Raw genomic sequence first — 110605 nt, 5'->3', positions numbered from 1 at the left:
AGTAGGCAGCGCCGACCAGGTCAGGCACATAGGCGCCTTCGAGGGACGGGGCCTGGGCGATCAGGTTGGCTGCATTGGCCTTGGTCAGCTGGTTGATGAAGCCCAGCGTCTCGACGCCGTCGCGGCGCAGGCTGCGCTTCTCGGAGAAGGCCTGGACCAGCACGCCGAAGGTCTTGTCGTCGCTGCGGAAGTTCAGCAGGGCGCTCAGTTGCGGGTCGGTCTTCTTGGGCAGGTCGGCATAGACGGCGCCAACGCTGGCCTCAATGGTCAGCGGCTTGGAGAAGTCCAGCGGTTTGCGGGTGATGATGTTGACCGAGCCGGCGGTACCGCCTTCGACCAGCGATGCCTCGGCGTTCTTGCGCACTTCAACACGGCTCACCAGCTCGGAGGGCAGCAGCGAGTAGCTGACGCTGCGGCCGACGCCGGAACCGGACTGGTCCAGCACGAACCAGTCGCCGTTGGCGATCGCGTGGTTGTCGACCAGGGTCTGGGTCAGGCTGGGGTTGGTGCCGCGCAGGCCCACGCGGTCGCGCTCGTCGAAACCACCGGAACCGCCGGCCGGGCTGTTCAGCACCGTGACGCCGGGGATGCGGGCCAGCGAGTCGGCCACGTTCTTGTCAGGCATCTTGCCGATGTCTTCGGCAGAGACCACGTCGATGTGGGCGTCGGCATTGCGCTTGACGCTCAGCGACTTCTCCTGGGAGGCACGAATGCCAGTCACCACCACTTGTTCAAGCTGCTGGTTGTCGGGCTTCTTCTCGGCCGGCTTTTGCGCGGCTTGCTGTGCCTGTGCCAACAGCGCGCTGCTCATCAGGGTGAGCGCTACGGCGGCGGCGATGGGGGTCTGTCGGACCTTCATGAACTGCTCCTCGAAATGGCCAATTGGATCGATCTCGGCCTGTTGAAACGTGGAACCAGCGCATACCAGTTGGGCAAGTGGCATGGGGCTGGTGCCTCCAGGGAACCTCTAAATGCAACCAATGCCATGCCACTATACTGGCCGGTAGTGCCACTTTGCTACCACTTTCGCGTTCGCGTTTTCCCTTGCGCGTTGCTTTCTTGATGCGTTCTGGCGACGGCATCCCCTTGGAAATGCGGGTGCGCGACTTGCGACTCAAGGAGTGATGTGCTTGGTAGTAGATTGGTATGCCTCATGTCATGAGGTGTGCGCTGAGGTCGGCGTGTGGCCGGGTGACGGGCTCCGAGGGGCGTGAATAGGTTGGCCGGGCTGTTATTGCCGCAGCCAAGGGCTCGGAGGCGGGTCGGGCGCGCAGTCGAAAGACTTGAAGGATGCTGCCTCGCTCTCTTCGGGATCCGTTGACTTGTCTTGCGTCGGGATCGGCTCACAGACGCATGTGCGGTTGCTGAGTCGAAGTCGGCGAGTGGGCGCCCAGCAAGCCACAGGCAAAAATGTTTTGCCGCGCAAAAATGCTGTGCTATAGTCGTGGGCTCGCTTCGGAGGGGTGGCCGAGTGGTTAAAGGCAGCAGACTGTAAATCTGCCCGCTAACGCGTACGCTGGTTCGAATCCAGCCTCCTCCACCAAAGCGATCGTCTTGAATCGGCTCGAAAGAGCCGGGTTCTTGGCGGCAGATGAAGGCTCCCGGGCGGGAGTAGTTCAATGGTAGAACCTTAGCCTTCCAAGCTAATGACACGGGTTCGATTCCCGTTTCCCGCTCCAGCGGTGGGGCAGGTTCTGCGGTAGTGATGTGATGTTGTTGTCGGCACGGGTTTGCCGGTGGGTCGTCAAGAAGATGGCCGTCAAACCTGTGTCGATGCCCATGTGGCTCAGTGGTAGAGCACTCCCTTGGTAAGGGAGAGGTCACGCGTTCGATCCGCGTCATGGGCACCACCTCTTTTCTTCCCCCTTGTTGTTTTTGATCTGATCGCCAGGAGCGCAAGATGGCAAAAGGTAAATTCGAACGGACCAAGCCGCACGTCAATGTGGGCACGATCGGTCACGTTGACCACGGCAAGACCACGCTGACGGCTGCTATTGCAACCGTGCTGTCGAAGAAGTTCGGTGGCGAGGCCAAGGCCTACGACCAGATCGACGCGGCTCCTGAAGAAAAGGCCCGTGGCATCACGATCAACACCGCTCACGTCGAGTACGAAACGGCCAATCGCCACTACGCTCACGTGGACTGCCCGGGCCACGCCGACTATGTGAAGAACATGATCACTGGCGCCGCCCAGATGGACGGCGCGATCCTGGTGTGCTCGGCCGCTGACGGCCCGATGCCGCAAACCCGCGAGCACATCCTGCTGGCGCGTCAGGTCGGTGTGAAGTACATCATCGTCTTCCTGAACAAGTGCGACATGGTCGACGACGCCGAGCTGCTCGAGCTGGTCGAAATGGAAGTGCGCGAGCTGCTCTCGAAGTACGACTTCCCGGGCGACGACACCCCGATCATCAAGGGTTCGGCCAAGCTGGCGCTGGAAGGCGACACGGGCGACCTGGGCGAGCAAGCCATCATGCGTCTGGCCGATGCGCTGGACACGTACATCCCCCAGCCGGACCGTGCCGTTGACGGCGCCTTCCTGCTGCCGGTGGAAGACGTGTTCTCGATCTCGGGCCGTGGCACCGTGGTGACCGGTCGCGTCGAGCGCGGCATCATCAAGGTCGGCGAGGAAATCGAAGTCGTGGGCATCCGCGACGTGCAGAAGACCACCGTGACCGGCGTGGAAATGTTCCGCAAGCTGCTGGACCAAGGTCAGGCTGGCGACAACGTCGGTATCCTGCTGCGCGGCACCAAGCGTGAAGACGTCGAGCGTGGCCAAGTGCTGGCCAAGCCGGGTTCGATCAAGCCGCACACGCACTTCACGGCTGAGATCTACGTCCTGTCCAAGGAAGAAGGCGGCCGTCACACGCCGTTCTTCAACAACTATCGTCCCCAGTTCTACTTCCGCACGACGGACGTGACGGGTGCCGTGGAGCTGCCCAAGGACAAGGAAATGGTCATGCCTGGCGACAACGTCAGCATCACCGTGAAGCTGATCGCCCCCATCGCCATGGAGCAAGGCCTGCGCTTCGCTATCCGTGAAGGTGGCCGTACCGTCGGTTCGGGTGTGGTTGCCACCATCCTCGAGTAATTTTTTAAGGCCACAGGGGCATAGCTCAATTGGCAGAGCGTCGGTCTCCAAAACCGAAGGTTGGGGGTTCGAGACCCTCTGCCCCTGCCAGCGATCGTCCTCTGCGATAATCGCCGGTTCCAGTGGTCCAGCAAGCAGCCCGCGGGAGTAATTCCCGGCGGGCTTTGCTGCTGATGGGTCTGTCCCGAGTGTATTTGTCAGGCTGCGAGGCCCGGCCTGAAAGCTGAAGAGTTCAATGTCCAATACTCAAGTCGAAACAGTGACGACCGGCGCCGACAAGGCGAAGCTGGCAGGCGCCGTGCTGCTGCTGATCGGTGCGCTGGTGGCGTATTACGCGCTGGCCAAGCAAGGCCCGATCGCGCAGTGGGCTGCGCTGCTGGTGCTGCTGGCTGCGGCGGCAGGCGCCTTCTTCACGGCCGAAACCGGCAAGTCGCTGATCGCCTATGGCCAGGATTCGCTGCGCGAAGTGCGCAAGGTGGTCTGGCCGACCCGCAAGGAAGCCATGCAGATGACAGGCTACGTGTTTGCCTTCGTCGTCGTGATGGCACTGTTCCTGTGGTTGACCGACAAGACGCTGGAATGGGTGTTGTACGACCTGATCCTGGGCTGGAAGCGCTGAGAGGAACGACGAGATGAGCGAAGAACTGAACGTCGTCACCGGCACCGAAGCTGCTGCTGCCCCCGCTGGTCTGCCCCTGCGCTGGTATGTCGTCCACGCCTATTCGGGCATGGAGAAGGCTGTCGAGCGCAATCTGCGTGAGCGCATCGACCGCGCGGGCATGCAGGGCAAGTTCGGCCGCATTCTGGTTCCCACCGAAGAAGTGGTTGAGCTGAAGAACGGCAAGAAGTCTGTGACCGAGCGTCGCTTCTTCCCCGGCTATGTGCTGGTCGAAATGGCGATGGAAGACGACACCTGGCACTTGGTGAAGCACACGTCCAAGGTGACGGGCTTCGTCGGCGGTGCCAAGAATCGCCCGGCTCCGATCTCGGAAGCCGAGGTCATGAAGATCGTCAACCAGATGCAAGAAGGCATCGAGAAGCCCCGGCCCAAGGTCGAGTGGACGGTGGGCGAGATCGTGCGCGTCAAGGAAGGTCCGTTCACGGACTTCAACGGCGCGGTCGAGGAAGTCAACTACGACAAGTCCAAGGTCCGCGTCTCGGTCACGATCTTCGGTCGTGCCACACCGGTCGAACTGGACTTCGGTCAGGTTGAAAAGGTCTAAAGACTTCAGTCTTTAGACCTTTCGCCGGAGATCCGCAGGATCGAAGGCAGAAGGTTTGAATTCAGGGCCTGGCAGTTGCCCCAAAGCTGCCCGTAGTCAGTCCGCAACGAGATGCGGACAAGAGGAGCAAAGGTAACCAGTCCTTTGCGCTAGCACTCAGGTGTCAATGCTTTGCCGCAATGACACTGTTTGGAGAGAAACATGGCAAAGAAGATTGTCGGCTTTATCAAGCTGCAAGTCGCTGCCGGCAAGGCGAACCCTTCGCCCCCGGTCGGTCCCGCACTGGGCCAACGTGGCCTGAACATCATGGAGTTCTGCAAGGCGTTCAACGCCCAGACGCAGGGCCATGAGCCGGGCATGAAGCTGCCGGTGGTCATTACCGCCTTCGCAGACAAGAGCTTCACCTTCGTGATCAAGTCGCCCCCGGCGACCGCCCTGATCAAGAAGCTGGCCAAGGTTGAGAAGGGTTCGCCCCGCGCTCACCTGGACAAGGTCGGCAAGCTGACCCGCGCCCAGCTGGAAGAGATCGCCACGATCAAGCAGAAGGACCTGACGGCTGCCGGTATGGACGCCGCTGTTCGCACCATCGCTGGCTCGGCCCGCTCGATGGGCATCATCGTGGAAGGCGTCTGATCATGGCAAAGCTCACCAAGAAGCAAAAGGCCCTGCAAGGCAAGGTCGAAAGCACCAAGCTGTACGTCCTGAACGACGCACTGACCCTGGTCAAGAGCCTGGCTACCGCCAAGTTCGACGAGTCGATCGACGTTGCTGTGCAACTCGGCATCGACGCCAAGAAGTCTGACCAAGTCGTCCGTGGCGCCGTCGTGCTGCCGCACGGCACCGGCAAGACCAAGCGCGTCGCCGTGTTCGCCCAAGGCGCCAAGGCTGAAGAAGCCAAGGCAGCTGGCGCGGACGTCGTCGGCATGGAAGACCTGGCTGAGCGCGTCAAGGCTGGCGACATGCCCTTCGACGTGGTCATCGCCTCGCCGGACACGATGCGTATCGTCGGTACCCTGGGTCAGATCCTGGGCCCGCGCGGCCTGATGCCCAACCCCAAGGTTGGCACCGTGACCCCGGACGTCGCTACCGCCGTCAAGAACGCCAAGGCTGGTCAAGTCCAGTTCCGCGTTGACAAGGCCGGCATCATCCACGGCACGATCGGCCGTCGCTCGTTCGACACCGACAAGCTGGAAGGCAACCTGCGCGCGCTGATCGAAGCTCTGAACAAGAGCAAGCCGGCGTCGAGCAAGGGTGTGTACCTGCGCAAGGTCGCCGTCTCGTCGACGATGGGCGTTGGCGCCCGCGTGGACATCGGCTCGATCAACGCCGCTGCTGCCGCCTAAGGCTTGATTCAATTGAGGTGCGACGCGAGTCTGGCGTCGCGCCGATGAATTGGTGGGGCGCCGTGAATTGAAAGATTCGCGGCGCGTCATCCAAGACCGCTGGTGTGAAGTCTCCGCAGTTCGGGGAGGCATCACTTAATCGGAGGCTTCGGCCTCAAGCCAGCGCAGATGGCGGTCCCGCTGCAAAGGATTTTTGCTCCGTGTCGAGTCTCGGCTGGAGCGGTTTCCCGAAACAGAAGGTCGCTGAATCCCGGTGCTCCGAAGGCGCAAGCTGTAGGAGCGTAATGTGAGGAGTAGACCTTGAGTCTCAATCGCAACGAGAAGGCAGCTGTTGTCTCCGACGTGGCCGCGCAAGCAGCCAAGTCGCAGACCTTGGCGTTGGCCGAGTACCGTGGCCTCACCGTTGAAGCCTTGAACAAGCTGCGCGTCACTGCGCGTGCCCAAGGTGTGTATCTTCACGTGCTGAAGAACACCCTGGCACGTCGTGCTGTCGCCGGCACTTCGTTCGAAGCTGCATCGGATGCCATGGTCGGCCCGCTGATCTACGGCTTTTCGGAAGATGCTGTCGCAGCTGCCAAAGTCATCGCTGACTTTGCCAAGACCAACGACAAGCTCGTCATCAAGGGTGGTGCCTACGGTGGCAAGGCTCTGGATGTGAATGGTGTGAAGGCCCTGGCCTCCGTTCCGTCCAAGGAAGTCCTGCTGTCGCAAATCGCCGGCCTGCTCAAGTCGCCGGTGCAACGCACCGCGGCCGTGCTGGCAGCCCTGGCTGCACAACGTGGCGAAGGCGCTGCTTCTACGGAAGCTGCTGCTGAAGCCCCCGCTGCCGCCTAAGACGACGCAATCGTCAAACGCAACCAAACTGTATTTAGGAAACACATCATGGCATTCGATAAAGACGCATTCCTGACCGCCCTGGACAGCATGACCGTTCTGGAACTGAACGATCTGGTCAAGGCAATTGAAGAGAAGTTCGGCGTGTCCGCCGCTTCGATGGCTGCTCCGGCTGCTGGCGGCGCTGCTGCTGGTGGCGCTGCTGCCGCTGAAGAAAAGACCGAGTTCAACGTTGTTCTGCTGGAAGCCGGCGCGAACAAGGTTGGCGTGATCAAGGCCGTGCGCGAAATCACCGGTCTGGGTCTGAAGGAAGCCAAGGACCTGGTCGACGGCGCTCCCAAGGCTGTCAAGGAAGGCATCGCCAAGGCCGACGCCGAAGCCGCCAAGAAGAAGCTGGAAGAAGCCGGCGCCAAGGTCGAACTCAAGTAAGACTTTGGGGAGGGGTGCTCCCCTCCACTGCGCTAAAGGGGCGGTCCTTGGACCTCCCCTTTAGTCGTCTAAGGGTTAGTCCTGTTGAGAACAGTTGAAAGGCCCGCGCTCGGGTATGATGCGCGGTTCTTTCAAGTGTTCTCTGATCCGACTGCAGAGAACCGGTTTGGTCGGGCTCGGGTGCAATGCCTGGGTTGTCCGCCAGCGGTTGGTAGTGGCCAACCACCAAGCATCGAACCATCCGTTCTGGATTGGGTTCGAGTAGCCAGTCGCCGACGAAGCCCGTCCCACGGCCAGGGGTGGGCTCTCGACACGGAGTGTTTATGGCGCAAACAACCCCCTACAGCTATACCGAGCGCAAGCGGATCCGCAAGAGCTTCGGCAAGCGCGCGAGCGTTCTCAACGTTCCCTATTTGCTCACCATGCAGAAGGAGTCGTACGTCGCCTTCCTGCAAAAAGATACCCCCCCAGCGAAGCGCAAGCCTGAAGGCCTGCAAGCTGCTTTCCTTTCCGCGTTCCCGATTGTTTCGCACAACGGTTTCGTGGAAATGAAGTTCCTCGAATTCAATATTGCCAAGCCGCCGTTCGACACCCGTGAGTGCCAACAGCGTGGCTTGACCTATGCAGCCGCCGTGCGCGCGCGCCTGCAGATGATCATCTATGACCGTGAGTCGCCCCAGGCGAAGACCGTCAAGGAGATCAAGGAGCAAGAGGTCTACATGGGCGAAGTGCCCCTGATGACCGACTACGGCTCCTTCATCGTCAATGGCACCGAGCGTGTCATCGTCTCCCAGCTGCACCGTTCGCCCGGCGTGTTCTTCGAACACGACAAGGGCAAGACGCATTCGTCCGGCAAGCTGCTGTTCTCGGCTCGCATCATTCCTTACCGCGGTTCGTGGCTCGACTTCGAGTTCGACCCCAAGGACGTGTTGTTCTTCCGTGTCGACCGCCGCCGCAAGATGCCGGTCACCATCCTGCTCAAGGCCATCGGCCTGAACCCCGAGCAGATCCTGGCGCACTTCTTCGTCTTCGACAATTTCCGTCTGATGGACGCCGGCGCGCAAATGGAGTTCGTCGCCGACCGCCTGAAGGGCGAGGTCGCCCGCTTTGACATCACCGACAAGAGCGGTGCCGTCATCGTCGAGAAGGACAAGCGCATCACCGCTCGCCACGTGCGCCAGATGGAGCAATCCGGCACGCAACACGTGACGGTACCGGAAGACTTCCTGGTCGGCCGCATGCTGGCCAAGAACATGGTCGACGGCGACACCGGCGAGATCATCGCCAAGGCCAACGACGAGCTGACCGACGCGCTGCTGAAGAAGCTGCGCCAGGCCGGCATCAAGGAAGTCCAGTGCCTGTACACGAACGAGCTGAACGAAGGCGCGTACATCAGCCAGACCCTGGCTGCTGACGAAACCGCCGATCAGCTGGCTGCTCGCGTTGCCATCTACCGCATGATGCGTCCTGGCGAGCCGCCGACGGAAGACGCGGTGGAAGCGCTGTTCAACCGCCTGTTCTACAGCGTGGACACGTACGACCTGTCGCGCGTGGGCCGCATGAAGTTCAACGCCCGCGTGGGCCGCGACACGCCTGAAGGCGCCATGGTGCTGTCCAACGAGGACATCCTCGACGTGGTCAAGATCCTCGTCGAGCTGCGCAATGGCCGCGGCGAAGTCGATGACATCGACCACCTGGGCAATCGCCGCGTTCGTTGCGTCGGTGAACTGGCCGAGAACCAGTACCGCTCGGGCCTCGCGCGTATCGAGAAGGCCGTCAAGGAACGTCTGGGCCAGGCCGAGACAGAAGCCCTGATGCCGCATGACCTGATCAACAGCAAGCCGATCTCGGCGGCACTGAAGGAATTCTTCGGTGCCTCGCAGCTGTCGCAGTTCATGGACCAGACCAACCCGCTGTCGGAAATCACGCACAAGCGTCGTGTTTCCGCCTTGGGCCCGGGCGGTCTGACCCGCGAGCGCGCCGGCTTCGAAGTCCGCGACGTGCACCCGACCCACTACGGCCGCGTCTGCCCGATCGAAACGCCGGAAGGCCCGAACATCGGTCTGATCAACTCGCTGGCACTGTTCGCCCAACTGAACGAATACGGCTTCCTCGAGACGCCGTACCGTCGCGTGGTGGACGGCAAGGTCACCGACCAGATCGACTACCTGTCGGCCATCGAAGAGGGCAAGTACGTCATCGCCCAGGCCAATGCCTCGCTGAACGAGCAAGGCCAGTTGGTCGACGAGCTGGTGTCTGCCCGTGAAAACGGCGAATCGGTGCTCACCCAGCCCGAGCGCATCCAGTACATGGACGTGGCCCCGACGCAGATCGTGTCGGTCGCCGCCTCGCTCGTGCCGTTCCTTGAGCACGACGATGCGAACCGCGCGTTGATGGGCGCCAACATGCAGCGTCAGGCTGTGCCGACCCTGCGCCCCGAAAAGGCGCTGGTGGGTACGGGCGTCGAGCGTGTGGCTGCCAAGGACTCGGGCACCGTGGTTGCAGCGCGTCGCGGCGGTGTGGTCGACTATGTCGACACCAACCGCATCGTGATCCGCGTGAACGACAACGAGACCGTGGCCGGTGAAGTCGGTGTCGACATCTACAACCTGATCAAGTATCAGCGTTCGAACCAGAACACGAACATCCACCAGCGTCCGATCGTCAAGCGCGGCGACAAGGTGTCCGCCGAGGACATCATTGCCGACGGCGCGTCGACCGACATCGGCGAACTGGCCCTGGGCCAGAACATGCTGGTCGCGTTCATGCCCTGGAACGGCTACAACTTCGAAGACTCGATCCTGATCTCCGAGCGCGTGATCGCCGAAGACCGCTACACCTCGATCCACATCGAGGAACTGGTGGTCAACGCGCGTGACACCAAGCTGGGCAGCGAAGAAATCACCCGCGACATCCCCAACCTCTCCGAGCAGCAACTGGCTCGCCTGGACGAGTCGGGCATCGTCTACGTCGGTGCCGAAGTCGGCCCTGGCGACGTGCTGGTGGGCAAGGTCACGCCGAAGGGCGAGACCACGCTGACGCCAGAAGAAAAGCTGCTGCGCGCCATCTTTGGCGAGAAGGCTTCGGACGTGAAGGACACGTCCCTGCGCGTCGACCAAGGCACGCAAGGCACGGTGATCGACGTGCAGGTCTTCACCCGTGAAGGCATCCAGCGTGACAAGCGCGCTCAGCAGATCATCGACGACGAGCTGAAGCGCTTCCGCCTGGACCTGAACGACCAGCTGCGTATTGTGGAAAGCGATGCTTTCGACCGTATCGAGAAGCTGCTGGTGGGCCGCGTGGCCAACGGCGGCCCGCAGAAGATCGCCAAGGGCACCGTCATCAGCAAGGACTACCTGGCTGGCGTCGAGAAGTTCCACTGGTTCGACGTGCGTCCTGCAGAAGACGACATCGCCAACCAGCTCGAGTCCATCAAGAACTCGCTGGAGCAGACCCGTCACTCGTTCGATCTGGCCTTCGAAGAGAAGCGCAAGAAGCTGACGCAAGGCGACGAGCTGCCGGCTGGTGTGTTGAAGATGGTCAAGGTCTACCTGGCTGTCAAGCGCCGCCTGCAGCCTGGCGACAAGATGGCCGGCCGTCACGGCAACAAGGGTGTGGTCTCCAAGGTCGTGCCGGTTGAAGACATGCCTTACATGGCCGACGGCACCACCGCCGACATCGTTCTGAACCCGCTGGGCGTGCCCTCGCGGATGAACGTCGGTCAGGTGCTGGAAGTCCACCTGGGCTGGGCCGGCAAGGGCATTGGCCAGCGCATCGGCGACATGCTGCAACAGCATTCCGCCGTCAGCGAGCTGCGCAAGTTCCTGGACGAGCTGTACAACAAGAACGGCGGCAAGGCCGAGAACATCGACGAGCTGAGCGACGCCGAAGTCATCGAGATGGCGGGCAACCTGTCCAAGGGTGTGCCGTTCGCGACGCCGGTGTTCGACGGCGCCAAGGAAGAAGAAATCCGCGGCATGCTGAAGCTGGCCTACCCGGACGACATTGCGGCGAAGAAGGGCCTGACCCCGACCCGCACGCAGGCGTTCCTGTATGACGGCCGCACCGGCGAGCAGTTCGAACGTCCCACGACGGTCGGCTACATGCATGTGCTGAAGCTGCATCACCTGGTCGACGACAAGATGCACGCCCGTTCGACTGGCCCGTACTCGCTGGTCACCCAGCAACCGCTGGGCGGCAAGGCCCAGTTCGGTGGCCAGCGTTTCGGTGAAATGGAAGTGTGGGCGCTGGAAGCTTATGGTGCCTCCTACATCCTGCAGGAAATGCTGACCGTGAAGTCCGATGACGTGAATGGCCGGACCAAGGTCTACGAGTCCATCGTCAAGGGCGAGCACGCCATCGAAGCCGGCATGCCGGAATCGTTCAATGTGTTGGTCAAGGAAATTCGTTCCCTTGGCATCGACATTGAACTCGAGCGCAACTAATTAGGAACAGGAGAGACACATGAAAGGTTTGCTGGACCTGTTCAAGCAGTTCACCCCGGATGAACACTTTGACGCGATCAAGATCGGGCTCGCATCGCCCGAGAAGATCCGTTCGTGGTCCTTCGGCGAGGTGAAGAAGCCCGAGACCATCAACTACCGGACTTTCAAGCCCGAGCGTGATGGCCTGTTCTGCGCCAAGATCTTCGGCCCGATCAAGGACTACGAGTGCCTGTGCGGCAAGTACAAGCGCCTGAAGCACCGTGGCGTGATTTGCGAGAAGTGCGGCGTCGAAGTCACCCAGACCAAGGTTCGCCGCGAGCGCATGGGTCACATCGACTTGGCGGCTCCCTGCGCCCACATCTGGTTCCTGAAGTCGCTGCCTTCGCGTCTGGGCCTGGTGCTCGACATGACGCTGCGCGACATCGAACGCGTGCTGTACTTTGAAGCATACGTCGTCGTTGATCCGGGCATGACGCCGCTGAAGAAGTTCTCGATCATGACCGAGGACGACTACGACGCGAAGCGCGTCGAGTACGGTGACGAGTTCATCGCGCTGATGGGTGCCGAGGGCGTCAAGAAGCTGCTGGAAGACATGGATCTCGACATCGAGATCGATCGTCTGCGCAACGACATGACCGGCTCGGAACTCAAGGTCAAGAAGAACTCCAAGCGCCTCAAGGTGATGGAAGCCTTCAAGCGCTCGGGCATCAAGCCGAACTGGATGGTGCTGGACGTGCTGCCCGTGCTGCCGCCGGACCTGCGTCCGCTGGTGCCGCTGGACGGCGGCCGCTTCGCGACCTCCGACCTGAACGACCTGTACCGCCGCGTCATCAACCGCAACAACCGTCTGGCTCGTCTGCTGGAGCTGAAGGCCCCTGAAATCATCGTGCGCAACGAAAAGCGCATGCTGCAGGAAGCCGTGGACTCGCTGCTGGACAACGGCCGTCGTGGCAAGGCCATGACCGGTGCGAACAAGCGTGCCCTCAAGTCGCTGGCCGACATGATCAAGGGCAAGAGCGGTCGTTTCCGTCAGAACCTGCTGGGCAAGCGCGTCGACTACTCGGGTCGTTCGGTCATTACCGTGGGCCCGACGCTAAAGCTGCACCAGTGCGGTCTGCCCAAGCTGATGGCGCTCGAGCTGTTCAAGCCCTTCATCTTCTCGCGCCTCGAAGCCATGGGCATTGCGACGACGATCAAGGCCGCCAAGAAGGAAGTCGAATCCGGCACGCCGGTGGTCTGGGACATCCTGGAAGAGGTCATCAAGGAGCATCCGGTTCTTCTGAACCGTGCGCCTACGCTGCACCGTCTGGGCATCCAGGCTTTCGAGCCGGTGCTGATTGAAGGCAAGGCCATCCAGCTGCATCCGCTGGTTTGCGCCGCCTTCAACGCCGACTTCGACGGCGACCAGATGGCCGTCCACGTGCCGCTGTCGATCGAAGCGCAGATGGAAGCCCGCACGCTGATGCTGGCCTCCAACAACGTGCTGTTCCCGGCTTCGGGCGAACCGTCCATCGTTCCGTCGCAAGACGTGGTGCTGGGCCTGTACTACGCCACCCGCGATCGCATCAACGGCAAGGGCGAAGGCCTGGTCTTCTCCGACGTCAGCGAAATGCTGCGCGCGTTGGAGAACGGCGCCGTCGAAATCACTGCCAAGATCTCGGTCCGTCTGACCGAGTACAGCAAGGGTGCCGACGGCGAATGGGTGCCGGAAACCAAGCTGGTGGACACGACCGTTGGCCGTGCGTTGCTGAGCGAGATCCTGCCGAAGGGCCTGCCGTTCTCGAACATCAACAAGGCGCTGAAGAAGAAGGAAATCTCGCGCCTGATCAACACGTCCTTCCGCAAGTGCGGCCTGAAGGAAACCGTGGTGCTGGCTGACAAGCTGCTGCAAAGCGGCTTCAAGCTCGCAACGCGTGCCGGCATCTCGATCGCCATCGACGACATGCTGGTTCCGAAGCAGAAGTACGAGCTGATCGAGCGTGCTGAGAAGGAAGTCAAGGAAATCGAGCAGCAGTACGTCTCGGGCCTGGTGACGGCCGGTGAGCGCTACAACAAGGTCGTGGACATCTGGGGCAAGACCGGCGACGAAGTCGGCAAGGTCATGATGTCGCAGCTGTCCAAGCAGAAGACCATCGACCGCAACGGCAAGGAAGTGGATCAGGAGTCCTTCAACTCCATCTACATGATGGCTGACTCTGGTGCCCGCGGTAGCGCGGCCCAGATTCGCCAGCTGGCCGGTATGCGGGGTCTGATGGCCAAGCCTGACGGCTCGATCATCGAGACGCCGATCACGGCGAACTTCCGCGAAGGCCTGAACGTTCTGCAGTACTTCATCTCCACCCACGGCGCTCGTAAGGGCCTGGCCGACACGGCACTGAAGACCGCGAACTCGGGTTACCTGACCCGCCGTCTGGTCGACGTGACCCAAGACCTGGTCGTCACCGAAGTGGACTGCGGCACGGACAACGGCATCGCCATGCGCGCGCTGGTTGAAGGTGGTGAAGTCATCGAATCGCTGCGCGACCGCGTGCTGGGTCGTGTCGCTGCCATCGACGTGCTGCACCCCGAGACGCAAGTCGTCGTGCTGGAAGCCGGCAAGATGCTGGACGAAGACACGCTGGACATGCTGGAGCAAGCCGGCGTGGACGAGATCAAGGCCCGTACGCCGCTGACCTGCGCCACGCGCTTCGGCCTCTGCGCCAAGTGCTACGGCCGCGATCTGGGCCGTGGCGGCCTCGTGAACACCGGTGAGGCCGTGGGCGTGATCGCCGCACAGTCGATCGGTGAGCCGGGCACGCAGCTGACGATGCGTACGTTCCACATCGGTGGTGCCGCGTCGCGCGCAGCCGTGGCCTCGAGCGTCGAAGCCAAGTCGGACGGCATCATCGGCTTCAACGCCACGATGCGCTACGTGACCAATGGCAAGGGCGAGTTGGTGGTGATTTCGCGTTCCGGCGAAATCATCATTGCCGACCAGCATGGCCGGGAGCGCGAGCGTCACAAGGTGCCTTACGGCGCGATCCTGTCGATCAAGATCGACCAGACGATCAAGGCTGGCACGATCCTCGCCAACTGGGACCCGCTGACCCGCCCGATCATTACCGAGTTCGCCGGTCAGGCGAGGTTCGAGAATGTCGAAGAAGGCGTGACCGTGGCCAAGCAGGTCGACGAAGTGACCGGTCTGTCCACCCTGGTGGTGATCGATCCGAAGCGTCGCGGCGCAGCCAAGGTCATCCGTCCGCAGGTCAAGCTGCTCGATTCGAACGGCAACGAGGTCAAGATTCCCGGTACCGATCACTCGGTGAACATCGCCTTCCAGGTCGGCTCGCTGATCCAGGTGCGCGATGGCCAGGAACTGGCGCCAGGCGAAGTGCTGGCACGTATCCCGGTGGAAGGTCAGAAGACGCGAGACATTACCGGCGGTCTGCCGCGTGTGGCCGAGCTGTTCGAAGCCCGTTCGCCCAAGGATGTGGGCGTGCTGGCCGAGCGCACTGGCACGGTCTCGTTCGGTAAGGAGACGAAGGGCAAGATTCGCCTGGAAATCACCGATCCGGATGGCAGCAAGCACGAAGAGCTCGTGCCCAAGGAAAAGAACATCCTGGTGCACGAAGGCCAGGTGGTCAACCGCGGCGAATTGATTGTGGACGGCTCGGCCGATCCGCAAGACATCCTGCGTCTCCTGGGTATCGAAGAGCTGGCCCGCTACATCGTCGACGAAGTGCAGGACGTGTACCGCTTGCAGGGCGTGAAGATCAACGACAAGCACATCGAGGTGATCGTTCGCCAGATGCTGCGTCGCGTGCAGATCACGAACTCGGGCGACTCGCGCTACATCGTCGGTGAGCAGGTCGAGCGTTCTGAGCTGCTGGACACCAACGACCGCCTGCGGGCCGAAGGCAAGCTGATCGCCACGCACGCTGACGTGCTGCTGGGTATCACCAAGGCTTCGCTGTCGACCGACTCCTTCATCTCGGCCGCTTCCTTCCAGGAAACGACCCGCGTGCTGACCGAGGCTGCCATCATGGGCAAGCGCGACGAGCTGCGTGGCCTGAAGGAAAACGTCATCGTCGGCCGCCTGATTCCCGCTGGCACCGGCATGGCCTTCCACCAGGCACGCCGTGCAAAGGAAGAGATGGACGACGCCGAGCGCCGCTCCATCGCCATGCAGGAAGCCGAGGAACTGGCCGCTGCACAGATGGCCAGCGTCGACGCTCCGGGCGAGGGTTCGGCCGAGTAATCGCGCCAGGCTCCTCAGCCGCAAGGGCTGCCGCACCCTCGGGTCGGCAGCCCTTTTTACTTAGCGCTGGGAATCGGTCCAGACCTTGATCCAGACCTCGGGCTTCTGGATCACCAGGCCGCAGAGCTTGTTTGCCCGCTTGGCCAGCGCCAAGACGGCGCGGTCGCGCGAGATCAGCCAACGTGTGCCGGCGGATACGGCCAGGTCGATGAATATCTGGTCGTCCGGGTCTCGGCAGACCAGGCGGAGGTCTTTGGGCGGCGCCGGGTCGATGATTCGGCACCAACGGGTGAAGGCATCGTCAATCGCTCCGAGATCAGGCTTTCGGTCGGCCGCAACGCCTCTGCCCAGCACGTGGAACAGCTCAGCCTTCATGTTCGGCGTGCCTATCCAGGCGACTTGCCCGGCCTGGATAGCCTCGATCAGCGGGGCAATCGAGGGCTCGCGGAATACCAGCCAGTCCATGACGACCTGGGTGTCGATGACGATTTGCGGTGGATTCATGGGCCGCGCAGCATAGCGCCCAGCCCCGGCTGCCAAGGCAATTCATGCGCCCCTTGTGCGGAAAACCCTAGCTGGTCTACAATCGCGGGCTCTCCAGCAGGCTTTGCTGCGCCTACGCGCGTCGGTTTTCTGGAAACTTCGACGCACTGCGCTCCGGCGTGGTGCGTTTGCTCGTTTCCAAAACACGGCGACATTCGGTGGCTCAGCCCGGTTTGCGGCCGTTGTGGCCGTCGCTGCTGGGGGATGTGACTTCAAACGGGAACAAGTTACTTATGCCAACTATCAATCAGCTCGTGCGCCAAGGCCGTCAGGCCGAGGTCACGAAATCCAAGTCGCCGGCGATGCAGGACTGCCCGCAGCGCCGCGGCGTTTGCACCCGCGTGTACACCACGACTCCGAAGAAGCCGAATTCGGCTCTGCGTAAGGTCGCCAAGGTGCGCCTGACCAACGGTTTCGAGGTCATCTCGTACATCGGCGGTGAAGGCCACAACCTGCAAGAGCACAGCGTCGTGCTGGTGCGCGGCGGCCGGGTCAAGGACTTGCCCGGTGTGCGTTACCACATCGTGCGCGGTTCGCTCGACCTGCAGGGCGTCAAGGATCGCAAGCAGTCGCGTTCCAAGTACGGCGCGAAGCGCCCGAAGAAGTAAGCAGTAAAAAGTTTGTCATGGCCAGCCTTTGTGCTGCGCCGGATGTTTAGCGGTTTGTGCGACCCGATAGGGCGCAGCAACCGAGTAAGTGAATGACCCCAGTACCGGTGGTTGTTCAACGGTGAAGGGCCAAGCCCCGAGCCAACTGAAGCAAGAGGAAGATTCCCATGCCACGTCGTCGCGAAGTACCCAAGCGCGAGATCCTGCCTGACCCGAAGTTCGGTAGCGTCGATCTGTCCAAGTTCATGAACGTCATCATGGAATCGGGCAAGAAGGCTGTTGCAGAGCGCATCATTTACGGTGCCCTGGAACAAGTCGAGAAGAAGATCGGCAAGGATCCGCTGGAAGTGTTCATGGTCGCCCTGAACAACGTCAAGCCGATGGTTGAAGTGAAGTCCCGCCGCGTCGGCGGTGCGAACTACCAAGTTCCCGTGGAAGTTCGCCCTGTCCGCCGTATGGCTCTGGCTATGCGCTGGCTGAAGGAATCCGCCCGCAAGCGTGGCGAGAAGTCGATGGCCCAACGTCTGGCCAACGAGCTGCTGGAGGCCGCTGAAGGCCGTGGCGGCGCGATGAAGAAGCGCGACGAAGTTCACCGCATGGCTGAAGCCAACAAGGCTTTCTCGCACTTCCGCTTCTAAACTAGACCCCTCTAGCCGCCTCGGGTTTCCACCAACCCGATGGCGGCTCACTGCATTTGGAGCAATACCATGGCCCGCAAGACCCCCATCGAGCGCTACCGCAATATCGGTATCTCTGCGCACATCGATGCTGGCAAGACCACCACGACCGAACGTATCCTGTTTTACACGGGCGTGAACCACAAGATCGGTGAAGTGCATGATGGCGCGGCCACCATGGACTGGATGGAGCAAGAGCAGGAGCGCGGCATCACGATCACGTCCGCTGCCACGACCTGCTTCTGGAAGGGCATGGACCTGGCCCGCCCCGAGCACCGCATCAACATCATCGACACCCCCGGACACGTGGACTTCACCATTGAAGTCGAGCGCTCGATGCGCGTCCTGGACGGCGCCTGCATGGTGTATTGCGCCGTGGGCGGCGTGCAGCCGCAGTCGGAAACCGTCTGGCGTCAGGCCAACAAGTACAAGGTGCCGCGTCTGGCCTTTGTGAACAAGATGGACCGTACTGGTGCCAACTTCTACAAGGTCGTCGACCAGATGAAGCTGCGCCTGAAGGCGAACCCGGTGCCCATCGTTCTGCCGATCGGCGCCGAAGAAAACTTCAAGGGCGTGATCGACCTGATCAAGATGAAGGCCATCTTCTGGGACGAAGCGTCGCAGGGCATGAAGTTCGACTACCGCGACATCCCGGCTGACATGCTGGCTGATGCTCAGAAGTGGCGTGACAACATGGTCGAAGCGGCTGCCGAGTCCAGCGAAGACATGATGAACAAGTACCTCGAGTCGGGCGAACTGACCGAAGAGGACATCGTTCAAGGCATCCGTACGCGCACCATCGCTGCTGAAATCCAGCCGATGTTCTGCGGCACGGCCTTCAAGAACAAGGGCGTGCAGCGCATGCTGGACGGCGTGATCGACTTCATGCCGTCGCCGATCGACGTCCCGCCGGTTCCTGGCACCGACGAAGACGACCAGCCGACGACCCGCGACGCTTCGGACACGGCCAAGTTCTCGGCCCTGGCTTTCAAGCTGATGACGGACCCGTATGTGGGCCAGCTGACCTTCGTGCGCGTCTATTCGGGCGTGCTGAAGTCGGGCGACTCGGTGTTCAACCCGATCCGCGGCAAGAAGGAGCGTATCGGCCGTATTCTGCAGATGCACGCCAACCAGCGTGAAGAAATCTCGGAAATTCTGGCTGGCGACATTGCCGCCTGCGTGGGCCTGAAGGACGTGACGACCGGCGAAACGCTGTGCGATCCGGAATCGATCATCACCCTCGAAAAGATGGTGTTCCCGGAGCCGGTGATCTCGCAGGCCGTCGAGCCCAAGACCAAGGCCGACCAGGAAAAGATGGGTATCGCCCTGGGCCGCCTGGCCAAGGAAGATCCGTCGTTCCGCCTGCGTACCGACGAAGAATCGGGCCAGACCATCATTTCCGGCATGGGCGAACTGCACCTGGAAATCATTGTCGACCGCATGAAGCGCGAATTCGGCGTGGAAGCCAACGTCGGCAAGCCGCAAGTGGCCTACCGCGAAACCATCCGCAAGTCGGCCACCGACGTGGAAGGCAAGTTCGTGCGTCAGTCGGGCGGCAAGGGCCAGTACGGTCACGTCGTCCTGACGGTCGAGCCGCAAGAAGCCGGCAAGGGCTTCGAGTTCGTCGACGCGATCAAGGGCGGTGTGGTTCCTCGCGAATTCATCCCTGCGGTCGAAAAGGGCATCCTGGACAGCCTGCCGAACGGCGTGCTGGCCGGCTTCCCGGTCGTGGACGTGAAGGTCACGCTGACCTTCGGTTCGTACCACGAAGTCGACTCGAACGAAAACGCGTTCAAGATGGCCGCTTCGATGGGCTTCAAGGAAGGCTGCCGCAAGGCTTCGCCGGTGATCCTGGAGCCGATGATGGCCGTGGAAGTCGAAACGCCGGAAGACTACGCTGGTAACGTGATGGGCGACCTGTCCAGCCGTCGTGGCATGGTGCAAGGCATGGACGACATGGTCGGTGGCGGCAAGGTCATCAAGGCCGAAGTCCCGCTGTCGGAAATGTTCGGCTACTCGACGACCCTGCGCTCGATGTCGCAAGGCCGTGCCACGTACACGATGGAGTTCAAGCACTACTCGGAAGCCCCGAAGAACGTCGCTGACGCCATCATCACCGCTCGCGGCAAGTAAGACCTGAGCCGAGGCCTAGTGGCCTCGGCTTTTCCAATTCGTCTTCGTCGAAGTTCTCCCGTTTGCCAGTCGGCGGGAATCAAGGGCTCGATGGAAACGCTAAACCAACAGACTGGCGAATGCTCTTTTCTGGAGATTTGAAATGGCAAAAGGTAAATTCGAACGGACCAAGCCGCACGTCAATGTGGGCACGATCGGTCACGTTGACCACGGCAAGACCACGCTGACGGCTGCTATTGCAACCGTGCTGTCGAAGAAGTTCGGTGGCGAGGCCAAGGCCTACGACCAGATCGACGCGGCTCCTGAAGAAAAGGCCCGTGGCATCACGATCAACACCGCTCACGTCGAGTACGAAACGGCCAATCGCCACTACGCTCACGTGGACTGCCCGGGCCACGCCGACTATGTGAAGAACATGATCACTGGCGCCGCCCAGATGGACGGCGCGATCCTGGTGTGCTCGGCCGCTGACGGCCCGATGCCGCAAACCCGCGAGCACATCCTGCTGGCGCGTCAGGTCGGTGTGAAGTACATCATCGTCTTCCTGAACAAGTGCGACATGGTCGACGACGCCGAGCTGCTCGAGCTGGTCGAAATGGAAGTGCGCGAGCTGCTCTCGAAGTACGACTTCCCGGGCGACGACACCCCGATCATCAAGGGTTCGGCCAAGCTGGCGCTGGAAGGCGACACGGGCGACCTGGGCGAGCAAGCCATCATGCGTCTGGCCGATGCGCTGGACACGTACATCCCCCAGCCGGACCGTGCCGTTGACGGCGCCTTCCTGCTGCCGGTGGAAGACGTGTTCTCGATCTCGGGCCGTGGCACCGTGGTGACCGGTCGCGTCGAGCGCGGCATCATCAAGGTCGGCGAGGAAATCGAAGTCGTGGGCATCCGCGACGTGCAGAAGACCACCGTGACCGGCGTGGAAATGTTCCGCAAGCTGCTGGACCAAGGTCAGGCTGGCGACAACGTCGGTATCCTGCTGCGCGGCACCAAGCGTGAAGACGTCGAGCGTGGCCAAGTGCTGGCCAAGCCGGGTTCGATCAAGCCGCACACGCACTTCACGGCTGAGATCTACGTCCTGTCCAAGGAAGAAGGCGGCCGTCACACGCCGTTCTTCAACAACTATCGTCCCCAGTTCTACTTCCGCACGACGGACGTGACGGGTGCCGTGGAGCTGCCCAAGGACAAGGAAATGGTCATGCCTGGCGACAACGTCAGCATCACCGTGAAGCTGATCGCCCCCATCGCCATGGAGCAAGGCCTGCGCTTCGCTATCCGTGAAGGTGGCCGTACCGTCGGTTCGGGTGTGGTTGCCACCATCCTCGAGTAAAACTTTTGCGTGATCAGTCCGGATCGCCCGCCGATCCGGACCTCACAAAAACTCGCGGCCAGGTCTTCCGGCCTGCCGCACGCTCTTTTGAAGGAAGAATCATGCAAAAGCAAAAGATCCGCATCCGCCTGAAGGCCTTCGACTACAAGTTGATCGACCAATCGGCTCTGGAAATCGTGGAAACCGCCAAGCGTACTGGCGCCATCGTCAAGGGCCCGGTGCCCCTGCCGACGCGCATGCAGCGTTTCGACATCCTGCGTTCGCCGCACGTCAACAAGACCTCGCGCGACCAGTTCGAAATCCGTACGCACCAGCGCCTGATGGACATCGTCGATCCCACCGACAAGACGGTTGACGCGCTGATGAAGCTCGACCTGCCGGCCGGCGTGGACGTCGAAATCAAGCTGCAGTAATGCGGCCGCGGCCCTCGGGTCGCAAACAGCAAACGGCGCCTTCGGGCGCCGTTTGTCTTTTGGCGCTGTAGCTTGCGCTGAACCTAGGGTTCACGCTATACTCGCCGCTTTTCCGCCTTCGGTGTCTCCGAAGGTGGGTTGAAGCGCGCCGTTTTGGCCTTTACCAGAGGCGGCGCATTTGGTCAGCCTGACCAATCGATGTCAGGCATTTGGAGAAAAAACATGAGTCTTAGCAATCGTCTCGGATTGCTGGGCCGCAAGGTGGGCATGATGCGCATCTTCACGGACGATGGCGACGCCATCCCTGTGACGGTGCTGGATGTGTCCAACAACCGCGTGACCCAGGTCAAGACCGAAGAGACTGACGGCTACAGCGCCATTCAAGTGGCGTTCGGTACGCGCAAAGCATCGCGCGTCACCAAGCCGGAAGCTGGCCACCTCGCCAAGGCAGGTGTTGAAGCCGGCGAAATCCTGAAGGAATTCCGCGTTGCCGCCGATGTGGCTGCTGAGTACAAGCCGGGCGCTCAAGTGCCTGTGTCCTTGTTCGCAGTGGGCCAGGTCGTCGACGTGCAGGGCACTTCGATTGGTAAGGGCTTTGCCGGCACCATCAAGCGCCACAACTTCAGCTCGCAGCGCGCCTCGCACGGCAACAGCCGTTCGCACAACGTTCCTGGTTCCATCTCGATGGCGCAGGATCCTGGTCGCGTGTTCCCGGGCAAGAAGATGACCGGTCACATGGGCGACGAAACCGTGACGACGCAGAACCTGGACATCGTGCGCGTTGACGAAGCCCGTCAACTGCTGCTGGTCCGCGGTGCTGTGCCTGGCTCGAAGAACGGCCACGTTGTCGTTCGTCCTGCCGTCAAGGTCAAGGTCAAGAAGGGAGCCAACTGATGCAGCTCGAGCTCCTGAATGAGCAAGGTCAGGCCACCTCCAAGGTGGACGCTCCTGACACCGTGTTTGCTCGCGATTACAACGAAGCCCTGGTGCACCAGGTGGTCGTGGCCTTCCAGGCCAACGCCCGCCAAGGCACCCGTGCCCAGAAGGACCGCGAACAAGTCCATCACTCGACGAAGAAGCCGTTCCGCCAAAAGGGTACGGGTCGCGCGCGTGCTGGTATGACGTCTTCGCCGCTGTGGCGCGGGGGTGGTCGGATTTTCCCGAACATGCCCGACGAAAACTTCACGCACAAGCTGAACAAGAAGATGTACCGCGCCGGTATGGCCGCCATCCTCTCGCAGCTGGCTCGCGAAGGCCGCCTGGCCGTGGTGGATTCGATTGCACTCGAAGCCCCAAAGACCAAGCTGCTGGCAGCCAAGTTCAAGGCCATGGGCCTGGACTCGGTGATGCTGATCGCTGACGAAGTGGACGACAACCTGGCGCTGGCTTCGCGCAACCTGGCCAACGTGCTGGTTTGCGAGCCGCGTTACGCCGATCCGCTGTCCCTGGTTCACTACAAGAAGGTGCTGGTGACCAAGGCCGCGATGGAGCAACTCAAGGAGATGCTGGCATGAGCGCCCCGAAATATTCTGAAGGCCGTCTGGCCTCGGTGCTGCTGGCCCCCATCGTTTCCGAGAAGGCCACGGCAATCGCCGAAAAGAACAACCAAGTGCTGTTCAAGGTCCTGCGCGACGCCACCAAGCCCGAAATCAAGGCCGCTGTTGAACTGATGTTCAAGGTCGAGGTTGAGGCTGTGAACGTGGTGAACGTGAAGGGCAAGACCAAGCGCTTTGGTGGCCGTGCTGGCCGTCGTGACCACGTCAAGAAGGCGTATGTGTCGCTGAAGGCGGGCCAAGAGCTCAACTTCTCCGGGGAGGCTGCGTAATGGCCGTCGTTAAAGTCAAGCCAACCTCGCCCGGCCGCCGTGCCGTTGTGAAGGTGGTGCACAAGCATCTGCACAAGGGTGCGCCCCACGCAGCTTTGCTTGAGCCGCAAATCCAGAATTCTGGCCGTAACAACAACGGTCACATCACGATTCGCCACAAGGGCGGTGGTCACAAGCACCACTACCGCGTCGTCGACTTCAAGCGCAACAAGGACGGTATTCCGGCCAAGGTTGAGACGATTGAATACGACCCGAACCGCACGGCTCACATCGCTCTGGTGTGCTATGCCGACGGTGAGCGTCGCTATGTGATCGCCCCGCGTGGTCTGGAAGTCGGTGCAACGATCTTGAGCGGTGCTGAAGCCCCGATCAAGGCCGGCAACACGCTGCCGATCCGCAACATCCCGGTGGGTTCGACCATCCATTGCATTGAACTGCTGCCTGGCAAGGGCGCGCAGATCATTCGCTCGGCTGGTACGTCTGCTGTGCTGATGGCACGTGAAGGCACCTACGCTCAGGTCCGCCTGCGCTCGGGTGAAGTCCGTCGCATCCACATCGACTGCCGCGCCACGATTGGCGAGGTCTCCAACGAAGAGCACAGCCTGCGCCAGTACGGCAAGGCCGGCGCGATCCGCTGGAAGGGTATCCGCCCGACCGTTCGCGGTGTGGCAATGAACCCGGTGGATCACCCGCACGGTGGTGGTGAAGGTCGTACCGGTGAAGGCCAGGCGCCTGTGTCGCCGTGGAACACCCTCACGAAGGGCTACCGCACTCGTAACAACAAGCGCACGCAGACGTTCATCGTTTCGCGTCGCAAGAAGTAAAGGGTAGGCCATGACTCGTTCACTGAAGAAGGGCCCGTTCGTTGACGGCCACCTGTTGGCCAAGGTCGACAAGGCGGTTGCCAACAAGGACAAGAAGCCTATCAAGACCTGGTCGCGTCGCTCGACGATCCTGCCCGAGTTCATCGGTCTGACGATCGCTGTGCACAACGGCAAGCAGCACGTGCCGGTTTATGTGTCTGACCAGATGGTCGGTCACAAGCTGGGTGAATTCGCACTGACCCGCACCTTCAAGGGCCACCCGGCCGACAAGAAGGCCGGGAAGAAGTAAGGATGCCAACGATGGAAACCAAAGCAATCGTTCGCGGCGTTCGCCTCTCCTGCGATAAGGGCCGCCTGGTGGCGGACCTGATCCGCGGCAAGAAGGTGGACCAAGCGCTGAACATCCTGGAATTCACGCAGAAGAAGGCCGCCCTGATCATCAAGAAGGCGCTGGAAAGCGCCATCGCCAACGCCGAGCACAACGACGGCGCTGACATTGATGAGCTCAAGGTCACCTCGATCTATGTGGAACAAGGTGCCACTCTGAAGCGATTCTCTGCCCGTGCCAAGGGCCGCGGCAATCGCATCAGCAAGCCCACGTGCCACATTTTCGTCTCGGTCGGTAACTGAGGCTAAGGAAGACTATGGGACAGAAAATCCACCCAACCGGCTTCCGCCTGCCCGTCACCCGTAACTGGGCGTCGCGCTGGTACGCGAACAACCAGAACTTCGCCACGATGCTGGCCGAAGATCTGCGCGTGCGTGAGTACCTCAAGGCCAAGCTGAAGAATGCCGCCGTCTCGCGCATCCTGATCGAGCGCCCCGCCAAGAACGCCCGCATTACCATTTACTCGGCTCGTCCGGGCGTGGTGATCGGCAAGAAGGGCGAAGACATCGAAAGCCTGAAGGCCGAACTGACCAAGCGTCTGGGCGTGCCGGTGGCAGTGAACATCGAAGAAGTGCGCAAGCCTGAAATCGATGCACAGCTGATCGCCGACTCGATCACCCAGCAGCTGGAAAAGCGCATCATGTTCCGTCGCGCCATGAAGCGTGCGATGCAGAACGCGATGCGTCTGGGCGCCCAAGGCATCAAGATCATGTCTGCCGGCCGTCTGAACGGCATCGAAATCGCTCGTACCGAGTGGTATCGCGAAGGCCGTGTGCCTCTGCACACCCTGCGTGCCGACATCGACTACGGCACCTCGGAAGCCAAGACCACCTACGGCGTCATCGGCGTCAAGGTCTGGGTCTATCGTGGCGACCGCCTGGCCAATGGCGATGCTCCGGTGATCAACACGCCTGCAGGCGCTGAAGATGACCGTCGTCCGCGTCGCAACACCCGCCCGGGTGCCCCGACCGGCCGTGGCCGTCCGGGTGGCGATCGTGGTCCGCGTGATGGTGCTGCCCCGGCTGCTGAAGCCGCCGCCGGCGATGCCAAGCCTGCTGCCAAGCGTGTGGTGCGTAAGCCCGCCGCTCCGGCTGCTGGCGAGGCCAAAGGAGAATAACAATGCTGCAACCAGCTCGTCGCAAATACCGCAAGGAGCAAAAGGGTCGTAACACTGGTGTTGCAACCCGCGGTGCTGCCGTGTCTTTCGGCGATTTCGGCCTGAAGGCAACTGAGCGTGGCCGTCTGACGGCCCGCCAGATTGAAGCTGCACGTCGTGCGATCTCGCGCCACATCAAGCGCGGTGGTCGCATCTTCATCCGCATCTTCCCGGACAAGCCGATCTCCCAGAAGCCTGCCGAAGTCCGTATGGGTAACGGTAAGGGCAATCCGGAGTACTACGTCGCTGAAATTCAGCCTGGCAAGGTGCTCTACGAAGTCAATGGTGTGCCGGAAACTCTGGCTCGCGAAGCGTTCACGCTGGCTGCTGCAAAGCTGCCCCTGCGTTGCACCTTCGTTGCTCGCCAAGTCGGTACCTGATTGGAGAGGACACCATGAAAGCATCTGAACTGCGTGGCAAGGACGTCGCTGCCCTCGAAAAGGAAGTGACCGACCTGCTCAAGGCCCATTTCGGCCTGCGCATGCAAAAGGCGACCCAACAGCTCACGAACCACTCGGTGCTGGGCAAGACCCGTCGCGACATCGCTCGCGTCAAGACTGTCTTGGCCGAGAAGAAGAAGGGAGCCGTGTGATGACGCAAGCTCAAGAAAAGAACACCCGTACCCTGGTGGGTCGCGTGGTCAGCGACAAGCGTTCCAAGACCGTCACGGTCCTGGTCGAGCGTCGTTCCAAGCATGAGCTGTACGGCAAGATCGTCGCTCACTCGCGCAAGTACCACGCCCATGATGAAAATGGCGAGTACAAGATGGGTGATGTCGTCGAGATCGCTGAAGGCCGTCCGCTGTCCAAGACCAAGAGCTGGGTCGTTACCCGCCTGGTCGAGAAGGCTCAGCTGGTCTGATCGCACTGAAGACTTGATTGCCGCAGGGCTTGCCCTGTGCTGATCAGATGGGCCGGGTCGCTGCAAGCCAGCAACCCGGCCCTTTTACTTTTCTCATTGACCGAAGCACAAGAAGGAGACCTCCCATGCTGAAGATTGGTGACCGCGTGCCCGCAGGCACGCTGCAGGAATTCATCGAAGTCGAGGGCGAAGGCTGCTCCATCGGCCCGAACAGCTTCGACATCGAAAAGGCCACGGCTGGCAAGAAGATTGCCGTGTTTGCCCTGCCTGGCGCCTTCACCCCGACCTGTTCGGCCCAGCATGTGCCTGGCTACGTCCAGAACTACGACGCGTTGCGTGCTGCAGGTGTCGATGAAATCTGGTGCATCTCGGTCAATGACGCCTTCGTCATGGGCGCTTGGGGCCGCGACCAGCAGACGGGCGGCAAAGTCCACATGATGGCCGACGGCAGTGCCGACTTCGCCAAGGCGACCGGCCTGACGCTGGACCTGACCGCCAAGGGTCTGGGTCTGCGCTCGCAGCGCTACTCGATGCTGCTGGTCGATGGCGTGGTCAAGACGTTGAACGTGGAGGGTCCGGGCAAGTTCGAGGTCAGTGACGCTGCGACGATGCTGGCCCAGGCCAAGGCCGCTTGAAAAGGGCCACCTGAACAAGGCCACCTGAAGGCCATCGAGAGAGATTTCAGAATTGCGCACCCTGAGTGCTTGACAGCGCTTCGGGTAATCGCGCATAATGCAAAGCTTCGCCGAACGTCAGGCGCATTTAGCAATGCGTTTTGGCCTCGGATCCGCCCATAACCGCCGGGCGCAGCCAGCAGGCTGCAATCGGTCCACGGGCCCAAGACTGACCACTGAAGTTGCTTCGCGACTGATGCGGGAAAAGTTGGGGATAGACATGATTCAAATGCAATCGCGACTCGACGTCGCGGATAACACTGGCGCCAAGTCCGTCATGTGCATCAAGGTGCTTGGCGGTTCCAAGCGTCGTTATGCCGGCATTGGCGACATCATAAAGGTCAGCATCAAAGAAGCTGCTCCGCGTGGTCGCGTCAAGAAGGGCGAGGTCTACAGCGCTGTGGTCGTTCGTACCGCCAAGGGCGTGCGTCGCCAGGACGGTTCGCTGGTCAAGTTCGACGGCAATGCTGCCGTCCTGCTGAACGCCAAGCTGGAGCCGATCGGCACCCGTATCTTTGGCCCGGTGACGCGTGAACTGCGTACCGAGCGCTTCATGAAGATCGTGTCGCTGGCGCCTGAGGTGCTCTGAGCCCTCTCAAGACAAAGGTATTGCCATGAACAAGATTCGTAAAGGCGACGAGGTCATCGTGCTGACCGGCCGCGACAAGGGCAAGCGCGGCACTGTGTCGCAGCGTGTCGATGACTCCCACCTGGTGGTGGAAGGCGTCAATGTCGTCAAGAAGCACGTCAAGCCCAACCCGATGAAGGGCACCACCGGCGGCGTGGTCGACAAGACGATGCCGATCCATCAATCCAACGTGGCGATTTTCAACGCTGCATCCGGCAAGGCCGATCGCGTGGGCATCAAGCTGCTCGCCGATGGCAAGAAGGTGCGCGTCTACAAGTCGACCGGCGAAGAGATCAAGGCTTAAGAGGTCCGACATGGCTCGTTTGCAAGCGATTTACCGCGAAAAAGTTGTGCCAGGCCTCATTGAGAAGTTTGGCTACAAGTCGATCATGGAAGTGCCGCGCATCACCAAGATCACCCTGAACATGGGTGTCAGTGAAGCCGTCGCCGACAAGAAGGTCATGGACCACGCCGTGGGCGACCTGACCAAGATCGCCGGCCAGAAGCCCGTGGTCACGAAGTCGAAGAAGGCTATTGCCGGCTTCAAGATCCGTGACAACGTGCCCATCGGCTGCATGGTCACGCTGCGTGGCGTTCAGATGTACGAATTCCTGGACCGTTTCGTCACCATCGCGCTGCCGCGCGTTCGCGACTTCCGCGGTATCTCAGGTCGTTCGTTCGACGGCCGCGGCAACTACAACATCGGCGTCAAAGAACAGATCATCTTCCCCGAAATCGAATACGACAAGGTGGATGCTCTGCGTGGTCTGAACATCAGCATCACGACGACGGCCAAGACGGACGACGAAGCCAAGGCTCTGCTGGCTGCGTTCAAGTTTCCGTTCAAGAACTGAGGTGCCCTATGGCAAAACTCTCTATCAAGCAACGTGAACTGAAGCGCGAACAGCTGGTCGCCAAGTACGCAAAGAAGTATGCGGAACTGAAGGCCATCATCAACGACTTCAAGAAGTCGGAAGAAGAGCGCTACGCCGCCCGCCTGGAGCTGCAGAAGCTGCCCCGCAACGCCTACCCGACTCGCCTGCGCAATCGCTGCGAGTTGACCGGTCGTCCGCGCGGCACGTTCCGCAAGTTCGGCCTGGCCCGTAACAAGATTCGTGAACTGGCCTTCAAGGGCGACATCCCCGGTGTCGTCAAGGCCAGCTGGTAATCGGCAGGTTTAGGAGATTTCGTATGAGCATGAGTGATCCTATCGCCGATATGCTGACTCGCATTCGCAACGCCCAGAGCGTTGAGAAGACCAGCGTCGTGATGCCTTCTTCCAAGCTGAAGGTCGCGATCGCCAAGGTCCTCAAGGATGAGGGTTACATCGACGGTTTCGCACTGCGCGGTGACGCAGCTCGCCCCGAGCTGGAAATTGCGCTGAAGTACTACGCCGGTCGCCCGGTGATCGAGCGTATCGAGCGCGTGAGCCGCCCCGGCCTGCGCATCTACAAGGGCCGCCACGACATTCCCCAGGTCATGAATGGCCTGGGTGTGGCGATCGTCACCACCCCGCAAGGTGTGATGACCGACCGCAAAGCACGTCAAGCCGGTATCGGCGGCGAAGTGCTCTGCTACGTCGCTTAAGCGCAAGGAGAGACGACAATGTCCCGCGTAGGAAAAATGCCGGTGGCCGTCCCGCAAGGTGTGGACGTGACCATCAACGCTGACCAGATCAGCGTCAAGGGCACCCTGGGCACGCTGACCCGCCCGGTCAACGCCCTGGTGACCGTGAAGAACGAAGGCGGCAAGCTGACGTTCACGCCGAACAACGACTCTGCCGAAGCCGATGCCATGAGCGGCACCGTGCGCGCTCTGGTGGCCAACATGGTCACCGGCGTGAGCAAGGGCTTCGAGCGCAAGCTGAACCTGGTTGGCGTGGGCTTCCGTGCCCAAGCCCAAGGTCAGAAGCTGAACCTGCAAATCGGTTTCTCTCACCCCGTGGTGAAGGACATGCCGGCTGGCATCAAGGTTGAGTGCGCCACGCAGACCGAAATCCTGATCAAGGGTGCGGACCGCCAAGTGGTGGGCCAGATCGCCGCAGAAGTGCGTGCCTTCCGTCCGCCGGAGCCCTACAAGGGCAAGGGCATCCGCTATTCCGACGAGAAGGTCTCTCTCAAAGAGACCAAGAAGAAGTAAGGAGCAGCGACATGATGACCAAGAAAGAACAGCGCATCCGTCGTTCGCGCCAAACCCGCGTCCGCATTGCCATCCAGCAAGTCGCACGCCTGACGGTGTTCCGCTCGAACCTGCACATCTACGCCAGCGTCATTTCCGACGACGGCGCCCGTGTGCTGGCCAGCGCCTCGACGGCCGAGAAGGAAGTCCGCGCAGCCCTGGGCGGCGATGGCAAGGGTGGCAACGTTGCCGCCGCCACGCTGATCGGCAAGCGCATCGCCGAGAAGGCCAAGGCTGCTGGCGTCGAGAAGGTTGCCTTCGACCGCGCTGGTTTCGCCTACCACGGTCGTATCAAGGCCCTGGCCGATGCAGCCCGCGAAGCTGGCCTGCAGTTCTGACGCACAAAGGATTTAGAAATGGCAAAGTTTCAACCCCGCGCGCAGGCTGAAGGCAACGACGACGGCCTGAAGGAAAAGATGATCGCGGTCAACCGCGTCACCAAGGTGGTGAAGGGCGGCCGTACGCTGTCTTTCGCAGCACTGACGGTGGTCGGCGACGGCGACGGCCGTATCGGCATGGGCAAGGGCAAGGCGAAGGAAGTTCCGGTCGCCGTGCAGAAGGCCATGGAATCGGCTCGTCGCAACATGGTCAAAGTGAACCTGCGGAACGGCACGATCCACCACAACGTGACCGGCCAGCACGGCGCTGCCCGCGTCATGATGATCCCGGCAGCAACCGGTACCGGCGTGATCGCTGGCGGCCCGATGCGCGCTGTGTTCGAAGTGATGGGCGTGACCGACATCGTGACCAAGAGCCACGGTTCGACCAACCCGTACAACATGGTCCGCGCCACGCTGGACGCGCTGAAGCGCTCCACCACGGCTTCGGAAGTCGCCGCCAAGCGCGGTAAGTCGGTCGAAGACATCGTCGGCTGATTCACCAGTTCTGGAGAGACTCAACATGTCTGACAAGAAAACCGTGACGGTCAAGCTCGTCCGCAGCCCCATCGGCACCCGCGCTTCGCACCGTGCCACCGTGGCTGGCCTGGGCCTGCGCAAGCTGAACAGCACCAGCGTGTTGGAAGACACGCCGGCAGTGCGCGGCATGATCAACAAGATCGCCTACCTCGTTCAAGTGCTGTAAGCGCCTGAACAGAACAGAGGATTAGAAGATGCAACTCAATACCATCAAGCCTGCCGCTGGCGCCAAGCACGCCAAGCGTCGCGTGGGCCGTGGCATTGGCTCCGGCCTCGGCAAGACTGCCGGCCGTGGTCACAAGGGTCAAAAGTCGCGTGCCGGTGGCTACCACAAGGTGGGCTTCGAAGGCGGCCAGATGCCCCTGCAGCGTCGCCTGCCCAAGCGCGGCTTCAAGTCGCTGGCTCGTCCGTACAACGCTGAGATCAACCTGAGTGATCTGCAAGCGCTGGCCGGCGAAGAGATCGACCTGCTGACGCTGAAGGCCGTGGGCCTGGTTCCCGAACTGACCAAGAACGTCAAGGTCATCCTGTCGGGTTCCATCAGCCGCAAGGTTGTGCTGAAGGGTGTGGCTGCTACGGCTGGTGCCAAGGCTGCCATCGAAGCCGCTGGCGGCTCGGTCGCCTGAAGCGCTAGGAACTAGGCACAGTGGCTACCACCAACGCAAACCAACTGGCCAAGAGCGGCAAGTTCGGCGACCTGCGTCGCCGCCTTGTGTTCCTGCTGCTGGCTCTGGTTGTGTACCGCATCGGGGCGCATATCCCCGTGCCCGGTATCGACCCGGTTCAGCTGCAGCAGTTCTTCAAGGGTCAGGAAGGTGGCATCCTGAGCCTGTTCAATATGTTCTCGGGCGGTGCGCTGTCGCGCTTTACCGTCTTCGCGCTGGGCATCACGCCCTACATCTCGGCCTCGATCGTGATCCAGTTGATGGGTTATGTGGTGCCGGCGTTGGAAGCGCTGAAGAAGGAAGGCGAAGCAGGGCGTCGCAAGACCACGCAGTACACGCGCTACGCCACGCTGGGCCTGGCCATCTTCCAATCGCTGAGCATTGCGCTGGCGCTTGAAAGTTCGGCCGGTCTGGTGATCAGCCCGGGTTTCGGTTTCCGCCTGACCGCGGTGACCAGCCTGGTGGCTGGCACGATGTTCCTGATGTGGCTGGGTGAGCAGATCACCGAGCGCGGTCTGGGCAACGGGATCTCGATCCTGATCTTCAGCGGTATCGCTGCAGGTTTGCCGGGCGCAATTGGTGGTTTGGCTGAGCTGGTTCGTACGGGCTCGATGGGCGCTGTGTCCTTCCTGGTCGTCTGTGCCATCGTCGTCGCTGTGACCTATCTGGTGGTGTTTGTCGAGCGCGGTCAGCGCAAGATCTTGGTGAATTACGCCAAGCGCCAGGTGGGCAACAAGGTGTACGGCGGTCAGAGTTCGCACCTGCCGCTGAAGCTGAACATGTCGGGCGTGATTCCGCCGATCTTTGCGTCGTCGATCATCCTGCTGCCGACCACGGTGGTGAGCTGGTTCGCGACGGGTGACAGCCTTCGTTGGCTGAAGGACATCGCCGACATGCTGCGCCCTGGACAGCCGATCTACGTGCTGTTCTACGCTGCTGCGATCGTGTTCTTCTGCTTCTTCTACACGGCGCTGGTGTTCAACAGCCGTGAGACCGCAGACAACCTGAAGAAGAGTGGCGCGTTCATTCCGGGCATCCGCCCAGGTGAGCAGACTGCGAAGCATATTGACAAGATCTTGTCGCGCCTGACGATGGCCGGTGCCATCTACATCACGGCCGTCTGCTTGTTGCCGGAGTTCTTGAATCTCAAGTACAACGTGCCGTTCTACTTTGGTGGAACCTCACTGTTGATCATCGTGGTTGTCACGATGGACTTCTGGGCGCAAGTTCAGTCTTACGTGATGAGTCAGCAGTACGAATCGCTGCTGAAGAAGGCCAACTTCAAGGCTGGCTGAAGCAGGTTGAAATTTTAGACGAGTCGTTCTCCGACACGTCGCAGGTAAGTGTGGACGCGTTGCGTCCCGTCACCGGTGACAAAGAGAGCTGACAAAGTACGATTTGAGTCGTGCTCGCATCGTGTTCCGGGCGAAGTGAGTGAATCTAGGTCCCCGGACGCGCTTTAGAGCGATATTGAGTAGGTCAAGGAGCAGACCATGAAAGTTTCGGCATCCGTCAAGGCAATGTGCCGCAATTGCAAAGTCATCCGCCGCAAGGGCGTGGTGCGTGTGATCTGTACAGATCCCCGCCACAAGCAGCGCCAAGGCTGATTGCTGCACGACACGAGCGAATTAGAGGACGCACATGGCACGTATTGCTGGTATCAACATTCCGCCGCAAAAGCACACTGAGATCGGTCTGACCTCGATCTACGGCATTGGCCGTACGACCGCCCAGAAGATCTGCACCACTTGCGGTATTCCGTTCGACAAGAAGGTCAAGGACCTCACCGACGCTGATCTGGAAAAGATCCGTGAAGAAGTGGGCCGCATGACCATCGAAGGCGATCTGCGCCGTGAGATGTCGATCAACATCAAGCGCCTGATGGACCTCGGCTGCTACCGCGGTTTCCGTCACCGCCGTGGCCTGCCGATGCGCGGTCAGCGCACCCGCACGAACGCTCGCACCCGTAAAGGCCCGCGCAAGTCGGCCGCCACGGGCAAGAAGTGATCCTGCGGCAGCATTGAAAGAAAGACATCATGGCAAAAGCACCCAATAACTCGGCTGCCCAACGCGTCCGCAAGAAGGTCCGCAAGAACGTTGCTGACGGCATTGCGCACGTTCACGCGTCGTTCAACAACACCATCATCACCATCACCGACCGTCAAGGCGGCGCCCTGTCCTGGGCTTCGTCGGGTGGTCAGGGCTTCAAGGGCTCTCGCAAGTCGACGCCTTTCGCTGCCCAGGTGGCTGCTGAAGTCGCAGGCCGCGCTGCTCAAGAGCAGGGCATCAAGAACCTCGACGTCAAGATCAAGGGCCCCGGACCGGGTCGCGAATCGTCGGTGCGCGCTCTGGCTGCGCTCGGCATCCGCATCAACTCGATCTCTGACGTGACGCCGGTGCCGCACAACGGCTGCCGTCCGCAGAAGCGTCGTCGCATCTAAGGCCATTTGGCCTGTCGATGCGCCTGATGGCATAATCGCGCGTTTTCCCGCGCCGGCGGGCACGAAAGTGCCGCGCCGGCCGTTTTGCTGAAGTCTGCGGTCATCCTCCATGGATACCCTGGTTTCAATAAGCCCACCGTCTGAGCCGATAAAAATACGGGCCAGACTCGCGCAGGACCTCGCTTGAGGCTTGCGTCAGATTGAACAAGGACACTCAAAGTGGCACGTTACCTCGGCCCCAAGGCCAAACTTTCCCGCCGCGAAGGCACTGACCTGTTCCTGAAGAGCGCCCGTCGCTCCATCGCGGACAAGGCCAAGTTCGACTCCAAGCCTGGCCAGCACGGCCGCACTTCGGGTCAGCGCACCTCCGACTTCGGTCTGCAGCTGCGCGAAAAGCAGAAGGTCAAGCGCATGTATGGCGTGCTGGAGCGTCAGTTCCGCCGCTACTTCGCCGAAGCCGAGCGTCGCAAGGGTTCGACCGGTGTCAACCTGCTGACGCTGCTGGAATCGCGTCTGGACAACGTCGTCTATCGCATGGGCTTCGGTTCGACCCGTGCCGAAGCGCGCCAGCTGGTCTCGCACAAGGGCATCACCGTGAACGGTGAAGTCGTCAACATCGCTTCCTACCTGGTCAAGGCTGGCGACACCGTTGCCGTCCGTGAAAAGGCCAAGAAGCAGCTGCGCATCATCGACGCCTTCAAGCTGGCCGATTCCATCGGTCTGCCGGCTTGGGTTCAGGTCGACGGCACGAAGCTGGAAGGTATCTTCAAGAAGACGCCTGACCGCGACGAGTTCGGCGCCGAGATCAACGAGTCGCTGATCGTCGAGTTGTACTCGCGTTAAGCAACCCGTACTGGCCGGCAGCGCCCTGGAGGGCGAGGCCGGCTTTTCATCGTCTGTATCGGATTCCCCGCTGCGGACGGTTGGTCCCTCAGCCTTATCGGTGTAACGAACCGAGGGTATTGAAAGAAAGACCTCATGCAAACAAATCTGCTCAAGCCCAAATCCATCAATGTCGAGCCCCTGGGTGGCCATCGCGCCAAGGTCACGCTCGAGCCGTTTGAACGCGGCTATGGCCACACCCTGGGCAATGCCCTGCGCCGTGTGTTGCTGTCCTCGATGGTGGGTTATGCGCCGACGGAAGTGACGATCGCTGGCGTCCTGCACGAGTACTCGGCCATCGACGGTGTGCAAGAAGACGTGGTTCACATCATGCTGAACCTCAAGGGCGTGGTGTTCCGCCTGCACAACCGTGAAGAAGTGACCCTGGTCCTGCGCAAGGAAGGCGATGGCCCGGTCACCGCAGCCGACATCCAGACTCCGCACGACGTCGAGATCATCAATCCCGACCACGTCATCGCCCATCTGTCGCAAGGCGGCAAGCTGGACATGCAAATCAAGGTCGAGAAGGGCCGTGGCTATGTGCCCGGCACGATGCGGCGTTATGGCGACGAGCCGACCAAGAGCATTGGCCGCATCGTCCTGGATGCTTCGTTCTCGCCGGTCCGCCGCGTCAGCTACGCCGTCGAAAACGCCCGCGTCGAGCAGCGTACCGACCTGGACAAGCTGGTCATGGAAATCGAAACCAACGGCGCCATCTCGCCCGAGGAAGCGATCCGGGCCTCGGCCAAGATCCTGGTTGAACAACTCGCCGTGTTCGCACAGCTGCAAGGCACCGACCTGGTCGATGCTTTCGACCAGCCGGCTCAGCGCTCGAGCAGCTTCGATCCGATCCTGCTGCGTCCGGTGGACGAGCTGGAACTGACCGTGCGTTCGGCCAACTGCCTGAAGGCCGAAAACATCTATTACATCGGCGACCTGATCCAGCGCACCGAGACCGAGCTGCTGAAGACCCCGAACCTGGGTCGCAAGTCGCTCAACGAAATCAAGGAAGTGCTGGCTTCGCGTGGCCTGACCTTGGGTGCGCGTCTCGAGAACTGGCCGCCGCAAGGTCTCGACAAGCGTTGATTTGAATCTGGCCGGCGGTTCGCTGCCGGCCACCTCCGCGAGAAGGTCAGTCTCGTGTTTTGAAGAAGATGGATGGGGCGCTGACCAACCCCATCCGGTGCACCCGGCAGTACCTGATACGGCTGTCGGTATTACATAGTTTTGAAAGGAAAGCACCATGCGTCACCGTAACGGCCTCCGTAAGCTGAACCGTACCTCCGAACACCGCAAGGCGATGCTGCGCAACATGTGCAACTCGCTGCTGCAGCACGAAGCCATCAAGACCACGGTCCCGAAGGCCAAGGAATTGCGCCGCGTTGTCGAGCCCCTGATCACCCTGGCCAAGGAACCCACGCTGGCCAACCGCCGCCTGGCTTTCGACCGCCTGCGTGACCGCGACATCGTCACCAAGCTGTTCAACGAACTGGGCCCGCGTTTCAAGGCCCGTCCGGGCGGCTACACCCGCATCCTCAAGATGGGCTTCCGCGTTGGCGACAACGCACCGATGGCCTTTGTTGAGCTGGTGGACCGCGCCGAAGGCGAAACCGCTGGCGAAGCCGTCGAGTAAGCACTGAACCTGGTGGGCTTCGGTCCACTGTGAGTTCCAAGAGAGAAGCCAGCCTCGCGCTGGCTTTTTTTCGCCTGTACTTCGCCCTAGCCCCCTGCCGCGCAGGCGCCGTTGATTGGCGCTAAGCTGCGCGGCTCCGAAGATTGTTAGTTGCTTTGCCCACGATGCACGCCATGCCTTTGCTCTCGCTGTTCCCACGCCTGTTCAGGCCTCTGCTCCTGGTGCTCGCAGTCCTGATGCCCGCGCTGGCCAGTGCCGATGACTTCCTGGAGCCTGAGCAGGCCTTCAAACTGAGCGTCAAGGCCATCGATGCCGGCAACGTCGAGGTCCGCTACGAGATCGCGCCGGGCTACTACATGTACCGCGAGCAGTTCCGCGTGGAGGCGAACGGTGCGACCCTGGGTGCGCCGGTACTGCCGGCCGGCAAGACCAAGTTCGACGAGACCTTCAACAAGACGGTCGAGATCTACCGCGAGCAACTGCTCGTCCGCGTGCCCGTCACGCAGGCGGCCGGGCCGTTCAAGCTCAGCGTGACCGGCCAGGGCTGTGCCGACAAGGGCCTTTGCTACCCGCCCCAGACGACGACGGTGGAACTGCGCCTGCCCGACGCAAGCGCCGCACCGGCTGCTACGCCGGTAGCAGCACAGCAGCAGAGCAGCCAAGCGCCTATCGCCGGCAGCTCCGAGTCCAGCCGCCTTGACGCGGCTCTGCAGTCCGGCCAGTTCTGGACCGTCATCGGCGTGTTCTTCGTGGCCGGCCTGCTGTTGTCGTTGACGCCTTGCGTCCTGCCTATGCTGCCCATCCTTTCGTCCATCATCGTGGGCGAGGGCGCACGCGCATCGCGGGGGCGCAGCTTCTTGCTGGCGCTCAGCTACTCGCTCGGCATGGCCCTGGTCTACACGGCCCTCGGCGTTGCGGCCGGCCTGGCGGGCGAAGGCCTGGCCGCAGCGCTGCAAAAGCCCTGGGTGCTGGCGCTGTTCGCGACCGCCCTGGTCGTGTTCTCGCTGTCGATGTTCGGCGTCTACGAGCTGCAACTGCCGAGCTCGATGACAGGAGGCCTGTCCAGTGCCTCGCAGAAACTGCCGGCCGGCCATTTCGCGGGCGTGTTCGTGATGGGCGGTGTTTCGGCTCTGATCGTCAGCCCTTGTGTTGCGGCGCCGCTGGCTGGCGCGCTCGTCTATCTGAGCCAGACGCGCGACGTGCTGCTCGGTGGCGGCGCCTTGTTCGCGTTGGCTTGCGGCATGAGCGTGCCGCTGCTGCTGCTGGGCGCCTCGGCTGGCGCTCTGCTGCCGCGCGCCGGCGCCTGGATGGATGGCGTCAAGCATTTCTTCGGCATGCTCTTGCTGGGTGTGGCGCTGTGGACCGTTCAGCCTGTGCTGCCGGCCTCGCTGGCCCAAGCCCTCTGGGGCGCCCTGCTGATCGCCTCGGCCGCCATGCTGGGGCTGTTCGAACATGGCCATGCAAGCGGACGGCCGCGCACCTGGTTGCGCAAGACCGCCGCCGTTGTTGCGCTGGTCTACGGCCTGCTGCAGCTGCTGGGCGCCGCCGCCGGCGGCACGGACCCGCTGAAGCCACTGGCCGGCCTGGCCATGGCTCGCGCCGAAGCCGGCTCGCCAAGCGGGCGGGGTCTGGCCTTTCAGCCCGTGCGCAGCCTTGCCGAGCTCGATGCGGCCGTGGCCAATGCAGGCCGCCCGGTGATGCTCGATTTCTATGCCGACTGGTGTGTGTCCTGCAAGGAGATGGAGCGCTACACCTTCAGTGACGCGTCCGTCCGCAAACGTCTTGAAGGCGCGTTGCTGCTGAAGGCCGACGTCACGGCCAACAACGCGGACGACAAGGAACTGCTCAAGCGCTTCAAGCTCTTCGGCCCGCCGGGCACGATCTTTTTCGATGCCCAAGGTCAGGAGCTGAAAGCCGCCCGCGTGATCGGCTACCAGGACGCGCAGCGTTTCAACAGCACGCTCGATGCCGTCGGCCTCTGAAGCGCCTGAGAAATGAGCTATACTGCTAGCTTCAGTCGCGGGGTGGAGCAGTCTGGTAGCTCGTTGGGCTCATAACCCAAAGGTCGTCGGTTCAAATCCGGCCCCCGCAACCAAGGAATTCAAGGTCGATGAGACCCAGGGAAGCCGCTCAAACCAGGAGCGGCTTCTTCGTTAAAGATCAGTCGCGGGGTGGAGCAGTCTGGTAGCTCGTTGGGCTCATAACCCAAAGGTCGTCGGTTCAAATCCGGCCCCCGCAACCAAGCCAAGCAACGCCAACCCTCGGGTTGGCGTTTTGCTTTGTGCTCAGCCGTGGCACAGCTTCCGCCGGCCACGTTCAGCTTGCTAAGGGGGGCGCCACGCTCTCGGCCCTGTCACTCTCCGCCTGCATGAACGCCGCCAGCGCCCGAAAGCGCGGCTGGGCGGCCAAGGCCGGTGAGGCCAGCAACCAGTAGGCACCTTCGGCTTCGATGCTGAGCTCGAACGGCCGCAGCAGCCGGCCGGCGCGCAGGTCGTCTTCGATCAGGGCGAGACGGCCCAAGGCCAGGCCGCGGCCGGCCATGGCGGCCATCAAGAGGGCGTTGCTGTCGTCGATCAGCTGGCCCTGCCGCACCGGCAGGTCGGGAACGCCGGCGGCGCTCATCCAGCGGGCCCAGTCCTCATGGCTGTCTTCGTGCAGCAGCGGGTAGTGGCGCAGGGCCGCCGGGCTGTCCAGTGGCTGCGCGGCGCGCGGCAAGGTGGGGGCGCACACCGGCGTGAGCGAGGTGCCGAACAGGCGCTGCGCCCACACGCGGGGTGGCGGCTCCACGGTCCAGACCACGGCCGCCTCGGCCGTGCCCCGGCTCAAGGCATCGCCCTGCGTGCTGTGGTGCAGGTGCAGTTCGATGTCGGGGTGCGCGTCCCAGAAGCGCGGCAATCGAGGCATCAACCAGCGGCTGGAGAAGCTGGGCGTGACCGCCAGCTGCAGGCTCTGGGCTTGCTGATCGCGTTGCTTGAGTTGGCCCATCAGCTCGTCGATGCGGTCGAAGCTGCTGGACAGCACGCCCACCAGGCGCTCGCCCGCCGCCGTGAGGCGAACCTGGCGCGGCCGGCGCTCGAACAGCGGCTGGCCCAGTGCCTCCTCGAGCGCGCGCACCTGATGGCTGACCGCCGCCTGTGTGATGTGCAACTCCGTCGCCGCCAGGGTGAACGAGAGCCGACGTGCCGCTGCCTCGAAGCAGCGCAGGGCGTTCAGGTGGTGCAGATGGCGTCTCATGGGCGCGATGCTAGGCCCTGGATGGATCAGCTCAGCTAATGCATGCGACAAAAACTTCTCGCTTGTGGGTTTGAGGTGGCGCAGCTGAAATAGCGATATCGAAACGTTTCAATCAACGTCCCGAGTCCATGAGCAAATCTAAGGTTTACCCGTATATCCCGAACTCGGTCCCAGCCGTCCGGGCAGCCATGCTGGCAGCGACTGGCGCGGCCTCAGTCGAAGAGTTCTATGCCGACATTCCCGCCGCGCTGCGCCTCCCGCGCGCGCTGAACCTGCCCGAACCCCTGCTCTCGGAGGCGCGCCTGAAGCGCCATGTGCAGGGCCTGCTGGCCCGGAACACCCATTGCGGCGAGGTGCTGAGCTTCCTCGGAGGTGGGTGCTACCAGCACCATGTGCCGGCCCTGTGCGACGAGATCAACGGCCGCAGCGAGTTCCTCACCGCCTATGCCGGCGAGCCCTATGACGACCACGGCCGCTTCCAGGCGCTGTGGGAGTACGGCTCGATGATGGGCGAGCTGCTCAATCTCGAGGTGGTCAGCGTGCCCACCTACGACGGCTATCAAGCCGCCGCCACCGCCTGCTGTATGGCCGCCCGCCATACGGGCCGCCGCCAGGTCCTGGTCGCTGCCAATGTGAACCCCGACAAGCGCTCCCACATGCAGACTTACGGGCGCAGCGAGATCCAGTTCATCGAGGTCGCCTTCGATGCCGCCAGCGGCCTGGTGGACCGCGCCGACCTGCAAGCCAAGCTGAGCCCACAGGTGGCGGCCTTCTATGTGGACGTGCCCAACTACTTCGGCGGCATCGACGAAGGCGCGGCCCTGGCTGCCCTGGTCCAACAGGCGGGCGCCGTGCTGGTCGTCGGTGTGGACCCCAGCTCGCTCGGCGTGCTGACCCCGCCCGGCGATTACGGCGCCACCCTCGTCTGCGGCGACATCCAGCCGCTCGGCATGCACATGAGCTATGGCGGCGGTCATGGCGGCTTCATCGCCAGCCGCGACGACGAGGCCCTGGTCCTGCAATACCCCTCGCGCCTGTTCGGCATCGCACCGACCTCGGTCCCAGGCCAGTACGGCTTCGGTGACGTGGCCTACCACCGCACCTCGTTCGACAAGCGCGAGAACGGCAACGAGTTCGTCGGCACGGCTGCCGCGCTGTGGGGCATCACCGCCGGGGTCTACCTCGCCAGCATGGGGCCGCAGGGCATGGTGGAGCTGGGCGAGGGCATCCTGCGCCGCGTGGCCTATGCGCGCCAGCAGCTCAGTGCGGTGCCGGGCCTGCGCCTGGCCCATGCCGGCACGGCGCATTTCAAGGAGTTCGTGCTGGACTTCAATGCCAGCGGCTTCACGGTGGCGCAGATCAACGCGGCCCTGCGCGAGCGCCACGGCATCTTCGGTGGCCACGATCTGTCGCAGGCCTTCCCCAGTCTGGGCCAGAGCGCTCTCTACGCCTTCACCGAGCTGCACAGCCAGGCCGACATCGACACCCTGGTGAGCGCCCTGCGCGAGCTGCTGACCCAATGAATCCGATGAGCAAGCAGAGCGAGAACAGCGCCATGGAAAACATCTCCGCCCACCGTTTCACCGACGGCAAACCCAATCTGCGCCGCTACCAGCAGGCGCGCTGGGACGAGCCGGTGATCTTCGAGCTCAGCCAGCCCGGCGAGCGCGCCATCCTCGTGCCCGAACTAGAGCCGGGCCTCGCCAGCGCGACGCAAGCGGCCCTCGTCGAACTGCCGCCCGGCATGCGCCGTGCGCAGGCGCCGGCCCTGCCCGAGCTGAGCCAGAACCGCGTGCTGCGCCACTACCTGCGCCTGTCGCAGGAGAACCTGGGCGCCGACCTGAACGTGGACGTGGGGCAGGGCACCTGCACCATGAAATACAACCCCAAGATCAACGAGCAACTGGCCCGCGATGCGCGCATGAGTGAGCTGCATCCGCTGCAGGACGAGTCCACCGTGCAGGGCATCTTGCAGGTCATGCATGCGATGGAGCAGGTGATCTGCGAGGTCTCGGGCATGGACGCCGTGAGCCTGCAGCCGCGCTCGGGCTCGCAGGCCATCTACGCCAACATCGCGATGATGCGGGCCTGGTTCGAGTCGCGCGGCGAGGCGGGTGAGCGAGACGAGATCATCACGACCATTTTCTCCCACCCTTCGGACGCCGCCTGCGCCAAGGTGCTGGGCTACAAGGTCATCACGCTCTACCCGGATGCCGATGGCTATCCCGACCTTGCCGCGATGAAGGCGGCCGTGGGGCCGCGCACGGCCGCGCTGATCATCACCAACCCCGAGGACACCGGCATCTTCAACCCCAAGATCGCCGAGTTCGTGGCGGCCGCCCATGCCGTGGGCGCGCTGGCCTGCTACGACCAGGCCAATGCCAACGGCCTGCTCGGCATCACCCGGGCACGCGAGGCCGGCTTCGACCTCTGCCACTTCAACCTGCACAAGACCTTTGCCACGCCCCATGCCTGTGGCGGCCCGGCCGTGGGTGCCTGTGCGGTGACGGCCGCGCTGGCGCCCTTCCTGCCCCGGCCGCGCATCGTCAAGGAGGGCGAGCGCTACCGCATCGATGCCGGCGATTCGCAATCCATCGGCAAGGTGGCGGCCTTCATGGGCACGGCCAGCATCGTGCTGCGTGCCTATGCCTGGGTGATGAACCTGGGCGCCGAGGGCCTGCGCGAGGTGGCCGAGATCGCCGTGCTGAACAACAACTACGTGATGAGCAAGCTGCTCAAGATCGAGGGCCTCAGTGCGCCCTATGCCACCGGCAAGCGCCGCATCGAGCAGGTGCGCTACAGCTGGGCCGAGCTCTGCGAGCAGACCGGCGTCAGCTCCGGCGACATCGGCCTGCGTGCCGCCGACTACGGCACGCACTACTGGACCAGCCACCACCCTTACGTGGTGCCCGAGCCCGCCACCATCGAGCCCACCGAGGCCTATTCGCGGGCCGACCTGGACGAGTTCGTGCAGATCATGGCCCGCGTGGCCGAGGAGGCGCGCAGCACGCCCGAGCTGGTGCTGACGGCCCCACACCACTGCCCGACCCAGCGCGTGCAGGACGAGTACCTCGAAGACCCGAAGCGCTGGGCCATCACCTGGCGCGCCTGGCAGCGCAAGCTGAAGGAGCACGGCAGCGCCGTCTGAGTGAGTCATGCGCGTTGGCCTGATCATAAACCCCATCGCCGGTGCCGGCGGGCCCCTGGCCCTGCATGGCAGCGACGCCTACCAGCCCAGCGGTGAGCCGCCGGGCTGGGCCGCGCAGCGTGCAGCCGAGGCCGTGCGCGTGCTGCGGGCAGGGTGTGCGCCGAGCTGGGTCTGCGGTGCCGGCGCGATGGGCGAAGACCTGCTGTGTGCCCAGGGGATGGAGCCCACCGTGCTCGGCCGGCGCTGCTGGCCCAGCACGGCGCAGCAGACGCGCGAGATCGCTGCGGCCATGCGCGACCAAGACCTGAGCCTGCTGCTGTTCGTCGGCGGCGACGGCACGGCGCGCGACGTGCTGGATGCCGTGGGCGAGGCCGTGCCGGTGCTGGGCATTCCGGCCGGCGTGAAGCTGCAGTCGGCCTGCTTTGGTGCCAGCCCGCGCGCGGCGGGGCGGCTGGCGGCGGCATATCTGAACAGCCATCGCCGCGTCTGCGAATCGCGCGAGGTGCTGGACCTGGACGAAGCCGCCCTGGCGCAAGGACGCGTGCAGGCCCGGCTCTACGGCCAGCTGCGCGTGCCGGTGGATGCGCGCCTGCTGCAAGGCCGCAAGGCGCGCAGCGAGGCGGGCGACGCGGCCGATGCCGAGCGCCTGGCCGCGAGCCTGCTGCCGCAGCTGCGCGAGGGTCTGCATCTGATAGGCCCCGGGTCCACGACCTGGGCACTGAAGCAAACCCTCGGCGTCGCCGGCAGCCTGATCGGCGTGGACGTGGTGGCGGATGGCCAGCTGCTGCTTTGCGATGCCACCGAGGCCCAGCTCTGGGAGCTGGTGCTGCGGCGCACCGGTGCGCGGCTCTGGCTCACCGCCATCGGCGGTCAGGGCCATGTGCTGGGGCGGGGCAATGCGCCGCTGAGCCCGCGTGTGCTGCAGGCGTTGGGGCCGTCGGCGCTGACGGTCCTGATCACGCCGCGCAAGCTGCAGGCGCTGGCGAGCATGCAGCTTCGGGTGGACTGCGGCTCGGCCGACGTCGATGCCCTCTACGCCGGCCCCGTGCGCGCGCTGACCGGGCCGCGCGACGAGGCCTTGCTGACCCTGATGGCGGACTGAATCTGTACAAGAACCTGAACAAGAACATGGAGACCCGCATGAACAACAAGCAAGCAGCCGGCGGCGAACTCGCCGGCAAGGTGACCCTGATCACCGGCGCCGGCTCCGGCATAGGCCGCGCCACCGCCCAGCTCTTCGCCCGCGAGGGCGCCAAGGTGGTCGTCTGCGACCTGAACCGCGCCGGTGGCGAGGCCACGGTGGCGGCCATCCGCGAGGCCGGTGGCGAGGCGGTCTTTGTCGAGGCCAATGTGGCCTTGGCCGCCGACTGCGAGCGCAGCCTGCGCGAAACCCTGGCCGCCTACGGCCGGCTCGACGTGCTCTTTAACAACGCCGGCATCACGCGCCGCGCCAATGTGGTGGACACCAGCGAGGCCGACTGGGACGCGGTGATGGCGGTCAACGTCAAGTCCATCTTCCTGATGAGCAAGTTCGCCGTGCCGGTGATGGCCGAGCAGGGCGGCGGCAGCATCGTCAATGCCGGTTCGGGCTGGGGCCTGGTTGGCGGCAAGGACGCCGTCTCCTACTGCGCCGCCAAGGGCGCCGTGGTGAACATGACGCGCGCCATGGCCGTGGACCATGGGCCGCAGAAGATTCGCGTCAACAGCATCTGCCCCGGCGACACCGACACCGCCATGCTTCGCCACGAAGCCGCGCAACTGGGCCTGGCCGAGACAGCCCTGGTGGAGGCCGGCAATGCGCGCCCCCTGATGCGCGTCGGCCAGGCCGAGGAGATTGCCCAGGTCGTGCTCTTCCTGGCCAGCGAGCGCGCCTCTTTCGTCACCGGCTCGGCGTATGTGGTGGACGGCGGCGGCCTGGCCGGTTCTGCCTGACTTGCGCCGGATTTCAGACTGATGTCTGCCTGATGGCTGGCTGACCTCTGGCACACCGGGTTTCCCTGCTGAGCGAACCCGCATGCGGCCAATATATTTAACTCGTTAAAACGTTTCAAATCACCATGCTGAACTGGGGAATCATCGGCGCCGGGAACATCTCGGGCGCTTTTGCCAAGGGCCTGCACCAGACCGACAGCGGCGGCCTCGTGGCCGTGGCCAGCCGCGACGAGGCCAAGGCCCGCGCCTTTGCCGAGGCCCATGCCGCGCCGGGCACGGCAGTCACTGCCCACGCGGGCTACGAAGCGCTGCTGGCCAACCCGGCCGTGGACGCCGTCTACATCGGCCTGCCGCACACCGAGCACCTGCACTGGACCGTGCGGGCCCTGCGCGCCGGCAAGCATGTGCTGTGCGAGAAGCCACTGGGCCTCAACCATGCCGAGGCCATGATCGCTTTTGATGAAGCAGAGCGCGCCGGCCGTGTGCTGATGGAAGCCTTCATGTACCGCTGCCTCCCGCAGACGGCCCAGCTGCTGGAACTGCTGAAGAGCGGCGTGATCGGCGAGCTGCGCCACATCCAGGCCTCGTTCTGCTACGCCTCCACGCCGCGTGCCGGTTCGCGCACCTGGGAGCCGGCCCTGGCCGGCGGCGGCATCCTGGACGTGGGCTGCTACCCGATGTCGATGGCCCGCCTGTTGGCCGGTGCGGCCTGTGGCGAGGCCTTTGCCGAGCCGGTCGAGATGCAGGCCATGGGCCGTCTGCATGAGTCCATGGGCGTGGACAGCTGGGCCCTCGCCACGCTGCGCTTCCCCGGCGACATCGCGGCCCAGATCGCCACGGCCGTGAGCTTTGAGCAGGAGGAATCGCTGCGCCTCGCCGGCAGCCAGGGCGCGCTGGTCGTGCCATGCCCCTGGTACGGCGCCGGTGCAGGTGCCGGCGAGAGCCGCATCGAGCTGTGGGTTGATGAAGCGCTGGCCAAGAGCTGGACCATCACCACCGACCGCGGCCTCTATGCCTACGAAGCCGATGCCTTCGCCGCCGCCGTTCAGGCCGGCGCCGTGCCGCATCCGGCCATGAGCCCGGCCGATTCGCTCGGCAACCTGGCGGCGCTGGACCGCTGGCGTCGCGCCATCGGCCTGACCTATCCGTGCGAACAGGCGCCGGCGCTGGCGGGCCGCCAGACCCTGGCCGGCCTGCCGATCGCACGCCGCCCCGGCACGCCCATGCGCTACGGCCAGGTGCCAGGTCTTGCCAAGCCGGTCTCGCGCCTGATCATGGGCGTGGACCATCAAGAGACCCTGCCCTACGCGGCCGCGCTGTTCGACGACTACCTGGAGCGCGGCGGCAATGCCTTCGACACCGCCTGGGTCTACGACTTCGAGGGCGGGCACTGCGAGTCCATCTTCGGCGACTGGATGAAGGCGCGCGGCGTTCGCGACGAGATCGTGCTGATCGCCAAGGGCGCCCACACGCCGAACTGCACGCCCGAGGGCATGCGCCGCGAGCTGGCTGAGAGCCTGGCCCGCCTGCAGACCGACAGCGCCGACCTCTACATCCTGCACCGCGACAACCCCGAGGTGCCGGTGGGCGAGTTCATCGACGCGCTCAATGAGCAGCGCCGCCTTGGCCGCTTCCAGGCCTTTGGCGGCAGCAACTGGTCGCTCCCGCGCGTGGCCGAGGCCAATGCCTATGCGGCCAAGACCGGTCAGCAGGGCTTCTCGCTGGTCAACAACCAGCTCAGCCTGGCGCGCATGCAAGCGCCGATCTGGCGCGGCTGCGTCTCGGCCGGCGATCCGGACTCGCGCCGCTGGCTCGCTGACCAGGGCCTGGCGCTGTTCGCCTGGTCCTCGCAGGCGCGCGGCTTCTTCGTCGAGGGCCGCGCCGCACCGGGCCAGCAGGACGACGAGGAGCTGGTGCGCTGCTGGTACAGCGAGGCCAACTTCCAGCGCCTCGCGCGGGCCCGCGAGCTGGCCGCCAAGAAGGGCTGCTCGGCCATCAACATCGCGCTGGCCTGGGTGCTGGCCCAGGGCTTCCCGGCCTTCAGCCTGATTGGCCCGCGCAGCATTGCCGAAACCGCCAGCTCGATGCGCGGGCTCGACGTGCAGCTGAGCGCCGAAGAACTGGCCTGGCTGGACCTGGCCGATCTGGGGGCGCCGCTGTGAGCAGGGCCACGAGTGAGCCCACCAAGGTCGCCATCATCGGCGCCGGCGACATCTTCCCGGCCTATGCCCAGGGCCTCGCGGCCTTCGGCAATCTGCAGCTGGTCGCGGTGGCCGATGCCCGCGCATCGGCATCCGAGGCCCGTGCCGCCGAGTTCGGCATCGTGGCCCAGACGCCGGCCGAACTGCTGGCCGGCGACGCCGAGATCATCATCAACCTGACCCCGCCCGACGCCCACCTGGCCGTGGGCCGCCAGGTGCTGCAGGCCGGCAAGCATCTCTACACCGAGAAGCCGCTGGCCGCGAGCTTCGACGACGGCCAGCGCCTGATGGAGGCCGCCGCCGCGAGCGGCCGCCGCATAGGCTGCGCGCCCGACACCTTCCTCGGTGGTGCCGGCCAGGCCGCGCGTGCGCTGGTGGACAGCGGCCGCCTGGGCCGCATCGTGGCCGGGCAGGCCAGCATGATGGAGCGCGGCCCGGACGACTGGCATCCCAATCCTGCCTTTTTCTACCGCCCCGGTGCCGGCCCGCTGATGGACATGGGCGTCTACTACCTGACCCAGCTGGTGCAACTGCTCGGCCCGGTGCGCCGCGTGAGCGGCATGGCGCACACGAGCTGGGCGCCGCGCACGGTGCCGCGCGGCCCGCGCCAGGGCCAGAGCATCGCCGTCGAGACGCCCACCCATGTGGTGGCGGGCCTGGAGTTCGAGGCCGGCGCCTTCGTCACGCTCAGCACCAGCTTCGACGTGTGGAAGCACAAGAGCAGCCACATCGAGCTCTATGGGGAGCAGGGCTCGGTGGTGCTGCCCGATCCCAACCAGTTCGGCGGCGCCTTGAGCGTTTGCGAGACCGACGGCGAGTGGCAAGACCTGGCCCCGCGTGCCTTCACCGGTCGTCTGCGCGGCCTGGGCGTTGCCGAGATGGCCGCTGCCCTGCGCGCCGGCCAGCCGCACCGCGCCAGCGGCGAGCTGGCCCTGCATGTGCTCGAGATCATGGATGCCACGCTGCGCGCCGCCGCCAAGGCCAGCCCGGTGAGCCTGAGCACGCGCTGCGAGCGGCCCGCACCGCTGCCGCTCGGCTTTGAAAAGCAGATCGCCTGCGAGGTCGCCGCATGAAGAAGCCCCAGCCCCTGATCAAGATCGCCCTGCAGCTCTACACCGTGCGCAGCGCCGGCGACCTGGCCGCGCGCCTCGCCCTGGCCCGCGAGGCCGGCTACGTCTGGGTGGAGAGCGAGGCCCTGCACAGCCTCCCGGCCGAGGCCTTCGTGGCCACACTGCAAGCGAGCGGCATGGGCCTCGCCTCCATGCATGTGGAGATGAGCGACCTCGGTCAGCGCCTGCCCGAGATCCTGCACGCCTTGCAGGCCCTGGGCTGCCAGCAGCTGGTGATGCCCTGGCTGGACGAAGGCGAGCGGCCTGCAGACCGCGCCGGCTGGCTCGCGCTGGCCGCGCAGCTCGAGCAATACGCCCAGGTTCTCGCGTCCAAGGGCATTGCCCTGGCCTATCACAACCATGCCTTCGAGTTCGAGCGCCTGGCGGACGGCCGCACGGCGCTGGAGACGCTGTTCGAAGCCGCGCCCAGCCTGCGCTGGCAGCCCGACGTGGCCTGGGTGGCGCGCGCCGGCGAAGACCCGGCCGCCTGGCTGTCGCGCCATGCCGCGCGCCTGCAGTCGGTCCATGTGAAGGACCTGGCGCCCGACGGCCACGGAGAGCCGGCCGAGCAGGGCTGGGCCACGCTGGGCGAGGGCCGCCTGCCCTGGGGCCAGTGGCTGCCCGGCCTGGCCGCGCGGCTGCAGACCTTCATCGTCGAGCACGACCACCCGAGCCAGCCAGCGCGCACGGCGCGCGTGGGCCTGCGCTATCTCAGCGAGCGCCTGCACTGACATGGCCCAGCTCAGCATCCAGGCGCTGTGCAAGCGCTTCGGCCCGGTGGACGTCCTGAAGGACATCGACCTCGAGATCGCCGACCGCGAGTTCGTCTGCTTCCTCGGCCCTTCGGGCTGCGGCAAGTCCACGCTCTTGCGCTGCATTGCCGGCCTGGAAGCGGTGCAGGGCGGCGAGCTGAGGATGGACGGCCGGCGCATCAACGAGCTGCCGCCGGCCGAGCGCGACCTGGCCATGGTGTTCCAGAGCTATGCGCTCTACCCGCACATGTCGGTGCGCAAGAACCTGGCCTTCGGCCTCAGCCTGCGCGGCCGGCCCAAGGGCGAGATCGAGGCGCGCATTGCCGAAGCGGCGCGCATGCTGCAGCTCGAAGACCTGCTGGAGCGCAAGCCGCGCCAGCTCAGCGGCGGCCAGCGCCAGCGCGTGGCCATAGGCCGCGCCATCGTGCGCCAGCCCCGCATCTTCCTGTTCGATGAGCCGCTGTCCAACCTCGATGCTGCCCTGCGCGAGAACACCCGCATGGAGCTGGCACGCCTGCACCAGAAGCTGCAGGCCACGATGATCTACGTCACCCACGACCAGGTGGAGGCCATGACCCTGGCCGACAAGGTCGTGGTGCTGAACCAGGGCCGCATCGCCCAGGTCGGCAAGCCACTGGAGCTCTATCACGCGCCGGCTGACCTCTTCGTGGCCGGGTTCATAGGCTCGCCGCGCATGAACCTGCTGCCGGCTGCGGCCCTGGCCGGCGCGTTTGCTGGAGGTGTAGCGCGCGAGGGCGCGGTCACGTTGGGCATACGCCCCGAGCATCTGCGGCTCGGCGCGGCAGGTGCCTTGCGCGCCGAGGTGCGCATGGTCGAGCGCCTGGGCGCGCACAGCCTCGTGCACCTGCGCCTCGCCAATGGCCATGCGCTGACCGCCAGCGTGGACGGCGGGCATGCGGTGCAGCAGGGCGAGACCCTGGGCCTCGACGTGATGGACGAGCACCTGCATGCCTTCGATGCCGAAGGCCGGGCCATGAGCAAGCCCTTGAGCGAGACCGTGCGAGAAGCACTGGCACTGGCATGAAGCATCTCCTGCTGGCGTGCGCCCTGTTGCTGAGCCCCGGGTGGGCCATGGCCCAGGTGCTGCGCTTCGCCACCTGGGACGGCAGCGAGAACCTGGACATCCAGCGCCGCATCGCCGCTGCCTTCGAGCAGCGCCATCCCGGCGTGCGCGTGCAGGTCGAGGCCTATGGCGCCGGCTTCAACCAGAAGCTCTCGGCCGCCATGGGCGCGCGCAACCCGCCCGACGTGATGATGATGTGGAACTTCCCGCTCTATCACCGCGTGCTGGAGCCGCTCGATGCCTACCAGGCCCGCCAGGCTGCTTTCGATGCGGCCGACCTGGTGCCCGGCCTCCTGCGCTTCGCCACGGTGGACGGCCGCCTCTACGGCGTGCCGGCCGGTTTCACCAGCCAGGTCATCTACTACAACAAGGACATGTTCGACCGCGCCGGCCTCGCCTATCCGCAAGCCGGCTGGCGCTGGGAGGACTTGCGCGCGCTGTCGCAGAAACTCAGCCGCCCGGCGGCCAAGGTCTATGGCTATGGCCTGGACGTGGCGCCGGACCCCTACGACTTTCAGGGTTATCTCTGGAGCGCCGGCACGCGCATGCTGGCGGCCGATGGCAAGACGCTGCAGGGTGAGTTCGACTCACCGGCTTCGCAGGCCATGTTCAGCCTCCTGCTCGGCCTGCTGGACCAGGGCCTCGCGGCCACGCTGGGCGTGGGCGATGGCAAGAACCAGCGCCAGCTTTTCGTGGCCGACCGCGTGGCCATGCTGATGGACGGCGCCGCCTTCCGGCTCGAACTGGCGCGCGACGGCAAGCGCTACGGCGTGGCGCCGCTGCCCAGCTTCCAGGGGCGGCCGGCGCAGAGCGTGGTCAGCGTGTCCTCGCTGGCCATCGCGCGCGACTCCCAGCACAAGGAGCTGGCCTGGCAGTTCATCCGCTTCTACAGCAGCGTCGAGGCCGTGCGCCTGCGCCAGGGCGACCTGCCAGTGCTGATGAGCGTGGCCCGCGAGCTGCGCTTGCAAGACGACCCGCAAGTCCAGCCCTTCTATGCGATGGCGCTGAGCATGCAGGAGGCGCCGGCCTTCCTGCTGAACCCGCGCTGGACCCGCGCCTCGGGCGTGGTGCGCGATGCGATCCAGGAGGTGTTCCTGAAGAAGGGCGATGTGGCGGCCATCCTTCAGCGCGCTGCTCTGAAGGCGGAAAGGAAGCTGCAATGAATGTGAGCCCCTCGCCCAGCTTGCCGGCCCTGGACGGGCGGCAACCCGGACGGCCCCCCGAGGCGGCGGTGGTGATCGCGGCGTCGAACCGCGATCACCCGTCCGAGCGGGCCGCCTTGGGAGCGGCCCGGCGTGCGGCCCGCCGGCTGCGCTGGCCCAGCGGTCTCACGCCCTACCTGCTGGTCGCGCCCTGGGTGCTGGGCTTTCTCGCGTTCACGCTGGGCCCGCTGCTGTACTCGCTCTACACCAGCTTCTTCGACTGGCCGCTGATGGGCGGCGAGCGCTTCGTGGGCCTGGACAACTACCGCCGCATCCTCGCGAGCGACGACGACTTCTGGGATGCGCTCGCCGTCACCGGCCGCTTTGCCCTGCTCTATGTGCCGTTGCACCTGGCCGGCGCGCTTGGCCTGGCGCTGCTGCTGAACCGCCGGGCCGTCGGTCAGGGCCTTTTCCGTACGCTGTTCTACCTGCCGAGCATGCTGTCGGGCGTGGCCCTGGTGACGATCTGGAGCTGGATCTACAGCCAAGAGTACGGCCTCCTGAACTACCTGCTCGGCCTCGTGGGCCTGGACGCCGTGAACTGGCTGGGCAGCCCGCGCTGGGCCATGTGGTCGGTGGTGATCGCCAGCCTCTGGAGCCTGGGCGGCACCATGCTCGTCTTCCTGGCCGGGCTCAAGGCCATCCCGGTGGACCTGTACGAGGCGGCTGCGCTGGCCGGTGTGTCGCGGCTCAAGCAGTTCACGCACGTCACCTTGCCCCTGCTCTCGCCGGTGCTGCTGTTCAACCTCGTCACCACGCTGATCGCCGCCTTCCAGCAGCTCACGCTCGCCCTGCTGCTGACCGAGGGCGGCCCGCTCAAGTCCACCTACATGCTGGCCATGTATGTCTACGACACGGCCTTCAAGTACTTCGACATGGGCTATGCCTCGGCCCTGTCCTGGCTCTTGTTCCTGCTGATCCTGCTGCTGTCCATGAGCGTGATGCGCTTCTCCAGCCTGTGGGTGTTCTACGAGAACGAGGTGAAGCGTGGCGATGGAGGCCGCTCATGAAGAAGCCTTTCGACGCCGCCTGCCATGCCCGCCGCCTGGCCTACTACACGCTGATGCTGGGCCTGGCCCTGGCCTTTGCCTTGCCGCTGTACTGGACGCTGGTGAGCGCGCTCAAGTCGAGCAGCGAGCTCTACACCTGGCCGCCCGTGTGGTGGCCGGCCCTGCCGCGCTGGGACAACTTCGCCGAGGCCTGGGCCGCCCAGCCCTTCGGCCAGTTCCTGTGGAACTCGCTGCTGGTGGGCGTGCTCTCGACCGTCGGGCAGCTGTTCTCGTCCAGCCTGGTGGCCTACGGCTTTGCGCGCTTCGAGTTCCGGGGCCGCGATGCGCTCTTCATGGTGGTGCTGGGCTCGATGATGATTCCCTGGGACGTGACCATGATCCCGCTGTACATGCAGTTCAACTGGCTGGGCTGGATCAACACCCTGAAGCCGCTGATCGTGCCCAACTTCTTCGGCGCGGCCTTCTACATCTTCCTGCTGCGCCAGTTCATCATGAGCATCCCGCGCGAGCTCGACGAGGCCGCGCGCATGGACGGCGCCAATGCCTGGCAGATCTACTGGCGCATCCACCTGCCGCTGATGGCGCCGGCCCTGGTGCTGGTGGGCACCTTCCAGTTCCTCGGCAGCTGGAACGACTACCTCGGCCCGCTGATCTTCCTGAACGACCAGAGCACCTACACGCTGCCGCTGGGCCTGGCCCAGTTCCGCGGCCTGCATGCCAACAACCTGAGCTCCATCGCCGCCATGACCGTGCTGCTGTGCCTGCCGCCGCTCTTGCTGTTCTTCCTGGCCCAGCGCCACATCATGGAGGGCGCCAGTGCCGGCGCCGTCAAGGGATGAGCGCGCTGCTGCAGCTTTTCGATCCTCACCGCGTGCCGTTCTCGCGGCGCGAGAGCTGGCTCTGCGTGTCCTGGCTGGCCGAGGACCAGGCCTTCTGGCTGCGCTCCCTGCGCGGCGGCGACGAGCACACCGACTTGGGCCGCCTGTTCCAGCTGCAGCCGCTCGATGCCGAGGGTCGTGCGGTGCAAGGGCAATGGCATCTGCAGCCCGATGTGCTGAGCTTCCGCGCCGCCGAGGGCGAGCTGCAGCTGGCCTGGGCCGATGCCGACACCCTGGCCATTCAAGCTCGCGGCCTCGGCCTGCAGCTGACGTTGCAAAGCAAGCGCTACGACTATGCCCAGCGGCTCTCCGAGCGGGCCGTGCATGTGAGCTGCGCCAGCCAGGACCTGTCGGCCCGCGTGGCCCTCGCCGAAGGGCGCCTCGCCCTGGACGCGCCCTGGCAGGGCCAGCGCGCCGAGCACATTGCGCTCGCGCTGTTGCCCGATGACGCCGGCGCCTTGGCAGCTTCCGTGCACCTCTACCGCGCGATGCCGGCACGGCTCGACGTGGCCAGCTTTGCCGCCGCACGCACGGAGGTTGATGCCGACTTTCAGGCCTGGTTGGCCTGCACCCTGCCGGTGGCGCAAGACCTGGCCCCGCTGCGCCGCCTGGCGGCCTACATCACCTGGTCCTGCCTGGTGCCGGCGGAAGGGCGCTTGCACCACCCGGCCATGTACATGTCCAAGAACTGGATGACCAACATCTGGAGCTGGGACCATTGCTTCAATGCCTTGGCCCTGGGCGCCGGCCAACCCGAGCGCGCCTGGCAGCAGCTGGCCGTGCTGTTCGAGCTGCAGCATGCGAGCGGCCGCCTGCCGGACTTTGCCAACGACCTGCAGGCCTATTGGCGCTTCACCAAGCCGCCGGTGCATGGCTGGACCGTCGCACAACTGCGCCGCCTGGCACCCTGGTCGGCTGCGCGCTGTGCGCAGATGCACGACTGGCTGGCCGCGCAGGCGCGCAGCTGGCTGGCCACGGCCCCCGAGGGCGGCCTGCCGGCCTACGACCATGGCAACGACGCCGGCTGGGACAACGCCACCGTCTTCCTGCAAGGCACTCCGCTGCAAAGCCCCGATCTCGCTAGCTTCCTGGTCTTGCAGCTGGAAGAGCTGGCGGCCCTGGCCGAGCTGCTGGACCGCCCGGCGCAGGCCCGCGAATGGCGCGGCGAGGCCGACGCCTTGTTCGAGCGGCTGATGGCGCAACTCTGGACCGGCGAACGCTTCGTGGCACGCCTGAGCGATGGCCAGGCGGTGGACGCGGATGGCGACAGCCTGATTGCCTTCATGCCGCTGCTGCTGGGCCAGCGCCTGCCGGCCGAGGTGCGCGAGCGGCTGCTGGCCGAGCTGTTCGAGCCCGGCCGCTTCCTGAGCCCGCATGGCCTCGCCACCGAATCGCAGCGCAGCCCGCACTACCGTGCCGATGGCTACTGGCGCGGCCCGATCTGGGCGCCGACAAGCCTGCTCTTCGTCGACGCCCTGGACCGCTGCGGCCGCCCCGACCTCGCCGACGAACTGGCGCGGCGCTACACCGCGATGTGCGCGGCTTCGGGGCTCTCTGAAAACCACGAGGCCCAGACAGGCGCGCCGCTGCGCGACCCGGCGTTCACCTGGACCTCCAGCGTGGCCCTGTTGCTGGGCCACCGCCTGCACGCCAAGAAGGAAGCAAGCTGATGAGCGAAGTCCCCACCAAAGTCACCCTCAAGACCCTGGTGCGCCACACCGGACTCTCGCTGGGCACGGTCTCGCGGGCGCTGCAGGACGGGCCCGAGGTGAAGCTTGAGACGCGCGAGCTGGTCAAGGCCGCCGCGCGCGAGCTGGGCTACACGCCCAACCTGGCCGGCGTGAAGCTGCGCACTGGCAAGACCTACACGCTGTCCATCGTGCTGCCGGTGGAAGACAGCGAGCAGGACTTCACCGACAGCGGCTTCATGGCCCTGGTCTCGGGCCTGCATGCCTCGCTGGCCGGCACCTTCTACAGCCTCGTGGTGCAGCCCGAGCTGCCCGATGAAGACCCGGTGGCCGGCCTGCGCAAGCTGGTCGAGACGCGCCGCGTCGACGGCCTGGTGCTGACCCAGACCCGGCCGCAGGACGAGCGCATCCGCTACCTGCTGGAGCAGGACTTTCCCTTCGTCAGCTATGGCCGCAGCGCGCTGGCCACGCCTCACCCCTGGTACGACACCGACCACGAGGACATGGCCTACCAGGCCACGCGCCGCCTGATCGAGCGTGGCCACAGGCACATCGCCATGCTGAATCCGCCGGCCGAGCTGATGTACAGCCAGCACCGCGACGCCGGCCACCGCCGTGCGCTGCGCGAGGCCGGCATCGCCCACGACCCGGCTCTGACCCAATGCTCGGGCCTCTCGGCCGCCGATGGCCGCCGCCTGGTGCTGGAACTGGCGCAGCGCCGGCCACGGCCCACCGCCTTCGTGTGCGCGAATGAATACGGCGCCCTGGGCGCGCTCTCGGCCTTTGCCGAGCTGGGCTGGCAGGCCGGCCGCGAGGCGACGGTGGTGGCCACCGACGACAGCAATGTCAGCGCCTATTTCGTGCCGCCGCTGTCCACCTACTACGCCTCGCTGCACGGCGCCGGCCGGCAGCTCGGCCAGCTGCTGCTGCGCCGCCTGGAAGGCGAGCCGGTGGACCAGCTCTGCGTGCTGGAGCAGGCCGCGCTGATCGAGCGCCAGCCGGACCATTGCAGCGGCCCTGCATCACAAGAACGAGGAGGAGATTCAAGATGATCGAGATCGGACCCCGCAAGGGCGGCGGCCCCCGCCTGCTGGCCGACGTGGGCGGCACCAATGTGCGCCTGGGCTGGCAGGGCGGCGATGGCGCTGCCATCGAGCATGTGCAGACCCTGGCCTGCGATGCCCACCGCGACCTGGGCGACTGCCTGCAGCGCTACCTGCAGAACCTGGATGCGGCCGGTGCGGCCCGCCCCACGCAGGCGGCACTGGGCGTGGCCACGGCCGTGCTGGACGACCAGATCCGCCTGACCAACCGCGACTGGGCCTTCTCGGCCCAGGCCCTGCATCGGCAACTGGAGCTGCAGCGCCTGGTGGTGCTGAATGACTTCACCGCCCTGGCGCTGGCGATACCGGCCCTGCCCGAGCCCGACTTCTGGCATGTGGGCGGGCCCAGCACCGGCGCAACCGGGCCGCTGGCGGTGATAGGGCCGGGCACCGGGCTGGGTGTCTCGGGCCTGGTGCCTCAAGGCGACAGGCAATGGATCGCCCTGCAGACCGAGGGCGGCCATGTGGGCCTGGCGCCGCAGAACGAGCGCGAGGAGGCCTTGCTCTCGAAGCTGCGCCAGCGCTTCGGGCGGGTCTCGGCCGAGCGCGTGCTGTCGGGGCCAGGTCTTGCCCATCTGCGCATGGCCCTGGCCGAGGTCGACGGCCAGGCGCTGGACCGTGAGCCCGTTCCCGCCGAGCTGCTGCAGCAGGCGCTGGCCGGCGAGCCGGCGGCGGCCGAGGTGCTGGCGCTGTTCTGCGCCTTCCTCGGCGATGTGGCGGGCGATCTGGTGCTCTCGCTGGGCGCGCGCGGCGGTGTCTACATCGGCGGTGGCATCGTGCCGCGCCTCGGGCGCGAACGCTTCATGCGCTCGGACTTCCGCCCGCGCTTCGAGGCCAAGGGGCGCCTGGCCGGCTATATGCGCGAGGTGCCGTCCCATGTGATTGCGAGCCGGGAACCGCCAGCCCTGCTCGGAGCGAGCCGCGCGCTATGAAGCCGCCCGCCTAACCAGAAAACGGCGCGCCCCGGGCTGGGCGTGACCGTCCCCAACCGAAGCATGCATGCGAGGCCGCCTGGCGGTCCTGCAGGGGCTTCGCTTTGCCCGCGTTTGCCTTCCCTACAACCACGGAGACAAGAGCATGAAGAAGATGACTGCAGAGCTGCCGCAGCGCGGCCGGAAATTGAATCGTTTCAGTCTGCGCGCCACCTGCCTGGCGGCGGCCCTGTTGCCCTTTGGCCTGAGCGCGGCAATGGCACAGACCAGCGGCACCGCCGACGCGAAGGCAGCCGACAAGACAGCCGAAAGGAAGGACGAGAAGAAGGACACCAAGGAGGAGACCGGCAAGCAGTTGGACCGCGTGGTGGTGACCGGCAGCACCGGCCTTCGCACGGTGCGCGAGTCCTCGGTGGCCGTCACCGTGGCCGACCGCGAGGCGCTCGATCGCAAGGCGCCGTACTCGGCCGCCGAGGCCATGGAGCTGGTGCCCGGCATGTACATCGAGGCCTCGGCCGGCGAGATGTCCAACAACTACTCGGTGCGCGGCATGTCCGGCGGCAACCAGCGGTGGGTGCAGCTGCAGGAAGACGGCCTGCCGATCTTCTACTACCCCAGCTGGTCGGCCGATGGCCTGGTCAAGTCGGAGCTGGGCATTGACCGCATGGAGGCGGTGCGCGGCGGCACCTCGGCCATCCTGACCGTCAATGGCGCGGGCGCCACGATCAACTTCCTCACCTTCCGCAACCAGGGCCAGCCGGAAGGCGCGGTGCGGCTGACCACGTCCGACTACAACCAGCGCCGCGTGGACCTGCGCTACGCCGGCGGCCTCGGCGACGGCTGGTTCGCCGGCATGTCGGGCTACTACCGCGTGGACGACGGTGTGCGCTACCCCGAGTTCACCGGCAACAAGGGGGGCACGGTGCGCGCCCACATCGGCCGAAAGATCGATGGTGGCGAGTGGAGCATCAACCTCAAGGGCATGCACGACCACACGATGTTCTATCTGCCCATCCCGGTGATCGGCAAGGACAAGCCGCGCAGCCTGCCGGGCATGGACGCGAACTACGGCACCATGATCGGCCTGGACTCCGGCATCCAGACGGTGCGGACCTCGCTGGTGCCCGGCAGCTACATGCAGACCGTGGACTCGCGCGATGGCTATGACCACAAGGCCTTCGCCCTCGGCTACAGCTACGAGAAGGCGCTGTCGCCGGAATGGAAGTTCTCGTCCAAGGGGCGCTATACCGATTCGGATGTGACGGCCAGCGTGGTCTTCTCGTCCAGCAACAACAGCCTGCGCCCGGCCGTGGACCGGCTGGACCCGGCCAAGTTCGGCTACATCCAGGAGATGCTGGACCGCTTCGGCCCGGCCTGCGGCGGCGCCTGCAAACCGGCGATCCGCATCGTCTCGACCGGCGAGATCCTCTCGACACCGGCCCAGCTCAATGCACTGAACGGCAATGGCCTGCTGTCCGACAACGTGCTGCAGGCCGACAAGCAGGTCAACCGCGAGCTCGTCAACGACATGCGCCTGACCTGGAACACCGAGCGCAACAACCTGGGCCTGGGCCTGCTGACGTTCAACTCGCTGGGCGAGGGCGGCAGCCCGGTGTCGGCTCGCTTTGTGACCGATGTGCGCAACCATGCGCGACGCGTGGACCTGGTGGCGCTGGACCCGGCCGGCAAGGTGGTGGGCAGCTACACCGAGAACGGCGTGCGTGAGCACTCGACCTGGGGCGACGGCAATGACCGCAGCCACAACCGCTCGACCTCGGTCTACCTGAACGACGAGTACAAGCTGAGCGAGGTGCTGCGCATAGACGGCGGCCTGCGCGTGGAGCAGTACCGTTACCTGCAAGGGCGCGGCGGCTACGGCGAGTACGAGCCCATCCCCGGCGCTTTCAAGCCCGGCTGCGACCGCGCGAAGCTCGGCGACGCCGCCTGCGACGTGGACAACATCATCGCCAACAACTACTGGGCCTACCCGACCAACGGGCAGTACGAGATGGTGCGCAACCACTGGACCGAACCGTCCTGGACGATTGGCGGCAACTACTTGGTGAACAAGCACATCGCCGTCTATGGCCGCTATGCCAAGAGCTACCAGACCACCGGCGACCTGCCGGTGACCAAGATCCAGTTCGCCGAACTGGGCCTGCGCATGCAGGGCAAGGGCTACTCGGGCACGCTGACCCTGTACAAGGCCGACTTCAAGGGCGACCCCAATGGCGCCGAGGTCGACAACGCCCAGATCGAGATGCTGCAGGGCGTGAATGCCAAGGGCCTGGAGTTCGAGCTGAGCTGGCGGCCGCTGAAGTGGTTCGAGCTCAACACCACGGGCGTGGTGCAGCGCTCGCGCTTCAGCGTCAACAACCTGCGGGTGCTGCGCGGCTCGGGCACCGACCTGGAGGCACTGATGAAGGAGGCCACCGGCTGGTCGGGCAACCGGCCGGAGCGCACGCCCAATGTGAACTACACCATCGCGCCCAGCGTCTTCTTCGATGACAACAAGGCCGAGCTCAGCCTGGCCTGGCACTACATCGGCATGCGCTATGCCGATGTGTCCAACTCGGTGAAGCTGCCGGCCTACAAGACCCTCAACCTGAGCCTGCGCTACGAGCTCACGCCGCAGATCACGATCAATGCCGCCGTGCGCAACCTGACCAACACGATTGGCCTGACCGAGGGCAATCCGCGCTCGGGCTTCGTGCAGGCGCCTGCCGGCAGCGACTACTACTACGCCCGGCCCATCCTGGGGCGCAATGCCCAGGTCTCGGCCACCTACAGCTTCTAAGGAGACAGACGATGCCGCACAACAGCTCGATCTGGGATCACCACGTGATCGCGCCCGGCACGCCGCCGGGCTTCACCGTGCGCACCAGCGTGCCCGCCAACCCGGAGGGTGTGGAGGTCATGCTGGAGCGCTGGAAAGCCGGCAGCAGCGAGCCGCCGCACAGCCACCCCGGCAACGACATGACCGTGGTGGTGGAGGGCCGCATGCGCGTGCAGTTCTTCAAGCACGACGCGGCGGGCCAGCTCGCGCCCGATGGCGAGCCGCTGGAGCTGCAGGCCGGCGAGGCCGGCTATGTGGCGGCCGGCCGCATCCACGATGCGCGTTACCTGGAGGATTGCAAGCTGGTCTACGTGCACGAGCGGGCCTTCGGCTTCAAGGCCGAAGGCTGATGCTCGGGGCTGGATGGGGCTGCTCAGCTCCAGCCCCCGCCCAGTGCCTTGATCAGGCCCACCGTGGCCTGGTACTGCGCCGCCCGGACCTGCAAGGCCTGGCGGCGCAGGGCGAGTTCGCTGCGACGTGCGTCGAGCAGCTCCAGCTGGCTCACCAGGCCGTTGCGATAGCGTGAGTCCGACAACTGCAGCGCCCGCGTGGCCGAGGCCACGGCCTGGGCTTGCACCTGGGCTTGCGCATCGAGCAGTTGCAGGGCCGAGAGCTGGTCTTCCACCTCCTTGAAGGCCACCAGCACCTGCTCGCGGTAGCTCGCTGCGGCGCCGTCCAGCTGCGCGGCCGCGCTTTGCACGCCGGCCTCGCGCTTGCCGCCGTCGAACAGCGGCAGGTTTAAGAGCGCGTTGACGCCCCACAGGCCGGCCGAGCGCTTGAACAGGTCGGACAACTCGGGCGAGGCGCCTCCTGCTTGCGCCGTGAGCGCGAGGCTGGGGAACCAGGCCGTCTGCGCAATGCCGAGGCGCGCCTGCGCGGCCTTGAAGCTGCTCTGCGCGGCGGCCACGTCGGGGCGGCGCGTCAGCATGCTGCTGGGAACGCCGGCGGGCACGATGGGCAAGGTCTGACCCCAGCCGGCCTCGGCGAGGCTCAGGCCCGTGGGCAACTCGCCCACCAGCAAGGCGAGGCCATGCTCCAGCTCGGCACGGCGGCGGTCCAGCGCCAGCGCTTGCGACTGCGTGGCGGCCACCTCGGTGCGCACGCGCACCACATCGAGCTCGGCGATATCGCCGGCGGCGTGGCGCTTCTCGGTCAGCTTCAGCGTGTCGAGATAGGCGGCCACGGTGTCGCGCATCAGGGCGCGCTCGGCGTCCAGCGCACGCAGGGCGAAGTAGGCCTGCGCCACATCGGCCTGCACCAGCAGGCGCGTGGCCTGCAGCAGTGACCCGTGCGACTGCGCATCGAGCGAGGCCGCGCTGCTCGCCTTGGACAGGCGGCCGATCACATCGACCTCGTACGAGAGGTTCACACCCGCCGTGTAGAGATTGCCGCTGCTGCCGGCTGCCCGCGCCGCATCGCCGCCCTGGCGGCCGGCGCCCACACTGGCGCCCACTTGCGGCAGGCGGTCGGCGTTGGCATTGCGCAGGAAGGCGCGGGCCTGCGCCAGTCGTGCTGCAGCCTGCTGGATGCTGGTGTTGTGGGCCAGGGCGCGCTCGGTCAGCGCATCGAGCTGCGGATCGGCGAAGCTTTTCCACCATTCCGTTTGCGGCGCTGCCGTCGTGCCGATGGCCAGCGAGGTCTTGTAGGCCGCAGGCACGGCGGGCAGCGCATGCGGCTCGGTGGTGGCCACACTGGCGCAGCCGGCCAGCAGCAGGGCGGCGACCAGCGGCGTCAGGACTTGAGTCTTGAACATGAGGGGCTCCTTCTTGTTCACTTTTTTATTCGAGGGTATGGCGCGGAGCGGCAGGCAGCGGGCGCGCGTCGCCACCATGGCCTTGCAGGCTGGCGTGGATTTCGTCGCTGCCGGCAAAGGCTTCGAGGTGCGCTTCCTCGCCATGCAGCTTCAGCGGCCGGTTGCCGGTGAGCTGGCGCAGAAGCACATAGAACACCGGCGTGAGGAAGAGGCCGAAGGCCGTCACGCCGATCATTCCGGCGAACACAGCGACGCCCATGGCCGAACGCATCTCGGCGCCGGCGCCGGTGGCCAGCACCAGGGGCAGCACGCCCATCACGAAGGCCATCGAGGTCATCAGGATGGGGCGCAGGCGCAGGCGGGCCGCTTCAATCGCCGCTTCCAAGGGCTTGCGGCCGGCGAACTCCAGCTCACGGGCGAACTCCACGATCAGGATCGCGTTCTTCGCGCTCAGCCCCACCAGCACCATCAACCCGATCTGGGTGAAGACGTTGTTGTCGCCCTTGGTCAGCCAAACACCGGTCATCGCCGCGAGCAGGCCCATGGGCACGATCAGCAAGATGGCCAGCGGCAGCGTCAGACTTTCGTACTGCGCGGCCAGCACCAGGAACACCAACAGGATGGCCAGCGGGAACACCCAGACGGCGGAGTTGCCGGCCAGGATCTCCTGGTAGGTCAGCTCGGTCCACTCATAGCTGATGCCGGGCGGCAGGGTTTCGGCGGCGATGCGCTTGATCGCGTCCTGCGCCTGGCCCGAGCTGAAGCCCGGGGCCGGGCCGCCGTTGATGTCGGCCGACAGGAAGCCGTTGTAGCGCATCGCACGCTCGGGGCCCACCGAAGGCTCGACCTTCATCAGCGCCGACAAAGGCACCATCTCGCCGCTCGCGGAGCGCACCTTCAGCTGACCCACGTCTTCAGCCCGCGCGCGGTAGGCCGCATCGGCCTGCACGCGCACCGAGTAGGTCCGACCGAACTTGTTGAAGTCGTTGACGTACAGGCTGCCGAGGTAGATCTGCATGGTGTCGAACACGTCCGTCACCGCCACGCCCAGCTGGCGGGCCTTGCTGCGGTCGATGTCGGCATAGAGCTGCGGCACGTTGACCTGGTAGCTCGAGAACATGCCCGCCAGTTCCTTGGTCTGGTAGGCCTTGGCCATGAAGGCCTTGGTCGCCTGGTCGAGCGCCTCGTAGCCGAGGCCGCCGCGGTCTTCCAGCTGCAGCTTGAAGCCGCCGGTGGTGCCGAGGCCCTGCACCGGTGGCGGCGGGAACATCACGACGAAGGCTTCCTGGATGGAGCCGAACTGGGCGTTCATCGCGCCCGCGATCTCGCCGGCCGACAGGCCCTTGCCCTTGCGCTCCTCGAAGGGCTTGAGCGACACGAAGACGATGCCGGAGTTGGAGCTGTTGGTGAAGCCGTTGATCGACAGGCCCGGGAAGGCGATGGCGTGCTCGACGCCCGGCGTCTTCAGGGTGATGTCGCTCATGCGGCGGATCACGTCTTCGGTGCGGTCCAGCGTGGCGCCGTCAGGCAGTTGGGCGAAGCCGATCAGGTACTGCTTGTCCTGCGCCGGCACGAAGCCGCCGGGCACGGCCTTGAACAGGCCCACGGTCAGCAGGGCGAGGCCGGCGTAGAGGATGAGCATGGCGGTCTTGCGGCCGATGGCGCGCTGCACGCCCGTGCCATAGGCCACCGAGCCGCGCTTGAACACGCGGTTGAAGCCCCGGAAGAAGCCACCCAGCACTTTGTCCATGCCGCGCGTCAGCGCGTCCTTCGGTGCATCGTGGCCCTTCAGCAGCAGGGCTGCGAGTGCGGGCGACAAAGTCAGCGAGTTGATCGCCGAGATCACCGTCGAGATCGCAATCGTCAGCGCGAACTGGCGGTAGAACTGGCCCGTGAGGCCGCTGATGAAGGCCAGCGGCACGAACACGGCCACCAGCACCAGGGCGATGGCGATGATGGGGCCCGAGACCTCGCGCATCGCGCGGTAGGTGGCCTCGCGCGGCGTCAAGCCTGCTTCGATGTTTCGCTCCACGTTCTCCACCACCACGATGGCGTCGTCCACCACGATGCCGATGGCCAGCACCAGGCCGAAGAGGCTCAGCGCATTGATCGAGAAGCCGAACAGATGCATCACCGCAAAGGTGCCCACGACCGACACCGGCACGGCCAGCAGCGGAATGATGGAGGCGCGCCAGGTCTGCAGGAACAGGATCACGACCAGCACCACGAGGGCCACGGCTTCCAGCAGCGTGTGCACCACCGACTCGATGGAGGCGCGCACGAACTGCGTGGGGTCGTAGACGATCGAGTACTCCACGCCTTCGGGCATGGCCTTCTGGATCTCGGCCATGGTGGCGCGCACCTGGTCGGAGATCTGGATCGCGTTGGAGCCCGGGGCCGCAAAGATCGGCACGGCCACGGCATCCTTGTTGTCGAGCAAGGAGCGCAGGGCATAGCCGGAGGCACCGAGCTCGATGCGGCCGAGGTCGCGCAGCCGCGTGATGGCGCCGCCGTTCTCGGTCTTGACGATGATGTCGCCGAACTCTTCTTCGTTCTGCAGGCGGCCTTGTGCGTTGATGGACAGCTGCGTGTCCACGCCCGCCAGGCCCGGCGAAGCGCCGACCACGCCGGCGGCGGCCTGGATGTTCTGGCTGCGGATCGCCGCGACCACATCACCGGCCGAGAGGCCATGCTGCGCCACCTTCTGCGGATCGAGCCATACGCGCATCGCGTAGTCGCCCGAGCCGAACAGCTGCACATCGCCAACGCCCTGCAAACGCGCCAGCCGGTCCTTGACATTCAGGAGCGCGTAATTGCGCAGGTAGGTCATGTCGTAGCGACCGGTGGGCGAGAGCAAGTGCACAACCATGGTCAGGTCGGGCGAGCTCTTGATCGTGGTCACACCGAGGCGCTTCACTTCCTCGGGCAGACGCGGCTCGGCCTGCGAGACGCGGTTCTGCACCAGCTGCTGCGCCTTGTCGGGGTCGGTGCCCAGCTTGAAGGTGACGGTGAGCGTCATCAGGCCATCGGTCGTGGCCTGGCTGCCCATGTAGAGCATGCCTTCCACGCCGTTGAGCGCCTCTTCCAGTGGCGTGGCCACGGTTTCGGCGATCACCTTCGGGTTGGCGCCCGGGTACTGGGCGCGGACCACCACGGAGGGCGGCACGACCTCGGGATACTCGGAGATCGGCAGGCCGCGCACGGCGATCAGGCCGGCCAGCAGCATCAGCACCGAGATCACGCCGGCAAAGATCGGCCGGTCGATGAAGAATTTGGACAGGTTCATGGTGATGAGCGTTTCTGGTTTCAGCCCTTGGTGGCGGCGGCCGCCTTGGCCTGGACTTCAGGCTTGGCATCCATGGCCACGTTGGCGGGCGCCAGCAGGGAGCCGGGTCGCACGCGCTGCAGGCCGTTGACAACGATGCGTTCCTGCGCCTTCAGGCCTTCGGTCACGACGCGCAGGCCGTTCACCGAGGCACCCAGCTTCACTTCGCGGTACTCGGCCTTGTTGCCTTCACCGACGACGATGACGAAGCGCTTGCTCTGGTCCGTGCCCACGGCGCGTTCGTTGATCAAGAGGGCGGCGCGCTTGCTCGCCTCGCCCATGCGCAGCCGTGCGAACTGGCCCGGCATCAGGCTGCCGTCCTTGTTGTCGAACTGGGCGCGCACGCGCACCGTGCCGCTCCGGGCATTGACCTGGTTGTCGATCAACTGCAGCCGGCCTTCCAGCGGCGTGCCGTCCTGGCCCATGGTGCCCATCTGCACGGGGATGCGTTCCAGGCGGTTGCGCTGGGTCAGCGCGCGGGCGATGACTTGTTCGTCAGCGTCGAAGCTCGCGTAGATCGGGCTCACCGACACCAGGGTGGTCAGCAGCGGCGCGCTGGGGCCGGCGGCGACCTGGTTGCCGACGGTGATCTCCAGCTTGCCGACGCGGCCCGACACCGGCGCGCGCAGCTGGGTGTAGCTGAGGTTCAGCTTGGCCGCCTGCAGGCCGGCTTGCGCGGCGCGCAGATTGGCGTCGGCCTCGCGCTGGGCGTTGCTGCGCTCGTCGAACTCGCGCTGGGCGATGGCCTGTTCGGCCAGGAGCGCCTTGGCGCGGGCGGCTTCGCTGCCGGTGTAGAGCGCGCGGGCCTTGGCGGCGGCCACTTGCGCTTCGGCGCGTTCCACATCGGCGGCGAAGGGTGCCGGGTCGATGGTGATCAGGAGATCGCCCTGGCGCACCAGCGCGCCCTCGCGGAAGTGCACGGCCTGCACGGTGCCGGCCACGCGGGGGCGCAGCTCCACGCGTTCCACCGCTTCGAGGCGGCCGGAGAACTCGTCCCAGGTGGCGATGTCGGAGGATTGCACGGCGGCCACCGAGACCGGTGTGGCCGGCGGCGCGGCCGGCGGCGCATCAGCTTCCGCCGGGTTCAGGCCGAAAAGGCCGCCGAGATGGCGAGCACGGCGGTCAGCGCGGTGGCGCTGGTGCCGGCCAGCCACAGGTGGCGCTTGGATTGCTGTTGTTGTGGAGAGGACGGGAAGGGGTTCGACGAAGACATGGACGGCTCCTGGGCGGTTCGAGGAAACAAGAAGGAAGAACGCAATGCAGCGGCCTCACCGAGGCTGGGTGCCTCGGCGAACGGACGATGGGTTTTTGGATGGCGTGGACCGGAACTTCAGTCCGCGCGGCTCAGCGTGAGATCAGCAACAAAGCCCGAAAGAGGGGATTCGGGCAAAGGTGACAATGCGTGGCATGATGGGTGCCTCATTGATATCCGTAACGACCGCTACGGTTGATGGGCTGGAATGTAGTCGCCTTGTTTTTGGGCGTCAAGCAATTTATTATTGATCGCTATGGAAATCAAGGAACCCAAGCCCGCCAAGCCGCGAGGCCGGCCTTTGTCCTTTGACCGGGACCAGGCGCTGGAGCAGGCCATGCATGTGTTCTGGCAGCGCGGCTACGAGGCCGCCTCCATCAGCGAGCTCACCACGGCCATGGGCATCACGGCGCCCAGCCTCTACACGGCCTTCGGCGACAAGGAGCGTTTGTTCCTGGAAGCCATCGAGCGCTATGCCACCGGCCCCGGCGGCGGCTACCCGCGTGCGCTGGAAGAAGAACCCACCGCCTATCTGGCCATCAAGCGCTGCCTTGAAGAGGCCGCCGAAGAGCTGACCCGCCCCTGCCACCCGCCCGGCTGCATGGTGACCATGGCGGCCACCAACTGCTCGGTGGCTTCAGCGCACATCCAGGCCGCCCTGGCCAAACGCCGCGCAGCCAGCGATGAGGGCGTGCGCTGCCGCATCGAATGCGGGATCAAGCAGGGCGAGCTGCCGGCCGATGTCGACGCCGAGGCCTTGGCCAATTTCTATGCCACCGTGTTTCGTGGCATGTCGATCCAGGCCGCCGACGGCGCCAGCCGCGAAAGCCTGCTGGCCACCGCCGCTGCCGCCATGCGCGCCTGGCCGGCACGCTGAAGCCAGGTTGAAGGCGGCTCAGCGTTCCGCCGCTTTGACCGGCGCCAGCTGCAGCGCCGCCCAGGCCATTTCCGGCAGCAGGAACAGCCACAGCACCGGCGCCTGCGTGGCCTGCCAGGCCCACAGCATCCACAGGCTGAACATCAGGCGACCCAGCGCGTCATAGCGACCAAAGCGTTGCTCCGGCGCGCGCAGACGCAAGAGCGACCACACGACGACGATGCTGCCCAACAGGCCGGCCATCAAGGTGTGGAAGGGCAAGAACAGCGGTAGGGCCTGTCCGCCCAGCGCGCTATTGATCGCCGAGAGCTGCCCCTGCACCAGCGCAAAGCTCCAGGGTGTGGCAAACGGGGCAGTGACCACAAGGTCGTAGAGCGCGCTGGCGAAGACGAGGCGGCTGAACTGGCGGGGCGTGAATCGCGGCATGCTGAGTACTCAAGGTGGACATCGGGGCCGCGATACTCAGGCCTGGAGCATGCTCCAAGGTCAAGCACTTTCATCCAGAGCAGGCGCCCCATGAAGATCGGAGAACTGGCCGAACAAAGCGGCCTCAGCCGCGACACCCTGCGCTTTTACGAGAAGCGCGGCCTCTTGCGCCCGCGCCGCAATGACAACGGCTATCGCGACTACGCGCCCGAGGCGCTGCAATGGCTGCGCTACCTGCGCACGGCGCAGAGCCTCGGCTTCAGCCTGGCCGAGATTGAGGCCGACCTGCCGCTGCTGGCCGAAGGCGATGCCGCAGCGCCGGCCTTGCGCGAGGCCTTGCGGCGCAAGCTGGCCGAACTGGATCAGCGCATCGCCGCGCTGAGCGTCCTGCGCGGCGAACTGGCCGAGCGCCTCGCCGAACCCGCCATGGCCGACTGCCCGCTCAGGCCGGCGCCATATAGCGCTGCATCAGCCCATCCAGCCAGTTCATGAAGACCTGCACCCGCCGGGGCTGCTGGCGCCGGTGGGCGTAAAGCAGGGTGACGGGCATGGGTGCGGCGCGCCACTGTGGCAGCACCTCGACCAACTGGCCGCTGGCAATCAAGGGCCGCAGTGCCGGCTCGGGCACCTGGATCAGGCCGAGGCCGGCCAGGCAGGCCGACAGGTAGGACTCCGAGTTGTTGACCGTCAGCGCGCCGGCCATGGGCACAAAGCGCATCTCGCCATCGGCATCCTGGTATTCGAAGCCCGCTGGCCGCGTGCCCAGCGTGAGCGCGTAGTGGATCAGCCGGTGCCGGGCCAGGTCGTCCAGCGTCTCGGGCCTACCACGGGTGGCCAGGTAGGCCGGGCTGGCCACTGTTGCCATGCGGTACTGGCCCAGCGGCCGGGCCACCAGGCTGGAGTCGCTCAGAGGCCCGACGCGCAGCACGCAGTCGAAACCCTCGCGCACCAGGTCCACGCGCCGGTCCGTGCTGCTGAGCTCGATCTCCAGCTGCGGATGGGCCTGCAGGAATTCGGGCAGGGCCGGCATCACCACGTGGCGGGCCACGCCCAGTGGCATGTCGACGCGCAAGCGCCCCTTCAGCTGGGCCTCGCCGGTCTGGAACAGGCCTTGCAACTCGTCGTAGTCGGCCAGCAGGTCCTGGCAGCGCAGCAGCACCAGCTGGCCGTCCTGCGTGAGTTGGACGCGGCGCGTCGTGCGGTGCAGCAGCCGGGTGCCGAACTGCGCTTCCAGCTGGCGCACGGCGGTGGAGACGGCCGCCTTGGGCAGGCCCAGCTGCTCGGCCGCCTGGGTGAAGCTACCCAGCTCGGCCACCCGCACAAAGGCCTGCATGGCCTGGAAGGGGTTCATGCTTGCTCCCGCTATTGGTGGAAATTTGTGAACAGTCTAAGCGGCAGTGGATGATTTATCTCGTTTGGATCGCTCAATAGACTTCATTCCATCGCAGCCCATCCCGGGCAGCGCCTGCAAGGAGTCTCACCATGTCCCGTCCCCAGATCGCCCTCATCACCGGTGCCAGCCGTGGCCTTGGCCGCAACACCGCCCTGCAACTCGCCGCCCAGGGTGTTGACCTGATCCTCACCTACCGCAGCCAGCGCCAGGACGCCGAGAGCCTGCTGGCCGAGGTGCAGAAGCTCGGCCGACGCGCCGTCATCCTTCCGCTGGAGGTGGGTGACAGCGACTCGTTCCCGGCCTTCGCCGCCGAAGTGAGTCAGCAGCTGAAAGAAGTCTGGGGCGTCGAGCGCTTCGACTTCCTGGTCAACAACGCCGGCGTCGGCGCGCATCAGTCGATTGCCGAGACCACGCCGGCCCAGTTCGACGAGCTGATGCGCGTGCACCTGAAGGGTCCGTTCTTCCTGACCCAGGCGCTCTTGCCGCTGATGAATGACGGCGGCCGCATCGTCAATCTCTCGTCCGGCCTGACTCGCTTCGCGCTGCCGGGCTATGGCGCCTACGCAGCGATGAAGGGTGGCATCGAGGTGCTGACGCGCTACCTGGCCAAGGAGCTGGGCCCGCGCGGCATCGCGGCCAATGTGGTGGCGCCGGGCGCCATCGAGACCGACTTCGGCGGCGGCGTGGTGCGCGATGTGGCCGAGGTCAACCAGTTCATTGCCGGCCAGACGGCCCTGGGCCGCGTGGGCCTGCCCGACGACATCGGCCCGGTCATCGCCTCGCTGCTGGCGCCGGCTGGCCGCTGGATCAATGCCCAGCGCATCGAGGCCTCGGGCGGCATGTTCCTCTGAAGCTTCAGCGGCTTCAGCGGCTTTAGCGGAATTGGCCGCGCAGGATCAGTTCCTTGAGTTGGTCCTTGCCACGCATCATCGGGAACCGGGTGGCGGCCGCTGGCGGCTTCGCAAAGCCCAGATCCTTCAGAAAGGCTTGCTGCGAGGGCATCACGACCTGTCGTGGCAAGACCTTGCCGTTCAGCTGCATTTGATCTGCGCTGATCACCAGCTGCGCAGCATGGTCGGGCTCCAGCGTGAGCTCGCTGCGTTGACGAGCCTGCGTCGCATCCAGGGTCTCGAAGACCAGTCGCTGCGGCTGGCTCGTGCCCTTCAGCCTGAGTGTCCAGTGCCAGGTCTTGCCCGCCTTGCGGCGGCCCTGTACTTGCAGCGAGCTGCCCTCGCCAAAAGGCAAGAGCGCATCGAACTGCTTCCATGCGGTGGGCAGCGCAGGCGTGAAGTGCAGCTCGCCGCGCAAGAGGTCGGGCCGGAAGCCCAGGTAGTCCTGGTAGGCATTGCGTGCGAACTCGGCCACGCTCCAGGACTGCGCGAAGGTGCCCGAGGGCACGGACCTGCCGTCCTTGCCGGGCAGGGCGTCAAGCAGTTCGCTCATCGTCCCCAGCGTGCCGGCGAGGTTGCGGCCGAGGATTTGCTCGCCGAGGTTCTGGCTCAGTCGCCAGGCCAGGTCCTGCTGGCCGTACTTGGCAAGCGCCGTGACGGTGAAGCCGGCGTTCCAGCCCCAGATGGTGCCGTTGTGATAAGCCGCGTCCTTGTGATGGTGGGCGTCGTTCACATGGTGAGGATGGAAGTATTCGCTGGCCGGGTCCAGCGAGGCGATGCCATAGGGGAAGAGCAGGCTTGAGACGGCATTGCGCAGCACCCGCGCCTCGACCTCGGGCGGGACGAAGGGCTTGAACGGATCCAGCGGCACCGAGACCAGCATCAGCTGGTTGGGTCGCAGCTTCAGATCGCGGCTGCCATCCAGGCGCAGCCGGTCGGCCATTTGCTGGCCGTCCCAGAACAGGCGCAAGAAGCTGGCCCGTGCGCGCTCGGCATGGGCCTGCCAGGCGGCGGCCTGCTCGTTCTGCCCCGCATGCCTGGCCAGCTCGGCGGCCGCTTCCAGCGCGGTGAACCACAGCACCTGGATCTCCACCGCCCGCGGCCCGCGGGCCGACCAAGGCTGTTGGCCTTCGATGCGGGCGTCCATCCAGGTGTCGGCGTCGTCGTGACGCAGCAAGCCGTCGGCATCGATTGAGTGCTTCAAGGCACCTTCGATGTAGGGCCCTGCCAGCTTCAGCATGCGCTCCGCAAAGCCGGTGTCGCCGCTGTAGCGCACGTACTCCAGGCCTTCGCGCAGCATCCAGGGCGTGCCATCCACGGTGTTGTAGATCTTCTCGTCGCCGCGCACGCGGTTGGGGATGCGGCCGTAGTCGCTGGCGCGCGCGCCGCTGACCGGATCGTCGCTGCCGGAGTCCTTCGGTGCCTGCAGGTTCTGGTAGCGCGCAAAGTTCTCGAGCACCTCGCGCGCTTCCTTGAAATGGCCGGTCACGAGCAAGGTGCCGGGCAGGGCGATGAAGGTGTCGCGGCCCCAGTTCTCGCGGAACCAGGGCAGGCCGGCCCACAGCCCGCGGCCGTACTCGTCGACGAGAAAGCCCAGCGCCGAGGCTTTGGCCCAGAGCAAGGCGCGGTCGTAGTGGGCATCCGAGCTGGTGATCCAGCTGCGGGTCAGGCGTTCGTGCAGGTCGTTGCGGCTTTGGGCGATCACGGCATCGGAGCCGGCCATGGCGCGGGCCTCGGCCAGGGCGGTGGCGGCATCGGTGGCGAAGGCGATGTGGACGGTGAAGCGGCGGGTCTTGCTGCGCGCTTGCAGGAGCGGTATGCCCGCGCCGGTGGTCTCAAATGGCTGATCGGCGCTGATCGCGGCGACCAGCGTGCTGCCGGGCAGGGTCGCGAGCAGTTGCTCGCCTTCTCGACGGAATTGGACGGCACCGTCCGCCCACATCGGTTGTATGCTCAGGCGCGCGACCTTTGCCGTGCTCACTTGAATCGACAGCCGCCGGCTGCCCGCATGCAGCACGAAGCGCTCATGGCTGGCACCCAGCTGCAGCTCTCGACCATAGGGCTGCACCGTCTCGCGGGCCTGCTTGCTGCGGCGGTCCAGCAAGTGACCGTCGACAAAGCTCGCGTGGTCCTTGAACAGGCGCTGCTGGCCGATCAGATAGCCCTCGCCCTGGCCGTAGCTGGCGGTGCGGCCATCGAAGTAGCCGTCCACGCGGTCGGCAACGACGAAATGGCGCGTCTCGCCGGCTTTCACTGTCAGGCCCATCTGGGCAAACAAGGCGTCGACTTCCGGCCTCGCGCCGCCGGCTTGTGCGCCGAAGCAGGTCAACAAGACCGCAGCAAACAGCGCTCGCTTCATCGCGCCCCCAGGTGTTCGAAGCGGATCGCCTGGCCGCCGCCGGGTGCGAGGCGCAGTTGCAAGCTGGTGCCCGGCCTCACCTCGCGTTGCTCGATCACGATGTCTTCGCGCGCCGTCGTGTAGTTGGCCTTGGCGCCATCGCGGTAGATATGGGCGCGGTAGCGCTGGCCCGGCGTCAGGAAGTCGAGCTTGATCGTGAGCGTGCGGGCCTGCTCGTCGGTGATGGCGCCGAGGAACCAGTCTTCGCTATTGCGGCCCTTGCGGGCGATGGTCACGTAGTCGCCGACCTCGCCGTTCAGCACGCGGGTCTCGCTCCAGTCGGTCGGCACGTCCTTGATGAATTGGAAGGGCCCCGGATTGGCTTCGTAGTTGGCGAGCAGGTCGGCCGCCATCTGGATCGGGCTGTAGATCACCACGTAGAGCGCCAGCTGCTTGGCCCAGGTGGTGGCCACGCCGGCAGGCTGCTGGGTCTTCATGCCGAAGATGCCGGGCGTGAAGTCCATGGGCGACGACAGCAGGCGCGTGAACACCAGGTTGGCCTCGTGCTCCGGCGGGTTGCCGGGATTGCCCCAGGCGTTGTACTCCTGACCGCGTGCGCCCTCGCGCGAGATCCAGTTCGGATAGGTGCGGCGCAGGCCTGTGTCCTTGACCGGCTCATGCGGATTAACGGCGATGTGGCGCTGGGCCGCTGCCCGCACCACCTTCAGGTGGTGGCGCACCATGTCCTGGCCCTCGTGCCAACCGAAGCGCACCACGCCGTCGGTGCCGGGCACGCGGGCCTGGGCAGCATCGTTGACATAGCCAGTCTTGACCGCGCCCACACCGAGGCGCGCATAAAGGTCCAGCGCCTCGTCCAGCTGGCTTTCGTAGTTGGCGGCGTGAGCGCTGGTCTCGTGGTGGCCGATCAGCTGCACGCCCTTGGACTTGGCATAAGCGGTGATGCGCTCGAGGTCGAAATCGGGATAGGGCTGGGTGAAACTGAACTTGTCGCCATTGGCGACCCAGTCGCCGTCCCAGCCCTGGTTCCAGCCCTCGATCAGCACGCCACCAAAGCCGTGCTTGGCCGCGAAGTCGATGTGCTTGAGGGCGTTGGCCGTGGTGGCGCCGTGTTTGTCGCCGCTGCCCCAGGTGGAAAGGTTCTGGTGCATCTCCCACCAGATGCCCACGTACTTCATCGGCTTGAACCAGCTGACGTCGCCGAGCTGGTTGGGCTCGTTCAGGTTGAGCATCAGGCGCGACTCGGCCAGTTGCGCGGCCGTCTCGGTGATGGTGATCATGCGCCAGGGCGTGGCGAAGGGCGCGGCGCGAACCACCTTGGGCAAGCCGCCGCTGCCGGGCGTGAGCATCGCCTTGAAACGGCGGTCCTCGACGCGCGCGAGGTTCATGCCGGCGTAGTCCACCAGCGCGGCCTCGTGGATGCTGAGGTGCAGGCCCTTGTTGGTGCGCAGCGTCATCGGTGTCTGCGCGAGGCCCACCTCCTTGATCGGCGTGCGCTTGTAGAGGTACTCCTCGCGATTCCACTCGAAGGCGGTGTTCCACCAGGCCGTGCCGGGTGAGGCGATGTTGAACTCGGTCAGTTCCTCGCCGATGCTGATGGTCTTGAGCGCGGGCTGGTCGGGGAAGCGGTAGCGCAGGGCCACACCGTCGTCATAGGCGCGCAGCACCAGCTCGAGGCTGCGCTTCAGGCCGCTGGTTTCGGTCAGCGTGGCCTGCAGCTCGTTGTAGTGGTTGCGGATGAAGCGCTGCTCGCCCCAGGGCTGCTCCCAGCGCTCGTCAAAGCTGCGCTTGCTGCTTGCGGTGAGGGCGAAATTGCGGTCGAGCTTGGGCGCGTCGCTCAGCAGGAAGCCGAGGCGCGAGGGGCTGATGACGAGCTGGCCCTGGCGCTGCACCGAATAGCTCGCATGGCCCTCGCCATCCAGCTCGATCTGCAGGCGCAGCCGGCCATCGGGCGAGCTCAATTCGGCGGCCGGCGCCGCCCAGGCGCTGCCCATCAGCAGGGAAAGGCAAAGGGCCGAGAAATGAGCAAAGGCGGGCTTCAGCATGCAGCGTCTCCTGTCGTTTGCGGCGAATTATTAACGCCACCTTAACGAAGACCGATGCGGTCTAACCCGCGAGCGAGGAACAGCCGGGTTACAGCTTGTGGGTGGACAGCAGCAGGCTGGTCTCGGTCTGGGCAATGCCCTCGATCAGGCGGATGCTGGAGAGCACGCGGTCGAAGTCTTCCAGCGTGTCGGCGCGCAGCTCGGCCACCAGGTCCCAGCGACCATTCGTGGTGTGCAGGGCGAACACATTGGGATGGCCGCGCAATGAGCGCAGCACCTCGCTGGCTTGGTTGCCCTCCACCGCCACCGTGGTCAGTGCGCGAATGCGCTGGCCCTCGGCCTGGGGTTTGAGCCGCACCGAGTAGCCCACGATCACGCCCTCGCGCTCCAGGCGTGCCATGCGGTTCTGCACCGTGCCGCGCGCCACCTTCAGCTTCTTCGCCAGGGCCGAGACCGGCATGCGGGCGTCGTCGCGCAGCAGGCCGATCAGCTCCCGGTCCACATCGTCCAAACCAGTCATAGTGCTAGCTCCGCATGGCAATATGATCAGTTTAGCTGTTGGATTTGACAGGTTTCTGGCTATTTGTTGGCTGAGCGGCTCTCCAGAATCGAGCTTGAGGTGCACGCAGCGGCGAGGCACCCGCAAAAGGAGACTCCGCTATGACCCGCTTCATCGATGTGCCCGCCCTGTCCCGCCTGGTTCAGGACGTGGGCGTCACCACCTTCATGGCCGAACTGGCCGACACCCTTCGCAGTGACTTTGCCCGCTGGGGCGAGTTTGACAAGGCCCCGCGCGTGGCCAGCCATTCAGATGTCGGTGTGATCGAGCTGATGCCGGTGGCCGACAGCCGCCGCTACGCCTTCAAGTACGTCAATGGCCACCCGAGCAATACCGCCCGTGGCATGTATACCGTGATGGCCTTCGGCGTGCTGGCCGATGTGGCCACCGGCTATCCCGAGCTGCTGTGCGAGCTGACGCTGACCACCGCGCTGCGGACGGCCGCCACCTCGGCCATGGCCGCCAAGGCACTGGCGCGGCCCGATTCCCGCGTGATGGCCCTGATCGGCAATGGCGCGCAAAGCGAGTTTCAGGCCCTGGCCTTCCACAGCCAGCTGGGCATTTCCGAGATCCGTCTGTTCGACGTGGACCCGCGCGCCACTGACAAGCTGATGCGCAACCTGGCCGGCATCCCGGGCCTGCGCCTGATCCGCTGCGAATCGACGGCCGAGGCGGTGCGCGGCGCCGACATCGTGACCACGGTGACGGCCGACAAGACCCTGGCCACCATCATCACGCCCGACATGATCGAGCCGGGCATGCACATCAACGGCGTCGGCGGCGACTGCCCGGGCAAGACCGAGCTGCATGCCGACGTGCTGCGCGCTGGCAAGGTCTTCGTGGAGTTCGAACCGCAGACCCGCATCGAGGGGGACATCCAGCAACTGCCGGCCGACCATCCGGTGACCGAACTGTGGCGGGTGCTGACCGGTGCTGCTACTGGGCGCGAGAGCGCCGAGCAGGTGACGGTGTTCGACTCCGTGGGTTTTGCGCTTGAGGACTTCTCGGCCCTCAGCTACGTGCACCGCCTGGCCCTGGCCCGCAATATTGGCGAGGACGTGGCCCTGGTGCCGCCGGCCGAAGACGATCCCAAGGATCTGTTCCGGCTGACGCGGGGCGGGCGCACCCAGTTGCGCCGCGTGGCCTGATCAAGGCACCGATACAAGAAAGCCGCGACCTCGGTCGCGGCTTTTTGCTTTCTGGCGGGCGATCAGGCCTCGACCGGCGCTTCGGCTACCGGGGCCTGGCTTTCCTGCTTGGGCTTTACGCAGCTCGGCTTGCAGACGACTTCGGTGCGGCCCAGGATGCGCTTGCTCTGCAGCGAGCTGGGCGGGCGGTGCTTGCCGCACTTGAAGCAGGAGCGCGTGTGGCCGCTGCCGAGGAACGGCGAGCCGCCGAGTTTGGACTCGTAACGCAGACCGTCGTTGCTCACGCTGGTGTAGGTGTCTTTGCTCATTGTTGTGCTCAGGGCTTCCAAGGATCCGTGCCTTGTGGGCAACGGGCCAGACGCATTCAATCCCTCGTCATCCAGTCAATAGTAGGCGGCGAGTTGTGACAGGCGTCTGCTCGCTTGCCCGATGTCGCGGGTTTGTCCTGGGTGCTTGTGCGGCATGCGCACCGAGCCAAATGACGGGCTGACGGCACAATCGCGGCTTTTCAACCCAACCGCGCCCGTCCCAGCTGTTTGTTATGGCCAAACTGTATTTCCGCTATGCCGCGATGAATGCGGGCAAGTCGACCGCGCTGCTGCAGGTGGCCCACAACTACGAAGAGCGCGGTCACCGGGTGCGGCTCTTCACGTCAGGCGTGGATGATCGATACGGCGTGGGCTTCATCACCTCGCGCCTGGGCCCCAAGCGCGAGGCCGAGGTCTTCGACAAGCGCACCGACTTCCTGGCGCTGCACGCCAGCCAGCCGGGCGTGGCCTGTTTCCTGATCGACGAGGCGCAGTTCCTCACCAAGGCCCAGGTCTGGGCGCTGCATGAGCTGGCTCACATCGCCAACACGCCGGCCATCTGCTATGGCCTGCGCACCGACTTCCAGGGCGAGTTGTTCGAGGGCTCGGCCACGCTCTTGGCGCTGGCCGATGAGATGGACGAGATGAAGACGATCTGCGACTGCGGTCGCAAGGCCACGATGAACATGCGCGTGGATGCCAGCAACCGCAAGGTGACGGAGGGCGCGCAGGTCGAGATTGGCGGCAACGCCCGCTACCGATCGGTTTGCGGGCGCTGCTTTCGACAGAGCTGATTGGGCGCTGCTCGGAGTGGGCAACTCGTTCGCCGGGCCGCCCCAAGAACGAGTTGCATCCCCTCGGGGGATCGGCCGCGTACTCGCGGCCGAGGGGCTCACTATTTGGCGCTCAGTTGCGCGTCAAGTTCCTTGCAGGACGGCGAGCACACCGGCTGCGACTTGCCCAGCAGCTTCTTGGACTTGAGCATGGCGCGTGGGCGGTGCTTGCCGCACAGGAAACACGACATGGTTGCTGCGCCGAACGAGGAGGTCGCCGCGAACGGCGAGCCGGGTGCTTTCGAGCGATAGCGCAGACCATCCGCTTCGATGGTCGTCTTGGTACTGTCCTTGGCCACGCTGGTCCTGGGTCTAGTGTTGTGGGAATTCGGCGCAAAGCGCCAGACCCGTATTTTCCACCATGTGCGGGCGTCGCCCCTAGCCCGGGCTTTCACCCGAATGGGGGGAGCCTTATTTGCCGCTGAAACGTGGCAGGCGTTTGGCCTGCCAGGCCTGCACGCCTTCGGCCAGATCGGCCGAGGCATTGGCCTTGTCAATGTCAGCCTGCAGGGCCGCCACGTCGAGCTGGCCACGGCCAATCGCGTTCAGATGCTGCTTCATGCCGAGCAAGGCCAGGGGCGCCAGGCCGCACAGCTGCTGTGCCAGCGTATCGGCCGCTTCATGCAAGGCCGGCACATCGGGCAGCAGGCGATCTAGGAACTGACAGGCCAGCATTTGCTCGGCGTCCAGGGTCTCGCAGGCCAGCAGCACGCGCTTGGCCATGTTGAGGCCGAGCCGGCTCACATAGCGCTCCAGCCCGCCGCGATAGAAGTGCAGGCCGAGGCGGCTGGCCGGCACGAACATCTCGCAGCTGTGCACGCCCAGCCGGAAGTCGCAGGCCAGGGCCAGGTCGGTGGCGCCGCCGTAGACGCCGCCGTTGATCGCCGCGATGGTGATGGCCCGGCTGGCCTCCAGCTGATCCGCCAACCGTTCGAACAGCGCACCGGCGTCGACGCCCGGCACGCTCCCGATATTGAAGCCGCTGCAGAAATGTTTGCCCCGACCGGTGATGAGCAGCACGCGCACAGCCGGATCGGCCTCGATCTGCGCCAGATGGCTGGCGAACACATCCAGGTCCTGCAGTTCCAGGCGGTTGGCCTGCTGCGGGCGGCGCAGCTCGATGCGGGCCAGCGGCCCTTCCACGCTCAGCAGGGGAGTCTTGTCAGGCATGGCGGCAGTCTAGGCCTGTTGCACTGCGGTATTTTCGACCTACCGGTCGGACGATATTTGTCAATTGGGCCCGCACCTAGGGTTCGTCCCAGGGATTTTGCGTAGAGTCGGCCCGAGGCCAAGAGCGGCCGGCGGAGCTTTGATGGATTTCTCGATCGCAAGCATCCTGATGCTGGATGGCATCACCAACGGGGCGATTTACGCATTGCTGGCCTTGGCCACGGTGTTGGTGTTCGCCGTCACCCGGGTGATCTTCATTCCGCAGGGCGAGTTCGTGGCCTATGGCGCCCTGACCATGGCCAGCCTGCAACTGGGCCGCACGCCCGGCACGGCCTGGTTCCTGCTCGCGATGGCGGCGCTGGTGGCTCTGCTGGATGGCTGGGCCGGCCTGCGGGCCAAGCAGCCCTTGCCGGCCTTGCTGCTGAGATTGCTGCGCGCCGCCGCCGCGCCGGTGCTGATTGCCGGCCTGGCGATCTGGGCCGGGCCGCGCCAACTGCCGCTGGTGGCGCAAGCCCTGGTGACGCTGGCCCTGGTCACGGCCATGGGCCCGCTGATCTACCGCCTGGCCTATGAGGAGCTGGCCGATGCCTCGGTGCTGGTGCTCTTGATCGTCTCGGTGGGCGTGCATTTCGCGCTGACCGGCTTCGGCCTCGTGTTCTTCGGCGCCGAGGGCAGCCGCAACCCGAGCTTCTGGGACGCGAGCTTCAGCGCCGGTCCGCTGTTCCTGTCCGGCCAGACGCTGATCATCATCGGCGCCTCGGCCGCGCTCATCGTCCTGCTGTGGCTGTTCTTCGAGCGCAGCCTCTACGGCAAGGCCTTGCGCGCCACGGCCGTGAACCGCCTGGGTGCCCGCCTGATGGGCATCTCAAGCGGCGCTGCCGGCAGGCTCTCGTTCACGATGGCGGCCTTCATCGGTGCGCTGTCAGGTCTCCTGATCAGCCCGACCACGACGATCTTCTACGACAGCGGCTTCGTCATCGGCCTCAAGGGCTTCGTCGCGGCGGTGTTCGCCGGCCTGTCCAGCTATCCCGGCGCCGCGCTGGGGGCCTTGCTGGTGGGCCTGCTGGAATCGTTCAGCTCCTTCTGGGCCAGCGCCTTCAAGGAGGTGATCGTGTTCACCGCCATCCTGCCGGTGCTGCTGTGGCGCTCGCTGCGCGACCCACACTCCGAAGAGCATTGATGACCACCCCCGAAGCGCTTCGCGCCTCCCCCTCAAGGGGGCACGCCCGATGGCCCGGCAAAGCCGGTTCCATGGGCGTCGCTTGGCATGACCTTGCCCGTGCGAAGCTTTTGCTGCTTGGCTGGTATGGAGTTTTTCTGAAATGAGAAAAGTTGTTCCCGCACTGGGCCTGCTCCTGCTGGCTGCCCTGCCGCTCTTGCCCGTGCCCGAGTTCTGGATCACCCAGCTGAACTACATCGGCATGTTTGCCCTGGTCTCGCTGGGCCTGGTGCTCTTGACCGGCGTCGGCGGCCTCACCTCCTTCGGCCAGGCCGCCTTCGTGGGGCTCGGCGCCTACACCACGGCCGTGCTGAGCACGCGCTGGGGCCTGTCGCCCTGGATCGGCCTCGTGGCCGGCCTTGCCATCACCGTCGTGGTGGCGCTGGTGCTGGCCTGGCTCACGCTGCGCATGTCGGGCCACTACCTGCCGCTGGCCACCATCGCCTGGGCGCTGAGCCTGAACTACACGATGGGCAATATGGAGTTCCTCGGCAAGTACGACGGCCTGCAAGGCCTGCCCAGCCTCACCCTGCTGGGACTGGACCTGAGCAGCGGCCGTGCGCTCTACGGCCTGATCTGGGCGATCGCCCTGCTCGCCGCCTGGGGCGTGAAGAACTTGCTCGATTCGCGCCCGGGCCGCGCCATCCGCGCGCTCAATGGCGCGACCACGATGGCCGAGGCCATGGGCGTTTCGACCTTCCGCTACAAGGTCGTGATCTTCGTGCTGGCCGCGGTGCTGGCCGCTACTTCGGGCTGGCTCTATGCGCAGTTCCAGCGCTCGGTGAACCCCAGCCCCTTCGCGCTGAAGATGGGCATCGAATACCTGTTCATGGCCGTGGTCGGTGGGGTCGGCACCGTGTGGGGCGCCTTCGTCGGCGCCGGCGTGGTCAAGCTGATCGAAGACCAGCTGAAGGAGCTGCTGCCGGCCTTGCTGGGCAGCAGCGGCAACTACGAAATCATCGTGCTGGGCGTGGTCCTGGTGCTGATGCTGAAGTACGCACCCAAGGGCTTGTGGCCCTTCGTCGAAATGGCTTTGCGGCGCTGGTGGCCGGCTGCGCCCCGGCCGCGCGATTGGGAAGCCGCCGAGCCGCTGCCGCTGCGTGACAAGCCGGCCGCCGGCGAGCTGCTGCTCGACGTGGACCGCTTGCGCAAGCAGTTCGGCGGTCTGGTGGCGGTGAACGACGTGAGCTTCCACATCCGCGCCGGCCAGATCGTCGGCCTGATCGGGCCGAATGGTGCCGGCAAGTCCACCACTTTCAACCTGGTCAGCGGCGTGCTGTCGGCCACCAGCGGCAAGGTGGAGTTCCGTGGCCAGCCGGTCAGCGGCCTCGCGTCGCGCCTGATCGCGCGGCGGGGCATGTCGCGCAGCTTCCAGCACGTCAAGATGATTGCCGACATGACGGTGCTGGAGAACGTGGCGCTGGGCGGCTACCTGCGCAGCCGCAGCGGCAGCCTGCGCGCCATGCTGCGCCTGGACCGCGACGAGGAGCGCCGGCTGTTCAAGGAAGCCGAGGCGCAGCTGCGCCGCATCGGCATGGCCGAGCAGATGCACGAGCTGGCCGGCAACCTGGCCCTCGGCCCGCAGCGCCTGATGGAGATCGCCCGCGCACTCTGCACCGATCCGGCCCTGCTGCTGCTCGATGAACCCGCCGCCGGCCTGCGCCACAAGGAGAAGCAGGCGCTCGGCGACGTGCTGCGCCAGCTGAAGCGGGAAGGCCTGTCCATCCTGCTGGTGGAGCACGACATGGACTTCGTGATGGGCCTGACCGACCGCATCGTCGTGATGGAGTTCGGCACCAAGCTGATCGAGGGCACGCCGGCCGAGGTGCAGGCCAGCCCCGAGGTTCGCGCCGCCTACCTGGGCACGGAGCATTGAGATGAGCGATCTGCTGCAAGTTGTCGACCTGCACGCCGGCTACGGCCGTGCCGAGGTGCTGTCCGGCCTCAACCTCAAGTTGGCCAAGGGCTCCGTGGTCACCGTCATCGGCCCGAATGGCGCCGGCAAGTCCACCACGCTGAATGCGCTGATGGGCGTGCTGCCGCACAAGGGTCAGGTCTTGTTCGAGGGCGAGGACATCTCCGGCCTCGATCTCGAGGCGCGCGTGATGCGCGGCCTGGCCCTGGTGCCCGAAAAGCGCGAGCTGTTCACCACCATGACGGTGGAAGACAACCTGGTGCTGGGCGGCTGGCGGCCGATGCGCCTCGGCGAGCGGGCCTGGCGGGGCGAGCTGGACAAGGTCTATGCGCTGTTCCCGCGCCTCCTGGAGCGGCGCAAGCAGATGGCCGGCACGCTCTCGGGCGGCGAGCGCCAGATGCTGGCCGTGGGCCGCGCGCTGATGAGCCGGCCCAAGCTGCTGATGCTGGACGAACCCAGCCTTGGCCTCGCGCCGCTGATCGTCAAGGAGATCCTGCGCATCGTGGCCCAGCTGCGCGATGCCGGCGTCAGCATCCTCCTGATCGAACAGAACGCCCGCGCCGCGCTGGAGGTGGCCGACTACGGCTATGTGCTGGAGACCGGCGAGATCGCGCTGCAAGGCCCGGCGGCCGAGCTGGCTGGCGATGCCCGCGTGGTGGAGACCTACCTGGGCAAGAAGAAGGCCTGAGGATCAGGCCGCCGGGCGCAGCTTGATGTACTCGACGTTCAGCGTGACCGTCTCGGCGTAGCGCAGCACGAAGTAGTCGCCGTCGACCACGTAGAAGCGGTCCAGGTCGTCGACCATGTCCGGCGTCTTGTCGGCCTCGAGAGGCCGGCGCATCACCTGCTCGAGCACCATGCGGTCGAGCCGGCCCTCGGGGTCGAGGAAGAAGTCGTCGAGGATGCCCATGTAGATCCAGGGCGTGCCGGCAATGTTGACGACGGCGCTGACGGCCACGCAATCGGGCTCCTCGCCTGGCGCGAAATCGGCGCCGGTGAGCAGGTAGTACCAGGGTGCGCCATGAAAGCGCAGCAGCGGGCTCAGTGGCGCGCCGGCATGGTCCAGCCGCCAGCGGATCACGGCGGCGCGGGCCAGCGTGGGCACGATGGAGGCAAACAGCAGCAGGCTGCCGAAGTAGGCCGCGATCCAGCCGGATTGCGACGCCACGGCGGCCACGGCGCGGGCCTGGCTCGCGGCGTCACTGACGATCAGGCCCAGCAGCAGGTCAGGCTGCAAGTGGCGGCCGCAGAACAGGGCAGCACCGGACAGCCACAGCGCATGCAGCACACCGGCCCAGAGCACCGCCTCGGTGGCCACCTGGCCGAACGGCGAATAGTCCAGCGAGGTGCGCTCGGCACGCTTGATGCGGGCGCGGGCAATGAAACCGGGCAGCAACAGGGCGAAGACGACCAGCGCAGGCAGGGCGATATTCATCGCGGCGCAGGCGCGGGCTCAGGCGGCTTTGGGAACGACGATGGGCTGGACGACGCGGACCGGCTGGTCCTGCCCGTTGCGGATCTGGATGATGACCGGCTCGGCGGCGGCACCCGCCGACTTGCGCGCCAGGTAGCGGCGCAGATCGGCCGAGGCCTGCGGGTCGGCGAGCAACTGCTTGGCGAGGGGGCTCTTCAGCGCTTTCATCGTGCAGTGACTATGCCACAGCGGCCGGCGCGCGGCCCAGGCGTTGCAGCAGCCAGGCGTTCAGGTCGCGGATCTCGTCCAGGCTGACCGAGTGTGCGACCGGGTACTCATGCCATTCGATGTCGTAGCCGAGCGAGCTCAGCAGCTCCCGCGAGGCCTGGGCCCGCTGCAGCACCACCACGCCGTCCTGCGTGCCATGGGCCATGAAGATGGGTGTGCCGGCATTGGCCTCGCTGCGCTCGGCGGCCGTGGTGGCGGCCAGCGGCAGATAGCCCGACAGCGCGACCAGGCCGGCCAGCTTTTGCGGGTGGCGCAGGCCGGCCATCAGCGTCATGGCACAGCCCTGCGAGAAACCCATCAGCACGATGCGCTCGGCCGGGATGCCGCGCTCCACCTCGCGCTGTATCAGCGCCTCGACGATGGCCTGCGAGCGGCGCAGGCCCATCTCGTCTTCACGCGGCTGCGGATGGGGGCCGTAGATGTCGTACCAGGCGCGCATGCGGTAGCCGCCATTCAGCGTCACCGGCATCTCGGGCGCACTCGGGAAGACGAAGCGCACGGCGCCCACCTCGCTGAGATCCAGCTCCTCGCAGATCGGCACGAAGTCATTGCCATCGGCGCCCAGCCCATGCAGCACGATGATGGTGGCGCCGGGGTCTTGCGCCGTCTGCAGTTCGATCAACTCGATATTCATATCGCGTACCAGAGCGCGGCAAAGAAATGGCAGACGCTGCCGGCCAGCACGAACAAATGCCAGACCGCGTGGGCGTAGCGGATGCGGTTGTCGAGCAGGAACACGGCCGCGCCCAGCGTGTAGGCCACGCCGCCGGCCACCAGCCAGGCGAGGCCCGCCGCCGGCATGCGCTCCAGCAGCGGCTGCAGGGCGATCAGCACCACCCAGCCCATCGCCACATAGAGGCCGGTGGACCAGAACGGATGGCGCAGCCGGTTGAACAGCTTGGCCGCCACGCCCACGGCGGCGATGGCCCAGGTCAGGCCGAACAGCGTCCAGCCCCAGCCGCCGCTCAGCACCCCCAGCGCGAACGGCGTGTAGCTGCCGGCGATGAAGACATAGATGGCCGCATGGTCCAGCCGGTTCAGCCATTTCTTGGCCGTGCCGTGCGGCAGGGCGTGGTACAGCGTGGAGACCAGGTAGAGCAGGATCATGGTCGCCGCGAACACGCTGGCCGCGACCACGTTCACTGCTGAGCCCTGCTGGGCGGCGTAGTAGACGAGGATGGGCAGGGCGGCGATGGCCAGGGCGCAGCCCAAGCCGTGGCTGATGGCGTTGGCGATTTCCTCGCCCAGGGTTTGGGGACGGTCGGCAGTCATGGCGCCGATTGTCCACATCCTTCATCGAGCTACAGCAAGACATGAATGGGCACCGGCTGCAAGGGCGCGCGCGGCAGGCCCGGCGCATCGGCCCAGCCGAACAGCTCACGGGTGATGCCGCCGCAGATGCGGCCCTGGCAGGTGCCCATGCCGCAGCGCGTCTGCAGCTTGGCATCGCGCCAGCTGCGGCAGGCCTTCAGTTCGCCGAGGCGCACGTCTTCGCAGCGGCAGACGAGGGTGCGCGCATCGGCCAGCTTCAGGAGCTCGGGGCGCAAGGCGAAGCTGCTTTGCAAGGCGCGGCCAAAAGCGAGCGCCTGTGCATGCTGGCGTGCGCGCGAAGGCGTGCGGCCAAGCATCGCTTCCGCTGCCCGTGCGCCTTCCAGCAAGGATTTGTCAACGCCGCCAATGCCTGTGCATTCGCCGGCGGCAAAGATGCCTTTGACGGAAGTCTGCAGTTGCGCGTCGACCGCGACGGCGCCATCGCGCAAGGCACAGCCCAGCAGCGCGGCCAGTTCGGTATTGGGCAAGAGGCCAAAGCCGACGCCCAGCGCCTCGCATGCCACCTGCTGGCCATTGCTCAGCTGCAAGCTTTCGAGCTTTGCTTCGCCATCGGCCTTCTGCACCCAGGTGCCATGCAGGTAGGGCGTGCCGCGCAATCGCCAGCGCAGGCTCAGGGCTTGTGCCGCCTTGCCCAGGGGCAGTCGCGCGGCAAAGCCGGCCAATGCAGCCGGGCGCGCTTGTTCAACGATGGCCAGGACCTTGCCGCCGTTCGCTTGCACCGTATCGGCTGCCGCGAGCAGCAAGGGGCCGGAACCAGCGAGCACCACGCGCTTGCCGGCGACCGGCCAGCCGCCCTTCACCAGCGCTTGCAAGCCGCCCGCGCCGGTGACGCCGGGCAGGGTCCAGCCCGGGAAGGGCAGCATCCGTTCGCGTGCGCCGGTGGCGAGCAGCAATTGCGGTGCTTCGACACGCAGGGCCAGGTTTTGCGCCGTGTCGTGCAGCACAAGCGCTGTGGGGCCGTCAGCGGCAATCACCGCATGCGATCTGAGCAGGGTCAGGCCAGGAAGATCGGCCATGTTCTGCCAGGCTGGCGGCGGCCCGCCCCGCCAGATCTGCCCGCCGGGCCTGACCTGGTTGTCGATCCAGATCACCTGTCGGCCGACCTTGAGTAATGCGCGTATGGCTGCCATGCCGGCCGGCCCGGCGCCGACCACCAGCACATCGGCTTGCAGGCGCTTCATCATGGCCCGGTCTCCACGCTCATGCCGTCAAGGGCCGGCGTCATGCAGGCCAGCCGCTGGTCGCGGCCATCGATGCGCACGCGGCATTCCTGACAGATGCCCATGCCGCACAGCGGCGCGCGCGGCTCGCCCTGTAGCGAATGGCGGAAGGTGGCGACGCCAGCACGTGCCAGCGCGGCGGCGACGCTGAGCCCGGCTTCGAGTTCGTGGTCCTGGCCGTTGATCGTGATCTTCATGGCGCGACGAAGCGACGGGGTGAATAGGGGGCCGGGTCCAGCAGCGGCGGCTGGCCGAGGCTCAGCTGCACCAGCAACTCGGCGCTGGCCAGGCTGGTGGTGATGCCCAGCCCCTCGTGGCCACAGGCGGTCCAGACGCGCGGCAGCTGCGGGTGTGCGCCTATCAGCGGCTGGCCATCGCTGCTGGCCGGGCGGATGCCGCTCCAGCAGCGCAAGAGGCTCATATCTTTCAGCGCTGGAATGAAGTCGGTCGCATGGTCCAGCATGCGGCTCAGCATGCCCAGGTCCAGCGCGGTGTCGTCACGGTTCAGTTGGCGCGAGGAGCCGATCAAGAGCTGGCCGCCGGGGCGCGGCTGCACATTGAAGGAGACTGTGTCCTCGTCGGTGCGGTGCGCGTTCTTCAGGTAGCCCAGTTCCACCAGCTGATGCTGGACCGCTTGCGGCTGACGCTGCGTGATTGCCAACTGGCCCTTCTTCGGAACCAGGCAGCCGGCCGGCAGAAAGCGCTGGCTGGACAGGCCGCCGCACAGCACAGTGAGCGCGCCCCAGAGCCTGCGGCCGTCTGCGAGAGTCAGGCCTTGCGCGTCGATGCGGCTGACCTCGCCGTGGATCAGCTGAGCGCGCTCCAGCCAGCGCGCAGCGACGCGGGGCGGGTAGACGCGCGCATCGTCCGGCACATGCAAGGCGCCTGTGAGGCCCGCGCGCAGCAGGGGCTCGGCGCGCGCCAGTTGCGCTGGGTCGAGCAGCTCGGCTGCATGGCCTTGCGCCAGCAACCAGGCCAGCTTGTGCGCGGCCGCCGCCATCTCTTCATCGTCGGCCGCAATCCACAGCGTGCCGCAGCGCTGGTGCTCGGCGGCTTCCACGTGTTCACGGGATTCATCGAGCCAGGCCTGCCACAGCTGCATCGAGCGGTGGCTGAGCTGGTATTCGTGTTGATCTGCAGCGCCCTCTGCATCGATGCGTAGCAGATGCCCCATCGAGGCCGCCGTGGCGCCAGCGCCGACCGCGCCACGCTCGATCACGGCCACGCTGAGGCCCTGGCGCAGGTACTCGCGGGCGCAGGCGGCGCCGAGCATGCCGGCACCGACGATCAGCACATCGGCCGTGCGTTTCAGACGATGCCCCAGGCGAAGGGGTCGGCGGGGTCGAACAGCAGCGTCGCGTCCAGCTGCACGTGGGCCCGGCCGCGTATCACGGGCAAGACCTGACCCTCGCTGCCGCCGACCTGGTAGCGGCCCTCGAAGACCGAGCCGATCACGCTCTCCTGACGCCAGGTTTCGCCTGGCGCCAGCTTGCCTTCAGCGGCGAGGCAAGCCAGCTTGGCGCTGGTGCCGGTGCCGCAGGGCGAGCGGTCGTAGGCCTTGCCGGGGCACAGCACGAAATTGCGGCCGCTGTTGGCGGCGTCGCTGGCCGGACCGGTCAGCTCGATGTGGTCGATCTCGGCGCCGCCGGCACCGGTGATGCCCTTGGCCTGCAGTTGCTCGCGCAGGGCCCAGCTGAAATCGGTCAGCGCTTCGATGCGGGCGAGGTCCAGGCTCAGGCCATGGTCGGCGCAGAGGAAGAACCAGTTGCCGCCCCAGGCGATGTCGCCATGCACGCGGCGGCCTTGCACCTCGACGGCCACATCGGCCGCCAGCCTGTAGGCCGGCACATTGGCGATGCTGACGCTGCCGTCCTCATTCAGCGTGGCCGTGATGGTGCCGACCGGTGTGTCGATGCGGTGCTCGCCTGGCGCGATGCGGCCCAGGTGGGCCAGCGTGGCAATGAGGCCGATGCTGCCGTGGCCGCACATGCCGAGGTAACCGACGTTGTTGAAGAAGATCACGCCGGCTGTGCTGCCGGGCTCTGCAGGCCCGGTCAGCAGCGCGCCGACGATCACATCCGAGCCGCGCGGCTCGTTGACCAGGGCGCGGCGCCAGTGGTCGTGCTGCTCGCGAAAGCGGGCCAGGCGTTCGGCCATCGAGCCGGTCCCGAGATCGGGGCCTCCCTCGATCACCAGGCGCGTGGGTTCTCCTCCCGTGTGCGAATCGATGAATCTTGTCGTCATGGCTTCACTCGATCACCTGCTGCGCGAAGCGGCGCAGGTAGTCGATCAAGGCATCGGCCGCCTGCGCCGCCGCCTCGGGCTGGCCGGCCGCGATGGCCTGCGCCAGGGCGAGATGGCCGCGCGCGCCTTCGCCGATGTCGCCCTGGTGCTGGTAGGCATACCAGAAGCGTCGGCACTGGATCACCATGGGCACGACCGCCGCCACCGCGAAGGGGTTGCGGCAGGCCGAGTGGTTGATGCGGTCCAGCCCCTGGTCGGCCTGCATGTAGGCGGCCAGGTCGTTGGCGGCGACGGTGGCCATCATGGCGTCGGCGGCTTCCAGCAGTGCCTGGCGCTGCGGTGGCGTGGCGCGCCGTGCCGAGGTGGCCGCGATCAGGCGCTCCAGCACGCGGCGGGCTTCCAGCAGGTCCAGGTGCTCGGCCAGCAGGATGTCGCTGACCAAGAGGCCGCGGCGCGGAAGTTGCACGATCAGGCCGTTGGCCACCAGGCGCATCAGGGCCTCGCGCGTGGGCGTGCGGCCGAGGCCGGTGCGCTCGATCAGCTCGGCCTCCACGATGGGCGCGCCGGGCCTCAGCGCCAGCGTGGCGATCATGGCCTCGATGGCGTCGTAGGCCTGGTCGGCCACGCGGCGTTTGTCGGCTTCGGGTGCGTCAGCGGTCATGGGAGCGGATCATCCCAGACTTGGCCGGGTGTCCAAGGCCTTCTGGATGATGGCCGTCACGCGCTCGCGCTCGGCGCCGGTAAGCGGCAGGCGCGGGCGGCGCAAATGCTCGTTGCCCACGCCCACCATGGCCTCCGCCAGCTTGATGTTCTGCACCAGCTTGGCCGACACGTCCAGGTGCAGGAGCGGCATGAACCATTGGTAGAGCTTCAGTGCCTCGGCATAGCGGCCGGCGCGCGCCAGGTCGTAGAGCTTCACGGTCTCGGCCGGGAAGGCATCGCACAAGCCGGCGAGCAGCCCGTCACAGCCCAGCATCAGGCCTTCCAGCGCCAGGTCATCCACGCCGATGAAGAGCTGGTAGCGATCACCCAGTGCATTGCGCAGGTCGGTGATGCGGCGGATGTTGTCGCTGGACTCCTTGATGGCGACCAGCCATCGGCAGTCGGCCAGCTCGGCGAAGTCTTCGGGCTTCAGGTCGACCTTGTAGGACACCGGGTTGTTGTAGACCATCACCGGCAGCTGGGCCGCCTCGGCGATGGTGCGTACATTGGCCTTGGCCTCGGCCGCGTCAGCGCCGTAGAGCAGGGCCGGCATCAGCATCAGGCCCTGCACGCCCAGCTTGGCCGCGCCTTCCACATAGCGCAGCGCCTCGCGGGTGGACAGCTCCGACACATTGGCCAGCACCGGCACGCGGCCTTCGGCCACGCGCAGGGCGGTGGCGGCCACCTCCAGCTTTTCTTCCAGCGTCAAGGTGCTGGCCTCGCCCAGTGAGCCGCAGGTGACCAGGCCGTGTACGCCGGCGCGGATCTGGAAGTCGAAGTGGCGCTCCATCTCGGCGATGTCCAGCGACTCGTCGGCATGGAACTTGGTCGTGACGGCAGGATAGACGCCAGTCCAGCGGGGCAGGGTGGGGGAAGTGGTCATCAGCGGGCTCCAGGTATGCTGTAAATATATTTAAAGGATATTGTTGCAATTGCCGCTTGTCAACCGCATCTCCCGCGCTGGCCGGTTCGTCCCGGCGTGTGCGCGTCCCGGACGGCCTTCGGCCCCGGGGCGGTAGCCCTGGGGCGGCCGCATACAATCCGCCGTTCTTCTGCCCGCGTGGGGCAGGTCTTGGCCTGCCCGAAACTGGCACCGTACAAAGGAAATCGACGTGTTTATCTCCAATGCCCTCGCCCAAACGGCCACCGCACCGGCAGCAGATCCGGGCTACACCCAGCTGATCATGCTGGGTGCCATGTTCGTGGTGCTGTATTTCGTGATGATCCGGCCGCAGATGAAGCGCCAGAAGGAGCACAAGGCCATGATCGACGCGATCGCCAAGGGCGACGAGGTCGTCACCTCGGGTGGCCTGCTCGGCAAGATCACCAAGCTGGGCGACAGCGTGCTGACGCTGGAAGTGGCTGCCGGCGTCGAGCTGCAGGTGCAGCGCGGCTCGGTGGTGCAGGTGCTGCCCAAGGGCACGGTCAAGTAAGCCAGCCTGCGCAAGCGGGCGCCCGATGCGCCCGGCCGGCCCGGCCCATGCAAGCCATGGCGCCGGGCCAAGTTTTCAGTCCCTCGAGAGGACGTCACCATGAATCGTTATCCGCTGTGGAAGTACGCGATGCTCGTCGTCGCGCTGCTGATCGGCCTCATCTACACGCTGCCGAACTTCTTCGGTGAGGCGCCGGCCGTGCAGGTGTCGAGTGGCAAGGTCACCGTCAAGATCACCTCGGACGTGAGCAGCCGGGTCGAGAAGGCCCTGGCCGACGCCGGCCTGAAGCCCGACTTCGTGCACTTCGAGGGCACCTCGGTGCGCGCCCGTTTTGCCGACACCGACACCCAGATCAAGGGCAAAGACGCCATCGCCAAGGCGCTGAACCCGGACCCGGCCAATCCGAGCTACATCGTGGCGCTGAACCTGGTGTCGCGTTCGCCGACCTGGCTCGCGAACCTGCATGCCTTCCCGATGTACCTGGGCCTGGACCTGCGCGGCGGCGTGCACTTCCTGATGCAGGTCGACATGAAGTCGGTGCTGACCAAGAAGGCCGACACCGTGGCGGGCGATGTGCGCGCCATGCTGCGCGACAAGAACATCCGCCACGCCGGCATCAACCGCGACGGCAACCTGGTGGTGATCAACTTCCGCGAAGCCGCGCTGCGCGAGCAAGCCCAGGGCCTGTTGCGCGACAAGGTCGCCGAGATGCAGTGGACGCCGTCGCAAAGCGGCGAGGACCTGCAGCTGGTTGGCGCCCTGACGCCGGTGGCCACCACGGCGGCCCAGGAAAATGCGCTGAAGCAGAACATCACCACGCTGCACAACCGGGTCAATGAGCTGGCTGTTTCTGAGCCCGTGATCCAGCAGCAAGGCCTGGACCGCATCATCGTGCAGCTGCCCGGCGTGCAGGACACGGCCAAGGCCAAGGACATCATCGGCCGCACGGCCACGCTGCAGTTCCGCCTCGCCACGGAGTCGCCCGATGGCGCGCCGGAAGTGGTGATGGAGCGCAAGCGCGACGGCAGCATGGTGCCCGTGGGCCTGAAGCGAGATGTGTTGATCACCGGTGACCGTGTGCAGACCGCCACCGCCCAGTTCGACCAGAACCAGCGCCCCGCCGTGGGCCTGCGCCTGGACGACGCCGGCGGCCGCGTGATGAAGGCCGTGACCCGCGAGAACATCAACAAGCCCATGGCCATCGTGCTGTACGAGAAGGGCAAGGGCGAGGCGATCTCGGTGGCCAACATCAATGGTGAGTTCGGCTCCGACTTCCAGATCACCGGCAACTTCACGGCCGAGCAGACCGCCGACCTGGCCCTCTTGACCCGCGCTGGCTCGCTGGCTGCGCCGATGGAAATCATCGAAGAGCGCACCATCGGCCCGACCCTCGGTGCCGAGAACATCGCCAAGGGCTTCAACTCGGTGCTGTGGGGCTTCGTGGCCGTGGCCGCCTTCATGTGCATCTACTACATGCTGTTCGGCGTGTTCTCGTCGCTGGCCCTCGCGTTCAACCTGCTGCTGCTGGTCGCTGTGCTCTCGATGATGCAAGCCACGCTGTCGCTGCCGGGCATGGCCGCCATCGCCCTGGTGCTGGGCATGGCCATCGACTCCAACGTGCTGATCAATGAGCGGGTGCGAGAAGAGCTGCGAGCGGGCGCCGCGCCGCAGACGGCCATCTTTGCCGGCTATGAGCGCGCCTTCGCCACCATCCTTGACTCCAACGTGACGACGCTGATCGCCGGCATTGCCTTGCTGGCCTTCGGCTCCGGCCCGGTGAAGGGCTTCGCGGTCGTCCACTGCCTCGGCATCCTGACCTCGATGTTCTCCTCCGTCGTGTTCTCGCGCGGCCTGGTGAACCTCTGGTACGGCCGCCAGAAGAAGCTCAAGTCGGTCTCGATCGGCACCGTCTGGCGCCCCGACGGCGATACCCCCGCCGCCACCCCGGAAGCCTGAGGAAACAAAGCCATGGAACTCTTCCGCATCAAACGGGACATCCCGTTCATGAAGCACGCGTTGATCCTCAACGCCGTGTCCTTCATCACCTTCGCGCTGGCCGTGTTCTTCCTGGTCACGCGCGGCCTGCACACCTCGATCGAGTTCACCGGCGGTACGGTGGTCGAGGTCGAGTACGCGCAGAGCGCCAACATCGAGAAGACCCGCCACACCATCGAGGCCATGGGCTTCGGCGAAGTGGTGGTGCAGAACTTCGGCACCTCGCGCGACGTGATGGTCAAGCTGCCGGTGCGTGGCGACGTCAAGCAGACCGAGTTGGTGGGCCGCGTGTTCACCGAGCTGTGCAAGGCCGAGAACGGCACGGTCTCGCAGCGCGATGGCGTGTCCGACAAGGGCGAGACCATCAGCAAGCAGGTCTGCACGGCCGGCACGGCCGAGCCGATCAAGCTCTCGCGCAGCGAAGTGGTCGGGCCCGCCGTCGGCGATGAGCTGACGCATGACGCAGCCAAGGCCCTGGCCTTCACCGTCGTCGGCATCATGGTCTACCTGGCCTTCCGCTTCGAGTGGAAGTTCGCGCTGGCCGGCATCATCGCCAACCTGCACGACGTGGTCATCATCCTCGGCTTCTTCGCCTACTTCCAGTGGGAGTTCTCGCTCTCGGTGCTGGCGGCGGTGCTGGCGGTGCTGGGCTACTCGGTGAACGAGTCGGTGGTGATCTTCGACCGGGTGCGCGAGGCTTTCCGCAAGTACCGCAAGCTGAACACCCATGAGGTGATCGACCACGCGATCACCAGCACCATCAGCCGCACGATCATCACGCACGGCTGTACCCAAATGATGGTGCTTTCCATGCTGCTGTTCGGCGGCCAGACGCTGCACTACTTTGCTGTGGCGCTGACCATCGGCATCCTGTTCGGCATCTATTCATCGGTGTTTGTGGCTGCTGCGATCGCCATGTGGCTGGGCGTCAAGCGCGAGGACCTGGTCAAGGTCACGAGCGGCAACAAGGAAGATCCGGACGATCCGAACGCCGGAGCGGTGGTATAGAGTCTCACCCAGAGCAACACAGAGCAGCATCGTTCCGCACACCATGACCGACACCGCCCGCAGCACGGCACTGGCAGCGCACGCGCGGCGGGTCTTTCTGGAGGCTGTGCTGCGGGGCGTGCCGGCCCTGGTGCACTCGCTCAGCGAGGCGGGCCGCCAGTTGCTCTTGATGCCATCCGAGTACGGCGTCGGGCTGGCGCGAAAGGATGGCGTCGGCGCCTGGATCAAGCTGGGCCCGTTGTGGCAGGCAACCCTGGTCGAGGCACTGCGCCAGGCCGCCAGGCCTGGCGCCGGCGATGCCCACGAGGCGCCCACATCGCCGGGACGCCTGACCCTCGTCGAAGACAAGATCATCGAGCGCGAGATCACCAGCTCGCGCCTGGCCCTGGCCATCATGGACCGGGCCTCCTGGGAGTTCACCGACCTGCGCACGCGCCTCAATGCGCTGGAGCAGCACGAGGAACTGCCGCCGCACGACCTGCTGCGCGCCCCCGCGCTGGCGGCTCTGGTGCTGGACACCTGGCACAGCAGCGGCCTCGGCCCCAGCGAATGGTCGCTGTTCCAGGGCGTGCTGCACGACGAATTCGCGCACCTGATCAGCGAGTCGTACCACGAGGTCAATCGCTGGCTGATCGAGCACCAGGTCATGCCCGAGGTCGACCTGCGGCCCTTCATCCGCCGCTCGCCCGAGGCACGTCAAGGCGCGTTGATGGCGGCGCTGGCCGGTGGCGTGGTCGTCGTCGGTGGCAACAGCGCCAGCGGCGTGGTGACCAGCACGGGCAGCCCGCATGGCCTCGACAGCAGCGGCTCCGGCGCCGAGCAGACCCGTTACATGGCTCGCCCGGTCGCCACCGACCAGGCCGCGCTGAGTCCGTACAGCGCCCAGGCTGCCGAGGTGCTGGCCCAGTTGCAGCGCATCGTCGGTCGCCAGGTGCCGGCCTTTGCCGCCACTGTGTTCGGTGAGGGCGATGGCGGCCAAGCGGCCGCGCCGCATCCGCCGTCGGCGCGGCTCAATGCCGCGATCAATCGCGCCCAGGATGCGCTGGTGCGCCGCCCCGAGCCGCCCAAGCGCAGCGGCAAGACGGTGACCGGCGCGTTGGCGCCGGCCGAGGCGCCTGCGCCCCAGGTGCTGGACGAGCTGAAGGTCCGCAACCAGGCCTTCAAGCAGGTGCTCAAGCAGGCCGCCGATTCGCCGGCCGAGCGCGCCACCATCGAGATCGTGGCCATGATGTTCCAGAGCATCCTGACCGAGGAGCGCATCCCGGCCGCCGTGCGTGTGTGGTTTGCGCGGCTGCAGATGCCCACGCTGCGCGTGGCCGTCAGCGAGCCCGAATTCTTTGCCGAGGCCGACCATCCGGCCCGCCGCCTGATCGACCGCATGGGCGCCTGCGTGATGGGCTTCTCCGGCGCCTCCGGCAGCGACAGCCTGGAGCGCGAGATCAAGCGCATCGTGCAGGTGGTTGAGGCCTATCCGGATACCGGCCGCCGCGTCTTCCAGACCGTGCTGACCGAGTTCGAAAAATTCCTCGAGCAGTACTTCGAGAAAGAGAACCAGGCCTCGGCCAAGGGCGTTTCGCTGGCCCAGCAGGTCGAGCAGCGCGAGACGATGGCGATCCAGTACACCATCGAGCTGCGCAAGATGCTCAACGAGGTGCCGGTGCAGGACGGCGTGCGCCAGTTCCTGTTCCAGGTCTGGGCCGATGTGCTGGCCGTCACGGCCGTGCGCTCGGGCGCGCAGTCCGAGGTCACGCGCCAGATGAAGCGCGCGGCGGCCGACCTGATCTGGTCGGCCAGCGCCAAGGTCTCGCGCGAGGAGCGCGCCGAGGTGATACGCCGCCTGCCGCCGCTCCTGAAGACGCTGCGCGACGGCATGGGCCATGCCGGCCTGCAGCCCGAGAAGCAGGACGACCACATCCGCTCGCTGAACAACTCGCTGGCCGCCGCCTTCACCGCCAAGGCTGCCGCCATCCCGCGCGAGCGCCTCGACGATCTGATGGACCAGCTCGAGACGCTGGAGGCCATGCTGCCCGAGGCCGAGGGTGTGGAGATCAACGACACGCTGATGCGCGACCTCTCCGGCCACGAGACCGAGGGCCTGGAAGTGGTGGCCGAAGGTGGCTCGGCCCCGACGCCGGCCATGCTGGCCTGGGCCAAGGAGCTGCAGGTGGGTGGCTGGTACATGCTGGACTACCGGGGCCGCAACGAGGCCGTGCAACTGGCCTGGCGCGGCAACCGCCGCAACATGGTGCTCTTCGTCTCGCCCAATGGCCGCGGCGTGCTGTTCCAGCAGGCGCGGCTGGCGGCCTTTCTGCAGGCGGGCTTGCTGCTGCCGGCGCAGGACGAGGCGCTCACGGTCAAGGCCACGCGGAACGCCTTGGCCAAACTCGACGTCGATCCGAGTCGCCTCCTGAACTGACCACAAAGCAAAAGGCCGCTTTGAAGCGGCCTTGTTGTTTGCGGCGGGAGAGACTCAGTGGATCAGCCGGTCTTCCGGCGCCACGAAGAGCTCGTCCAGGATCAGCGCATCGGGCTCTTCGCCGAGGCTCCAGAACACCATCAGCACGATGATCTTCAGGTCTTCCAGGTCCATGGGCGCACCCGGGATGGCCATGGCGCGGTCGATCACCATTTCGCGCATCGGCGGCGGCAGCACGCCAGCGGATTCGAGGAAGCTGATGAAGCCGACCGAGGGCTCGCCCAGGTGGTCCAGCTCGTCGACCGAATAGACGCGGCGACTGAGCTCGCCCTGCTGGCCATGGTGGGACTCGGCCACGCCGGCCAGGCCATCGAGCCAGGACAGGGCTTCCTGGATTTCGTCGGTTTCGAAGCCTACGGCCGAGAGCTTGCGCGTCAGCTGGGCGTGGTCCGGGCAGGCGTCCGGGCGCCAGTAGGTTTCGTACAGGTAGACCAGGACGTCAAACATGGGCGGATGATAACGCAGCGCTCCCGACCATCTTTTTCAAAAGGGCGGAGGAAACCCCGCTTCAGCAGCCTTGGCGGCGCTGGAACAGCTGGCCCGGCAAACGGGCCACCAGGCCCTCCAGTTCGAGCTCCAGCAGCAGGGCGCTGAGCTGGGCGGCAGGCCAGCCTCCTCTGGCGACCAAGGCGTCCAGCGTGACCGGGTCGTGGCCCAGCGCCTGCAGCACGAGGCCTTGCTCGCCGCCGGGGTCCGATGCGCTTTCTGCCGCTGAGACTGGTGCGGGTTGGGGAGCGGATTTGATCGTCAAGGGGCGTAGCGCCTCCAGCATCTCGGCCGGGCTCTCGACCAGGGCCGCGCCCTGGCGTATCAGCTCATGGCAGCCGCGCGCCAGCGGCGAGTGGATGGAGCCGGGGATGGCAAAGACCTCGCGGCCGGCCTCCGAGGCCAGACGGGCGGTGATCAGTGAGCCCGAACGCAGCGCGGCCTCGACCACCAGGCAGCCTCGGCTCAGCCCCGCAATGATGCGGTTGCGGCGCGGGAAGTTGGGCGCGAGCGGCGGCGTCCCGAGCGCGTATTCGCTGACCAGCAGGCCTGCCTCCTCGATGCGTCGACCGAGCGCCTGGTGGCGGGTCGGATAGAGCTGGTCCAGCCCGGTGCCGAGCACGGCCAATGTCGAGCCCGGCCCCTTCAGGGCGGCTTCGTGGGCGGCGCCGTCGATGCCGAGGGCCAGGCCGGAGACCACGCAATAGCCGGCCTGGCTGAGCCCGAGGGCAAAGCTGGTCGCGTTGTCGCGGCCTTGTGGCGTGGGTGAACGGCTGCCGACCACGGCCAGGCTCTCGGCCTGCAGGAGCTCGCGCCGGCCGCTGAGGTAGAGCAGCAATGGCGGATCGGCCGTCTGCAGCAAGGGGTCGGGATAGTCGGGGTCGCCCAGCGTCAGCAACTGATGGCGCGGGTCGGCTTCCAGCCAGGTCAGCGTTCGGGCGAGGAGTGCGTCAAGCGCTTGCGGTGGCTGCGCCAGCGCTTCGGCGGCCTTGGGCCCCATCAATTCGCGCCAGGCGGCGCTTGAGGCCTCGAACACCGCCTGCGGCGAGCCGAAGGCGGCCAGCAACTGGCGGGCGCGGGCCAGGCCTATGCCCGGCGTCTCGAGCAGGCGCAGCCAGGCTGCCAGCTCGAAACGGTCCATGGCCGCGGGGGCAGGTCAGGGTTGGCTGAAACGGTCGCCGGCCTGGACCGGCTGCTTGACCGAGACGATCAGCGCGTAGCTGACCCGCTCGTAGACCTGGAACACGAAGAGCACGCCATGGCGCTCATCGGGCAGCTTGAGCGTTTCGCGCTTGTTGCCGGTGCTGTCGGTGATCTCGCGCCCGGCTTGCCAGAGGGCGAGCACATGGCCGCGCTCGACGCCGTCGCGGCGGCCTCGGTTCAGCGAGACGATCTGGTTCTGGCCGCCCGTCAGTGCGTCGCCATAGATCGAAATGATCTGGCCGTTCATGGGGCCGGCGGGTGGATGCGGCACGTAGCGAATGAACTCGCGCTGCAGCACCGGCGCGAGGCGGTCGCCGGCGCCGATCTCGAGGCGCACGTTCTTGATCGTCAGCGTCGAGACCGAGGGCGTGGTCTTGCCATCGGCATTCTTGGTTTCATCGGCCAGGCGGTTCAGCGAGGCCGTGCCCAGGTAGGGGGCTTCATAGCCCAGCACTTCGCGGGTGCTTGGATCCAGCAGCGGCCTGGCCTGGCGGAACACGCGCCAGTCCTGCGCCTGCTTCATGTCGCCGCGCGCATAGGCGAGGTCGCCCTTGCTCATCAGCACACGGCCCTCGGGCGCAGCCACGATGCGCGGCGCCTGAGCCAGCGAGTTGGTGTCCAGCACCACGGCCTCGTTGAGGAAGGGCTCGATCAGGTGTTGGGGAATGGCGAGGATGGCGGAGTCCTCGAACTTGGAAGCCCGCACCTGGGGCGAGAGCTTGCCCGAGGGCAGGCCCTGCATGTCAGCCTCCGGCCCGCGCGGCCTGGCCAGTTGCAAGAGGGCGCGACCGTCCTTCTTGACCAGCACCAGCACCTGGCCGGGGTAGATCAGGTGGGGGTTGGCGATCTGCTCGCGGTTCATGCCCCACAGCTCGGGCCAGCGCCAGGGGCTCTTGAGGAAGAGCTTGGAGATGTCCCACAGTGTGTCGCCAGCCTTGACGGTGTGCGAATCCGGAGCATCCGGTGCGAGCTCCGACAGCGGCACGCCGGCCTGGGCGACCTGCTCGGCCGTCTGGCGCTGGGCTTCGGTGATCGGGAACTGCCCCTGGGCGCTTGCAGACAGGGTGGCCAGGGCGAGGCTGAGGGCCAGGCAGAGCGTCAACGGTTTCACGCAAGAGGGCATCGAGAACTCTCTCCAGGCTGGACGAATTGCGGGGGATTGCAGCGACGTGGCTGCGGCTTGTTCTTATATCGGCGAAAATCCCGCCGGACTGCGGCGATTCTGCCTTCAATGAAGGGTGGTCGCAATGAATGAGGCATGGGCATTGGCGCCCTTGCAAGCACTTACAAACAGGCGTTGTGCGCTGTCCACAAGCCTCCGCTCCCATGGCCCAGCTGAATATCCTGAAATACCCGGACCCCCGCCTGCACACCGTCGCCAAACCCGTGGCCGAGGTGGATGAGCGCATCCGCACCCTGGTCGACGACATGCTCGAGACCATGTATGCCGCCGAGGGCGTGGGCCTGGCCGCCACGCAGGTCGACGTGCATGAGCGCGTGGTGGTGATCGACACCTCGAACGAGCGCAACGAGCCGCGCGTGCTGATCAACCCGGAGCTGGTCGCGTTCAGCGAAGACTGGGTCGATGGCGAGGAAGGCTGCCTGTCCGTCCCCACCATCTACGACAAGGTCAAGCGCCACTCCAAGGTCAAGGTGCGCGCGCTGAGCCGCGACGGCCAGCCCTGGGAGTTCGAGGCCGAGGGCCTGCTCGCGGTTTGCGTCCAGCATGAGATGGACCACCTGATGGGCAAGGTCTTCGTCGAATACCTGAGCCCGCTCAAGCGCGACCGCATCAAGACCAAGCTGGTCAAGAAGGCGCGCGACGAGCAGCCGGCTCGCGCTGGCCGATGAGCGCAGCGCCGCTGCGCGTCGGCTTTGCCGGCACGCCTGAGTTCGCTGCGGTTGCGCTTGAGGCGCTGCTGAAGGCGGGCTTCGAGGTGCCCCTGGTGTTGACCCAGCCGGACCGCCCGGCCGGTCGTGGCATGAAGCTGCAGGCGTCCGCCGTCAAACAGCTGGCGCTGCAGCATGGCGTCGCTGTGGCCCAGCCGCGCAGCCTGCGGCTCGATGGCAAGTTCCCGGATGAAGCCGAAGCCGGCCGCCAGGCGCTGATCGATGCGAAGCTCGACGTGCTGGTGGTCGCGGCCTATGGCCTGATCCTGCCGCAATGGGTGCTCGACACCCCCACGCGCGGTTGCCTGAACATCCACGCCTCCTTGCTGCCGCGCTGGCGCGGCGCGGCGCCCATCCATCGCGCCATCGAAGCCGGTGACAGCGAGACCGGCGTCACCATCATGCAAATGGATGCGGGCCTGGACACCGGCGACATGCTGCTGGTCGAGAAACAGGCGATTGCCGCCACCGACACCACGGCCCGCCTGCACGACAAGCTGGCGCTGCTCGGCGGCCGCCTAATCGTCGAAGCGCTGGAGCTGGCCGTCTGCGGCGGCTTCCACCCGGTCAAGCAGCCGGAAGAGGGGGTCTGCTACGCGCACAAGATCGAGAAGGCCGAGAGTGCCATCGACTGGCGCCAGGATGCTGCCCAGATCGAGCGCCGCCTGCGTGCCTTCGATCCCTTCCCGGGCGGCCAGGCCCAGCTCGCCGGCGAGACTTTGAAGATCTGGGCGGCCGAGCGGGTTGAAGCCACGGGCGAGCCGGGCACGGTGCTATCCGTCGATGCCAGTGGCCCGGTCGTGGCCTGCGGCAGCCAGGCCCTGCGCCTGACCGAACTGCAACGCGCCGGCGGCAAGCGCCTGGCGGCGGCGGCCCTGATGCAGGCCCGGCCCATCAGCGTGGGCGAGCGCTTCGACCAGGCTTGAATTGCCGGCCGGGGCCATCATCTAAGCAGGCCTGCCCCACTCGATTTCGGAGCGTTCGATGTTCAATCTGATGAAGACCGCCATCCTGATGGCCGCGATCACCGCCTTGTTCATGGCCATTGGCGCCATGATCGGCGGCCGCGCCGGCATGATGCTGGCGCTCATCGTCGCGCTGGGCATGAACTTCTTCAGCTACTGGTTCTCCGACACCATGGTGCTGAAGATGTACAACGCCCGCGAGGTCGACGAAAGCTCGGCGCCGCAGTTCTACGCCATGGTGCGTGAGCTGGCCCAGAAGGCCGAGCTGCCGATGCCGCGCGTCTACCTGATCGACGAAGACGCGCCCAATGCCTTTGCCACCGGCCGCAACCCCGAGCATGCGGCCGTGGCCGCCACCACCGGCATCCTGCGTGTGCTGTCGGCCCGCGAACTGCGGGGCGTGATGGCCCATGAGCTGGCCCATGTGAAGCACCGTGACATCCTGATCAGCACCGTCAGCGCCACCATGGCCGGCGCGATCTCCATGCTGGCCAATTTCGCCATGCTGTTCGGCGGCCGCGACAACGAAGGCCGGCCGGCCAATCCGCTGGTCGGCATCCTGGTGGCCATCCTCGCTCCCATCGCCGCCAGCCTGATCCAGATGGCCATCAGCCGGGCCCGCGAGTTCGAGGCCGACCGCGGCGGCGCGGAGATCTCCGGCGATCCCGCCGCCCTCGCGTCGGCACTGGACAAGATCCACCGCTATGCCCAGGGCATCCCGCTCGGCCCCGCCGAGGCGCACCCGGAAACGGCCCAGATGATGATCATGAATCCGCTCTCCGGCAGTGGCCTGGCCGGCCTGTTCAGCACGCACCCCTCGACCGAGGAGCGCATCGAGCGCCTGATGGCGATGGCGCGTGGGCGCTCAAGCTGAGCCCGGTTCCGGCCGATAGCCCCATGATGAAGCGACTGTTGCTGACCCTGCCCCTGCTCGCCGGCCTGGTTGCCTGCGAGCAACTGGGCATCGAAGACCCGGCCAAGATCGCCGCTGCCAAGGAGGCAGAGGGCAAGGCCGTGGGCAGCGCCTGCCGCCATGCCTCGCGCGCCATCGAGGACTGCTACCTGCTCAATCCCAAGGCCCTGAAAGCGGCGGTGTTTGCCGGCTGGAAGGAGATGGACGAGTACATGCGCGAGAACAAGCTGGAGGGCGTGACGCCGGTGGTGCCGCGCGGCCCCGACGGCAAGGCGCTACCGCCGCCGGACCCCGCCGCCTCGGCCGATGCCGAGGGCAAGGCCGAAGCCAAGCCGGGCAAGGACGCTGGCAAGGAAGCCAAGGCCAAGGCTTCGCACTGACACCGCTGGAGGCGCTGAAGGCGCTGAAGCGACGGCGTTCTTGCACTTCAGGTCCCGAGTCCTGCACTTGGTCGGCAGTGGCTCGCGGCGCCCCGGTGCCTTGGAGATGATGCGCTCACCCCAACACCCACGGAGCACCGCATCATGAACCGTCGCCAATTGTTCGCCGTCGCCGCTCTGGCCGGCGCTGCCTTCACCGCCTCCACCGCCGCCCAGGCTTTCGACTGGGGCTGGGGCCGTGACACCATCAAGGGCTCCGGCGAGATCGTCAGCGAGAGCCGCGATGTCGGCAGCTTCGACGCCATCTCCACGACCGGCGGCTTCAAGATCCAGATCCGCCAGTCCGACGCCCACAAGCTCGAGATCCGCGCCGACAAGAACCTGCTGCCCTACCTGGAGACCCGCGTGGTCGACGGCAGCAAGGGCCGCACGCTGGAGATCGGCCCCAAGAAGGGCACCAGCTTCTCCACCAGCACCATGCCGGAGCTGAGCATCAGCATGGCCCAGCTGCGATCGCTGTCGGTGGCGGGCTCGGGCCATATCAAGGTCGACGCCATGAAGACCGGCGCGGTCGAGGCCAGCGTGGCCGGCTCGGGCGACATCCAGTTCATCGACCTCTCCAGCGAGAAGCTCGGTCTGCGCGTGGCCGGCAGCGGTGACATTGTGGCCAAGGGCAGGACCGGCCTGCTGAACGTGTCGATCTCCGGCTCGGGCGACATCAAGGCCACCGAGACCGTGGCCGAGGAAGTACAAATCAGCATTGCCGGCAGCGGCGACGCCAGGGTCAATGCGGCCAAGAAGCTCAGCGTGAAGATTGCGGGCAGTGGCGACGTCGGCTACCTGGGCTCGCCCGAGATCAGCAGCTCAGTCGCCGGCAGCGGCAAGGTGCGCCGCATCAACTGACCACCCCCGAGGCGCTGCGCGCCACCCCCTCAAGGGGGCACGCCCGAAGGCCCGGCAAAGCCGGATCCTCGGGCGCCGCTTGGGAAGAAATTCCGTACGGCTGCTTCGAGCGAAGGCCCATACGACAATGCGTCGCATGGGCTTTTCTTCTTCTGCGCCGCTGTGGCGCCACCCGGCCTTTGCCGAGGGCGCACGCGACATGGCTGGCATCACGCTTGGCATCTCGGCCTGGGGCCTGGTCACCGGCGTGGCGATGATCAAGAGTGGCCTCTCAATGCCGCTGGCCCTCTTGATGAGCCTCACCGTTTTCGCCGGCAGCTCGCAGCTCGCCTCGCTGCCGCTGCTGGCCAGCGGCGCGCCGTTGTGGGTGCTGTGGGCCACGGCCTTCTGCGTCAATCTGCGCTTCCTGATCTTCAGCGCGCAGTGGCGTCAGTACTTCAACCATGAGCCGCGCTGGTTGCGCATGGCTATCGGCTACTTCGCAGCCGACCTGAACTACGTCGCCTTCCTGAAGCGCTTTCCCGATGGCAAGCCGGCGCCCGAGCAAATGCCCTACTACTGGGGCGGCGTGGTGGTGAACTGGAGCTCCTGGCAGGTGCCGGCGCTGATGGGCATCCTGCTGGCTGATCGCGTACCCACCGAATGGGGTCTCGGGTTTGCCGGCGTGCTGGCCTTGCTGGGGCTGTCGTACTCGCTGCTTTCGGACCGCAATTCCTGGGTCTCGGCGGCGGTGGCCGGCTGCGCGGCGGTGGCGGCCTACGCGCTGCCGCTGCGGCTCAACATCCTGGTGGCGATTGCCGCCGCCGTGACGGCGGGCCTCTTGATGGAACGCTGGGTGCCTGGCAGGAGGCCGGCATGAGCTTTTGGTGGGCCGTCCTCGGTATCCTCGGCATGGCTGTGATCACCGTGATCACGCGCAGTTTCTTCATGCTGCCGAAGGACGAGATACCGATGCCCGATTGGGCCAAGAATGGCTTGCGCTACGCGCCATTGGCCGCCCTGGCCGCAGTCATCGTGCCAGAGATCGTGCTGACCCAGGGTCAGCTGATCTCCACCTGGCAGGACGCGCGCATCTACGCCACGGCCGCCGGCACCGCCTACTTCTTCTGGAAGCGCGGCATTCTCGGCACCATCCTCTGCGGCACGGCCGTGATGCTGGCGCTGCGAATCGGCCTGGGCTGGTAGCCTGCGTCCGCTCAGTGCGTGCGGCCGCGCCGCCAGAGCGCACCGAACAGCGAGCCCAGCAGGGCCGGATCGTCGCGCAGGCTGCGCGCGAATTCGCCGAACTGTGCTTTCAGCCCGCTCAGCAGCGACAGCCAGACCCCCTCGCGCAGGTGGCGGATCTTGCCGCGCACATGATCGTGCGCCGGACCGGCCGCCGGAACCATGCCCAGCGAGGTGCGGCGCCAGCGCAGCTCATGGCGCGAGCGCTCGATGAACTCGGGTGTGCCCCAGCGCACGCCGGCATAGACGTTCACGCCACGGCCGTAGCGGGCGGCCGAGCGCGAGCTGAACGCCCAACGGGCACCGGCGCGCGAAAGGTCGATCCAGAACAAATAGTCCTCGCCGGCGCGCCGCAACTCAGTGCGGAAGCGCGGGGCCGGCAGCCGAGCCGGATCGAAGCAGACCGTGGAGGTACCGATCAGATTGCCCGTCATCACCTGCAGTGGCATGTCGGCGGCAAACCAGTGCAGGTCGGTCTGTGCGTCGAAGCAGGTGTGCTTGTTGGCGCTGAAGCCCGAGTTGCGGCTGAAGGCCGAGAGCTGCTGGTCGAGCTGGAAATGGTCGGCGAAATAGGCGCTGGCGCCGGCCTGCATGGCCTGGCTTGCACGCTCCAGGTGGTCGCTCTCCCACTGGTCGTCGGAATCCAGGAAGGCCAGGTAGCCCGACGCCGGTCCGGCGGCGTCCAGGCCGCGATTGCGGGCCGCGCCGGGGCCGCCGTTGGCCTGCTCGATCACGCTCAGCTGCAGATTGGCCGGCGGCTCGACGCCCGCCAGCTCGACGCGGGCGGGGTGGGGCGAAGCGTCGTCGACGACAATCAGCTGCACCCGGGTATCGCCGTGCCGCAGCAGCGTCTGGTCGAAAACCGATTGCAGACAGCGGCGCAAAACACCGGGTTCGCGCTGAAAATAGGGCACGATGACAGTGAACGCGAAACCTGAACTCATTTTGTAAGCATCCGTAAGCCGGCGCATTCTGAAACGATGGTCCGGTTCTGGGTATGACTGCACCCCCGTTCAATGGGACGGGGTTTCCCTGGTTTGATGCGCTATTCGCACGACGCTGGTCTTCTGCTCCCGGGCTCCGGCCTTCCCTCACCTTCTCTGAACAGCCGTCTAGATGAACGTCCTTCGCTTCTCCGATCTGGTTGCTGCCGGCCAAGTTGCCGGTCAGCGCGTCTTCATCCGTGCCGATCTGAACGTCCCGCAGGGCGATGACGGCAAGATCACCGAGGACACCCGCATCCGCGCCTCCATCCCCTGCATAGCCCAGGCACTGGAGGCCGGCGCGGCGGTGATGGTCACGTCCCACCTGGGCCGTCCGACCGAGGGTGAGTTCAAGCCCGAGGATTCGCTAGCCCCGATTGCCCAGCGCATGGGTGAGCTGATGGGGCGCGAGATTCCGGTCGTCGCGAATTGGGTCGATGGCGTGGACGTGGCGCCCGGCTCGCTCGTGATGCTGGAGAACTGCCGCGTCAACAAGGGCGAGAAGAAGAACAGCGAGGAGCTGGCCAGGAAGATGGCCGCGCTCTGCGACATCTACGTCAACGACGCCTTCGGCACCGCCCACCGCGCTGAGGGCACGACCTACGGCATTGCGCAATTTGCCAAGATCGCCTGCGCCGGCCCGCTGCTGGCCGCCGAGATCGATGCCATCACCAAGGCGCTGGCTCAACCCAAGCGCCCGCTGGTGGCCATCGTGGCCGGCTCCAAGGTCTCGACCAAGCTGACCATCCTGAAGGCCTTGTCCGACAAGGTCGACGGCCTGATCGTCGGCGGTGGCATCGCCAACACCTTCATGCTGGCCGCCGGCTTGTCCATCGGCAAGTCGCTGGCCGAGCCGGACCTGGTCGGCGAAGCCCGGGCCGTGATCGAGGCCATGAAGGCGCGCGGCGCGGCCGTGCCCATCCCGGTCGACGTGGTCTGCGCCCAGCGCTTTGCTGCCGACGCCGAAGCGACCGTCAAGGCCGCGACGGACGTGGCCGAGGACGATCTGATCCTCGACATCGGACCCAAGACGGCGGCCCTGTTGGCCGAGCAGCTGAAGGCGGCCGGCACCATCGTCTGGAACGGTCCGGTCGGCGTGTTCGAGTTCGATGCCTTTGCCCACGGCACCGAGACCATCGCCCGCGCGATTGCGGCGTCCAGCGCCTTCAGCATCGCCGGCGGTGGCGACACGCTGGCGGCCATCGCCAAGTACGGCATCGAGAAGGACGTGGGCTACATCTCCACCGGCGGCGGCGCCTTCCTCGAAGTGCTGGAGGGCAAGACACTGCCGGCCTTCGAGATCCTGGCCAAGCGCGCGGCGGGCTGAGGGACCTCGCCCGTTGAATGAAGCAAGGGACCCGGCAAGGGTCCCTTTCTCATTGGGGAAGTCCTGTTGCGTTTCTTGCATGAGCCTCAAAGGGGCCGGCATTGGACAGCCGGGGGATCAGCGCTAACCTGTGCGACCCTCGAAAAGAAGTCCTGCAGGAGACGCCCCATGACTCAGCCCTTGTCGCCGGCCGAAGCCGCGCTGCGTGAAGCTGCCCGCGAATACCATCGCAGCCCGACGCGCGGCAAGATCGCGGTCACGCCGACCAAGGCCCTGTCCAACCAGCGCGACCTCTCGCTGGCCTATTCGCCGGGTGTGGCCTATCCCTGCCTGGACATCGAGGCCGATCCGGCCCTCGCCGCCGACTTCACCTCGCGCGGCAACCTCGTCGGCGTGATCACCAATGGCACGGCCGTGCTGGGCCTCGGCGACATCGGCCCGCTGGCCGCCAAGCCGGTGATGGAAGGCAAGGGCTGCTTGTTCAAGAAGTTCGCCGGCATCGACGTGTTCGACATCGAACTCGCGGAGCGTGATCCGGACAAGCTGGTCGAGATCATCGCGGCCATGGAGCCCACGCTCGGTGGCGTGAACCTGGAGGACATCAAGGCGCCCGAATGCTTCTACATCGAGAAGAAGCTCAAGGAGCGGATGAACATCCCGGTCTTCCACGACGACCAGCACGGCACGGCCATCATCAGCGCTGCCGCCTTGCTGAACGGCCTGGAGCTGGTGGGCAAGGACATTGCCCAGGTCAAGCTCGTGGCCTCGGGCGCGGGTGCGGCGGCCATCGCCTGCCTCGATGTGATGGTGGGCCTGGGCGTCAGCCGCCAGAACATCTTCGTCGTCGACTCCAAGGGCGTGATCCGTGAAGGCCGGGGCGACAAGCTCGATGAGAGCAAGCAGCGCTACTGCCAGGTCACCGGGGCCAAGACCCTGGCTGATGTGATCAGCGGCGCAGACGTTTTCCTCGGCTGCTCGGCCGCTGGCGTGCTGACGGCCGAGATGGTCAAGACCATGGGCCCGCAGCCCATCATCCTGGCCCTCGCGAACCCCGAGCCCGAGATCCGGCCCGAGCTGGCCAAGGCCGTGCGGCCGGACTGCATCATCGCCACCGGCCGTTCGGACTATCCGAACCAGGTCAACAACGTCCTGTGCTTCCCCTACATCTTCCGCGGTGCGCTGGACTGCGGCGCGACCAAGATCACGGAGGCCATGAAGCTGGCCTGCGTGCGCGAGATCGCGGCGCTGGCCAAAGCCGAGACCAGCGACGAGGTGGCCGCCGCCTACGCCGGCCAGGAACTGGCCTTCGGCCCGGATTACCTGATCCCCAAGCCCTTCGATGCGCGCCTGATCCTGCGCATCGCGCCGGCCGTGGCCCAGGCCGCCGCCGAGTCGGGCGTGGCCACGCGGCCCATCGCCGACCTGGCGGCCTACCGCCAGTCGCTGGAGCGCTTCGTCTACCAGACCGGCATGTTCATGCGGCCGGTGTTCGCTGCTGCGAAGGCCCACCCTGCGCGGGTGATCTACGCCGAGGGCGAGGATGAGCGCGTGCTGCGCGCCGTGCAGGTGTCGCTGGACGAAGGCCTGTGCAAGCCCACGCTGATCGGCCGCCCCGAGGTCATCGCCATGCGCATCCAGCGCGCCGGCCTGCGCCTGAAGCTGGGCGAGGACGTGGCCGTGATCGACCCCGAGAACGACAGCCGCTTCCGCCAGTACTGGGAGGCCTACCACCGCGCCATGGGCCGTCGTGGCTTCACGCCCGAGATGGCCAAGGCGGCGGTGCGGCGCTCCAACACCACCATCGGCGCGCTGGCCATCAAGCTCGGGGACGCTGACGCGATGATCTGCGGCATGGTCGGCCGCTTCGATTCGCACCTGGAGCATGTGAGCGACCTGATCGGCCTGCGCGAAGACGCCCATTGCTTTGCCACCATGAATGCGGTGATGCTGGAGTCGCAGACCCTGTTCCTGACCGACACCTTCGTCAACGACAGCCCCGACGCGGAGCAGCTCGCCGAGATCGCCGCGATGGCGGCCGAGGAGGTGCAGCGCTTTGGCCTGCCTCCGAAGCTGGCCTTTGTTTCGCACTCGATGTTCGGCTCCAGCAAGCGGCCCTCGGCGGTGAAGATGCGCCGCGCGCATGAGCTGTTCGCGGCCGCCCACCCCGAGATCGAGAGCGATGGCGAGATGCACGGCGACGCCGCGCTCTCCGAGTCGGTGCGCGAGGCCTTCCTGCCCGACAGCACGCTCAAGGGCGCGGCGAATCTGCTGGTGCTGCCGACGCTGGACTCGGCCAACATCCTCTTCAATGTCTTGAAGATCAGCTCGGGCCAGGGCGTGACCGTCGGCCCCATCCTGCTGGGTGCGGCGGCGCCGGTCCACATCCTGACGCCCTCGGCCACGGTGCGCCGCATCGTCAACATGACCGCCCTGGCCGTGGCCGATGTGCGAGCAGGGAAAGCGACAGGTTGATTGGGCTTGATTTGGTAACTCGATGGAACCGATCATGGGCCCGCAGCGGCCCATAATCGGCCGCCTGTAACTAAATTTCAGCGAGACAAGCCCACCATGACCCGTGCCACCAAGATCGTTGCCACCCTGGGCCCGGCATCCTCCTCCCCCGAGATCCTGGAGCGCATGATCCGCGCCGGCGTCGACGTGGTGCGCTTGAACTTCTCGCACGGCAAGGCGCAGGACCACATCGACCGCGCGCGCCTGGTGCGCGAAGCCGCCGCAGCGGCCGGCAAGGAAGTGGCCATCATGGCCGACCTGCAGGGCCCCAAGATCCGCGTCGGCAAGTTCGAGAACGGCAAGATCGAGCTGGTCAACGGCACGCCCTTCATCCTCGACGCGGACCGCACCGAGCTCGGCAATGAAGAGGCCGTGGGCCTGGACTACAAGGAGCTGCCGCGCGACGTGAAGCCGGGCGACACGCTCTTGCTGAACGACGGCCTCTTGGTGCTGACGGTCGAGGCCGTGCGCGGAGCGGCGGTGCACACCATCGTCAAGGTCGGCGGTGAGCTGTCCAACAACAAGGGCATCAACAAGCAGGGCGGCGGCCTCACGGCACCGGCCCTGACCGGCAAGGACATGGAGGACATCAAGACCGCGATGTCCTTCCAGTGCGAATACCTGGCCGTGAGCTTCCCGAAGAACGCGACCGACATGGAGATGGCGCGCCAGCTGGCCAATGTGGCCGGTGAGCCCTACCGCCACAAGCCGGCCATGATCGCCAAGATCGAGCGCTATGAGGCCATCCCGCACCTGGAGGCCATCCTCAAGGCCAGCGACGGCATCATGGTGGCGCGTGGTGATCTGGCGGTTGAGGTCGGCAATGCGGCCGTGCCGGCGCTGCAAAAGCGCATGATCAAGATGGCCCGGGAGCTGGACAAGGTGGCGATCACCGCGACCCAGATGATGGAGTCCATGATCGTCAACCCGGTGCCGACCCGTGCTGAAGTCTCGGACGTGGCCAACGCCGTTCTTGACGGCACCGACGCCGTGATGCTCAGCGCCGAGACGGCCGCCGGCAAGTACCCGGTCGAAACCATCGAGCAGATGGCCGCCATTGCGCTGGAAGCCGAGCGCGCCGAGTTCGTCAGCCTCGATACCGACTTCGCCGGCCGCCAGTTCGGCCGCATCGACCAATCCATCGCCATGGGCGCGCTGTTCACGGCCTATCACCTCGGCTGCAAGGCCATCCTCGCGCTGACCGAGTCGGGCTCGACGGCGCTGTGGATGAGCCGCCACCGCATCCAGGTGCCGATCTTTGCGCTGACCACCCAGCAGATCAGCCAGCGCAAGATGTGCCTGTACCGCAATGTGCGTCCGCTTTTGATGCCGCGCTTTGACGACCGCGATGCCGCACTGGCGGCAGCCGAGAAGATCCTGGTGGAGAAGGGCGTCCTGATGCCCGGCGACACCTATGCCATCACCTGCGGCGAGCCGATGGGCTACCCCGGCGGCACCAACATGCTGAAGGTCTGCCGCGTCGGCTGATCATTGCCTGGCGGGCGATCTGCGCGGCTGTCGCATGGATCGGCATTGTTCGCGTGTCCTTCGGCAAGCGAGGCGCTACGCGGCGTTATCCTGGGCTCAATGAGCGCCCTGGATGTTGCATGCCCGCCCCCGATCCTGAACTGCGTCGCCGCTGCCTGCTGAGCCTGGTTGCGCTGGCGGCGCCCTGGCCGGGGAGGGCTGCAGCGCCGCGCCAGCGCGTGCCCGTGGTGATAGGCGAGAACAGCTCGCGGCCCTTCGTGCTGCCACTCCTGCAGCTGATCGGCGATGCCGCCGGCATCGAATGGCAGGTCCAGCAGGCACCCTGGGCTCGCGCCCTGGTGCTGGCCGAGCGGGGCCAGGCCATCGCCTTCGGCATGGCGCGCACGAAAGCGCGCGAGGAGGCGTACGCCTTCAGCGCGCCGGTGTTCGATAACCATGTGTGGATGCTGGTGCGGCGAGACCAGGCACCGGACTTCCGCAGCCTCGATGACCTGCGGGACCGTACGGTCTGCATCTCACGCGGGGTCAGCTATGGCGGTAGCTTCGATGCCAGCAAGGGCAAGCTCTTCAAGGTCGAGTATGTGGACGGCGACCTTGGCGCGCGGCTGCGCATGCTGGTGGCCGGCCGCTGCGACATGGCGCTCGGCTCGCACCGCAGCCCCGACCCCTGGCTGCTGGAGCGGCGGGCCCGAGATATCACCGGCCTGTCGGCCTCGCTGGCTGTGCTGCCCATGCCGCTGGCGGTGGAGCCCGTGCATTTCGCGGTGGGCCATGGCCAGGCCTTGGTCGAGCTGTTGCCCCGCATCAACAAGGCCGTGCAGCAGCAGCGAACGGGCATTCGTGCCCTGGTCGACAGCGATCTTTGATCAGCCGCGCCGTGCGCTCTCAATCAGCGCCTTGACGCGGGCATTGGTGCCGGTGGCGACCAGCTCGACTTCCGGGTGGGCCCGGGCGAAGACGCGGAACAGCTCGTCGACAAAACCGTGGCCCACGTCCTGCACGCCATCAAACGCCACCTCGACGCGCCGGAAGGTGGGCAGCCGCGCGGCCACGCGCCGGGCCTGGGCACGCGAGTCGAGTGCCTGGCCTTCGCCAGCGAGCAGGCGCAGGCTGACCTTGGTCTGGTCGAACTCGATGCCGTCGCCCGCAAGACTCCAGGCCTCCATCACCTGGTCCAGCGTGCGCGTGGTCTCCAGCGAGATGGCCATGTAGATCGAGCTGCCCTGGCGTGGCAGCGGCCGGCCCTTGGTCCAGCCGGTGC

At 65.8% G+C, this 110605-nt stretch carries 110 protein-coding genes, 6 tRNA genes and 1 pseudogene (2 of these 117 only partly in view); 88 read left to right on the top strand and 29 right to left on the bottom strand.

Annotated features, from left to right (window positions below):
• Nucleotides 1-859 carry the start of a TonB-dependent receptor gene (locus tag J7U46_RS08720; protein ID WP_282824761.1) on the bottom strand. 2018 nt of this gene lie to the left of the window's left edge, so only the first 859 of its 2877 coding nucleotides appear in the window; it begins with the start codon at nucleotides 857-859; its stop codon lies beyond the left edge, outside the window.
• 598 nt (nucleotides 860-1457) lie between these two features.
• On the opposite strand from J7U46_RS08720, the gene J7U46_RS08715 reads away from it, so the two are divergent.
• The 13 genes from J7U46_RS08715 (at nucleotide 1458) to rpoC (ending at nucleotide 15602) form a co-directional block, all read left to right on the top strand.
• A tRNA-Tyr gene (locus J7U46_RS08715) sits at nucleotides 1458-1543 on the top strand.
• A 62-nt stretch (nucleotides 1544-1605) separates the two neighbouring features.
• Nucleotides 1606-1679 (top strand) — tRNA-Gly (locus tag J7U46_RS08710).
• A gap of 96 nt (nucleotides 1680-1775) precedes the next feature.
• A tRNA-Thr gene (locus J7U46_RS08705) sits at nucleotides 1776-1850 on the top strand.
• Between the two features lie 50 nt (nucleotides 1851-1900).
• Nucleotides 1901-3091: an elongation factor Tu gene (gene tuf / locus J7U46_RS08700; RefSeq protein ID WP_282824736.1), complete on the top strand. Its 1191-nt coding sequence runs from the start codon at nucleotides 1901-1903 to the stop codon at nucleotides 3089-3091.
• Between the two features lie 14 nt (nucleotides 3092-3105).
• Nucleotides 3106-3181 (top strand) — tRNA-Trp (locus J7U46_RS08695).
• 145 nt (nucleotides 3182-3326) lie between these two features.
• Nucleotides 3327-3710 carry a preprotein translocase subunit SecE gene (secE, locus tag J7U46_RS08690; RefSeq protein WP_282824759.1) on the top strand — a complete coding sequence of 128 codons (384 nt, stop codon included), beginning with the start codon at nucleotides 3327-3329 and terminating at the stop codon, nucleotides 3708-3710.
• A gap of 13 nt (nucleotides 3711-3723) precedes the next feature.
• Nucleotides 3724-4314, top strand: coding sequence for a transcription termination/antitermination protein NusG (gene nusG, locus J7U46_RS08685; RefSeq protein ID WP_282824757.1), 591 nt, complete (start codon nucleotides 3724-3726; stop codon nucleotides 4312-4314).
• A gap of 201 nt (nucleotides 4315-4515) precedes the next feature.
• Nucleotides 4516-4947, top strand: coding sequence for a 50S ribosomal protein L11 (rplK, locus tag J7U46_RS08680; RefSeq protein ID WP_282824755.1), 432 nt, complete (start codon nucleotides 4516-4518; stop codon nucleotides 4945-4947).
• A gap of 2 nt (nucleotides 4948-4949) precedes the next feature.
• Nucleotides 4950-5657 (top strand): 50S ribosomal protein L1, encoded by a 708-nt coding sequence (gene rplA, locus J7U46_RS08675; protein WP_282824752.1) that lies wholly within the window; start codon nucleotides 4950-4952, stop codon nucleotides 5655-5657.
• Nucleotides 5658-5957: 300 nt separating this feature from the next.
• Nucleotides 5958-6491, top strand: coding sequence for a 50S ribosomal protein L10 (gene rplJ, locus J7U46_RS08670; RefSeq protein WP_282824751.1), 534 nt, complete (start codon nucleotides 5958-5960; stop codon nucleotides 6489-6491).
• Between the two features lie 48 nt (nucleotides 6492-6539).
• Complete coding sequence (rplL, locus tag J7U46_RS08665) at nucleotides 6540-6920, top strand: 50S ribosomal protein L7/L12 (protein ID WP_282824749.1); 381 nt, start codon at nucleotides 6540-6542, stop codon at nucleotides 6918-6920.
• A gap of 323 nt (nucleotides 6921-7243) precedes the next feature.
• Nucleotides 7244-11365 (top strand): DNA-directed RNA polymerase subunit beta, encoded by a 4122-nt coding sequence (rpoB, locus tag J7U46_RS08660; protein ID WP_282824747.1) that lies wholly within the window; start codon nucleotides 7244-7246, stop codon nucleotides 11363-11365.
• Between the two features lie 19 nt (nucleotides 11366-11384).
• Nucleotides 11385-15602, top strand: a complete 4218-nt coding sequence (rpoC, locus tag J7U46_RS08655; protein ID WP_282824746.1) for a DNA-directed RNA polymerase subunit beta' — start codon at nucleotides 11385-11387, stop codon at nucleotides 15600-15602.
• A gap of 60 nt (nucleotides 15603-15662) precedes the next feature.
• Here rpoC and J7U46_RS08650 read toward each other — a convergent pair whose 3' ends face one another.
• Nucleotides 15663-16106 carry a PIN domain-containing protein gene (locus tag J7U46_RS08650; protein ID WP_282824744.1) on the bottom strand — a complete coding sequence of 148 codons (444 nt, stop codon included), beginning with the start codon at nucleotides 16104-16106 and terminating at the stop codon, nucleotides 15663-15665.
• Between the two features lie 272 nt (nucleotides 16107-16378).
• On the opposite strand from J7U46_RS08650, the gene rpsL reads away from it, so the two are divergent.
• The 36 genes from rpsL (at nucleotide 16379) to J7U46_RS08470 (ending at nucleotide 38623) form a co-directional block, all read left to right on the top strand.
• Nucleotides 16379-16753, top strand: coding sequence for a 30S ribosomal protein S12 (rpsL, locus tag J7U46_RS08645; protein ID WP_282824742.1), 375 nt, complete (start codon nucleotides 16379-16381; stop codon nucleotides 16751-16753).
• Between the two features lie 167 nt (nucleotides 16754-16920).
• A complete protein-coding gene (rpsG, locus tag J7U46_RS08640) occupies nucleotides 16921-17391 on the top strand; it encodes a 30S ribosomal protein S7 (RefSeq protein WP_056194782.1) in 471 nt (156 codons plus the stop codon).
• A gap of 69 nt (nucleotides 17392-17460) precedes the next feature.
• Nucleotides 17461-19563 (top strand): elongation factor G, encoded by a 2103-nt coding sequence (gene fusA, locus J7U46_RS08635; RefSeq protein ID WP_282824738.1) that lies wholly within the window; start codon nucleotides 17461-17463, stop codon nucleotides 19561-19563.
• Between the two features lie 142 nt (nucleotides 19564-19705).
• A complete protein-coding gene (gene tuf, locus J7U46_RS08630) occupies nucleotides 19706-20896 on the top strand; it encodes an elongation factor Tu (RefSeq protein WP_282824736.1) in 1191 nt (396 codons plus the stop codon).
• A gap of 101 nt (nucleotides 20897-20997) precedes the next feature.
• On the top strand, nucleotides 20998-21309 hold the full coding sequence (rpsJ, locus tag J7U46_RS08625) for a 30S ribosomal protein S10 (protein ID WP_173121442.1): 312 nt from the start codon (nucleotides 20998-21000) through the stop codon (nucleotides 21307-21309).
• Between the two features lie 222 nt (nucleotides 21310-21531).
• A complete protein-coding gene (rplC, locus tag J7U46_RS08620) occupies nucleotides 21532-22203 on the top strand; it encodes a 50S ribosomal protein L3 (protein ID WP_282825031.1) in 672 nt (223 codons plus the stop codon).
• On the top strand, nucleotides 22203-22823 hold the full coding sequence (rplD, locus tag J7U46_RS08615; protein WP_282824732.1) for a 50S ribosomal protein L4: 621 nt from the start codon (nucleotides 22203-22205) through the stop codon (nucleotides 22821-22823). The genes rplC and rplD overlap by 1 nt, the downstream gene beginning before the upstream one ends.
• Entirely contained in the window at nucleotides 22820-23134 is a 315-nt protein-coding gene (rplW, locus tag J7U46_RS08610) for a 50S ribosomal protein L23 (protein ID WP_282824730.1), read from the top strand. The genes rplD and rplW overlap by 4 nt, the downstream gene beginning before the upstream one ends.
• Entirely contained in the window at nucleotides 23134-23958 is an 825-nt protein-coding gene (gene rplB, locus J7U46_RS08605; protein WP_282824728.1) for a 50S ribosomal protein L2, read from the top strand. Before rplW ends, rplB begins: the two co-directional genes overlap by 1 nt.
• Nucleotides 23959-23968: 10 nt before the next feature.
• A complete protein-coding gene (gene rpsS / locus J7U46_RS08600) occupies nucleotides 23969-24247 on the top strand; it encodes a 30S ribosomal protein S19 (protein WP_282824726.1) in 279 nt (92 codons plus the stop codon).
• A gap of 11 nt (nucleotides 24248-24258) precedes the next feature.
• Nucleotides 24259-24588: a 50S ribosomal protein L22 gene (gene rplV / locus J7U46_RS08595; protein WP_282824724.1), complete on the top strand. Its 330-nt coding sequence runs from the start codon at nucleotides 24259-24261 to the stop codon at nucleotides 24586-24588.
• Between the two features lie 14 nt (nucleotides 24589-24602).
• Nucleotides 24603-25463, top strand: a complete 861-nt coding sequence (gene rpsC, locus J7U46_RS08590; protein WP_282824722.1) for a 30S ribosomal protein S3 — start codon at nucleotides 24603-24605, stop codon at nucleotides 25461-25463.
• Nucleotides 25464-25465: 2 nt separating this feature from the next.
• On the top strand, nucleotides 25466-25882 hold the full coding sequence (rplP, locus tag J7U46_RS08585) for a 50S ribosomal protein L16 (protein WP_282824720.1): 417 nt from the start codon (nucleotides 25466-25468) through the stop codon (nucleotides 25880-25882).
• 14 nt (nucleotides 25883-25896) lie between these two features.
• On the top strand, nucleotides 25897-26094 hold the full coding sequence (rpmC, locus tag J7U46_RS08580) for a 50S ribosomal protein L29 (RefSeq protein WP_282824718.1): 198 nt from the start codon (nucleotides 25897-25899) through the stop codon (nucleotides 26092-26094).
• Nucleotides 26094-26363, top strand: a complete 270-nt coding sequence (gene rpsQ, locus J7U46_RS08575) for a 30S ribosomal protein S17 (RefSeq protein WP_282824716.1) — start codon at nucleotides 26094-26096, stop codon at nucleotides 26361-26363. The genes rpmC and rpsQ overlap by 1 nt, the downstream gene beginning before the upstream one ends.
• Nucleotides 26364-26488: 125 nt before the next feature.
• Complete coding sequence (locus tag J7U46_RS08570; RefSeq protein WP_282824714.1) at nucleotides 26489-26998, top strand: peroxiredoxin; 510 nt, start codon at nucleotides 26489-26491, stop codon at nucleotides 26996-26998.
• 259 nt (nucleotides 26999-27257) lie between these two features.
• Nucleotides 27258-27626: a 50S ribosomal protein L14 gene (gene rplN / locus J7U46_RS08565; protein WP_088286487.1), complete on the top strand. Its 369-nt coding sequence runs from the start codon at nucleotides 27258-27260 to the stop codon at nucleotides 27624-27626.
• Between the two features lie 25 nt (nucleotides 27627-27651).
• On the top strand, nucleotides 27652-27969 hold the full coding sequence (gene rplX / locus J7U46_RS08560) for a 50S ribosomal protein L24 (RefSeq protein ID WP_282824712.1): 318 nt from the start codon (nucleotides 27652-27654) through the stop codon (nucleotides 27967-27969).
• A gap of 10 nt (nucleotides 27970-27979) precedes the next feature.
• On the top strand, nucleotides 27980-28519 hold the full coding sequence (gene rplE, locus J7U46_RS08555; protein ID WP_282824710.1) for a 50S ribosomal protein L5: 540 nt from the start codon (nucleotides 27980-27982) through the stop codon (nucleotides 28517-28519).
• Between the two features lie 8 nt (nucleotides 28520-28527).
• Nucleotides 28528-28833, top strand: a complete 306-nt coding sequence (gene rpsN / locus J7U46_RS08550; RefSeq protein ID WP_282824708.1) for a 30S ribosomal protein S14 — start codon at nucleotides 28528-28530, stop codon at nucleotides 28831-28833.
• A gap of 23 nt (nucleotides 28834-28856) precedes the next feature.
• Complete coding sequence (gene rpsH, locus J7U46_RS08545) at nucleotides 28857-29252, top strand: 30S ribosomal protein S8 (protein WP_282824706.1); 396 nt, start codon at nucleotides 28857-28859, stop codon at nucleotides 29250-29252.
• A gap of 18 nt (nucleotides 29253-29270) precedes the next feature.
• The gene (gene rplF, locus J7U46_RS08540) at nucleotides 29271-29804 is read left to right on the top strand and encodes a 50S ribosomal protein L6 (protein ID WP_282824704.1); all 534 of its coding nucleotides are present in this window, start codon (nucleotides 29271-29273) and stop codon (nucleotides 29802-29804) included.
• Nucleotides 29805-29815: 11 nt separating this feature from the next.
• Nucleotides 29816-30181, top strand: coding sequence for a 50S ribosomal protein L18 (gene rplR, locus J7U46_RS08535; RefSeq protein ID WP_282824702.1), 366 nt, complete (start codon nucleotides 29816-29818; stop codon nucleotides 30179-30181).
• 18 nt (nucleotides 30182-30199) lie between these two features.
• Nucleotides 30200-30718, top strand: a complete 519-nt coding sequence (rpsE, locus tag J7U46_RS08530) for a 30S ribosomal protein S5 (RefSeq protein WP_282824700.1) — start codon at nucleotides 30200-30202, stop codon at nucleotides 30716-30718.
• Between the two features lie 25 nt (nucleotides 30719-30743).
• Complete coding sequence (gene rpmD, locus J7U46_RS08525; protein WP_282824699.1) at nucleotides 30744-30926, top strand: 50S ribosomal protein L30; 183 nt, start codon at nucleotides 30744-30746, stop codon at nucleotides 30924-30926.
• A gap of 28 nt (nucleotides 30927-30954) precedes the next feature.
• Nucleotides 30955-31386 (top strand): 50S ribosomal protein L15, encoded by a 432-nt coding sequence (gene rplO / locus J7U46_RS08520; RefSeq protein ID WP_282824697.1) that lies wholly within the window; start codon nucleotides 30955-30957, stop codon nucleotides 31384-31386.
• A 20-nt stretch (nucleotides 31387-31406) separates the two neighbouring features.
• Entirely contained in the window at nucleotides 31407-32720 is a 1314-nt protein-coding gene (gene secY, locus J7U46_RS08515) for a preprotein translocase subunit SecY (RefSeq protein WP_282824695.1), read from the top strand.
• Nucleotides 32721-32918: 198 nt separating this feature from the next.
• Nucleotides 32919-33032, top strand: a complete 114-nt coding sequence (gene rpmJ / locus J7U46_RS08510) for a 50S ribosomal protein L36 (protein WP_077036445.1) — start codon at nucleotides 32919-32921, stop codon at nucleotides 33030-33032.
• Between the two features lie 34 nt (nucleotides 33033-33066).
• Nucleotides 33067-33432 (top strand): 30S ribosomal protein S13, encoded by a 366-nt coding sequence (gene rpsM, locus J7U46_RS08505; RefSeq protein ID WP_137945220.1) that lies wholly within the window; start codon nucleotides 33067-33069, stop codon nucleotides 33430-33432.
• A gap of 29 nt (nucleotides 33433-33461) precedes the next feature.
• A complete protein-coding gene (rpsK, locus tag J7U46_RS08500; RefSeq protein ID WP_056194196.1) occupies nucleotides 33462-33866 on the top strand; it encodes a 30S ribosomal protein S11 in 405 nt (134 codons plus the stop codon).
• A gap of 219 nt (nucleotides 33867-34085) precedes the next feature.
• Nucleotides 34086-34709, top strand: a complete 624-nt coding sequence (gene rpsD, locus J7U46_RS08495; protein WP_282824688.1) for a 30S ribosomal protein S4 — start codon at nucleotides 34086-34088, stop codon at nucleotides 34707-34709.
• Nucleotides 34710-34844: 135 nt separating this feature from the next.
• Nucleotides 34845-35834 carry a DNA-directed RNA polymerase subunit alpha gene (gene rpoA, locus J7U46_RS08490; protein WP_282824686.1) on the top strand — a complete coding sequence of 330 codons (990 nt, stop codon included), beginning with the start codon at nucleotides 34845-34847 and terminating at the stop codon, nucleotides 35832-35834.
• Between the two features lie 157 nt (nucleotides 35835-35991).
• Nucleotides 35992-36381, top strand: a complete 390-nt coding sequence (gene rplQ, locus J7U46_RS08485; RefSeq protein WP_282824684.1) for a 50S ribosomal protein L17 — start codon at nucleotides 35992-35994, stop codon at nucleotides 36379-36381.
• 173 nt (nucleotides 36382-36554) lie between these two features.
• A complete protein-coding gene (dsbD, locus tag J7U46_RS08480; RefSeq protein WP_282824682.1) occupies nucleotides 36555-38363 on the top strand; it encodes a protein-disulfide reductase DsbD in 1809 nt (602 codons plus the stop codon).
• Between the two features lie 36 nt (nucleotides 38364-38399).
• A tRNA-Met gene (locus J7U46_RS08475) sits at nucleotides 38400-38476 on the top strand.
• A gap of 70 nt (nucleotides 38477-38546) precedes the next feature.
• Nucleotides 38547-38623 (top strand) — tRNA-Met (locus J7U46_RS08470).
• Between the two features lie 74 nt (nucleotides 38624-38697).
• Here J7U46_RS08470 and J7U46_RS08465 read toward each other — a convergent pair.
• Nucleotides 38698-39615 (bottom strand): LysR substrate-binding domain-containing protein, encoded by a 918-nt coding sequence (locus tag J7U46_RS08465; protein WP_282824680.1) that lies wholly within the window; start codon nucleotides 39613-39615, stop codon nucleotides 38698-38700.
• Nucleotides 39616-39743: 128 nt separating this feature from the next.
• Between J7U46_RS08465 and gcvPA the strand changes: the two genes are divergently transcribed.
• From gcvPA to J7U46_RS08385, 16 genes are all read left to right on the top strand, one after another.
• On the top strand, nucleotides 39744-41138 hold the full coding sequence (gene gcvPA, locus J7U46_RS08460) for an aminomethyl-transferring glycine dehydrogenase subunit GcvPA (RefSeq protein ID WP_282824678.1): 1395 nt from the start codon (nucleotides 39744-39746) through the stop codon (nucleotides 41136-41138).
• 5 nt (nucleotides 41139-41143) lie between these two features.
• Nucleotides 41144-42763 (top strand): aminomethyl-transferring glycine dehydrogenase subunit GcvPB, encoded by a 1620-nt coding sequence (gene gcvPB / locus J7U46_RS08455; RefSeq protein ID WP_282824676.1) that lies wholly within the window; start codon nucleotides 41144-41146, stop codon nucleotides 42761-42763.
• Nucleotides 42764-42770: 7 nt separating this feature from the next.
• Entirely contained in the window at nucleotides 42771-43865 is a 1095-nt protein-coding gene (locus J7U46_RS08450; RefSeq protein ID WP_282824674.1) for an ATP-NAD kinase family protein, read from the top strand.
• 38 nt (nucleotides 43866-43903) lie between these two features.
• A complete protein-coding gene (locus tag J7U46_RS08445) occupies nucleotides 43904-44695 on the top strand; it encodes a glucose 1-dehydrogenase (RefSeq protein WP_282824672.1) in 792 nt (263 codons plus the stop codon).
• A gap of 125 nt (nucleotides 44696-44820) precedes the next feature.
• Nucleotides 44821-46857 carry an aldo/keto reductase gene (locus J7U46_RS08440; protein WP_282824670.1) on the top strand — a complete coding sequence of 679 codons (2037 nt, stop codon included), beginning with the start codon at nucleotides 44821-44823 and terminating at the stop codon, nucleotides 46855-46857.
• Complete coding sequence (locus tag J7U46_RS08435; RefSeq protein ID WP_282824668.1) at nucleotides 46854-47969, top strand: Gfo/Idh/MocA family oxidoreductase; 1116 nt, start codon at nucleotides 46854-46856, stop codon at nucleotides 47967-47969. The genes J7U46_RS08440 and J7U46_RS08435 overlap by 4 nt, the downstream gene beginning before the upstream one ends.
• Nucleotides 47966-48736 carry a sugar phosphate isomerase/epimerase gene (locus tag J7U46_RS08430; protein WP_282824665.1) on the top strand — a complete coding sequence of 257 codons (771 nt, stop codon included), beginning with the start codon at nucleotides 47966-47968 and terminating at the stop codon, nucleotides 48734-48736. Before J7U46_RS08435 ends, J7U46_RS08430 begins: the two co-directional genes overlap by 4 nt.
• Nucleotide 48737: 1 nt before the next feature.
• On the top strand, nucleotides 48738-49802 hold the full coding sequence (ugpC, locus tag J7U46_RS08425; protein WP_282824664.1) for a sn-glycerol-3-phosphate ABC transporter ATP-binding protein UgpC: 1065 nt from the start codon (nucleotides 48738-48740) through the stop codon (nucleotides 49800-49802).
• Nucleotides 49799-51004: a sugar ABC transporter substrate-binding protein gene (locus tag J7U46_RS08420; protein WP_282824663.1), complete on the top strand. Its 1206-nt coding sequence runs from the start codon at nucleotides 49799-49801 to the stop codon at nucleotides 51002-51004. The genes ugpC and J7U46_RS08420 overlap by 4 nt, the downstream gene beginning before the upstream one ends.
• Nucleotides 51001-52053 carry a sugar ABC transporter permease gene (locus J7U46_RS08415; protein ID WP_282824662.1) on the top strand — a complete coding sequence of 351 codons (1053 nt, stop codon included), beginning with the start codon at nucleotides 51001-51003 and terminating at the stop codon, nucleotides 52051-52053. Before J7U46_RS08420 ends, J7U46_RS08415 begins: the two co-directional genes overlap by 4 nt.
• Nucleotides 52050-52892: a carbohydrate ABC transporter permease gene (locus J7U46_RS08410; RefSeq protein ID WP_282824660.1), complete on the top strand. Its 843-nt coding sequence runs from the start codon at nucleotides 52050-52052 to the stop codon at nucleotides 52890-52892. The genes J7U46_RS08415 and J7U46_RS08410 overlap by 4 nt, the downstream gene beginning before the upstream one ends.
• Nucleotides 52889-54601: a trehalase family glycosidase gene (locus J7U46_RS08405; protein ID WP_282824658.1), complete on the top strand. Its 1713-nt coding sequence runs from the start codon at nucleotides 52889-52891 to the stop codon at nucleotides 54599-54601. Before J7U46_RS08410 ends, J7U46_RS08405 begins: the two co-directional genes overlap by 4 nt.
• The gene (locus J7U46_RS08400; protein ID WP_282824656.1) at nucleotides 54601-55671 is read left to right on the top strand and encodes a LacI family transcriptional regulator; all 1071 of its coding nucleotides are present in this window, start codon (nucleotides 54601-54603) and stop codon (nucleotides 55669-55671) included. Before J7U46_RS08405 ends, J7U46_RS08400 begins: the two co-directional genes overlap by 1 nt.
• The gene (gene glk / locus J7U46_RS08395; RefSeq protein ID WP_282824654.1) at nucleotides 55668-56654 is read left to right on the top strand and encodes a glucokinase; all 987 of its coding nucleotides are present in this window, start codon (nucleotides 55668-55670) and stop codon (nucleotides 56652-56654) included. The genes J7U46_RS08400 and glk overlap by 4 nt, the downstream gene beginning before the upstream one ends.
• A gap of 145 nt (nucleotides 56655-56799) precedes the next feature.
• Nucleotides 56800-59451, top strand: coding sequence for a TonB-dependent receptor (locus J7U46_RS08390; protein WP_282824652.1), 2652 nt, complete (start codon nucleotides 56800-56802; stop codon nucleotides 59449-59451).
• 11 nt (nucleotides 59452-59462) lie between these two features.
• Nucleotides 59463-59840: a cupin domain-containing protein gene (locus tag J7U46_RS08385; RefSeq protein WP_282824651.1), complete on the top strand. Its 378-nt coding sequence runs from the start codon at nucleotides 59463-59465 to the stop codon at nucleotides 59838-59840.
• Between the two features lie 23 nt (nucleotides 59841-59863).
• On the opposite strand, the gene J7U46_RS08380 is transcribed toward J7U46_RS08385, so the two are convergent.
• The 3 genes and pseudogenes from J7U46_RS08380 to J7U46_RS08370 form a co-directional block, all read right to left on the bottom strand.
• Complete coding sequence (locus tag J7U46_RS08380; protein WP_282824650.1) at nucleotides 59864-61243, bottom strand: efflux transporter outer membrane subunit; 1380 nt, start codon at nucleotides 61241-61243, stop codon at nucleotides 59864-59866.
• 25 nt (nucleotides 61244-61268) lie between these two features.
• Nucleotides 61269-64529, bottom strand: coding sequence for an efflux RND transporter permease subunit (locus J7U46_RS08375; RefSeq protein ID WP_282824648.1), 3261 nt, complete (start codon nucleotides 64527-64529; stop codon nucleotides 61269-61271).
• Nucleotides 64530-64549: 20 nt separating this feature from the next.
• Nucleotides 64550-65781, bottom strand: a pseudogene (locus J7U46_RS08370) (efflux RND transporter periplasmic adaptor subunit).
• Between the two features lie 295 nt (nucleotides 65782-66076).
• Between J7U46_RS08370 and J7U46_RS08365 the strand changes: the two are divergent.
• Nucleotides 66077-66697, top strand: a complete 621-nt coding sequence (locus J7U46_RS08365; protein WP_282824647.1) for a TetR/AcrR family transcriptional regulator — start codon at nucleotides 66077-66079, stop codon at nucleotides 66695-66697.
• Between the two features lie 18 nt (nucleotides 66698-66715).
• Here the strand turns inward: J7U46_RS08365 and J7U46_RS08360 are convergent, their stop codons facing one another.
• Nucleotides 66716-67123 (bottom strand): hypothetical protein, encoded by a 408-nt coding sequence (locus J7U46_RS08360; RefSeq protein WP_282824644.1) that lies wholly within the window; start codon nucleotides 67121-67123, stop codon nucleotides 66716-66718.
• Nucleotides 67124-67213: 90 nt separating this feature from the next.
• Here J7U46_RS08360 and J7U46_RS08355 point away from each other — a divergent pair, with 90 nt between their 5' ends.
• Entirely contained in the window at nucleotides 67214-67615 is a 402-nt protein-coding gene (locus J7U46_RS08355) for a MerR family transcriptional regulator (RefSeq protein ID WP_282824643.1), read from the top strand.
• Here the strand turns inward: J7U46_RS08355 and J7U46_RS08350 are convergent.
• Nucleotides 67566-68474 (bottom strand): LysR family transcriptional regulator, encoded by a 909-nt coding sequence (locus J7U46_RS08350; protein WP_282824641.1) that lies wholly within the window; start codon nucleotides 68472-68474, stop codon nucleotides 67566-67568. The two genes, J7U46_RS08355 and J7U46_RS08350, sit on opposite strands and share 50 nt — an antisense overlap.
• Nucleotides 68475-68605: 131 nt before the next feature.
• On the opposite strand from J7U46_RS08350, the gene J7U46_RS08345 reads away from it, so the two are divergent.
• Nucleotides 68606-69367, top strand: a complete 762-nt coding sequence (locus J7U46_RS08345) for an SDR family oxidoreductase (RefSeq protein ID WP_282824639.1) — start codon at nucleotides 68606-68608, stop codon at nucleotides 69365-69367.
• Between the two features lie 22 nt (nucleotides 69368-69389).
• Here J7U46_RS08345 and J7U46_RS08340 read toward each other — a convergent pair whose 3' ends face one another.
• The 3 genes from J7U46_RS08340 to J7U46_RS08330 all read right to left on the bottom strand — a co-directional run bounded on the left by J7U46_RS08340 (nucleotide 69390) and on the right by J7U46_RS08330 (nucleotide 74327).
• A complete protein-coding gene (locus tag J7U46_RS08340; protein WP_282824637.1) occupies nucleotides 69390-71765 on the bottom strand; it encodes an amylo-alpha-1,6-glucosidase in 2376 nt (791 codons plus the stop codon).
• The gene (locus tag J7U46_RS08335) at nucleotides 71762-73807 is read right to left on the bottom strand and encodes a glycoside hydrolase family 97 protein (RefSeq protein WP_282824635.1); all 2046 of its coding nucleotides are present in this window, start codon (nucleotides 73805-73807) and stop codon (nucleotides 71762-71764) included. The genes J7U46_RS08340 and J7U46_RS08335 overlap by 4 nt, the downstream gene beginning before the upstream one ends.
• 88 nt (nucleotides 73808-73895) lie before the next feature.
• On the bottom strand, nucleotides 73896-74327 hold the full coding sequence (locus J7U46_RS08330; RefSeq protein WP_282824633.1) for an Lrp/AsnC family transcriptional regulator: 432 nt from the start codon (nucleotides 74325-74327) through the stop codon (nucleotides 73896-73898).
• Nucleotides 74328-74467: 140 nt separating this feature from the next.
• Between J7U46_RS08330 and J7U46_RS08325 the strand changes: the two genes are divergently transcribed.
• A complete protein-coding gene (locus tag J7U46_RS08325; RefSeq protein ID WP_282824631.1) occupies nucleotides 74468-75514 on the top strand; it encodes an ornithine cyclodeaminase in 1047 nt (348 codons plus the stop codon).
• Nucleotides 75515-75576: 62 nt separating this feature from the next.
• On the opposite strand, the gene J7U46_RS08320 is transcribed toward J7U46_RS08325, so the two are convergent.
• On the bottom strand, nucleotides 75577-75822 hold the full coding sequence (locus J7U46_RS08320) for a hypothetical protein (RefSeq protein WP_282824629.1): 246 nt from the start codon (nucleotides 75820-75822) through the stop codon (nucleotides 75577-75579).
• A 233-nt stretch (nucleotides 75823-76055) separates the two neighbouring features.
• Between J7U46_RS08320 and J7U46_RS08315 the strand changes: the two genes are divergently transcribed.
• Complete coding sequence (locus tag J7U46_RS08315) at nucleotides 76056-76616, top strand: thymidine kinase (RefSeq protein WP_282824628.1); 561 nt, start codon at nucleotides 76056-76058, stop codon at nucleotides 76614-76616.
• A 101-nt stretch (nucleotides 76617-76717) separates the two neighbouring features.
• Here J7U46_RS08315 and J7U46_RS08310 read toward each other — a convergent pair whose 3' ends face one another.
• Nucleotides 76718-76954, bottom strand: coding sequence for a hypothetical protein (locus J7U46_RS08310; RefSeq protein WP_282824626.1), 237 nt, complete (start codon nucleotides 76952-76954; stop codon nucleotides 76718-76720).
• Nucleotides 76955-77066: 112 nt separating this feature from the next.
• Nucleotides 77067-77825, bottom strand: coding sequence for an enoyl-CoA hydratase/isomerase family protein (locus J7U46_RS08305; protein WP_282824625.1), 759 nt, complete (start codon nucleotides 77823-77825; stop codon nucleotides 77067-77069).
• Between the two features lie 142 nt (nucleotides 77826-77967).
• Between J7U46_RS08305 and J7U46_RS08300 the strand changes: the two genes are divergently transcribed.
• The 3 genes from J7U46_RS08300 to J7U46_RS08290 all read left to right on the top strand — a co-directional run bounded on the left by J7U46_RS08300 (nucleotide 77968) and on the right by J7U46_RS08290 (nucleotide 81647).
• Nucleotides 77968-79005, top strand: a complete 1038-nt coding sequence (locus tag J7U46_RS08300; RefSeq protein WP_282824624.1) for a branched-chain amino acid ABC transporter permease — start codon at nucleotides 77968-77970, stop codon at nucleotides 79003-79005.
• A 142-nt stretch (nucleotides 79006-79147) separates the two neighbouring features.
• Entirely contained in the window at nucleotides 79148-80920 is a 1773-nt protein-coding gene (locus J7U46_RS08295) for a branched-chain amino acid ABC transporter ATP-binding protein/permease (protein WP_282824623.1), read from the top strand.
• Nucleotide 80921: 1 nt separating this feature from the next.
• A complete protein-coding gene (locus tag J7U46_RS08290) occupies nucleotides 80922-81647 on the top strand; it encodes an ABC transporter ATP-binding protein (RefSeq protein WP_282824622.1) in 726 nt (241 codons plus the stop codon).
• Nucleotides 81648-81650: 3 nt separating this feature from the next.
• On the opposite strand, the gene J7U46_RS08285 is transcribed toward J7U46_RS08290, so the two are convergent.
• From J7U46_RS08285 to J7U46_RS08240, 10 genes are read right to left on the bottom strand one after another with little or no spacing between them, the layout of a single operon-like run.
• Nucleotides 81651-82394 carry a hypothetical protein gene (locus J7U46_RS08285; protein WP_282824620.1) on the bottom strand — a complete coding sequence of 248 codons (744 nt, stop codon included), beginning with the start codon at nucleotides 82392-82394 and terminating at the stop codon, nucleotides 81651-81653.
• 18 nt (nucleotides 82395-82412) lie between these two features.
• Nucleotides 82413-82601: a hypothetical protein gene (locus J7U46_RS08280; protein WP_282824619.1), complete on the bottom strand. Its 189-nt coding sequence runs from the start codon at nucleotides 82599-82601 to the stop codon at nucleotides 82413-82415.
• A gap of 10 nt (nucleotides 82602-82611) precedes the next feature.
• Nucleotides 82612-83295, bottom strand: coding sequence for a dienelactone hydrolase family protein (locus J7U46_RS08275; protein WP_282824618.1), 684 nt, complete (start codon nucleotides 83293-83295; stop codon nucleotides 82612-82614).
• Nucleotides 83292-83933, bottom strand: a complete 642-nt coding sequence (locus J7U46_RS08270; RefSeq protein WP_282824616.1) for a hemolysin III family protein — start codon at nucleotides 83931-83933, stop codon at nucleotides 83292-83294. Before J7U46_RS08270 ends, J7U46_RS08275 begins: the two co-directional genes overlap by 4 nt.
• Nucleotides 83934-83962: 29 nt before the next feature.
• Entirely contained in the window at nucleotides 83963-85177 is a 1215-nt protein-coding gene (locus J7U46_RS08265) for an FAD/NAD(P)-binding oxidoreductase (protein ID WP_282824614.1), read from the bottom strand.
• The gene (locus J7U46_RS08260; protein WP_282824613.1) at nucleotides 85174-85410 is read right to left on the bottom strand and encodes a 2Fe-2S iron-sulfur cluster-binding protein; all 237 of its coding nucleotides are present in this window, start codon (nucleotides 85408-85410) and stop codon (nucleotides 85174-85176) included. The genes J7U46_RS08265 and J7U46_RS08260 overlap by 4 nt, the downstream gene beginning before the upstream one ends.
• On the bottom strand, nucleotides 85407-86507 hold the full coding sequence (locus J7U46_RS08255; RefSeq protein WP_282824612.1) for an FAD-dependent oxidoreductase: 1101 nt from the start codon (nucleotides 86505-86507) through the stop codon (nucleotides 85407-85409). The genes J7U46_RS08260 and J7U46_RS08255 overlap by 4 nt, the downstream gene beginning before the upstream one ends.
• 14 nt (nucleotides 86508-86521) lie before the next feature.
• Nucleotides 86522-87457: a proline racemase family protein gene (locus J7U46_RS08250; RefSeq protein ID WP_282824610.1), complete on the bottom strand. Its 936-nt coding sequence runs from the start codon at nucleotides 87455-87457 to the stop codon at nucleotides 86522-86524.
• Between the two features lie 4 nt (nucleotides 87458-87461).
• Nucleotides 87462-88118 (bottom strand): GntR family transcriptional regulator, encoded by a 657-nt coding sequence (locus J7U46_RS08245; protein ID WP_282824608.1) that lies wholly within the window; start codon nucleotides 88116-88118, stop codon nucleotides 87462-87464.
• A 9-nt stretch (nucleotides 88119-88127) separates the two neighbouring features.
• A complete protein-coding gene (locus J7U46_RS08240; RefSeq protein ID WP_282824607.1) occupies nucleotides 88128-89042 on the bottom strand; it encodes a dihydrodipicolinate synthase family protein in 915 nt (304 codons plus the stop codon).
• 229 nt (nucleotides 89043-89271) lie between these two features.
• Here J7U46_RS08240 and yajC point away from each other — a divergent pair, with 229 nt between their 5' ends.
• The 4 genes from yajC to J7U46_RS08220 all read left to right on the top strand — a co-directional run bounded on the left by yajC (nucleotide 89272) and on the right by J7U46_RS08220 (nucleotide 95011).
• The gene (yajC, locus tag J7U46_RS08235) at nucleotides 89272-89592 is read left to right on the top strand and encodes a preprotein translocase subunit YajC (RefSeq protein WP_282824605.1); all 321 of its coding nucleotides are present in this window, start codon (nucleotides 89272-89274) and stop codon (nucleotides 89590-89592) included.
• A gap of 99 nt (nucleotides 89593-89691) precedes the next feature.
• Entirely contained in the window at nucleotides 89692-91548 is a 1857-nt protein-coding gene (gene secD / locus J7U46_RS08230) for a protein translocase subunit SecD (protein ID WP_282824603.1), read from the top strand.
• A gap of 12 nt (nucleotides 91549-91560) precedes the next feature.
• Nucleotides 91561-92595, top strand: coding sequence for a protein translocase subunit SecF (secF, locus tag J7U46_RS08225; protein ID WP_282824602.1), 1035 nt, complete (start codon nucleotides 91561-91563; stop codon nucleotides 92593-92595).
• A gap of 43 nt (nucleotides 92596-92638) precedes the next feature.
• Entirely contained in the window at nucleotides 92639-95011 is a 2373-nt protein-coding gene (locus tag J7U46_RS08220; protein ID WP_282824601.1) for a DUF1631 family protein, read from the top strand.
• A gap of 54 nt (nucleotides 95012-95065) precedes the next feature.
• Here J7U46_RS08220 and J7U46_RS08215 read toward each other — a convergent pair whose 3' ends face one another.
• The 3 genes from J7U46_RS08215 to J7U46_RS08205 all read right to left on the bottom strand — a co-directional run bounded on the left by J7U46_RS08215 (nucleotide 95066) and on the right by J7U46_RS08205 (nucleotide 97883).
• Nucleotides 95066-95518: a DUF494 domain-containing protein gene (locus J7U46_RS08215; RefSeq protein WP_282824599.1), complete on the bottom strand. Its 453-nt coding sequence runs from the start codon at nucleotides 95516-95518 to the stop codon at nucleotides 95066-95068.
• A 61-nt stretch (nucleotides 95519-95579) separates the two neighbouring features.
• On the bottom strand, nucleotides 95580-96698 hold the full coding sequence (gene dprA / locus J7U46_RS08210) for a DNA-processing protein DprA (RefSeq protein WP_282824598.1): 1119 nt from the start codon (nucleotides 96696-96698) through the stop codon (nucleotides 95580-95582).
• A 15-nt stretch (nucleotides 96699-96713) separates the two neighbouring features.
• Nucleotides 96714-97883, bottom strand: coding sequence for a LysM peptidoglycan-binding domain-containing protein (locus tag J7U46_RS08205; protein ID WP_282824597.1), 1170 nt, complete (start codon nucleotides 97881-97883; stop codon nucleotides 96714-96716).
• A 203-nt stretch (nucleotides 97884-98086) separates the two neighbouring features.
• On the opposite strand from J7U46_RS08205, the gene def reads away from it, so the two are divergent.
• The 7 genes from def (at nucleotide 98087) to J7U46_RS08170 (ending at nucleotide 102996) form a co-directional block, all read left to right on the top strand.
• Nucleotides 98087-98611 carry a peptide deformylase gene (gene def, locus J7U46_RS08200; protein ID WP_282824596.1) on the top strand — a complete coding sequence of 175 codons (525 nt, stop codon included), beginning with the start codon at nucleotides 98087-98089 and terminating at the stop codon, nucleotides 98609-98611.
• A gap of 11 nt (nucleotides 98612-98622) precedes the next feature.
• A complete protein-coding gene (fmt, locus tag J7U46_RS08195; protein ID WP_282825027.1) occupies nucleotides 98623-99576 on the top strand; it encodes a methionyl-tRNA formyltransferase in 954 nt (317 codons plus the stop codon).
• A 58-nt stretch (nucleotides 99577-99634) separates the two neighbouring features.
• Nucleotides 99635-100489, top strand: coding sequence for a zinc metalloprotease HtpX (htpX, locus tag J7U46_RS08190; protein WP_282824595.1), 855 nt, complete (start codon nucleotides 99635-99637; stop codon nucleotides 100487-100489).
• 23 nt (nucleotides 100490-100512) lie between these two features.
• Nucleotides 100513-100908: a hypothetical protein gene (locus J7U46_RS08185; protein ID WP_282824593.1), complete on the top strand. Its 396-nt coding sequence runs from the start codon at nucleotides 100513-100515 to the stop codon at nucleotides 100906-100908.
• A 144-nt stretch (nucleotides 100909-101052) separates the two neighbouring features.
• Complete coding sequence (locus tag J7U46_RS08180) at nucleotides 101053-101811, top strand: head GIN domain-containing protein (RefSeq protein ID WP_282824591.1); 759 nt, start codon at nucleotides 101053-101055, stop codon at nucleotides 101809-101811.
• 136 nt (nucleotides 101812-101947) lie between these two features.
• Nucleotides 101948-102670, top strand: a complete 723-nt coding sequence (locus tag J7U46_RS08175) for an AzlC family ABC transporter permease (RefSeq protein WP_282824589.1) — start codon at nucleotides 101948-101950, stop codon at nucleotides 102668-102670.
• A complete protein-coding gene (locus tag J7U46_RS08170) occupies nucleotides 102667-102996 on the top strand; it encodes an AzlD domain-containing protein (protein ID WP_282824587.1) in 330 nt (109 codons plus the stop codon). Before J7U46_RS08175 ends, J7U46_RS08170 begins: the two co-directional genes overlap by 4 nt.
• A gap of 11 nt (nucleotides 102997-103007) precedes the next feature.
• On the opposite strand, the gene J7U46_RS08165 is transcribed toward J7U46_RS08170, so the two are convergent.
• Nucleotides 103008-103979 carry a glycosyltransferase family 2 protein gene (locus J7U46_RS08165; RefSeq protein ID WP_282824585.1) on the bottom strand — a complete coding sequence of 324 codons (972 nt, stop codon included), beginning with the start codon at nucleotides 103977-103979 and terminating at the stop codon, nucleotides 103008-103010.
• A gap of 172 nt (nucleotides 103980-104151) precedes the next feature.
• Here J7U46_RS08165 and J7U46_RS08160 point away from each other — a divergent pair, with 172 nt between their 5' ends.
• The 4 genes from J7U46_RS08160 (at nucleotide 104152) to J7U46_RS08145 (ending at nucleotide 110210) form a co-directional block, all read left to right on the top strand.
• Complete coding sequence (locus J7U46_RS08160; protein WP_282824583.1) at nucleotides 104152-105345, top strand: phosphoglycerate kinase; 1194 nt, start codon at nucleotides 104152-104154, stop codon at nucleotides 105343-105345.
• Between the two features lie 168 nt (nucleotides 105346-105513).
• Entirely contained in the window at nucleotides 105514-107817 is a 2304-nt protein-coding gene (locus J7U46_RS08155) for an NADP-dependent malic enzyme (protein ID WP_282824581.1), read from the top strand.
• Nucleotides 107818-107913: 96 nt separating this feature from the next.
• A complete protein-coding gene (pyk, locus tag J7U46_RS08150; protein WP_282824579.1) occupies nucleotides 107914-109344 on the top strand; it encodes a pyruvate kinase in 1431 nt (476 codons plus the stop codon).
• 119 nt (nucleotides 109345-109463) lie between these two features.
• The gene (locus J7U46_RS08145) at nucleotides 109464-110210 is read left to right on the top strand and encodes a transporter substrate-binding domain-containing protein (protein ID WP_282824577.1); all 747 of its coding nucleotides are present in this window, start codon (nucleotides 109464-109466) and stop codon (nucleotides 110208-110210) included.
• Here the strand turns inward: J7U46_RS08145 and J7U46_RS08140 are convergent, their stop codons facing one another.
• Nucleotides 110211-110605, bottom strand: the final stretch of a protein-coding gene (locus tag J7U46_RS08140; RefSeq protein ID WP_282824575.1) for an ATP-binding protein. The gene runs 628 nt beyond the window's last position; the window shows 395 of its 1023 coding nt (coding positions 629-1023); its start codon lies off the right edge, out of view; it ends in the stop codon at nucleotides 110211-110213.

Origin of the sequence: Pelomonas sp. V22 (assembly GCF_030014915.1) — a bacterium.
Taxonomy (GTDB): Bacteria; Pseudomonadota; Gammaproteobacteria; order Burkholderiales; family Burkholderiaceae_C; genus JAUASW01.
This window is presented reverse-complemented; position numbering and strand designations above follow the sequence as displayed.

Excerpts from the sequence above, each read along its gene's own strand:
- J7U46_RS08405 (WP_282824658.1), top strand. The coding sequence starts at position 52,889 with ATGAGCGCGCTGCTGCAGCTTTTCGATCCTCACCGCGTGCCGTTCTCG.
- J7U46_RS08145 (WP_282824577.1), top strand. The coding sequence starts at position 109,464 with ATGCCCGCCCCCGATCCTGAACTGCGTCGCCGCTGCCTGCTGAGCCTG.
- J7U46_RS08240 (WP_282824607.1), bottom strand. The coding sequence starts at position 89,042 with ATGACCACTTCCCCCACCCTGCCCCGCTGGACTGGCGTCTATCCTGCC.
- J7U46_RS08220 (WP_282824601.1), top strand. The coding sequence starts at position 92,639 with ATGACCGACACCGCCCGCAGCACGGCACTGGCAGCGCACGCGCGGCGG.
- J7U46_RS08465 (WP_282824680.1), bottom strand. The coding sequence starts at position 39,615 with ATGAGACGCCATCTGCACCACCTGAACGCCCTGCGCTGCTTCGAGGCA.
- rplX (WP_282824712.1), top strand. The coding sequence starts at position 27,652 with ATGAACAAGATTCGTAAAGGCGACGAGGTCATCGTGCTGACCGGCCGC.
- rpsS (WP_282824726.1), top strand. The coding sequence starts at position 23,969 with ATGACTCGTTCACTGAAGAAGGGCCCGTTCGTTGACGGCCACCTGTTG.
- rplP (WP_282824720.1), top strand. The coding sequence starts at position 25,466 with ATGCTGCAACCAGCTCGTCGCAAATACCGCAAGGAGCAAAAGGGTCGT.
- rplB (WP_282824728.1), top strand. The coding sequence starts at position 23,134 with ATGGCCGTCGTTAAAGTCAAGCCAACCTCGCCCGGCCGCCGTGCCGTT.
- J7U46_RS08650 (WP_282824744.1), bottom strand. The coding sequence starts at position 16,106 with ATGAATCCACCGCAAATCGTCATCGACACCCAGGTCGTCATGGACTGG.
- rpsE (WP_282824700.1), top strand. The coding sequence starts at position 30,200 with ATGGCAAAGTTTCAACCCCGCGCGCAGGCTGAAGGCAACGACGACGGC.
- J7U46_RS08440 (WP_282824670.1), top strand. The coding sequence starts at position 44,821 with ATGCTGAACTGGGGAATCATCGGCGCCGGGAACATCTCGGGCGCTTTT.
- rpmJ (WP_077036445.1), top strand. The coding sequence starts at position 32,919 with ATGAAAGTTTCGGCATCCGTCAAGGCAATGTGCCGCAATTGCAAAGTC.
- secD (WP_282824603.1), top strand. The coding sequence starts at position 89,692 with ATGAATCGTTATCCGCTGTGGAAGTACGCGATGCTCGTCGTCGCGCTG.
- J7U46_RS08245 (WP_282824608.1), bottom strand. The coding sequence starts at position 88,118 with ATGACCGCTGACGCACCCGAAGCCGACAAACGCCGCGTGGCCGACCAG.
- pyk (WP_282824579.1), top strand. The coding sequence starts at position 107,914 with ATGACCCGTGCCACCAAGATCGTTGCCACCCTGGGCCCGGCATCCTCC.
- J7U46_RS08400 (WP_282824656.1), top strand. The coding sequence starts at position 54,601 with ATGAGCGAAGTCCCCACCAAAGTCACCCTCAAGACCCTGGTGCGCCAC.
- rpsQ (WP_282824716.1), top strand. The coding sequence starts at position 26,094 with ATGACGCAAGCTCAAGAAAAGAACACCCGTACCCTGGTGGGTCGCGTG.
- J7U46_RS08420 (WP_282824663.1), top strand. The coding sequence starts at position 49,799 with ATGAAGCATCTCCTGCTGGCGTGCGCCCTGTTGCTGAGCCCCGGGTGG.
- rplK (WP_282824755.1), top strand. The coding sequence starts at position 4,516 with ATGGCAAAGAAGATTGTCGGCTTTATCAAGCTGCAAGTCGCTGCCGGC.
- rpsK (WP_056194196.1), top strand. The coding sequence starts at position 33,462 with ATGGCAAAAGCACCCAATAACTCGGCTGCCCAACGCGTCCGCAAGAAG.
- rpsM (WP_137945220.1), top strand. The coding sequence starts at position 33,067 with ATGGCACGTATTGCTGGTATCAACATTCCGCCGCAAAAGCACACTGAG.
- J7U46_RS08325 (WP_282824631.1), top strand. The coding sequence starts at position 74,468 with ATGACCCGCTTCATCGATGTGCCCGCCCTGTCCCGCCTGGTTCAGGAC.
- gcvPB (WP_282824676.1), top strand. The coding sequence starts at position 41,144 with ATGAGCAAGCAGAGCGAGAACAGCGCCATGGAAAACATCTCCGCCCAC.
- rplF (WP_282824704.1), top strand. The coding sequence starts at position 29,271 with ATGTCCCGCGTAGGAAAAATGCCGGTGGCCGTCCCGCAAGGTGTGGAC.
- J7U46_RS08450 (WP_282824674.1), top strand. The coding sequence starts at position 42,771 with ATGCGCGTTGGCCTGATCATAAACCCCATCGCCGGTGCCGGCGGGCCC.
- rplV (WP_282824724.1), top strand. The coding sequence starts at position 24,259 with ATGGAAACCAAAGCAATCGTTCGCGGCGTTCGCCTCTCCTGCGATAAG.
- J7U46_RS08155 (WP_282824581.1), top strand. The coding sequence starts at position 105,514 with ATGACTCAGCCCTTGTCGCCGGCCGAAGCCGCGCTGCGTGAAGCTGCC.
- J7U46_RS08170 (WP_282824587.1), top strand. The coding sequence starts at position 102,667 with ATGAGCTTTTGGTGGGCCGTCCTCGGTATCCTCGGCATGGCTGTGATC.
- J7U46_RS08315 (WP_282824628.1), top strand. The coding sequence starts at position 76,056 with ATGGCCAAACTGTATTTCCGCTATGCCGCGATGAATGCGGGCAAGTCG.
- J7U46_RS08295 (WP_282824623.1), top strand. The coding sequence starts at position 79,148 with ATGAGAAAAGTTGTTCCCGCACTGGGCCTGCTCCTGCTGGCTGCCCTG.
- J7U46_RS08305 (WP_282824625.1), bottom strand. The coding sequence starts at position 77,825 with ATGCCTGACAAGACTCCCCTGCTGAGCGTGGAAGGGCCGCTGGCCCGC.
- J7U46_RS08160 (WP_282824583.1), top strand. The coding sequence starts at position 104,152 with ATGAACGTCCTTCGCTTCTCCGATCTGGTTGCTGCCGGCCAAGTTGCC.
- gcvPA (WP_282824678.1), top strand. The coding sequence starts at position 39,744 with ATGAGCAAATCTAAGGTTTACCCGTATATCCCGAACTCGGTCCCAGCC.
- J7U46_RS08275 (WP_282824618.1), bottom strand. The coding sequence starts at position 83,295 with ATGAATATCGAGTTGATCGAACTGCAGACGGCGCAAGACCCCGGCGCC.
- J7U46_RS08260 (WP_282824613.1), bottom strand. The coding sequence starts at position 85,410 with ATGAAGATCACGATCAACGGCCAGGACCACGAACTCGAAGCCGGGCTC.
- J7U46_RS08300 (WP_282824624.1), top strand. The coding sequence starts at position 77,968 with ATGGATTTCTCGATCGCAAGCATCCTGATGCTGGATGGCATCACCAAC.
- secF (WP_282824602.1), top strand. The coding sequence starts at position 91,561 with ATGGAACTCTTCCGCATCAAACGGGACATCCCGTTCATGAAGCACGCG.
- J7U46_RS08175 (WP_282824589.1), top strand. The coding sequence starts at position 101,948 with ATGGGCTTTTCTTCTTCTGCGCCGCTGTGGCGCCACCCGGCCTTTGCC.
- rplC (WP_282825031.1), top strand. The coding sequence starts at position 21,532 with ATGAGTCTTAGCAATCGTCTCGGATTGCTGGGCCGCAAGGTGGGCATG.
- rpmD (WP_282824699.1), top strand. The coding sequence starts at position 30,744 with ATGTCTGACAAGAAAACCGTGACGGTCAAGCTCGTCCGCAGCCCCATC.
- nusG (WP_282824757.1), top strand. The coding sequence starts at position 3,724 with ATGAGCGAAGAACTGAACGTCGTCACCGGCACCGAAGCTGCTGCTGCC.
- J7U46_RS08250 (WP_282824610.1), bottom strand. The coding sequence starts at position 87,457 with ATGACGACAAGATTCATCGATTCGCACACGGGAGGAGAACCCACGCGC.
- J7U46_RS08285 (WP_282824620.1), bottom strand. The coding sequence starts at position 82,394 with ATGAATATCGCCCTGCCTGCGCTGGTCGTCTTCGCCCTGTTGCTGCCC.
- def (WP_282824596.1), top strand. The coding sequence starts at position 98,087 with ATGGCCCAGCTGAATATCCTGAAATACCCGGACCCCCGCCTGCACACC.
- J7U46_RS08410 (WP_282824660.1), top strand. The coding sequence starts at position 52,050 with ATGAAGAAGCCTTTCGACGCCGCCTGCCATGCCCGCCGCCTGGCCTAC.
- J7U46_RS08280 (WP_282824619.1), bottom strand. The coding sequence starts at position 82,601 with ATGAAAGCGCTGAAGAGCCCCCTCGCCAAGCAGTTGCTCGCCGACCCG.
- rpoC (WP_282824746.1), top strand. The coding sequence starts at position 11,385 with ATGAAAGGTTTGCTGGACCTGTTCAAGCAGTTCACCCCGGATGAACAC.
- J7U46_RS08355 (WP_282824643.1), top strand. The coding sequence starts at position 67,214 with ATGAAGATCGGAGAACTGGCCGAACAAAGCGGCCTCAGCCGCGACACC.
- dsbD (WP_282824682.1), top strand. The coding sequence starts at position 36,555 with ATGCCTTTGCTCTCGCTGTTCCCACGCCTGTTCAGGCCTCTGCTCCTG.
- J7U46_RS08165 (WP_282824585.1), bottom strand. The coding sequence starts at position 103,979 with ATGAGTTCAGGTTTCGCGTTCACTGTCATCGTGCCCTATTTTCAGCGC.
- rplN (WP_088286487.1), top strand. The coding sequence starts at position 27,258 with ATGATTCAAATGCAATCGCGACTCGACGTCGCGGATAACACTGGCGCC.
- rpsG (WP_056194782.1), top strand. The coding sequence starts at position 16,921 with ATGCCACGTCGTCGCGAAGTACCCAAGCGCGAGATCCTGCCTGACCCG.
- J7U46_RS08330 (WP_282824633.1), bottom strand. The coding sequence starts at position 74,327 with ATGACTGGTTTGGACGATGTGGACCGGGAGCTGATCGGCCTGCTGCGC.
- ugpC (WP_282824664.1), top strand. The coding sequence starts at position 48,738 with ATGGCCCAGCTCAGCATCCAGGCGCTGTGCAAGCGCTTCGGCCCGGTG.
- rplD (WP_282824732.1), top strand. The coding sequence starts at position 22,203 with ATGCAGCTCGAGCTCCTGAATGAGCAAGGTCAGGCCACCTCCAAGGTG.
- J7U46_RS08390 (WP_282824652.1), top strand. The coding sequence starts at position 56,800 with ATGAAGAAGATGACTGCAGAGCTGCCGCAGCGCGGCCGGAAATTGAAT.
- J7U46_RS08335 (WP_282824635.1), bottom strand. The coding sequence starts at position 73,807 with ATGCTGAAGCCCGCCTTTGCTCATTTCTCGGCCCTTTGCCTTTCCCTG.
- J7U46_RS08350 (WP_282824641.1), bottom strand. The coding sequence starts at position 68,474 with ATGAACCCCTTCCAGGCCATGCAGGCCTTTGTGCGGGTGGCCGAGCTG.
- rpoB (WP_282824747.1), top strand. The coding sequence starts at position 7,244 with ATGGCGCAAACAACCCCCTACAGCTATACCGAGCGCAAGCGGATCCGC.
- fusA (WP_282824738.1), top strand. The coding sequence starts at position 17,461 with ATGGCCCGCAAGACCCCCATCGAGCGCTACCGCAATATCGGTATCTCT.
- tuf (WP_282824736.1), top strand. The coding sequence starts at position 19,706 with ATGGCAAAAGGTAAATTCGAACGGACCAAGCCGCACGTCAATGTGGGC.
- J7U46_RS08185 (WP_282824593.1), top strand. The coding sequence starts at position 100,513 with ATGATGAAGCGACTGTTGCTGACCCTGCCCCTGCTCGCCGGCCTGGTT.
- J7U46_RS08445 (WP_282824672.1), top strand. The coding sequence starts at position 43,904 with ATGAACAACAAGCAAGCAGCCGGCGGCGAACTCGCCGGCAAGGTGACC.
- J7U46_RS08570 (WP_282824714.1), top strand. The coding sequence starts at position 26,489 with ATGCTGAAGATTGGTGACCGCGTGCCCGCAGGCACGCTGCAGGAATTC.
- secE (WP_282824759.1), top strand. The coding sequence starts at position 3,327 with ATGTCCAATACTCAAGTCGAAACAGTGACGACCGGCGCCGACAAGGCG.
- rplR (WP_282824702.1), top strand. The coding sequence starts at position 29,816 with ATGATGACCAAGAAAGAACAGCGCATCCGTCGTTCGCGCCAAACCCGC.
- J7U46_RS08415 (WP_282824662.1), top strand. The coding sequence starts at position 51,001 with ATGAATGTGAGCCCCTCGCCCAGCTTGCCGGCCCTGGACGGGCGGCAA.
- rpsH (WP_282824706.1), top strand. The coding sequence starts at position 28,857 with ATGAGCATGAGTGATCCTATCGCCGATATGCTGACTCGCATTCGCAAC.
- J7U46_RS08360 (WP_282824644.1), bottom strand. The coding sequence starts at position 67,123 with ATGCCGCGATTCACGCCCCGCCAGTTCAGCCGCCTCGTCTTCGCCAGC.
- rpsJ (WP_173121442.1), top strand. The coding sequence starts at position 20,998 with ATGCAAAAGCAAAAGATCCGCATCCGCCTGAAGGCCTTCGACTACAAG.
- J7U46_RS08320 (WP_282824629.1), bottom strand. The coding sequence starts at position 75,822 with ATGAGCAAAGACACCTACACCAGCGTGAGCAACGACGGTCTGCGTTAC.
- rplQ (WP_282824684.1), top strand. The coding sequence starts at position 35,992 with ATGCGTCACCGTAACGGCCTCCGTAAGCTGAACCGTACCTCCGAACAC.
- J7U46_RS08365 (WP_282824647.1), top strand. The coding sequence starts at position 66,077 with ATGGAAATCAAGGAACCCAAGCCCGCCAAGCCGCGAGGCCGGCCTTTG.
- J7U46_RS08430 (WP_282824665.1), top strand. The coding sequence starts at position 47,966 with ATGAAGAAGCCCCAGCCCCTGATCAAGATCGCCCTGCAGCTCTACACC.
- rplA (WP_282824752.1), top strand. The coding sequence starts at position 4,950 with ATGGCAAAGCTCACCAAGAAGCAAAAGGCCCTGCAAGGCAAGGTCGAA.
- rpmC (WP_282824718.1), top strand. The coding sequence starts at position 25,897 with ATGAAAGCATCTGAACTGCGTGGCAAGGACGTCGCTGCCCTCGAAAAG.
- J7U46_RS08380 (WP_282824650.1), bottom strand. The coding sequence starts at position 61,243 with ATGTTCAAGACTCAAGTCCTGACGCCGCTGGTCGCCGCCCTGCTGCTG.
- J7U46_RS08340 (WP_282824637.1), bottom strand. The coding sequence starts at position 71,765 with ATGAAGCGAGCGCTGTTTGCTGCGGTCTTGTTGACCTGCTTCGGCGCA.
- rpoA (WP_282824686.1), top strand. The coding sequence starts at position 34,845 with ATGCAAACAAATCTGCTCAAGCCCAAATCCATCAATGTCGAGCCCCTG.
- tuf (WP_282824736.1), top strand. The coding sequence starts at position 1,901 with ATGGCAAAAGGTAAATTCGAACGGACCAAGCCGCACGTCAATGTGGGC.
- J7U46_RS08270 (WP_282824616.1), bottom strand. The coding sequence starts at position 83,933 with ATGACTGCCGACCGTCCCCAAACCCTGGGCGAGGAAATCGCCAACGCC.
- J7U46_RS08375 (WP_282824648.1), bottom strand. The coding sequence starts at position 64,529 with ATGAACCTGTCCAAATTCTTCATCGACCGGCCGATCTTTGCCGGCGTG.
- J7U46_RS08290 (WP_282824622.1), top strand. The coding sequence starts at position 80,922 with ATGAGCGATCTGCTGCAAGTTGTCGACCTGCACGCCGGCTACGGCCGT.
- rplO (WP_282824697.1), top strand. The coding sequence starts at position 30,955 with ATGCAACTCAATACCATCAAGCCTGCCGCTGGCGCCAAGCACGCCAAG.
- J7U46_RS08345 (WP_282824639.1), top strand. The coding sequence starts at position 68,606 with ATGTCCCGTCCCCAGATCGCCCTCATCACCGGTGCCAGCCGTGGCCTT.
- dprA (WP_282824598.1), bottom strand. The coding sequence starts at position 96,698 with ATGGACCGTTTCGAGCTGGCAGCCTGGCTGCGCCTGCTCGAGACGCCG.
- J7U46_RS08215 (WP_282824599.1), bottom strand. The coding sequence starts at position 95,518 with ATGTTTGACGTCCTGGTCTACCTGTACGAAACCTACTGGCGCCCGGAC.
- rpsC (WP_282824722.1), top strand. The coding sequence starts at position 24,603 with ATGGGACAGAAAATCCACCCAACCGGCTTCCGCCTGCCCGTCACCCGT.
- rpsN (WP_282824708.1), top strand. The coding sequence starts at position 28,528 with ATGGCAAAACTCTCTATCAAGCAACGTGAACTGAAGCGCGAACAGCTG.
- rplL (WP_282824749.1), top strand. The coding sequence starts at position 6,540 with ATGGCATTCGATAAAGACGCATTCCTGACCGCCCTGGACAGCATGACC.
- rpsL (WP_282824742.1), top strand. The coding sequence starts at position 16,379 with ATGCCAACTATCAATCAGCTCGTGCGCCAAGGCCGTCAGGCCGAGGTC.
- J7U46_RS08265 (WP_282824614.1), bottom strand. The coding sequence starts at position 85,177 with ATGATGAAGCGCCTGCAAGCCGATGTGCTGGTGGTCGGCGCCGGGCCG.
- J7U46_RS08385 (WP_282824651.1), top strand. The coding sequence starts at position 59,463 with ATGCCGCACAACAGCTCGATCTGGGATCACCACGTGATCGCGCCCGGC.
- htpX (WP_282824595.1), top strand. The coding sequence starts at position 99,635 with ATGTTCAATCTGATGAAGACCGCCATCCTGATGGCCGCGATCACCGCC.
- rplW (WP_282824730.1), top strand. The coding sequence starts at position 22,820 with ATGAGCGCCCCGAAATATTCTGAAGGCCGTCTGGCCTCGGTGCTGCTG.
- J7U46_RS08180 (WP_282824591.1), top strand. The coding sequence starts at position 101,053 with ATGAACCGTCGCCAATTGTTCGCCGTCGCCGCTCTGGCCGGCGCTGCC.
- J7U46_RS08205 (WP_282824597.1), bottom strand. The coding sequence starts at position 97,883 with ATGCCCTCTTGCGTGAAACCGTTGACGCTCTGCCTGGCCCTCAGCCTC.
- glk (WP_282824654.1), top strand. The coding sequence starts at position 55,668 with ATGATCGAGATCGGACCCCGCAAGGGCGGCGGCCCCCGCCTGCTGGCC.
- rplE (WP_282824710.1), top strand. The coding sequence starts at position 27,980 with ATGGCTCGTTTGCAAGCGATTTACCGCGAAAAAGTTGTGCCAGGCCTC.